The sequence below is a fragment of the Thioclava atlantica genome (assembly GCF_000737065.1).
GTDB classification, from domain to species: Bacteria; Pseudomonadota; Alphaproteobacteria; order Rhodobacterales; family Rhodobacteraceae; genus Thioclava; species Thioclava atlantica.
Genome location: NZ_AQRC01000004.1, coordinates 54935 through 166711, shown reverse-complemented (window position 1 = coordinate 166711; position 111777 = coordinate 54935). Strand labels below are relative to the sequence as shown.

At 65.2% G+C, this 111777-nt stretch carries 108 protein-coding genes (2 of these 108 only partly in view); 66 read left to right on the top strand and 42 right to left on the bottom strand.

Annotation, left to right across the window (positions count from 1 at the left end):
* A protein-coding gene (locus tag DW2_RS06815) for a helix-turn-helix transcriptional regulator (protein WP_051855562.1) crosses the window boundary here: on the bottom strand, nt 1-293 show its start. The gene continues 310 nt to the left of window position 1, outside the view; only the first 293 of its 603 coding nucleotides appear in the window; it begins with the start codon at nt 291-293; its stop codon lies off the left edge, out of view.
* 128 nt (nt 294-421) lie between these two features.
* Between DW2_RS06815 and DW2_RS06810 the strand changes: the two genes are divergently transcribed.
* From DW2_RS06810 to folD, 17 genes are all read left to right on the top strand, one after another.
* Nucleotides 422-904, top strand: coding sequence for an autoinducer binding domain-containing protein (locus DW2_RS06810; protein ID WP_038144838.1), 483 nt, complete (start codon nt 422-424; stop codon nt 902-904).
* A gap of 186 nt (nt 905-1090) precedes the next feature.
* Nucleotides 1091-1807: a hypothetical protein gene (locus DW2_RS06805; protein ID WP_238321277.1), complete on the top strand. Its 717-nt coding sequence runs from the start codon at nt 1091-1093 to the stop codon at nt 1805-1807.
* 133 nt (nt 1808-1940) lie between these two features.
* Complete coding sequence (locus DW2_RS06800) at nt 1941-3002, top strand: glycosyltransferase family 4 protein (protein WP_038144836.1); 1062 nt, start codon at nt 1941-1943, stop codon at nt 3000-3002.
* A 42-nt stretch (nt 3003-3044) separates the two neighbouring features.
* Complete coding sequence (gene ybgC / locus DW2_RS06795; RefSeq protein WP_051855560.1) at nt 3045-3494, top strand: tol-pal system-associated acyl-CoA thioesterase; 450 nt, start codon at nt 3045-3047, stop codon at nt 3492-3494.
* Nucleotides 3495-3611: 117 nt separating this feature from the next.
* Entirely contained in the window at nt 3612-4307 is a 696-nt protein-coding gene (gene tolQ, locus DW2_RS06790) for a protein TolQ (protein ID WP_038144833.1), read from the top strand.
* Between the two features lies 1 nt (nt 4308).
* Nucleotides 4309-4785, top strand: coding sequence for a protein TolR (gene tolR, locus DW2_RS06785; RefSeq protein WP_038144832.1), 477 nt, complete (start codon nt 4309-4311; stop codon nt 4783-4785).
* A 19-nt stretch (nt 4786-4804) separates the two neighbouring features.
* Nucleotides 4805-6073: a hypothetical protein gene (locus DW2_RS06780; RefSeq protein WP_038144830.1), complete on the top strand. Its 1269-nt coding sequence runs from the start codon at nt 4805-4807 to the stop codon at nt 6071-6073.
* A 100-nt stretch (nt 6074-6173) separates the two neighbouring features.
* Nucleotides 6174-7496, top strand: coding sequence for a Tol-Pal system beta propeller repeat protein TolB (tolB, locus tag DW2_RS06775; RefSeq protein WP_038144828.1), 1323 nt, complete (start codon nt 6174-6176; stop codon nt 7494-7496).
* A 72-nt stretch (nt 7497-7568) separates the two neighbouring features.
* Nucleotides 7569-8096, top strand: coding sequence for a peptidoglycan-associated lipoprotein Pal (pal, locus tag DW2_RS06770; protein WP_038144826.1), 528 nt, complete (start codon nt 7569-7571; stop codon nt 8094-8096).
* A 9-nt stretch (nt 8097-8105) separates the two neighbouring features.
* Nucleotides 8106-8939, top strand: coding sequence for a tol-pal system protein YbgF (ybgF, locus tag DW2_RS06765; RefSeq protein ID WP_038145110.1), 834 nt, complete (start codon nt 8106-8108; stop codon nt 8937-8939).
* Nucleotides 8930-10150 (top strand): tRNA lysidine(34) synthetase TilS, encoded by a 1221-nt coding sequence (tilS, locus tag DW2_RS06760; protein WP_051855558.1) that lies wholly within the window; start codon nt 8930-8932, stop codon nt 10148-10150. Before ybgF ends, tilS begins: the two co-directional genes overlap by 10 nt.
* Before the next feature lie 81 nt (nt 10151-10231).
* The gene (ftsH, locus tag DW2_RS06755) at nt 10232-12145 is read left to right on the top strand and encodes an ATP-dependent zinc metalloprotease FtsH (RefSeq protein ID WP_038144824.1); all 1914 of its coding nucleotides are present in this window, start codon (nt 10232-10234) and stop codon (nt 12143-12145) included.
* A 16-nt stretch (nt 12146-12161) separates the two neighbouring features.
* Nucleotides 12162-12971, top strand: coding sequence for a methyltransferase domain-containing protein (locus DW2_RS06750; RefSeq protein ID WP_238321276.1), 810 nt, complete (start codon nt 12162-12164; stop codon nt 12969-12971).
* Nucleotides 12971-13564: an MOSC domain-containing protein gene (locus DW2_RS06745; protein ID WP_038144821.1), complete on the top strand. Its 594-nt coding sequence runs from the start codon at nt 12971-12973 to the stop codon at nt 13562-13564. The genes DW2_RS06750 and DW2_RS06745 overlap by 1 nt, the downstream gene beginning before the upstream one ends.
* Nucleotides 13565-13647: 83 nt before the next feature.
* A complete protein-coding gene (locus tag DW2_RS06740; RefSeq protein ID WP_038144818.1) occupies nt 13648-15315 on the top strand; it encodes a formate--tetrahydrofolate ligase in 1668 nt (555 codons plus the stop codon).
* Nucleotides 15316-15385: 70 nt separating this feature from the next.
* Nucleotides 15386-15691, top strand: coding sequence for a chorismate mutase (locus tag DW2_RS06735; protein ID WP_038144816.1), 306 nt, complete (start codon nt 15386-15388; stop codon nt 15689-15691).
* A complete protein-coding gene (gene folD, locus DW2_RS06730) occupies nt 15688-16590 on the top strand; it encodes a bifunctional methylenetetrahydrofolate dehydrogenase/methenyltetrahydrofolate cyclohydrolase FolD (RefSeq protein ID WP_038144814.1) in 903 nt (300 codons plus the stop codon). Before DW2_RS06735 ends, folD begins: the two co-directional genes overlap by 4 nt.
* A gap of 78 nt (nt 16591-16668) precedes the next feature.
* On the opposite strand, the gene DW2_RS06725 is transcribed toward folD, so the two are convergent.
* Nucleotides 16669-17979: an ATPase gene (locus DW2_RS06725; RefSeq protein ID WP_038144812.1), complete on the bottom strand. Its 1311-nt coding sequence runs from the start codon at nt 17977-17979 to the stop codon at nt 16669-16671.
* Nucleotides 17980-18199: 220 nt separating this feature from the next.
* Here DW2_RS06725 and DW2_RS06720 point away from each other — a divergent pair, with 220 nt between their 5' ends.
* On the top strand, nt 18200-19879 hold the full coding sequence (locus DW2_RS06720) for a hypothetical protein (RefSeq protein WP_038144811.1): 1680 nt from the start codon (nt 18200-18202) through the stop codon (nt 19877-19879).
* Here DW2_RS06720 and DW2_RS06715 read toward each other — a convergent pair.
* From DW2_RS06715 to DW2_RS06660, 12 genes are all read right to left on the bottom strand, one after another.
* Nucleotides 19852-20352 carry a prepilin peptidase gene (locus DW2_RS06715; RefSeq protein WP_038144809.1) on the bottom strand — a complete coding sequence of 167 codons (501 nt, stop codon included), beginning with the start codon at nt 20350-20352 and terminating at the stop codon, nt 19852-19854. The two genes, DW2_RS06720 and DW2_RS06715, sit on opposite strands and share 28 nt — an antisense overlap.
* A gap of 5 nt (nt 20353-20357) precedes the next feature.
* Nucleotides 20358-21230, bottom strand: a complete 873-nt coding sequence (locus tag DW2_RS06710; protein WP_038144807.1) for a tetratricopeptide repeat protein — start codon at nt 21228-21230, stop codon at nt 20358-20360.
* 25 nt (nt 21231-21255) lie between these two features.
* Nucleotides 21256-21825 (bottom strand): tetratricopeptide repeat protein, encoded by a 570-nt coding sequence (locus DW2_RS06705; RefSeq protein WP_038144806.1) that lies wholly within the window; start codon nt 21823-21825, stop codon nt 21256-21258.
* 4 nt (nt 21826-21829) lie between these two features.
* Nucleotides 21830-22837, bottom strand: coding sequence for a type II secretion system F family protein (locus tag DW2_RS06700; RefSeq protein WP_038144804.1), 1008 nt, complete (start codon nt 22835-22837; stop codon nt 21830-21832).
* A gap of 10 nt (nt 22838-22847) precedes the next feature.
* A complete protein-coding gene (locus DW2_RS06695) occupies nt 22848-23807 on the bottom strand; it encodes a type II secretion system F family protein (protein WP_038144803.1) in 960 nt (319 codons plus the stop codon).
* 11 nt (nt 23808-23818) lie between these two features.
* Nucleotides 23819-25273, bottom strand: coding sequence for a TadA family conjugal transfer-associated ATPase (locus DW2_RS06690; protein WP_038144802.1), 1455 nt, complete (start codon nt 25271-25273; stop codon nt 23819-23821).
* 19 nt (nt 25274-25292) lie between these two features.
* Nucleotides 25293-26564, bottom strand: a complete 1272-nt coding sequence (locus DW2_RS06685) for a CpaE/TadZ family protein (RefSeq protein ID WP_038144800.1) — start codon at nt 26562-26564, stop codon at nt 25293-25295.
* Between the two features lie 259 nt (nt 26565-26823).
* Nucleotides 26824-27489: an OmpA family protein gene (locus DW2_RS06680; protein ID WP_156102908.1), complete on the bottom strand. Its 666-nt coding sequence runs from the start codon at nt 27487-27489 to the stop codon at nt 26824-26826.
* Between the two features lie 3 nt (nt 27490-27492).
* Nucleotides 27493-28887 carry a type II and III secretion system protein family protein gene (locus tag DW2_RS06675; RefSeq protein ID WP_038144798.1) on the bottom strand — a complete coding sequence of 465 codons (1395 nt, stop codon included), beginning with the start codon at nt 28885-28887 and terminating at the stop codon, nt 27493-27495.
* Between the two features lie 211 nt (nt 28888-29098).
* Nucleotides 29099-29968 carry a Flp pilus assembly protein CpaB gene (gene cpaB, locus DW2_RS06670; RefSeq protein ID WP_038144795.1) on the bottom strand — a complete coding sequence of 290 codons (870 nt, stop codon included), beginning with the start codon at nt 29966-29968 and terminating at the stop codon, nt 29099-29101.
* A gap of 107 nt (nt 29969-30075) precedes the next feature.
* Complete coding sequence (locus DW2_RS06665; protein ID WP_038144792.1) at nt 30076-30294, bottom strand: hypothetical protein; 219 nt, start codon at nt 30292-30294, stop codon at nt 30076-30078.
* A gap of 212 nt (nt 30295-30506) precedes the next feature.
* Nucleotides 30507-30704, bottom strand: a complete 198-nt coding sequence (locus tag DW2_RS06660) for a hypothetical protein (protein ID WP_038144789.1) — start codon at nt 30702-30704, stop codon at nt 30507-30509.
* Nucleotides 30705-31105: 401 nt separating this feature from the next.
* Here DW2_RS06660 and DW2_RS06655 point away from each other — a divergent pair, with 401 nt between their 5' ends.
* On the top strand, nt 31106-31918 hold the full coding sequence (locus DW2_RS06655; RefSeq protein ID WP_156102912.1) for a lytic transglycosylase domain-containing protein: 813 nt from the start codon (nt 31106-31108) through the stop codon (nt 31916-31918).
* A 48-nt stretch (nt 31919-31966) separates the two neighbouring features.
* Here the strand turns inward: DW2_RS06655 and DW2_RS06650 are convergent, their stop codons facing one another.
* From DW2_RS06650 to tldD, 5 genes are all read right to left on the bottom strand, one after another.
* Nucleotides 31967-32596, bottom strand: coding sequence for a 3-oxoacid CoA-transferase subunit B (locus DW2_RS06650; RefSeq protein ID WP_038144783.1), 630 nt, complete (start codon nt 32594-32596; stop codon nt 31967-31969).
* Nucleotides 32597-32598: 2 nt separating this feature from the next.
* Nucleotides 32599-33300, bottom strand: coding sequence for a CoA transferase subunit A (locus DW2_RS06645; RefSeq protein WP_038144781.1), 702 nt, complete (start codon nt 33298-33300; stop codon nt 32599-32601).
* Nucleotides 33301-33505: 205 nt separating this feature from the next.
* Nucleotides 33506-36073, bottom strand: coding sequence for a type I DNA topoisomerase (topA, locus tag DW2_RS06640; protein WP_038144779.1), 2568 nt, complete (start codon nt 36071-36073; stop codon nt 33506-33508).
* A 101-nt stretch (nt 36074-36174) separates the two neighbouring features.
* Nucleotides 36175-37305 carry a DNA-processing protein DprA gene (dprA, locus tag DW2_RS06635; protein WP_051855554.1) on the bottom strand — a complete coding sequence of 377 codons (1131 nt, stop codon included), beginning with the start codon at nt 37303-37305 and terminating at the stop codon, nt 36175-36177.
* Nucleotides 37306-37502: 197 nt separating this feature from the next.
* On the bottom strand, nt 37503-38930 hold the full coding sequence (gene tldD, locus DW2_RS06630) for a metalloprotease TldD (protein WP_038144777.1): 1428 nt from the start codon (nt 38928-38930) through the stop codon (nt 37503-37505).
* A gap of 167 nt (nt 38931-39097) precedes the next feature.
* Here tldD and coxB point away from each other — a divergent pair, with 167 nt between their 5' ends.
* The 9 genes from coxB to DW2_RS06585 all read left to right on the top strand — a co-directional run bounded on the left by coxB (nt 39098) and on the right by DW2_RS06585 (nt 46555).
* On the top strand, nt 39098-39976 hold the full coding sequence (gene coxB / locus DW2_RS06625) for a cytochrome c oxidase subunit II (RefSeq protein ID WP_038144775.1): 879 nt from the start codon (nt 39098-39100) through the stop codon (nt 39974-39976).
* Nucleotides 39977-40009: 33 nt separating this feature from the next.
* The gene (cyoE, locus tag DW2_RS06620; RefSeq protein ID WP_038144774.1) at nt 40010-40942 is read left to right on the top strand and encodes a heme o synthase; all 933 of its coding nucleotides are present in this window, start codon (nt 40010-40012) and stop codon (nt 40940-40942) included.
* A 3-nt stretch (nt 40943-40945) separates the two neighbouring features.
* Nucleotides 40946-41140 (top strand): hypothetical protein, encoded by a 195-nt coding sequence (locus tag DW2_RS06615; RefSeq protein WP_038144769.1) that lies wholly within the window; start codon nt 40946-40948, stop codon nt 41138-41140.
* Nucleotides 41137-41730 (top strand): cytochrome c oxidase assembly protein, encoded by a 594-nt coding sequence (locus tag DW2_RS06610; protein ID WP_038144766.1) that lies wholly within the window; start codon nt 41137-41139, stop codon nt 41728-41730. The genes DW2_RS06615 and DW2_RS06610 overlap by 4 nt, the downstream gene beginning before the upstream one ends.
* 18 nt (nt 41731-41748) lie before the next feature.
* The gene (locus tag DW2_RS06605) at nt 41749-42552 is read left to right on the top strand and encodes a cytochrome c oxidase subunit 3 (RefSeq protein ID WP_038144763.1); all 804 of its coding nucleotides are present in this window, start codon (nt 41749-41751) and stop codon (nt 42550-42552) included.
* Between the two features lie 78 nt (nt 42553-42630).
* Nucleotides 42631-43308, top strand: coding sequence for an SURF1 family protein (locus tag DW2_RS06600; protein WP_038144761.1), 678 nt, complete (start codon nt 42631-42633; stop codon nt 43306-43308).
* Nucleotides 43309-43317: 9 nt separating this feature from the next.
* Nucleotides 43318-44715, top strand: coding sequence for a threonine synthase (gene thrC / locus DW2_RS06595; protein WP_038144759.1), 1398 nt, complete (start codon nt 43318-43320; stop codon nt 44713-44715).
* Nucleotides 44712-45971 (top strand): M16 family metallopeptidase, encoded by a 1260-nt coding sequence (locus DW2_RS06590; protein ID WP_038144757.1) that lies wholly within the window; start codon nt 44712-44714, stop codon nt 45969-45971. Before thrC ends, DW2_RS06590 begins: the two co-directional genes overlap by 4 nt.
* On the top strand, nt 45971-46555 hold the full coding sequence (locus DW2_RS06585) for a GNAT family N-acetyltransferase (protein WP_038144756.1): 585 nt from the start codon (nt 45971-45973) through the stop codon (nt 46553-46555). Before DW2_RS06590 ends, DW2_RS06585 begins: the two co-directional genes overlap by 1 nt.
* A 119-nt stretch (nt 46556-46674) precedes the next feature.
* On the opposite strand, the gene DW2_RS06580 is transcribed toward DW2_RS06585, so the two are convergent.
* Together DW2_RS06580 and DW2_RS06575 are read right to left on the bottom strand one after the other, a co-directional pair.
* A complete protein-coding gene (locus DW2_RS06580) occupies nt 46675-47427 on the bottom strand; it encodes an EcsC family protein (RefSeq protein WP_038144754.1) in 753 nt (250 codons plus the stop codon).
* Between the two features lie 51 nt (nt 47428-47478).
* Entirely contained in the window at nt 47479-47961 is a 483-nt protein-coding gene (locus DW2_RS06575; protein WP_038144752.1) for a GNAT family N-acetyltransferase, read from the bottom strand.
* A gap of 67 nt (nt 47962-48028) precedes the next feature.
* Here DW2_RS06575 and DW2_RS06570 point away from each other — a divergent pair, with 67 nt between their 5' ends.
* Nucleotides 48029-48625 (top strand): flavin reductase family protein, encoded by a 597-nt coding sequence (locus DW2_RS06570; RefSeq protein ID WP_038144750.1) that lies wholly within the window; start codon nt 48029-48031, stop codon nt 48623-48625.
* Here DW2_RS06570 and DW2_RS06565 read toward each other — a convergent pair.
* Nucleotides 48622-49491: a DMT family transporter gene (locus DW2_RS06565; RefSeq protein ID WP_038144748.1), complete on the bottom strand. Its 870-nt coding sequence runs from the start codon at nt 49489-49491 to the stop codon at nt 48622-48624. The genes DW2_RS06570 and DW2_RS06565 overlap by 4 nt on opposite strands.
* A 137-nt stretch (nt 49492-49628) precedes the next feature.
* Between DW2_RS06565 and DW2_RS06560 the strand changes: the two genes are divergently transcribed.
* The 3 genes from DW2_RS06560 to DW2_RS06550 are packed head-to-tail and all read left to right on the top strand — an operon-like array spanning nt 49629 to nt 51469.
* Nucleotides 49629-50501 (top strand): S-methyl-5'-thioadenosine phosphorylase, encoded by an 873-nt coding sequence (locus DW2_RS06560; protein ID WP_202900098.1) that lies wholly within the window; start codon nt 49629-49631, stop codon nt 50499-50501.
* A gap of 9 nt (nt 50502-50510) precedes the next feature.
* On the top strand, nt 50511-51041 hold the full coding sequence (locus tag DW2_RS06555; RefSeq protein ID WP_038144745.1) for an adenine phosphoribosyltransferase: 531 nt from the start codon (nt 50511-50513) through the stop codon (nt 51039-51041).
* Nucleotides 51038-51469, top strand: coding sequence for an NUDIX hydrolase (locus tag DW2_RS06550; RefSeq protein ID WP_081874886.1), 432 nt, complete (start codon nt 51038-51040; stop codon nt 51467-51469). The genes DW2_RS06555 and DW2_RS06550 overlap by 4 nt, the downstream gene beginning before the upstream one ends.
* Nucleotides 51470-51592: 123 nt before the next feature.
* Here the strand turns inward: DW2_RS06550 and DW2_RS06545 are convergent, their stop codons facing one another.
* The 5 genes from DW2_RS06545 to DW2_RS06525 form a co-directional block, all read right to left on the bottom strand.
* Entirely contained in the window at nt 51593-52996 is a 1404-nt protein-coding gene (locus DW2_RS06545) for an FAD-binding oxidoreductase (protein ID WP_038144743.1), read from the bottom strand.
* A gap of 63 nt (nt 52997-53059) precedes the next feature.
* Nucleotides 53060-55303, bottom strand: a complete 2244-nt coding sequence (gene ptsP, locus DW2_RS06540; RefSeq protein ID WP_038144742.1) for a phosphoenolpyruvate--protein phosphotransferase — start codon at nt 55301-55303, stop codon at nt 53060-53062.
* 40 nt (nt 55304-55343) lie between these two features.
* The gene (locus DW2_RS06535; RefSeq protein ID WP_038144741.1) at nt 55344-56597 is read right to left on the bottom strand and encodes an aspartate kinase; all 1254 of its coding nucleotides are present in this window, start codon (nt 56595-56597) and stop codon (nt 55344-55346) included.
* A 105-nt stretch (nt 56598-56702) separates the two neighbouring features.
* A complete protein-coding gene (locus DW2_RS06530; protein ID WP_038144740.1) occupies nt 56703-57149 on the bottom strand; it encodes a DUF1178 family protein in 447 nt (148 codons plus the stop codon).
* A gap of 60 nt (nt 57150-57209) precedes the next feature.
* A complete protein-coding gene (locus tag DW2_RS06525) occupies nt 57210-58508 on the bottom strand; it encodes a 3-deoxy-D-manno-octulosonic acid transferase (RefSeq protein WP_051855549.1) in 1299 nt (432 codons plus the stop codon).
* An 84-nt stretch (nt 58509-58592) separates the two neighbouring features.
* Between DW2_RS06525 and DW2_RS06520 the strand changes: the two genes are divergently transcribed.
* Complete coding sequence (locus DW2_RS06520; RefSeq protein WP_038144738.1) at nt 58593-60188, top strand: GMC family oxidoreductase; 1596 nt, start codon at nt 58593-58595, stop codon at nt 60186-60188.
* Nucleotides 60189-60336: 148 nt separating this feature from the next.
* On the opposite strand, the gene DW2_RS06515 is transcribed toward DW2_RS06520, so the two are convergent.
* Together DW2_RS06515 and DW2_RS06510 are read right to left on the bottom strand one after the other, a co-directional pair.
* The gene (locus tag DW2_RS06515; RefSeq protein WP_038144736.1) at nt 60337-63405 is read right to left on the bottom strand and encodes an efflux RND transporter permease subunit; all 3069 of its coding nucleotides are present in this window, start codon (nt 63403-63405) and stop codon (nt 60337-60339) included.
* A 9-nt stretch (nt 63406-63414) separates the two neighbouring features.
* Nucleotides 63415-64581: an efflux RND transporter periplasmic adaptor subunit gene (locus tag DW2_RS06510; RefSeq protein ID WP_038144734.1), complete on the bottom strand. Its 1167-nt coding sequence runs from the start codon at nt 64579-64581 to the stop codon at nt 63415-63417.
* Nucleotides 64582-64902: 321 nt separating this feature from the next.
* Here DW2_RS06510 and DW2_RS06505 point away from each other — a divergent pair, with 321 nt between their 5' ends.
* Nucleotides 64903-65205, top strand: a complete 303-nt coding sequence (locus DW2_RS06505; RefSeq protein ID WP_051855546.1) for a hypothetical protein — start codon at nt 64903-64905, stop codon at nt 65203-65205.
* A gap of 81 nt (nt 65206-65286) precedes the next feature.
* On the opposite strand, the gene DW2_RS06500 is transcribed toward DW2_RS06505, so the two are convergent.
* The 3 genes from DW2_RS06500 to DW2_RS06490 form a co-directional block, all read right to left on the bottom strand.
* Nucleotides 65287-66378, bottom strand: coding sequence for a quaternary amine ABC transporter ATP-binding protein (locus DW2_RS06500; protein ID WP_038144732.1), 1092 nt, complete (start codon nt 66376-66378; stop codon nt 65287-65289).
* Nucleotides 66371-67282, bottom strand: a complete 912-nt coding sequence (locus tag DW2_RS06495; protein WP_038144730.1) for an ABC transporter permease — start codon at nt 67280-67282, stop codon at nt 66371-66373. Before DW2_RS06495 ends, DW2_RS06500 begins: the two co-directional genes overlap by 8 nt.
* 92 nt (nt 67283-67374) lie before the next feature.
* On the bottom strand, nt 67375-68382 hold the full coding sequence (locus tag DW2_RS06490; RefSeq protein ID WP_038144727.1) for an ABC transporter substrate-binding protein: 1008 nt from the start codon (nt 68380-68382) through the stop codon (nt 67375-67377).
* 264 nt (nt 68383-68646) lie between these two features.
* Between DW2_RS06490 and DW2_RS06485 the strand changes: the two genes are divergently transcribed.
* Together DW2_RS06485 and DW2_RS06480 are read left to right on the top strand one after the other, a co-directional pair.
* A complete protein-coding gene (locus DW2_RS06485) occupies nt 68647-69600 on the top strand; it encodes a diacylglycerol/lipid kinase family protein (RefSeq protein WP_051855543.1) in 954 nt (317 codons plus the stop codon).
* Entirely contained in the window at nt 69597-70385 is a 789-nt protein-coding gene (locus DW2_RS06480) for a metallophosphoesterase family protein (protein ID WP_038144726.1), read from the top strand. Before DW2_RS06485 ends, DW2_RS06480 begins: the two co-directional genes overlap by 4 nt.
* Here the strand turns inward: DW2_RS06480 and DW2_RS06475 are convergent.
* On the bottom strand, nt 70382-70861 hold the full coding sequence (locus DW2_RS06475; protein WP_038144724.1) for a MarR family winged helix-turn-helix transcriptional regulator: 480 nt from the start codon (nt 70859-70861) through the stop codon (nt 70382-70384). The genes DW2_RS06480 and DW2_RS06475 overlap by 4 nt on opposite strands.
* A gap of 253 nt (nt 70862-71114) precedes the next feature.
* Between DW2_RS06475 and ectA the strand changes: the two genes are divergently transcribed.
* The 7 genes from ectA to DW2_RS06440 all read left to right on the top strand — a co-directional run bounded on the left by ectA (nt 71115) and on the right by DW2_RS06440 (nt 79933).
* Nucleotides 71115-71645, top strand: coding sequence for a diaminobutyrate acetyltransferase (gene ectA, locus DW2_RS06470; protein WP_238321275.1), 531 nt, complete (start codon nt 71115-71117; stop codon nt 71643-71645).
* Between the two features lie 46 nt (nt 71646-71691).
* Nucleotides 71692-72978, top strand: coding sequence for a diaminobutyrate--2-oxoglutarate transaminase (gene ectB / locus DW2_RS06465; RefSeq protein ID WP_038144721.1), 1287 nt, complete (start codon nt 71692-71694; stop codon nt 72976-72978).
* 60 nt (nt 72979-73038) lie between these two features.
* Nucleotides 73039-73440 (top strand): ectoine synthase, encoded by a 402-nt coding sequence (locus tag DW2_RS06460; protein ID WP_038144719.1) that lies wholly within the window; start codon nt 73039-73041, stop codon nt 73438-73440.
* Between the two features lie 10 nt (nt 73441-73450).
* On the top strand, nt 73451-74881 hold the full coding sequence (locus DW2_RS06455) for an aspartate kinase (protein ID WP_038144715.1): 1431 nt from the start codon (nt 73451-73453) through the stop codon (nt 74879-74881).
* A gap of 168 nt (nt 74882-75049) precedes the next feature.
* Complete coding sequence (locus DW2_RS06450; protein ID WP_038144713.1) at nt 75050-76465, top strand: cytochrome ubiquinol oxidase subunit I; 1416 nt, start codon at nt 75050-75052, stop codon at nt 76463-76465.
* The gene (gene cydB / locus DW2_RS06445; RefSeq protein ID WP_038144712.1) at nt 76462-77475 is read left to right on the top strand and encodes a cytochrome d ubiquinol oxidase subunit II; all 1014 of its coding nucleotides are present in this window, start codon (nt 76462-76464) and stop codon (nt 77473-77475) included. Before DW2_RS06450 ends, cydB begins: the two co-directional genes overlap by 4 nt.
* A 175-nt stretch (nt 77476-77650) precedes the next feature.
* Nucleotides 77651-79933: an FdhF/YdeP family oxidoreductase gene (locus DW2_RS06440; protein ID WP_038144711.1), complete on the top strand. Its 2283-nt coding sequence runs from the start codon at nt 77651-77653 to the stop codon at nt 79931-79933.
* On the opposite strand, the gene DW2_RS06435 is transcribed toward DW2_RS06440, so the two are convergent.
* The 3 genes from DW2_RS06435 to DW2_RS06425 form a co-directional block, all read right to left on the bottom strand.
* Nucleotides 79930-81108 carry an MFS transporter gene (locus DW2_RS06435; RefSeq protein WP_038144709.1) on the bottom strand — a complete coding sequence of 393 codons (1179 nt, stop codon included), beginning with the start codon at nt 81106-81108 and terminating at the stop codon, nt 79930-79932. The genes DW2_RS06440 and DW2_RS06435 overlap by 4 nt on opposite strands.
* Nucleotides 81109-81186: 78 nt before the next feature.
* Nucleotides 81187-82200: an SDR family NAD(P)-dependent oxidoreductase gene (locus DW2_RS06430; RefSeq protein WP_038144707.1), complete on the bottom strand. Its 1014-nt coding sequence runs from the start codon at nt 82198-82200 to the stop codon at nt 81187-81189.
* A 65-nt stretch (nt 82201-82265) separates the two neighbouring features.
* The gene (locus DW2_RS06425) at nt 82266-84341 is read right to left on the bottom strand and encodes a GumC family protein (RefSeq protein ID WP_051855539.1); all 2076 of its coding nucleotides are present in this window, start codon (nt 84339-84341) and stop codon (nt 82266-82268) included.
* A 294-nt stretch (nt 84342-84635) separates the two neighbouring features.
* Between DW2_RS06425 and DW2_RS06420 the strand changes: the two genes are divergently transcribed.
* The 5 genes from DW2_RS06420 (at nt 84636) to DW2_RS19345 (ending at nt 89902) form a co-directional block, all read left to right on the top strand.
* Entirely contained in the window at nt 84636-85253 is a 618-nt protein-coding gene (locus DW2_RS06420; RefSeq protein WP_156102906.1) for a sugar transferase, read from the top strand.
* A gap of 82 nt (nt 85254-85335) precedes the next feature.
* Nucleotides 85336-86673 carry a polysaccharide biosynthesis/export family protein gene (locus tag DW2_RS06415; protein WP_238321274.1) on the top strand — a complete coding sequence of 446 codons (1338 nt, stop codon included), beginning with the start codon at nt 85336-85338 and terminating at the stop codon, nt 86671-86673.
* 12 nt (nt 86674-86685) lie between these two features.
* Nucleotides 86686-87585, top strand: coding sequence for a sulfotransferase family protein (locus DW2_RS06410; RefSeq protein WP_038144705.1), 900 nt, complete (start codon nt 86686-86688; stop codon nt 87583-87585).
* Nucleotides 87582-88841 carry a lipopolysaccharide biosynthesis protein gene (locus tag DW2_RS06405; RefSeq protein WP_038144703.1) on the top strand — a complete coding sequence of 420 codons (1260 nt, stop codon included), beginning with the start codon at nt 87582-87584 and terminating at the stop codon, nt 88839-88841. The genes DW2_RS06410 and DW2_RS06405 overlap by 4 nt, the downstream gene beginning before the upstream one ends.
* 2 nt (nt 88842-88843) lie before the next feature.
* Nucleotides 88844-89902, top strand: coding sequence for a polysaccharide pyruvyl transferase family protein (locus tag DW2_RS19345; RefSeq protein WP_081874883.1), 1059 nt, complete (start codon nt 88844-88846; stop codon nt 89900-89902).
* A gap of 1185 nt (nt 89903-91087) precedes the next feature.
* On the opposite strand, the gene DW2_RS06390 is transcribed toward DW2_RS19345, so the two are convergent.
* The 4 genes from DW2_RS06390 to DW2_RS06375 form a co-directional block, all read right to left on the bottom strand.
* On the bottom strand, nt 91088-92356 hold the full coding sequence (locus DW2_RS06390) for a glycosyltransferase family 4 protein (protein ID WP_051855536.1): 1269 nt from the start codon (nt 92354-92356) through the stop codon (nt 91088-91090).
* 152 nt (nt 92357-92508) lie between these two features.
* Nucleotides 92509-93264, bottom strand: a complete 756-nt coding sequence (locus DW2_RS06385) for a hypothetical protein (RefSeq protein WP_038144699.1) — start codon at nt 93262-93264, stop codon at nt 92509-92511.
* Nucleotides 93264-93530 (bottom strand): spike base protein, RCAP_Rcc01079 family, encoded by a 267-nt coding sequence (locus DW2_RS06380; protein WP_038144697.1) that lies wholly within the window; start codon nt 93528-93530, stop codon nt 93264-93266. The genes DW2_RS06385 and DW2_RS06380 overlap by 1 nt, the downstream gene beginning before the upstream one ends.
* A 93-nt stretch (nt 93531-93623) precedes the next feature.
* Entirely contained in the window at nt 93624-94724 is a 1101-nt protein-coding gene (locus DW2_RS06375; protein ID WP_038144695.1) for a glycosyltransferase family 4 protein, read from the bottom strand.
* A gap of 234 nt (nt 94725-94958) precedes the next feature.
* Between DW2_RS06375 and rplO the strand changes: the two genes are divergently transcribed.
* From rplO to DW2_RS06285, 18 genes are all read left to right on the top strand, one after another.
* On the top strand, nt 94959-95426 hold the full coding sequence (gene rplO, locus DW2_RS06370) for a 50S ribosomal protein L15 (RefSeq protein WP_038144693.1): 468 nt from the start codon (nt 94959-94961) through the stop codon (nt 95424-95426).
* A gap of 107 nt (nt 95427-95533) precedes the next feature.
* The gene (gene secY, locus DW2_RS06365) at nt 95534-96898 is read left to right on the top strand and encodes a preprotein translocase subunit SecY (RefSeq protein WP_038144691.1); all 1365 of its coding nucleotides are present in this window, start codon (nt 95534-95536) and stop codon (nt 96896-96898) included.
* 31 nt (nt 96899-96929) lie between these two features.
* Nucleotides 96930-97589, top strand: a complete 660-nt coding sequence (locus DW2_RS06360; RefSeq protein WP_038144689.1) for an adenylate kinase — start codon at nt 96930-96932, stop codon at nt 97587-97589.
* Nucleotides 97590-97768: 179 nt separating this feature from the next.
* A complete protein-coding gene (rpsM, locus tag DW2_RS06355) occupies nt 97769-98137 on the top strand; it encodes a 30S ribosomal protein S13 (RefSeq protein ID WP_038144688.1) in 369 nt (122 codons plus the stop codon).
* Nucleotides 98138-98152: 15 nt separating this feature from the next.
* Nucleotides 98153-98542 carry a 30S ribosomal protein S11 gene (rpsK, locus tag DW2_RS06350; protein ID WP_038144686.1) on the top strand — a complete coding sequence of 130 codons (390 nt, stop codon included), beginning with the start codon at nt 98153-98155 and terminating at the stop codon, nt 98540-98542.
* Between the two features lie 121 nt (nt 98543-98663).
* Nucleotides 98664-99680, top strand: coding sequence for a DNA-directed RNA polymerase subunit alpha (locus tag DW2_RS06345; protein WP_038144684.1), 1017 nt, complete (start codon nt 98664-98666; stop codon nt 99678-99680).
* Nucleotides 99681-99823: 143 nt separating this feature from the next.
* Nucleotides 99824-100243: a 50S ribosomal protein L17 gene (gene rplQ, locus DW2_RS06340; protein WP_038144683.1), complete on the top strand. Its 420-nt coding sequence runs from the start codon at nt 99824-99826 to the stop codon at nt 100241-100243.
* Between the two features lie 284 nt (nt 100244-100527).
* Complete coding sequence (locus tag DW2_RS06335) at nt 100528-101139, top strand: autoinducer binding domain-containing protein (protein WP_038144682.1); 612 nt, start codon at nt 100528-100530, stop codon at nt 101137-101139.
* A 55-nt stretch (nt 101140-101194) separates the two neighbouring features.
* Nucleotides 101195-101785 (top strand): acyl-homoserine-lactone synthase, encoded by a 591-nt coding sequence (locus DW2_RS06330; RefSeq protein ID WP_038144681.1) that lies wholly within the window; start codon nt 101195-101197, stop codon nt 101783-101785.
* Nucleotides 101786-101863: 78 nt separating this feature from the next.
* Nucleotides 101864-103177, top strand: coding sequence for a replication-associated recombination protein A (locus tag DW2_RS06325; RefSeq protein ID WP_038144680.1), 1314 nt, complete (start codon nt 101864-101866; stop codon nt 103175-103177).
* A gap of 44 nt (nt 103178-103221) precedes the next feature.
* The gene (crcB, locus tag DW2_RS06320; protein ID WP_038144678.1) at nt 103222-103599 is read left to right on the top strand and encodes a fluoride efflux transporter CrcB; all 378 of its coding nucleotides are present in this window, start codon (nt 103222-103224) and stop codon (nt 103597-103599) included.
* The gene (locus DW2_RS06315) at nt 103596-104639 is read left to right on the top strand and encodes an RluA family pseudouridine synthase (RefSeq protein WP_038144677.1); all 1044 of its coding nucleotides are present in this window, start codon (nt 103596-103598) and stop codon (nt 104637-104639) included. Before crcB ends, DW2_RS06315 begins: the two co-directional genes overlap by 4 nt.
* The gene (locus tag DW2_RS06310) at nt 104636-105301 is read left to right on the top strand and encodes an HAD-IA family hydrolase (RefSeq protein ID WP_038144675.1); all 666 of its coding nucleotides are present in this window, start codon (nt 104636-104638) and stop codon (nt 105299-105301) included. The genes DW2_RS06315 and DW2_RS06310 overlap by 4 nt, the downstream gene beginning before the upstream one ends.
* Entirely contained in the window at nt 105298-106008 is a 711-nt protein-coding gene (locus DW2_RS06305) for an ATP12 family chaperone protein (RefSeq protein ID WP_038144673.1), read from the top strand. Before DW2_RS06310 ends, DW2_RS06305 begins: the two co-directional genes overlap by 4 nt.
* 220 nt (nt 106009-106228) lie before the next feature.
* Nucleotides 106229-107245: an amino acid ABC transporter substrate-binding protein gene (locus tag DW2_RS06300; RefSeq protein WP_038144672.1), complete on the top strand. Its 1017-nt coding sequence runs from the start codon at nt 106229-106231 to the stop codon at nt 107243-107245.
* A gap of 139 nt (nt 107246-107384) precedes the next feature.
* Complete coding sequence (locus DW2_RS06295) at nt 107385-108650, top strand: amino acid ABC transporter permease (RefSeq protein ID WP_038144671.1); 1266 nt, start codon at nt 107385-107387, stop codon at nt 108648-108650.
* A 1-nt stretch (nt 108651) separates the two neighbouring features.
* Nucleotides 108652-109968, top strand: a complete 1317-nt coding sequence (locus tag DW2_RS06290) for an amino acid ABC transporter permease (protein WP_038144670.1) — start codon at nt 108652-108654, stop codon at nt 109966-109968.
* 11 nt (nt 109969-109979) lie between these two features.
* Nucleotides 109980-110771: an amino acid ABC transporter ATP-binding protein gene (locus DW2_RS06285; protein ID WP_038144667.1), complete on the top strand. Its 792-nt coding sequence runs from the start codon at nt 109980-109982 to the stop codon at nt 110769-110771.
* Between the two features lie 100 nt (nt 110772-110871).
* Here DW2_RS06285 and DW2_RS06280 read toward each other — a convergent pair whose 3' ends face one another.
* Both DW2_RS06280 and DW2_RS06275 read right to left on the bottom strand, forming a co-directional pair.
* Nucleotides 110872-111390, bottom strand: a complete 519-nt coding sequence (locus DW2_RS06280; RefSeq protein ID WP_038144665.1) for a SixA phosphatase family protein — start codon at nt 111388-111390, stop codon at nt 110872-110874.
* A protein-coding gene (locus DW2_RS06275) for a hypothetical protein (protein ID WP_051855534.1) crosses the window boundary here: on the bottom strand, nt 111387-111777 show its 3' portion. The gene runs 260 nt beyond the window's last position; only the last 391 of its 651 coding nucleotides appear in the window; its start codon lies beyond the right edge, outside the window; its stop codon occupies nt 111387-111389. The genes DW2_RS06280 and DW2_RS06275 overlap by 4 nt, the downstream gene beginning before the upstream one ends.

The following is a 111777-nucleotide window of genomic DNA, read 5'->3' as shown; positions in this document are numbered from 1 at the left end:
CCACGGATCGACACGACGCTCCCGAATGTATAGCCAAAAGACTGATAGTCGCGCATGACGCGGGTGGCGGCCAATCCGTCGATGTCCCGCCAGCGTGCGTAGCCCGCATTTTCCTGACACCACCGCAAGAGGGGATCGGCCAGCGCATGTCCGGAAAGAGTATAGTGGTCGATCCACTCGGCCGGGAACAGGTTCAACTCGGCTTCCGGCGCGTAAAAGCCGACCCGCAAGGCGACGTAACAGCCTGCAGGTGCGAGTTCGGCGAAAAGACTTTGAAAATCACTAAGGTTCATACCGTTCGGCGCTTCCATTGTGACCGAGTGGGCCGTAGTCTTTACGGATGAGCGGCTCGACGAGATCAGGTCTTTTTCTACGGGACTTCTTCAAAGAGTCATCTTCAAATGAATTCAAGGGTTTTTGCATGATCAACGTGCACACAATGCGCCAGGGCTTGCAACGTCTGAGTGAGATCTCGGACTGGAAATTCGCTTTGGGACTGCACATACGCTTTGCCAACCCTACACTGCTTTATCAGACCTATCCACAGTCATGGGTCGATTACTATAGCGAAAACGGCCTTGTTTTCGTCGATCCGGCGGTCCAGTGGGCCATCGCGCATACCGGAATTTGCGACTGGTCTGACCTCGCGGATCAAGACGAAAGCAACGTGCTCGGCCAAGCCGCAGAGTTCGGGCTGCGATACGGAAAGGTGATCTCCATCGGCAAGGAATCGCGGTCCTTCGGCTTTTTCGCGCATCCTTCCAAGGAGATCGGACGGGCCGAAACCGAAGAGGCGCGCGCGCTCATCGAAGAGCTGCATGAAATGACGAACGGCGTCGCGCTGATGTCCGAGAAAGAATTGGCCCCGCTGCGGGAGCTGAACCTCTCGCTTCGCGGTGGCTGACTCCTCGGGAGGCAATAACCGAAGTGATCGCAGCCCCGACCTTGGGCTGGGGTGAGGCAGAGGTGCCCGGCTTTTTGCTCGGGGTGAGGCGCTGATGGCACCTCACCCCGTTTCTCTTCGGAGAGGGCCCCTTTCGCCCCTGGCCGCGATCCCCTAGGTTGGAGCCGCGCAAGCGAGGGAGGCTGCATGGTGGAGACGGCGCAGATCACGAATGACATGGTGGAGGCGCTCTTCACCCGGGCCTCGGGCGAGTATCTCTTCGCGCGCTGGGGGCGGCCGATCGTGCCGGTCGTCTTCGGGGTCGAGGCGGCGACGCTCGCGACGGTGAAAGGTGCGGTCGAGGCGGTGGTCGCGCTAGCGGGGCACAAGATGTCCGACACCGATCCCGAACTGGGCGCCAATCTGATGATCTTCTTCTTCCGCGACTGGCAGGAGCTTCTAGAGGTTCCCAATCTCGATCACCTGATCGACGGGCTGCAGGATCTCGTGGCCCGGCTCGACGACCAGGGCGCGAACCAGTACCGGGTGTTCCGTTTCGACGAGGCGGGCGCGATCCGGGCCTGCTTTAGCTTCGTGCGGATGGATGCGGGGCTCGACGAGGTGCCGGCCGAGGTGATCGCGCTCAGCCAGGCGGTGCAGATGATCCTGCTCTGGTCGGATACGGCTTTCGCCAAGCAATCGCCGCTGGCGCTGGCGCGCGGGGTGACGGTCCTGCGTCCCGAGATCGCGGCGGTGATCGCGGCGGGATACGATCCGGTCATGCCCGCGGTCGCGAAGGAGCCGAGCCATGCGTTGCGGCTCGCGGCACGGGCGGGGCTGCGCCAGGAGGAAGCCGCGCAGGCGGTGCGCGATCTGAGCCGGGAGGTCGGGGAAGCCGATCTCGATGAGGGCGAGCAGGCCTGAGACGGGCGGCTCCGCGCCGGGCAAGCGGCCGGGCGATTGCCTGTCGCGGTGAATGATGGCAACAGGAGATGGCGGATTGGCCGGAGGTTCCGGGCAAGCGCCGCGGCTGCACCGGTGCGGATTTGAGGGCCTGATGGTTTCAGTTGAGAAGATCGACGTGCTCGTCCCGAACCTGAAGCGGCGTCTGTCGGGCGTAACCGCGACCGTCGTCCGGCTGGTGCCGATCCAGGCGCAGTCGATCGCGGTCGCGGCGGTCGCGCCGAGCCTGCCCGAGCATATCCCGCAAGTGTCTTTCTGGTCGCTCCTGACCATGCGCCGCAGCGGACCCTCGGGCTGGCGGGTCTGGCATGCGCGGCGCAATGTCGAGATGGTCGTGGGGCTCTTGCTGCGCGACGTGCTGCGCAAGCGGCTCAAGCTCGTCTTCACCTCCGCCTCGCAGCGTCATCATACCGGCTTCACGCGCACGCTCATCGCGAAGATGGATGCGGTGATCTCCACCTCGGAGAAGACCGCGGCCTATCTCGAGCGGCCCTCCGACGTCATCTATCACGGGATCGACAACGAGCAGTTCTCGCCGCCGAGCGATCGTGCGGATATCCGCTCCAGGCTGGGCTTGCCGGTCGAGGGGGCGCTGATCGGCTGTTTCGGGCGGATCCGCGCGCAGAAGGGCACCGATCTCTTCGTCGAGAGCGCGATCGAACTGTGCCGGGCCTTCGAGGGGCTCACCGCGATCGTGATCGGCCGGGCGACCCAGAAGGACGAGGGATTTCTCGAAGGGCTCAAGCGCAAGGTGGCGGCGGAAGGGCTCGAGGGACGGATCCGGTTTCTCGAGGAGGTGCCGGTCTGGGAGATGCCCGACTGGTACCGCGTGCTTGACGTCTATGTCGCACCGCAGCGGTGGGAGGGGTTCGGCCTGACCCCGCTCGAGGCGATGGCCTGCGGCGTGCCCGTCGTCGCCTCCGATGTCGGTGCCTTTCGCGAACTGATCGCGGAAGGGCGGACCGGGTTCGTCGTCGAGCCCGGATCGGCCGAGGCGTTGCGCGCGGCGGTGGCCGGGCTGCTATCGGACCCGGCGCGGCTTTCGGAATTCGGCGCAGCGGCGCGCGGCCATGTCGAGACGCATTTCGACATTCGCGACGAGGCACGCAAACTGATCGAGATCTACCGTGCCCAGATCGGTTCCGGGACGCGTTGAGCCGACGCAGGCGGCGAGCGGTTTTCGAAAGGAGCGAGCAGGATGGCAGTCGAGGACAAGGGGCGCAAAGCGGCATCGCCGGCGCTGCGGGGCCGGCATGAATTCCCGATCCGAGTCTATTACGAGGACACCGATCTCGCGGGGATCGTCTATTATGCCAACTACCTGAAATTCATCGAACGCGGGCGCTCGGAATTCATCCGCGCCCTCGGGGTCGATCAGGTCGCTCTGAAGGCCGATCACGGGATCGTCTTCGCGGTGCGCCGGGTCGAGGCGGATTACCTTCGGCCCGCGAAATTCGACGATGAGCTGACCGTCACCACCGAGCTCGCGGCCGAGACGGGGGCGCGGATCGTGATGGAACAGGCGGTGATGCGCGACGGCGAGACGCTGTTTTCGGCCACGGTGACCATCGTCTGTCTGAACGAGGCGGGTGGGCCTCAGCGGCTTCCCGCCGACATCCGGGCGAAACTCGCACCGAAACTGCATTGAATCGCCGGTTCCACGCTGCCGGGTGACATTGTTGTTATGGTGTTCCTCTTACCGCTCGGTTAGAATCGCGTGTAATCAGAGCCTCGAGAACGTGGCCCCAAACGGCGAGCAGTACCCATGGACCATTCTTCCCTTGCGATGGCGCAGGAGATCGATTTCTCTCTGCTGGCGCTTTTCTTGCGTGCCTCGCTTACCGTCAAACTCGTGATGATCATTCTCGTCCTGGCCAGCTTCTGGTCCTGGGCGATCATCATTCGCAAGTTCATCGCCTATCGCGCCGCCCGCGCCGAGGCCGAACGGTTCGATCGCGCCTTCTGGTCGGGGGAGCCGCTCGACGAGCTCTTCGACCAGATCGGCCCGACGCCCGAGGGGGCCAGCCAGCAGATCTTCGCGGCGGGCATGCTCGAATGGCGGCGTTCGCACCGTCAGGATGGCGAGCTGATCGCAGGTGCGCAGGCCCGGATCGAGCGCTCGATGGATGTTGCGATCCAGAAGGCGACCGAGGGGCTCAATTATGGGCTGACCTTCCTGGCGACCGTGGGCTCGATCTCGCCCTTCGTGGGCCTGTTCGGCACGGTATGGGGGATCAAGGTCGCCTTCGAGGAGATCGCGATCTCGCAGAACACCTCGCTCGCGGTCGTGGCGCCCGGCATCTCGGAGGCGCTCGTCGCCACCGCGCTCGGTCTTCTCGCCGCGATCCCGGCGGTGATCTTCTACAACAAGCTCTCGGCCGATGCCGACCGGATCGCGGCGGGCTACGAAGCCTTCGCCGACGAGTTCTCGACGATCCTGTCGCGGCAGTTGGACGGCTGACATGGGCGCAGGGGTTGTCAAACGCGGATCGGGAGGCTCGCGGCGCCGGCGCGGCGGGTCGCGCCATGCCGCGATGAGCGAGATCAACGTCACGCCGATGGTGGACGTGATGCTCGTGCTGCTGGTGATCTTCATGGTCGCGGCGCCGATGATGACGGTGGGCGTCCCGCTCGAGTTGCCCAAGACCGCGGCCAAGGCGGTGCCGACCGAGCAGGAGACGCCGCTGACGGTCTCGATCCAGGCGGATGGGAAGATTTCGCTGATGAATTCGGAAGTTCCGGAGGGAGAACTGGTCTCGCGCCTTCAGGCGATCTCGAAGGAGCGCAAGAGCGACAAGATCTTCCTGCGCGCGGATGGCAAGATCTCCTATTCGAGCGTGGTGGAGGTGATGGGCGCTCTCAACAGCGCCGGGTTCTCGAACATCACTCTGGTCACCGATACCGGGGGGCCGCAGCTGACGGCTCCGGCAGGGAACTGAGCCCGGAGGGCACGATCCTATGAACCGGGCGGACAAGATTGGGTATGGCCTATCGGCGGCGCTCCATGTGGGGGTGATCCTGTGGGTCGTCACGGGTGGACAATGGTTCCATCCAAAGCCCAACGAGCCTGTCGTCATCAGTCAGGTCGCGGTGATGTCCGAGAAGGATTTCAACGCGCTGATGGCCTCTGCGCCGAAGGATGCGCCGCAGCCGAAACCCGAGCCCACCGCGCCCGTGGCACCGGTCGAGCCGCCCAAGGACGCCGCGCCTCCGCCCAAGCCCGCCCCCGAGCCGAAGGCGAAGCCCGAGCCGAAGCCGCAGGCGCTTCCCGAACCGACGCCGAAACCCGATGCCCAGCCCGATGTGAGCGCGCTCAAGGCACCGCCCGAGCCGCCGGCCGACGTGGCCGAGGCGCCCGCGCAGATCCAGCCGCCGGTCGAGGAACCCTCGCCGACGGTCACGCCCGACATCGCGCCGGCCCCCAAGCCGAAGGCCGCGCCGCGCGTGGCGCCGACGCCCGCCCCCGAGCCGCCGCCGGAGGCGAAAACCTCGCCGACCGCGCAGCCGCAGGAGGCGCCGAAACCCGAAGCCGCGCCCGACAAGGTCGTCGAGAAGCCCAAGGAAGCCACCGCGCCGCCCGAGGCCACGACGGAGATCGTGACCGAGGCGACGAAGACCGTGGACAAGCAGGAAAGCTCCGCACCGCTGAGCTCGCCCCGGCCCGCGAACAAGCCCAAGCCGCCCGCGCCGCCGAAGCCCGAGCTCGCGGCAAAGCCTGACACGCCTGCAAAACCCGAGGCTCCCGCGAAGCCCGAGACCCCTGCGAAACCGGAGACGCCGGACAAGACCGAAACCGCGAAGAGCCAGCCCAAGACGCAGGAGCGTCAGGCGGCGGTGAACGACGCGCTCGCGGCGGCTCTGGGCGGCGAGGGTTCGGGCGGCACGGGCAGCGCCCCGGTCGGCCCGCCCATCACCGCGGGCGAGAAGGATGCGCTGATCGTCGATGTGAAACAGTGCTGGAACGTGGGCGCGCTGAGCTCGGACGCGCTGCGCACCACGGTCACGGTCTCGGTCGATATGCAGCCGGACGGACACCCGATCATCAGCTCGATCAAGCTGGTCGGCTCGTCGGGCGGTTCGGGAGATGCCGTCAAGCAGGCCTTCGAGGCGGGCAAGCGCGCGATCGTGCGCTGCGGCGCTGACGGCTTCCCCCTGCCGGCCGACAAATACGGCCGCTGGAAAACCATCGAGATCGATTTCAATCCCGAAAAAATGAGGATGAAATGAGTCCTCATCGGCAATTATCCGCGCGCTGTCATGGGGTTGTGATGCGCAAACGGGCATTTACGCGTTACAAACCGGGCAAGGCCCGGAAAGGGAGTGTGACATGATGCGTTTCGTTCTGACCATGTTGGCGGCGCTGCTGATCGGGCCGGTCGCGGCCTTCGCACAGGATCAGGAACCGCTGCATATCACGATCACCGATGGTGTGATCGAGCCTCTGCCCTTCGCGATCGCGGGGTTCATCCCCGAGACGCCGGATGCGGCCGATATGGCCTCGCAGCTCACGCAGGTCGTCTCGAACGACCTCACCGGCACGGGGCTGTTCCGCGAGATCCCGAAATCCGCCTATATCCAGAACATCTCAGCCTTCGATACCTCGGTGAAATATTCCGACTGGCAGGCGATCAACGCGCAGGCGCTGATCGTGGGCGCGGTCTCGATGCAGGGCGGCAAGGTCGCGGTGAAGTTCCGCCTCTTCGACGTCTTCTCGGGACAGCAGATGGGCGACGGGCAGCAGCTCGCGGCCTCCCCGGCAAGCTGGCGCCGGCTCGCGCACAAGGTCGCCGATGTCGTCTATTCGCGCATCACCGGCGAGGGGCCCTATTTCGACAGCCGCGTCGTGTTCGTCTCCGAGAGTGGCCCGAAGGGCAACCGTCAGAAGCGGCTCGCCGTGATGGATTACGACGGCGCGAACGTCACCTACCTGACCGATGCCTCGACGATCGTGCTCGCACCGCGTTTCTCGCGCGACGGGACGAAGGTGCTCTACACCACCTTCGAGACCGGCTTCCCGCGCATCAAGATGCTCGACGTGGCGACCGCGAGCGCGCGGCTCCTGCCGGAAGTGCCCGGCACCATGACCTTCGCGCCGCGCTTCTCGCCGGACGGGTCGAAGATCGTCTATTCGATGGAGCAGAACGGCAATACCGACCTGTGGATGATGGATGTGGCCTCGGGGCAGACCCAGCGGCTCACCACCTCGCCCTCGATCGAAACCTCGCCTTCCTTCTCGCCCGACGGCTCGCGGATCGTATTCGAGAGCGACCGCTCGGGGACGCAGCAGCTCTACATCATGCCGGTCGCGGGCGGCGATGCGACGCGGATCAGCTTTGGCGACGGGCGCTATTCGACGCCGGTCTGGTCGCCGCGTGGCGACATGATCGCCTTCACCAAGCAGAACCAGGGGCGCTTCCATATCGGGGTGATGCGCACCGATGGTTCGGAAGAGCGGCTGCTGACCTCGTCCTTCCTCGACGAGGGGCCGACCTGGTCGCCCAACGGGCGCGTCATCATGTTCACCCGCGAGACCCCCGGCGCGCAGGGCGAGGCCGCGCTCTATTCGGTCGACATCTCGGGGCGCAACCTGAAGAAAACTCCCACGCCGGGGCCCGCCTCGGATCCGGCCTGGTCGCCGCTTCTGCCGTGAGGGCGGAATGACAAGTGCCACGGAACCTGTTAAATTCGTCCCATAAACGGGCAGTTCAAAAAGGCGAAACCCATGAAATTTGCAGTTAAGGCCACTCTGGCCCTCTCGATCCTCGGCCTTGCGGCCTGTTCGAACCCCGACAAGTACGGCTCGGGCGCGGTGGGGCCGGGCGGCGCGCTTGGTCCGGGCGGTGCGGGCGGCATCACCCAGGGCAGCATCAGCGATCCGAACTCGCCGGCCTATTTCAAGCAGACCATCGGTGACATGGTGCACTTCACCGTCGACCAGTCGACGCTGACCGATCAGGCGCGCGGGATCCTGACCCAGCAGGCTTCGTGGCTCGTGGGCCACCCGGGCTACACCGCAATCATCGAAGGCCATGCCGACGAACAGGGCACCCGCGAATACAACCTCGCGCTCGGTGCGCGCCGCGCTTCGGCCGTGCAGGAGTTCCTGATCAGCCAGGGCGTCGCGGGCAACCGTCTGCGCACCGTCTCCTATGGCAAGGAGCGTCCGCTCGCGCTGTGCTCGACCGAGGAGTGCTACTCGCAGAACCGTCGCGCGGTCACCGTGATCTCGCAATCGGCGATGGGGAGCTGACCGGACATGTTGCGGGCTCTGTTGCTGAGTGCGGCGGTTCTGGCCGCCGCCCCCGTGCTGGCGCAGGATGCGGACCGCGCCCAGACGTTGGCCGATATCAAGGGTGAGCTCGGCCAGCTTCAGACCAATATCGACGGGCTGCGTCAGCAGCTCAAGGCATCGGGAGCAGCCGGCCTGCAACAGGCGGGCGGGTCTTCGGCGCTGGAGCGGATGGACTCGATGGAGCTGGCGCTCAGCCATCTGACCGACCGCGTCGAGGAGCTGGAAAACCGGATCAACCGGGTCGTCGCCGACGGCACGAACCGGATCGGCGATCTGGAATACCGGGTCTGCGAGATGGAAGATGGCTGCGACATCTCCACGCTCGGCAAGACCAAACCTCTGGGTGGCGGCGATGCGGCGGGCGCGACCCCGTCGGTCACCGCGCCCGCGCCCGATTCCAGCCCCGGCCCGGACCTCGCGGTGAACGAGAAGGCGGATTTCGAAGCCGGCAAGAAAGCGTTCGAGCAAGGCGACTTCGCCTCGGCCGCGGATCTGCTGAAGACCTTCAAGGAAACCTATCCCGGCTCGCCGCTCATGGGTGATGCGATGTTCTATCGCGGGCAGGCCCTGAAGAAGCAGGGGGATACGGCGGGCGCCGCGCGGGCGTGGCTCGACGGGTTCTCCTCCGATCCCAAGGGCAAGCGCGCGGGCGACAATCTGCTCAATCTCGGCAAGGCGCTTGGCGAGCTTGGACAGACCAACGAGGCCTGCACCACGCTGGGGCAGGTGGGCACGCGCTTCCCCGGCTCCTCTGCCGCGATGGAAGCCCAGACGGCGCGTCAGTCGCTGGGATGTCAGTGACGCTCGACGAGATCGCGAGAACTGCATTTGGCCCCGATGCGCCCCGGCGTGTCGGGGTCGCCGTTTCCGGCGGCTCGGATTCGATGGCGACGCTGGTCCTGCTCGCGCGCCATCACGAGGTCGCGGCGGTGACGGTCGATCACGGTCTGCGTCCGGAGGCCGCCGAGGAGGCCGCCTTTGTCGGTCGGTTCTGCGCCGCGCGGGGCATTCCCCATGCGATCCTGAAATGGGAGGGCGGCGAGGCCAAGGGCAATCTGATGGATGCCGCCCGGCGCGCCCGGCTGCGCCTCATCGGGGCCTGGGCGCGCGAACAGGGGATCGAGGATGTCGCGCTCGGTCACACGGGGGACGATCAGGCAGAAACCTTCCTGATGCGGCTCGGGCGCGAGGCGGGGCTCGAGGGGCTTTGCGGCATGCGCCCGCGCTTCGAGGCGGAAGGCATCCGCTGGCATCGTCCCTTCCTGGGTCAGACCCGGCAGGCCTTGCGGGCGCTTCTCGAGACCGAGGGCGTGGCATGGGTCGAGGACCCGACGAACCGCGATCTCCGTTTCGACCGGGTGAAGGCGCGGCAGGCCCTGCAGGCGCTCGCACCGCTGGGCGTGACACCTGACAGCCTCGGCGGGGTGATCGCCAATCTGCGCGCCGCGGATGCAGCGCTTGCCCGGATGCTCGCCAGGCTCGTGGCGGCGCATGTTCGCGAGGTCTCGGGCGATCTCGTGATCGACGCCGCAGGTTTCGCGGAGGCGGATCCGGAACTGCAGCGACGGCTGATCGTGGCGGCGCTGCGGTGGATCTCGGGGGCGGATTACGCGCCACGCGCGGCCAAGGTGGAAGCCTTCCTCGAGGATTGGCGTTCTCGACCCGACCGAACCTTGCACGGTTGCCGGATTACCCTGAAAGGCGACGCGCTGCGCCTGGCGCGCGAGGCAAGCGCGGTCGCCCGCCTGCGAGTGGCCGCGAGCGAGCCCTGGGACCGCTGGCGACTCGAGGGCCCGGATGCGGAGGGGCTCGAGATCGCGGCGCTCGGTGCCGAGGGGTTGCGCCAATGCCCCGCATGGCGCGAGACGGGCCTGCCGCGCGCCTCGCTCCTGGCCTCTCCGGCTCTCTGGCGGGGCGATGCGCTCGTTGCGGCGCCGATCGCGGGGCACGGGGCCGGCTGGAAAGCGCAGATTCGCCACGGCGCTTTCACGGCGTGGCTATTTGGACGTTGAACCCGAGCGCGTAATGCCTATTTTCACAGGAACGAGGCGGCGGACCGAGGTCAGCCGCCCAAGACGATTGGAGGATATCCCTTGGGCAATGCGCGCAATCTGGCCTTCTGGGCGGTGCTGTTCCTGCTGATTCTGGCCCTGTTCAACCTTTTCGGTGACGGGCAGACGGCAATGAACTCCTCCCAGGCGACCTATTCGGAATTCATCGACGCCGTGGACAAGGGTGAGGTGAAATCGGCCCAGCTCGATGGCGAGGAAGTGCGCTATCAGCTCGCCGATGGCACGACCTTCACGACGATCAAGCCGCTCGACGATCCGATCGCCGACAAGCTGGTCGAGAAGGGCGTCGCGGTGCGCGTGATCAAGCAGCAGCAATCGGGCTTCATGTCGCTTCTGGGCGTGTGGCTCCCGTTCCTCGTGCTCATCGGGATCTGGATCTTCTTCATGAACCGGATGCAGGGCGGCGGCAAAGGCGGTGCGATGGGCTTTGGCAAGTCGAAGGCCAAGCTGCTGACCGAGAAGCATGGCCGCGTGACCTTCGACGATGTCGCGGGTATCGACGAGGCCAAGGAAGAGCTCGAAGAGATCGTCGAATTCCTCCGCAATCCGCAGAAATTCTCGCGCCTCGGCGGCAAGATCCCGAAAGGCGCGCTGCTGGTCGGCCCTCCGGGCACCGGTAAGACGCTTCTGGCCCGCGCCATTGCGGGCGAGGCGGGCGTGCCCTTCTTCACCATCTCGGGCTCCGACTTCGTCGAGATGTTCGTGGGTGTGGGCGCAAGCCGCGTGCGCGACATGTTCGAGCAGGCCAAGAAGAACGCGCCCTGCATCGTCTTCATCGACGAGATCGACGCGGTGGGCCGCGCCCGTGGCGTCGGCATCGGCGGGGGCAATGACGAGCGCGAACAGACACTCAACCAGCTGCTGGTCGAGATGGACGGGTTCGAAGCGAACGAAGGCATCATCATCATCGCGGCGACGAACCGTAAGGACGTGCTCGACCCCGCGCTTCTGCGTCCGGGCCGTTTCGACCGCCAGATCCACGTGCCCAACCCCGACATCAAGGGCCGCGAGAAGATCCTCTCGGTGCATGCCCGCAAGGTTCCGGTCGGCCCCGATGTCGATCTGCGCACCATCGCGCGCGGCACGCCGGGCTTCTCGGGTGCGGACCTCATGAACCTCGTCAACGAGGCTGCGCTGATGGCCGCGCGGGTCGGGCGCCGCTTCGTCTCGATGGAGGATTTCGAGAACGCCAAGGACAAGGTGATGCTGGGGGTGGAGCGCCGCTCGATGGTGCTGACGCCCGAGCAGAAGGAAATGACCGCCTATCACGAGGCCGGTCACGCCATCGTCGGGATATCGCTGCCCAAATGCGATCCGGTCTACAAGGCGACGATCATCCCGCGCGGTCAGGCGCTCGGCATGGTCGTGTCGCTGCCCGAGATGGACAAGCTCAACTACCACAAGGACGAGGCCAAGCAGAAGATCGCCATGACCATGGCGGGCAAGGCGGCCGAGATCCTGAAATGGGGCGAGGAGCATGTCTCGAACGGCCCGGCAGGCGATATCCAGCAGGCGTCGGCCATCGCGCGGGCGATGGTGATGCGTTGGGGCATGTCCGAGAAGGTCGGCAATATCGATTATGCCGAGGCCCATGAGGGCTATCAGGGCAACACCGCGGGCTTCTCGGTCTCGACCAAGACCAAGGAACTGATCGAGGACGAGGTGCGCAGCCTGATCGAGGGCGGATACCAGGAAGCCCGCCGCATCCTGACCGAGCGCCGCGAGGACTGGGAGCGGCTCGCGCAGGGGCTTCTCGAATACGAGACGCTCACCGGCGAGGAGATCCGCAAGGTGCTTGCGGGCGAGGTGCTCGGCGGCGGCGACGACGATACCCCGTCGGGGAGCCTGCCCTCGGTGACCGCGCTGCCCAAGACCACCAAGAAGAAGGACAAGGGCGATGGCGGGACCGAAAGCTCGCCCGAGCCCTCGACCTGATCAGGTGGCCGGACAGGTGAGTGAAGCCGGTACAGACACGCCCCTCGGAAGTGACTGGGATCCCGATGCCTATGGGCGCTTCCGCGACCTGAGGCTGCGTCCCGCGCTCGATCTGCTCGCGCGCATCCCGGAACTGCCCGAGCGCGGCAAGATCATCGACCTCGGCTGCGGCAATGGCGCCGTGGCCGAGGCGCTCAATCACCGCTACCCGAAGCGCAAGATCGTGGGCGTCGACAATTCCGAGGCGATGCTCAAGCGCGCCGCGGCGACCGGGGCCTATCACCGCTGCGACCTTGCCGACATCGCCGCATGGGAGCCCAACAAGCCGCCGGCGATGATCTTTTCCAACGCCGCCTTGCACTGGCTTCCCGATCACGCCGCGCTCTTGCCGCGTCTGGGGCGTTCCCTGCGCGAGGGTGGCGTTCTGGCGGTACAGATGCCTGCGCAACATGGCGCGCCGTCGCATCGCATCCTGCGCGAACTGGCGCAGGAGATGTTCCCCGACCGTTTCGATTTCACCGGCTGGGAACCGCCCGTGGCGCCAGCGGTGGATTACGCTCGGATGCTCGCGCCGCTCGGTCGGATCGACATCTGGAGCACGGAATATCTCCAGCAACTCGCGCCCACGCCCGAGGCGCATCCGGTGCGCCGCTTCACGGAATCGACCGCGATGCGGCCGTTCCTGCAGCACTTGGGTGACACCGAGGCGCAAGTCTTCATCGCCCGCTATGAAACCGCGCTCGAAAAGGTCTATCCTGTGCAGGCCGACGGAAGGGTGCTGTTCCCGTTCCGCCGGCTCTTTCTCGTGCTGGCTCTGGGGGGCTGATGGCCGCGCTGAAACCGACGCATTACCAGGGCGAAGTCGTCTGGCTTGGCCATGTCCCGGCTCAAGGCGGGCTGTCCTCGACGCCTGTGGAGGAGCTGGATTTCACCTTTGACGGCCCGGTGGGCGAGCGGCATGCGGGGCGCACGCGCCCCTCCTGCTCGCGCGTCACCGACCAGCATCCCAAGGGGACCGAGATCGCCAATGTCCGGCAGTTGACTATCCTCTCCGCCGAGGAACTCGCCGAGACCGCCTTCGCGATGGGCATCCCCGAGATCGACCCGGCTTGGGTCGGCGCGTCGATCGTGCTGCGCGGGCTGCCCGACCTGACGCATCTGCCGCCCTCGGCGCGGCTGCAGAACGAGACCGGGCTCACGCTCATCGTCGATATGGAGAACCGGCCCTGCGTGCTGCCGGGCAAAGTGATCGAGCAACATCACCCCGAGAAGGGCAAACGCTACAAGCCCGCGGCTCAGGGGCGGCGCGGGGTCAGCGCGTGGGTTGAGCGTCCCGGGCGGCTCGTCATCGGCGACACCTTGCGGCTGCATATTCCCGATCAGCGCCCGTGGGACTTGATCGACGACGTGCGCGGCTGAGACGATTTGGCCCGCCTGTCCGTCGTTTCCCGTCTTTCCCTTCGCTCCCAGATCGTTACCTTCGCATCCCGAGGAGGAGCGAGATGACCACGGATATCGAAATCGCCCGCGCAGCGACGCTGCGGACCATGCCCGAGATCGCCGCGAAGCTGGACCTGCCCGAAGTGGCCCTGATCCCCTACGGCCGGGACAAGGCCAAGATCGACGCGGCGTTCATTTCCGCGCTCGAGGGCCGCGAGAACGGCAAGCTCATCCTCGTCACCGCGATTTCGCCCACGCCGGCGGGCGAAGGCAAGACCACGACCACGGTGGGGCTTGGCGACGGATTGCAGCGGATCGGCAAGCGCGCGGCGATCTGCATCCGCGAGGCCTCGCTCGGGCCGAATTTCGGGATGAAGGGCGGGGCCGCGGGCGGCGGGCGCGCGCAGATCGTTCCGATGGAGTCGATGAACCTGCATTTCACCGGCGATTTCCATGCGATCGGGGCGGCGCATAACCTGCTCGCGGCGATGATCGACAACCACCTCTACTGGGGCAACGACCTCGGGATCGACGAGCGCCGCGTGGTCTGGCGGCGGGTCGTGGACATGAACGACCGGGCGCTGCGCGATATTGTGGTCTCGCTGGGTGGCGTGTCGAACGGTTTCCCGCGCCAGACCGGCTTCGACATCACCGTGGCGTCCGAGGTCATGGCCTGTTTGTGCCTGAGCCGCGATCTCGAGGAGCTGGAGGAGCGTCTGGGCCGGATGGTCGTCGCCTATCGGCGCGACCGCTCGCCGATCACCTGCGCCGATATCGGGGCGCAGGGCGCGATGGTGGTGCTTTTGAAGGATGCGCTGCAGCCTAATCTCGTGCAGAGCCTCGAGGCCACCCCGGCCTTCGTCCATGGCGGTCCTTTCGCCAATATCGCGCATGGCTGCAATTCTGTCATCGCGACGCAGACCGCGCTCAAGCTCGCCGATTACGTGGTGACCGAGGCCGGCTTCGGCGCGGATCTGGGGGCGGAGAAGTTCTTCGACATCAAATGCCGCAAGGCCGGGCTCAAGCCCGATGCGGCGGTGATCGTGGCCACGGTGCGGGCGCTGAAGATGAATGGCGGCGTGGCGAAGGCGGATCTGGCCGAGGAGAATGTGGCGGCCGTTGATGCGGGCTGCGCCAATCTCGCGCGCCACATCGCCAATACCCGGCGCTTCGGCGTGCCGGTGGTCGTCGCGATCAACCATTTCACCACCGATACCGAGGACGAGATCGACGCGATCCGCGCCGCCGCCGAGGCGCAGGGGGTCGAGGCGGTGCTGTGCACCCATTGGGCCGATGGCGGGGCAGGGGCGGAAGCCCTGGCGCGGAAGGTCGCCGAGCTGACCGAGGCGCCCTCCGAGTTCGCTCCGCTTTATCCCGACGAGATGGGCCTTTTCGAGAAGATCGAAACGATCGCGAGGACCATCTATCACGCAGGCGAGGTGATCGCGGATCGCAAGGTGCTCGACCAGCTCCGCGAGTGGGAGACCGCGGGCTATCGCGACCTGCCGGTCTGCATGGCCAAGACGCAGTATTCCTTCAGCTCGGACCCGACACTCATCGGGGCGCCCACGGGGCACGCCCTGCCGATCCGGGAAGTTCGGCTTGCGGCGGGGGCGGGTTTCGTGGTCGCGATCTGCGGCGAGATCATGACGATGCCCGGTCTGCCGCGCCATCCTGCCGCCGAGAAGATCGGCCTCGATAACGAAGGGCGGATCGAGGGGCTGTTCTGACCCGAGCGGGCTTGAGCCTTGCCCGGCGAGGTGCGATAGGGGGCGGGAATCCAGCAGAACGGAGCGAGTGATGGTTGACGCCTCCCGTATCGAGACCCTCGCGCAGGCGCGCGAGATGATCGACGCTCTCGACGCCGAGCTGATCGCGCGCCTCGCGGATCGCGCGAAGATCGTGTCGCGGGTGGCGCAGATCAAGCAACGCGACGGTCTGGCTGCGCGTCTGCCCGACCGGGTCGAGGCGGTTAAGTCGCATGTGAAGCAGATGGCGGTCGAGACGGGGCTCGACCCCGCGCTCGCCGAGCGGCTTTGGCACGAGATGATCGAATATTTCATCGCCGAAGAAGAGAAGGTTCTGGGCAAGGGGGATCAGGCATGAGCGCGAAGATCATCGACGGCAAGGCCTTCGCGGCCGAAGTGCGCGAGAAAGTTGCGGGCCATGTGAGCCGCCTCAAGGAAGTGCACGCGATCACGCCGGGTCTCGCCGTGGTGCTGGTCGGCGATGATCCGGCCTCCGAGGTCTATGTGCGCAACAAGGGCAAGCAGACGCTCGAGACGGGGATGAATTCCTACGAGCACCGCCTGCCCGCCGAGACGAGCGAGGCCGATCTTCTGGCGTTGGTCGAGCGGCTCAATGCCGATCCGGCAGTGCATGGCATTCTCGTGCAATTGCCGCTACCCGGGCATATCGACGACGAGAAGGTGATCAACGCGATCGATCCGGCGAAGGACGTGGACGGGTTCCACATTCTCAATGTCGGGCTTCTGGGGACCGGGCAGAAGGCGATGGTGCCCTGCACGCCGCTGGGTTGCCTGATGATGCTGCGCGATCATCTGGGAAGCCTCTCGGGGCTCAATGCCGTGGTCGTGGGACGCTCGAACATCGTCGGAAAGCCGATGGCCCAGCTCCTTTTGCGCGACAGCTGCACCGTGACCATCGCCCATAGCCGGACGAAGGATCTGGCCGCGGTCTGCCGCACTGCCGATATCCTCGTCGCCGCCGTGGGGCGCCCGGAGATGATTCCGGGCGACTGGGTGAAGCCCGGCGCGACGGTGATCGATGTCGGTATCAACCGGGTTCCTGCTCCCGAGAAGGGGGAGGGCAAGACCCGCCTCGTGGGTGATGTGGAGTTTGCAAGCGCCGCGCAGGTCGCAGGGGCGATCACCCCGGTTCCGGGCGGGGTCGGGCCGATGACCATCGCCTGCCTGCTGGCAAACACCGTCACTGCCTGCTGCCGTGCGAACAACCTGCCGGAGCCGGAAGGGCTGACCGCCTGATCCCAGGCAATTGCCGAAACGGAAAACGCCGTCCTCCGATCCGGGGACGGCGTTTCGCATCGGGGCCGGGGAGCGGGCTCAGTGAACGATGGTTTCCTCGCGCACGAACATGTTGGACCAGGCACGGTCGATCAGCTCGGGCGTCATCTGGTAGGGGATGCCCTCGAACTCGCAGATCGAGATGATCTGGTCGATCAGGAAGATCGGCTGGTAGTTCGCGTAGATATTGTCGATCGTGGGGTACTTGACCTTGAGCAGGTGCAGCAGCGCCTTCTCGTCGAGCGGAATGTTGCGCTTCTTCGCGACCATCTGGAAAATCTTGAGGAAGCCCGCCTGGTCCGGCCCGTCGATCTTGATCTTGAAGAAGATCCGGCGCAGCGCCGCCTTGTCGAAGATCTCGTTGGGGTGGAAGTTGGTCGAGAAGATCACCAGCGTATCGAAGGGAACCTCGAATTTCTCGCCCGATTGCAGCGAGAGGATATCGCGGTTTTCCTCGAGCGGGACGATCCAGCGGTTCACGAGTTTCTGCGGCGGTTCGGCCTGGCGGCCGAGGTCGTCGACGATGAAGACGCCGCCCGATGACTTGAGCTGGAGGGGCGCGGTATAGGTGCGCGCGGTCGCGTTGTATTTCAGATCGAGCATGTCGAGAGAGAGCTCACCACCGGTGATGACGGTGGGGCGCTCGCAATAGACGTAGCGGTTGTCGAACTGGACGCCGCGCTTGCGCAGCGCCATCGGATCTTCTTCGGGCAGCGGGGCGGGCGTGTGCACGATCGGATCGAAGACGGTGATCACCTGGCCCGCATATTCGACCGCGCGCGGGATATAGATATTGTCGCCGATCGCGTCGCGGATGCCGTTCGAGATCGAGGATTTCCCGTTGCCGGGCGGGCCGTACATCAGGATCGAGCGGCCCGAGGAGACCGCCGGTCCGAGCTGGTCGATCAGGGTCGGCGGGAGAACCAGGTGGCCCATCGCACCCAGAAGCTGCTGGCGGGAGAGCTGGATGTTGCGGATCGACTGACGCTTGACCTGCTCGCGATACATCGTCAGGGGAACGGGCATCGCGCCGAAATACTCCGACTGGCCGAGCGCATCGAGCGCACGGGCCTTGCCGGTATCGGAAAGCTGGAAGCCCATCTCGCCGCCCGAATTGGCGTGCAGCGTGCCCATCGCCTCGACGAGCCCCTGCTTGCGGCACATGTCGATCAGATCCTGGGTGAGCGTGATCGGCAGGCAGAGCAGCTTCGACAGGGCCGAGGCCGTATCGGTATTGCTGCGAAACATCGTCTTGAGCAGCAGATCCCGCATCATCACCGGGTTCAGCCCGGTATCCTCCAGCGTGCGCGGCTGGTTCGGTGCGATGACATTCGCGGCCATCATGTTCATCTTCTCGTTCCCCTTTCCCGCCCCTGATCGCAGGTCATGCCGTCGTTCATGGTTTTCCTTCGTGACGCCATCGCATCGTCGCAATTGGTGTCCAAAACCATTTCCAAGCTGCAATTTGCAGGGCTATTGTGGCCAAAAGGTGGAAAAACCGCGAAACGAAGGGGCATTGATGCAGGATTGTCGAGAAACCGGTACAAATCCGGTCCGTCTGGCTGTCGCAATGGCCGTGCTTTCGGTCGTGCTGGGCGTTCTCCCCTTCCTCAAGGGCGCCCTGATCCTCGGCAAGCATGAGGGCGATGCGCTCCAGCTCGCGGATATGGTGTTCCGCATCGCCGAAAAGGGGCTCCTTCCGCATCTGGATTTCATGACCCCGCTCGGGATCCTTTCGGTGCTTCCGATCGCGGTTTTCGTCAAGGCGGGTCTCGGGTTCGGGATGGCCTTCGCCGCGGCACAGGCGACGCTTGCCGTTCTGCTTTTCCTGCCGATCCTGCGGGTCGCGACCTCCCGTTTCGCCGGCTGGACGGCGTGGGCCTATGCGGCGCTGGTGCTGATCGAGATCCTCGCGCTCGTGCATGGCACCTCCAACGCGGCGATTTCGCTGTCGATGTCCTATAACCGTTGGGCCTGGGCGCTGAGTTTCATCGCGCTCCCCCTTGCGATGCTCGAACCGAAGGGCCATGCGCGCCCTTGGCTCGACGGCGCGCTGATCGGGCTGTCCTTCGCGGCGCTCGCACTTCTCAAGGCGACCTATGCGGTGGCGTTCTTTCCCCCGGTCCTGCTCATCCTGATCGCACGCCGCGGAAAGGTGATGATCCTCGCGGCGACGCTCAGCGGTCTGGCGGTTCTGGCCGTGACCACCGCCTTGCTCGGCACGGGCTACTGGGTTGCCTATCTCCGCGACCTGATCGACGTGGCGCAATCCGTCACGCGGGCGGCGCCGGGGCTTCCGCTTGCGGGAATCGTTGGAGCGCCCGCCTACCTGGGCGGGTCGTGGGTGCTGATGGCGACGGTGATCTTCCTGCGCCAGGCCGGCCGGCTGACCGAAGGTCTGGCTCTGTTGCTGCTTGCCCCCTCCTTCTTCTATGTGACCTATCAGAATTACGGCAACGATCCCCAATGGCTGATGCTGCTGGGCCTGTTCGCGTTCCTCCTGCGCCCGGAAGAAGGCCTCGCCAACCGCTTCGGCTGGCCCCTGCGGCAGCTTCTTCTGGTGAACGGCGTTGCCGCTCTGGCCTTTATCCTCCCCTCGGTGCTCAACATGGCGTGGAGCCCGTTGCGGCTCTTTGCCGACCACGCGACGGAGCAGGTGCCGCTGCTTCCCAGAATGGGGCCTCGGGGAAGCGACGTTCTGGTCGCCGCACCGCGTGCCTACAAGGTGGTCGTCACGCAAGGTTGGGACGACCCCGGCGAGCCTTACGAAACCTTCGCCGATCGCTATGAAGACCCGAGCAGGGCGACCGGCAGCGAGGGCGAGCCTCTCGAGAAGCCGATCGAGATCAATGGCGAGAAACTCCCGGGATGCGAAAGCCAGGGTGGTTTCAACGCGTGGTTCGAGAAGGCTGCGGATGATCTGATGCAGGCGGGCTATGCGGGCAAGCGCATCGTGACCGCGGATCTGTATTCAGCGCTCTGGATGTACGGGGATTTCCCGCCGGTCGAGGGGGCCGCGCCGTGGTACTATTCCGGCACCCCGGGAATGGAGAATGCCGATTACCTCCTGGTGCCGCTCTGTCCGAACATCCTTCAGTCACGCAACGTGCTCGTCAACACGGCGCTCGGGCGGGGGTGGAAACTCGATCAGGTGATGCGCAATCAGGCGTTCATTCTCTTCGGTCTGACCGCGCCGCGCGGAGGCTCTGACGCGCCGACGGCTCAGGCGAGCGCGACGATCAGCAGATAACCCCAGAGCGTGCCGACGAGCGCGAGGCCGAACGGGAAATCCTTGCGCTTCCAGCTCACCCAATCGGGCGCCATCGCGACAATGCCGGGCACCGCGCGCAAGATCCGGTGTGCGGTGAAGGCGGCGAGAAGAAGGACGCAGAGAAGAAGGATCGCGAGTTCGATATCGAGCGGCGCATGCGAGAAGAAGGGCGCGGCGGCCGCGGCGAATTTCGCGTCCCCGGCGCCGAAATGGGCGATCTGGTTGAGGACGAACCCGATCGCGAAGACCACCAGAGCATGGCTCCAGCGCCAGGCATAGGTATCGAGCGGCAGCAGAAACGGACCCGCAACTGCGAAGACCCCAAGGAGCGCAAGCACCGCCTTGTTCCGGATCTTCATGAATTTCAGATCGGTGAAGACGACCCAGCCGCAGATCGGCGTGATCAGCACGAGAAAGACGAGGGCAGAGGCTTGAGGCGAAAGGCCGAGCACTGGCCTCAGCCTTTCACCGCCGCCGAAGGCGTCGAGTCGAGCGCCTTGAGAGCCCGGTCGGCCTCGGCGAAATACTGGGGGTTGGTGTCGATCGCGTCCTGAAGCAACGATTTCCCGATCGTCACGTCACCGCGTTTGATCGCCGCGAGCCCCGCAGTGTAGAGCAGTTGCGCACGCTCGGTCTGCGTCATCTGGATCACCGGCAGGTCGTACTTGCCCTGGCTTGCGCGCGCGAGCACGAGATTGTTCTTGAAGGTGAAGCGCGTGGGCGCGTAGGTCAACGCCTCCTTGAACAGCTTCTCGGCCCCGGCGGGATCGCCCCGGGTGAGCTTCGAGAAGCCCCAGTTGTTGTAGATCGCCGCGGGTTTCGTGGTCATGCCGGCCGCGGTCTCGTAGAAGCTGTCGGCTTTCTTCCACTGCTTTTCGCTATCGGCGACCATCGCCTCGAGCCGGTAGCGGTCGAATGTCTCATAGGTGGGCGGGATCGTGGCGAGCGTCTTCTTCGCGCCTGCCCAGTCGTTCGAGCGGAGCTGCGCGTCGGCGAGGCCCAGTTGATCGTCGGGGGTCGCGCCCGGCATCGCGATCACCTCTTGCCAGACCTTCGCGGACTGCGCCGGTTTGTCCGCCCGGATCAGCGATTTCGCGAGGCCGCGGCGGATGTCGATCCGGTCGGGATGTTCCTTCGCGGTACGCTGAAAATAGGTGACGGCCTCATTCGGGTCGGCCACCGTCAGCATGATGTCGGAAAGGTTCGTCGCGTCGATGGCATTGACGCTCTTCATCGCGCGGGCGACTTCGGCGTCGTTGCCGTTGCCCATGCAGCCGGAGAGTGCGACCGCGCAGCCCGCAAGGGCGACAAGGAAGATCGGGTGGCGCATGTTTGTGCGTCCTTTTGCTCGAGCCTCAATGCTTCGTCAGCAAAAGGTAGTCGCCGACCCCTTTCCTGACGAGCTTGAACTGACTGTCCTGGGGGGGAGAGTAGTCGGGTTTCTTGAGTTTTGCGAGCGCCAGGCGCAGGTTTTGCCGGATCGCGTCCGATTGGCCACTGTCGAGGGCGAAGGCGGTCTGGAAGACCCGCGAGGCCTCGGGATACTTGCCCCGTTCCATCAGCACGACGCCCAGATTGTTCCAGGCGGGCACGAAGGTCTCGTCCACTTCGGTGGCCCGCCGCAGGATCATTTCCGCTTGATTGAGGCGTCCGAGCTTGAGATCCGCCGACCCGATCCCGGACAGCACCTCAGCGGTGGCCCCGTGTTCGGCGGCCGCCCGGTAATAGGCCTCGAGCGCTAGCTCGTATTCGCCCGCCGCCATCAGCCGGTGCCCGACGGTCAGGCCGTCGACCGCCGTGGCGTTCGGATCCGTGCCGGGGGGGTAGAGGCCGTCGCGTTCGGCCGAAAGGCCGCCCGGGGAACAGGCGGCCAGCGCGAGGATCAGCAATACGGCCGGGGCGTGGCCGCGATGCGGTCGAAACATCAGCCTACATGCCCATATTCTTGAAGTTCTCGAGCATATCATGGATCGAGGGGCCGACAAGGATGATGAGAAGCGGGGGGACGGTGAACATCATCGTGCCCAGCGTCATTTTCGTCGGGATCTTGTTGGCGGCCTCTTCGGCGCGCATGATCCGCTTGTCGCGCATGTCGGCGGCATAGAGGCGCAGCGCCTCGGCGATCGAGGTGCCGAATTGCTGCGACTGGATCATCACCGTCACGAAGCTCGCCACATCCGCCACGCCGGAGCGTTCGCCGAAGCGGCGCAGCACGTCCGCCTTTTCGAGGCCCGCCTTGATCTCGTGCGAGACCATCGCGAATTCCTCGGAGAGGGCGGGGTAGGAGGAATGCAGCTCGCGAGAGACGCGGATGATCCCCTGATCGAGAGACTGCCCCGCCTCGACACAGACGAGCAACATGTCGAGCGCATCGGGGAAACCGTTCTGGATCTCGTCGACACGCGCCTTCACGCGCTTGTTCACCCAGTATTTCGGCGCGTAATACCCGATGGCGCCGGGGATCAGCGTGGCCATGACGGTGCCGATCGTGTCCAGGTTCTGGGCGCTCGTGGTGTCGATGATGACGACATAGAGAGCCCCGATCGAGAGCAGGCCCAGACCCATCGCGAATTGCACGGCGTGGAAGGTCCGCACCGCATTGGCGCCCCGATAGCCCGCGCTTTGCAGCCATTTGCGGGATTCCGACATCTCCTCGGCGCTTTTCGGTTCGAGGAAGGACGCGTATTTCTCGAGCTTGTCCGATCCCTGATCTCGCAGCTTCTGCCGGTTCTTTTCGGCGGCTCTGCCATCCTTTCCGTCGCGTTCGTTCGCACGCGCGGCGTTCGCCTTGAGCCGGTCGAGCGGATCTTCGCGTTTTTTCAGCAGCGAGGGCAGGGCGGCGAGCACGAGCAGCCCGCCGAGGGCGGCCAGGGCGATGGTCGGACCCATCGGGCCGAGCGCGTCGGTCAGCATCGTGGTGATGGTGGCGAGAGTCATCGATGCCTCCTCAAACCTTGATCGTGGTCATGATCTTCATGAAGATCACGTTCGCGCCGAGAAGGGCGAAGACGACGATCGCCATCGGGATGAAGGAAGAGGTCCCTTTCACGTCGTCATAATAATGCGGCGATACGACCTGGATGATCACCAGGATCGCCACCGGGAATGCGGACAGGAAGACGCCCGACCAGCGCGGTTCCGCGGTGATCGCGCGCACACGGCGGAACAGCCGGAACCGCGAGCGGATCACCTTGGAGAGGCCGTCCAGGACCTCGGCGAGGTTGCCGCCCGAGGTCTGCTGGATCGACACGGCGACCGCGAGGAAGCGCAAGTCCTGCATGTCGAGGCGTTCGGCCATTTCCGAGAGCGCCTCGGCGATGTTGCGCCCGTAGGCTGCCTCATCCGCGATGATGCCGAATTCGGTGCCGAGCGGGTCGGGGATCTCGCGTGCCACCGCCTGGATCGCCGAGGCGAAGGGGTGGCCCACGCGCAGGCTGCGGACCATGAGTTCGACCGCGTCGGGAAGCTGTTCTTCCATCAGCCCCATGCGTTTCTTGGCCTTCGAGTTGACCCAGAAATAGACGCCGCCCACGCCCATGCCGACCGAAAGGATGAGCCGGATATAGATCCCGGCCTCGGAGGTGAGCGAGAGGGCGACGAAGGCGAAGAAGGACCCCATCGCCATGATCCCGATCAGCGCGATCGGCGAGAAGGCGATATTGGCCTTCTGCGCTTTCGAGGCGAAGAGGGAATAGAATGGGATCGTCCGCGCATTGGTATGCTGGCTGGCCTCCTTGCGCAGCCGCTCGAGCACCTCTTCGCGCCGGTCGCCGCGATTGAGCATCTCGAGGCGGCGGTTGACGCGCTTGTTCAGCGAGATCGACTTGCCGAAGACAAGAAGATAGAGCCCCTCGACGAGCAGCAGCACCGCGACGAAGATGAGAAGGTAGATGACGGGGGTCGCCATGGCCGCGCTCCTTAGTCTTGCACGGGTTCGTAGATCGAGGCCGGCAGGTCATAGCCCCATTGCCGGAACCGGTCGGAATAGTGCGAGCGCACGCCTGTGGCGGTGAACCGGCCGATGATCTTGCCATCGGGGGCAAGGCCGAGACGCTCGTAGCGGAACACTTCCTGCATCGAGATCACGTCGCCTTCCATGCCGGTGATCTCGGTGATCGAGACCATGCGGCGCGAGCCGTCCTGCAGACGCGAGGCCTGCACGATCAGGTTGACGGCCGAGGCGATCTGCGAACGCATCGCCTTCATCGGCATTTCGATCCCGGCCATCGAGATCATGTTCTCCAGACGGGCCACGCCATCGCGCGCCGAGTTCGCGTGGATCGTGGTCATCGACCCGTCATGGCCCGTGTTCATGGCCTGCAGCATGTCGATGACTTCCTCGCCGCGCGTCTCGCCGACGATGATGCGGTCGGGGCGCATCCGCAGCGCGTTGCGCAGACAGTCGCGCTGGGTGACCGCGCCCTTGCCCTCCACGTTGGGCGGGCGGCTTTCCATCCGGCCGACATGGGTCTGCTGGAGCTGGAGTTCCGCAGTGTCCTCGATGGTCAGGATGCGCTCGGAATTGTCGATGAAGGAGGACAGGGCATTGAGCGTGGTCGTCTTGCCCGAGCCGGTGCCGCCCGACACGATGATGTTGAGACGGGTGGCGACGGCGGCCTGGAGATAGGCGGCCATTTCCTCGGTGAAGGCACCGAAGCGGACGAGATCGTCGATCGCGAGCTTGTCCTTCTTGAATTTCCGGATCGAGACGAGCGAGCCGTCCACCGCGATCGGCGGGACCATCGCGTTGAAGCGCGACCCGTCGGCGAGGCGCGCATCCACATAGGGCGTCGATTCGTCGACGCGGCGGCCCACGGCGGAGACGATCTTGTCGATGATCCGCAGAAGGTGCTGCTCGTCCTTGAAGGTGATATCGCTCAGTTCGAGCTTGCCGTCGCGTTCGACGAAGATCTGCTGCGGGCCGTTGACGAGGATATCGTTGACCGCCTCGTCCTTCAGGAGAGGCTCGAGCGGGCCCAGCCCCATCACCTCGTCATAAAGCTCCTGGTGAAGCGCCTGACGGTCTTGCGCATTGAGCGCCACCGACATCTCGGTCATGGCTTCGGAGGTGATGTCGGCGATCTCGGACTTGAGATCCTTTTCCGAAGCGTGTTCGAGCGCGGCGAGGTTGAGGTTCTCGAGCAGCCGTTTGTGCAGCTCGACCTTCAACTCCTGCATCCGCTGCTTGCGCTTCTTCTCCTTGTCGGCGGCGACCAGGTCCGGAGCGGCCTTGGAGGGTGCGAGCTTGCGGTGGATCACCGTCTTGGGGGGGGCGTCGGCGACGGGCGCGGGGGCGGCCGCGGCGGGCATCTTGGCATCGCCCACGGCCTCTTTCGCCTTGGTCGGCGTCTGCTTCTTGTAGCGCGAGAACATCGAGGAGGACCCTTTCGCTTCAGCCGGCGGCTTCGGCGGCTTCGCTCAGTTCGACGAGAGAGCCCGCAAGCTTCAGGATTTCCTTGCGCAGCGGCACCTTCGGCGCGGTGAGGGCCAGCGGAAGGCCGTGATCGTTGGCCTGCGTGATCTGCTTGCCGCCATCCGACATCATCAGCTCGATCGAGATGTCGAGGCTTTCAGCGAGGCGTTTCACGCGGGCTTTCCCGTTCAGATCGGTGAATTTCGGCGCGCGATTGAGCACGTAGCGCAGCTTCTCGGTCGGGAGCCCCTCGGTCTTGAGAACGCGGGCCATCCGCAGCACGTTCTGTGCCGAGCGCATGTCCATCTCGATCAGAGCGAAATAGAGATGCGCCTTGCTGAGGACCGTTTCGGTCCAGCTCACGACGGTCGAAGGCATGTCGATCACGACGAAATCGAAATGCGAGCGTGCCATGTCGATCAGCCGCTCGATATCTTCGCCGGTGACCAGATCGAGCGGGAGCATGTCGGCCGGAGCAGTGAGCACGTCGAGCTTGTCGTTGAAGTTCAGCAGCGCCTGGCGGAACGATTCGCTGTCCATGTGCTCGGTGTCGCTGAGAAGCTCATAGATCATTTCACGGCGGGGAAGATCGAGATAGGTCGCCGTCGATCCGAATTGCAGATCGAGATCGAGCAGGCAGACGCGGGGCGATTCCCGGCCGTCTTTCTTCCGTTTCTTCTTGCCGTCATGGATCGTCGCCATCTCCCATGCGAGATTGACCGCGAAGGTGGTCGCGCCCACGCCGCCGGAAAGCCCGTGCACCGGCAGGACAACACCGTCGCGACCGCCCGTGGTCGAGAAGCTCGGGGATTGGACCCGCGGCGGAAGGTTGGGCAGGTCGGCGGCCTGGCCGAGGCGCTCGATCGCGTCATGCAGCGCGCCTTCGGGAAGCGGGTAGGGGACGAAATCGTCCGCGCCCTTGCGCAGAAGCTGGTGCAGAGCGATCGGGCTCACTTCCTCGGCGATCACGATGACGCGGATGCCGCGCTCTTTCGCTTCGGTGATGATGTTCGAGATCTTGTCGAGTTCGCCTTCATCCTCGCCATCGACGGCGAGGGCGATGAATTCGAGGCTTTTCGCATCGGGCTGGTCGAGGAAGATCACCGCCTCGTCGAAAGTCAGGTCACCCCAGCTTTCACCAAGTTCGGCTTCCATGTCCTCGATCAGGAGATCGAAGTTCGAGACGTCGCGCGATACCGTGCACGCTTGGATAGGCGCCGGCTCCGGGTTCATGATCGCTGCTGCACTCATAGACTATGTCCCTTTCTGACGGACCCACGATCGCCGGGAATTGCCACCACCCAGTCTGCGATGCGGGCCGGCACGACTCGGTAGCCGTGCGCTTTCTGCCGAGGATCAATCTGTGAGGGAATCTGGGCGAGATTGCGGCCACACTGTTTCAATTGTGGGGTTTTGGGCAACGATAGCGAAAATAAGGCGGGCTTTGTTGACCAAGCCCGCCTTCCGGAAATCGTCATGTCCGAGTGGGCCGAAACCCGCGTGAAAGGGCTCAGCCGCCCGGTGCCTGAACCTGCTTCGAAGTGGGGGTCGGGACCGCGGAAGCCACGTATTCACGGTAGATTACGGCTGCGTATTTGCCGTCGAGGGGGATCGCGCGACCGCCACGGATCATCCCCGAAACCTCGGTCACGGTGCGGCGGTTCTGCTCGTTCGGGGCTTGTGTGTAGACCAGCGGCTGTGTTTCTCCATAGGAAACAACCGCCTCGAGCCGGGACCGCGAAATACCCTGCGCGACGAGGAAATTCACCACAACTTGTGCCCGGCGCAGGCCAAGCGCCTTGTTATAGGCGTTCGAGCCGACGAGATCGGTGTGACCGTAGACCCGGAACCGCACTTCGGGGAACTGCTTGATCCAGTCGGCCTGACGCAGGAGCCGTTGCTGGGCCTGTGCGTCGAGCACCGACGAGTTGAACGCGAAATGCACCGTGTTGGGAACGTCGGCCGCGAACTTCCGCGTCATGTTGATCACGAAGCTCTGGTCGCCCGTCATCACCGCTTGATTATGCGCAATGGAGGCCCCGAAATTCGCCGTTGCGTCGACATCGGAGCCAGCCTCGGAATTCAGGATGCGTTGGCTCTCCGTACAGCCAGCGACGGCCAGCCCCGCGCTCAGGAGAATCGCAAGGGTCCGCATGTTGATCGCCCGAGTCATCATCGCTCACTCCATCACATAGCCGTAGGAGCCGGAGAAGTCCTGCTTGGCGACCTCCGCGGCGGGGCCCGTTCTGGGCTTGGCGATCGACCCTGCGGTCTTCCCGTAGAGGAAGAGATCCGATTCGGTCGGCAGTTTCATCCGGTCGGTGGGCAGGGTCAGGGCCTCGCCGCGGACCGGGGAAACCAGGTGCGGCGTGACGATGATCACCAGCTCGGATTGCTTGCGCTGATACTCGGTCGAACGGAAGAGCGCGCCGAGCACCGGCACGTCGCCGAGCCACGGGACCTGACTGTTGAGATCGTTGAAGTCGTCCTGCAGCAGCCCCGCGATCGCGAAGCTTTCACCGTCTCGCATCTCGACCGTGGTCGAAGTCGAACGCCGCTTGAAGGCACGCGGCGAGAAGCCGTTCTGGGTCGTGCTCGTATCGACGCTGGTGTCGATCGAGGAGACGGCCGCGGAGAGCTCGAGGTTGATCACGTCCCCGTCGATGACGCGCGGGGTGAACGACATCTCGACGCCGAAGGGCTTGTACTGAACGGCCACGTTGTTGCCGTCATAGACCGGAACCGGGTATTCGCCGCCGGCGAGGAAGTCCGCGGTCTGGCCCGAGAGCGCGGTCAGGTTCGGCTCGGCCAGCGTCCGCACGACACCTTTGGATTCGAGCGCCTGCAGGAGGACATTGAGTTCGAGCGTGCCGCGCACGAGCGACAGGCCGAAGCCCGAATCGCCGGTGGCGTCCGTCACCGGCGTGGAACTGACGCCGCCATTGCCGATACCCATCTGGAAGCCGCCGCGCGGGCCGACCGACGCGCCGATCGCCGCGCTCAGGCTTTTGGAGACCGAGCGCTGCATCTCGGCGAAACGCACCTTCAGCATCACCTGTTGCGTGCCAGCGACGGTCATCAGGTTGGAGACCTTGTCGGGGGCATAGCGTTTCGCCAGATCGAGCGCCCGATCGAGTTTCTGCGCCGAGGACACCGTCCCCGACAGCACGATCCCGTCATTGGCCGTGCGCACGTCGATGTGCTCGCCGGGCAGGATCTGCTGGAGGCGCTCCTTGAATTCGGCGACGTCCGGGGTCACCTGCACGTCGACATTCGAAATGAGCTTTCCGTCGCCTCCGAGGATCGTCAGCGTGGTGCGCCCCGGCAGTTTGCCGAGGACGTAGATCGTCCGGTCCGAGAGCGTCTGGATATCCGCGATTCCGGGATTCGCGATCGAGAGTTCCGTGAAGGGCGTGTCGCTTTCGACCACGACGGCCCGGTTCATCGGTACGCGCAGCGGCTGTTGCGCGCTGCCCGACATGATCCTGAGCGTCTCGGCCTGGGACGGTCCCATCGCCGCAACGCCGAGTGCCATGCCGAGAAGGCAGGCCTTGAATACCGTACTGAATTTCATTGTGACCCTGCCTCTCCGATCACGCCACCTTGCCCGAGCTCGACGGCAGCGCGTGCCGCTTCTTGATTTTCTTGCGTGAAATCATGCAGCAAGTGCGGATTTATTTCAATAATCAATGCATTGGGACGATTTCTTGATGTGGGCAAGGTGCCACAGACGCGAAACGGCCCCTTTCGGGGCCGCGCAAGGTGTTGATAAGTCGCAACTTCCCTCAGTTCGTGCAGGGGATGGGCGTCTCGACGATTTCGGTGCCTTTGCGGGTCTTGATCGTGCAGACCTTCTCTTTCTCGACCTTCTTCACCTCTTCCCGCTTGATGCCCAGGAGCTGATCCCGGTCAATCTCGACCGCGCCCGATTGCGCGGTATCGTGCATCCCCACCAGGGAAAGCGTCAGGCGGCCGGTGTTCTGTGCCAGGGTCAATGCCGCAACCTGTTCGGGGGAGACCTCGGTCGTGACGGTGCGCGCGATCTGCGTCGTCTCGGGGCGATCCGGATCCGTGTTCTGGTCGATCGCAATGAGTTTCAGGTTCGACTGGATCAATTTCGTGACGGGTTCATTGTTGATCGTTCCCGACCAGTAGACATCCACGAGATCACCCGGTCGCAGGAAGCCCGAGACGCCCGAGGTGACATCGACCTGAATCGTGAAGGCGCGCCGGTTGGGCTGAAGGCTCGCAAGGATGCCGGCATCCATGCCGGGGGCAGTGACGCGCGAGGCGAGCAGCATTTCTTTCGGCTCGAGCGAGCGCAACGAGGCGCGCGGGCGATTCGTCCCTTCGAGGAAGACGGCCTCCTTGGCTTCGGGCGTCCCCGCCTTCGCGGTGATGCGGGAGAAGGCGCCGTCCGGGCGCGCATCCGCCTGCATCTTGACGACGGCGAGGTCCTCCGCGGTGAAACGCTCTCCATATTTCAGCGGTTTCTTCACGACCACAACGTCAACGAGGCGCGGCGCGTTCTTCTGCATGGCGATCAGGTGATCGCGTTCAGCCTGGAACTGCGCAATCTGTCCCTGCGCCATCATCACCGCGAGCACCGCCAGACCGATCCCGGCGACGAGAAACAGGGCGAACATCAGGCGCATCGTTCTTTCCTTCCGTTGTCATTTTGGAGACAATAACGGGCTTATGGTCGTTTTATTTCACCAAAAAAGGGCGAATTCATGGCGTGGGTCGGGCCTGGGGGAGAGCCTTAGTCGGACGATCCGCTGCCGAAGCCCGTCGTGACAGTTTGGCTCCCGATGTAGTCCGCCACCTTTTTGGAGACTCCGCCTGTCTGCGTCCAGATCACGCCGCCCACGAGCATGCCGAGGGAGACGATCGCGGCGGTGAGTACGACCCAGTCGACCGTGACCGCGCCGTCTTCTTCTTCGGAAAGACCACGAAGACGATTCAGGATGATGCTTTTCATGACTTCGCCTCTTGAGTGCTGCGTCCGTTGGAGAAAATTCTTACCCTAGGTGAGCCTGAGAGCGATGGCCAAAATAGGGCGGTTCCGAGGAATATTCCGCTGAATTTTCGGGTTGTCTTTCGAAAACGAAGAAGCCGCGCCTTATGCGCGGCTTCCAGATACGATCACGCGACGGTTCGGCTTTCACCTGGCGTCTGCGTGAGATTTTCTGTTTATTTGAAGGTCGACTCGACGCTGGCGCTGCCCAGATAGGTGCCGATCTTGCTCACGAGCGATTGCGTGTTCGTACGGACCAGAGCGAGCGCGGCGGCGCCCAGGCCGACGACGGCCGCGGTCAGCACAACCCAGTCGACGGTCACGGCGCCGTCTTCTTCGTCGTGGAACTTCTTGAGCTTGAAGAATTTCATCATGGTTCTCTCCTAGGGTTCGGTTCTCTGCCCCGCGGGTCCGGTTGGCTTCCCATGCCGTGCTCCGTTTCGCGGTATGGCCTTATGAAGCGGGCGGATCGTGGCGCGATTTAGGCACATGCGCGGCGATTTCGCGAAAATTAGCATTGTGCAAAAAAATCAAATAAGACACTGATAAGTAACAATAATAGCGGTTTATGGCGTGTGATCCATAAGGTGAGCGGCCTGAAATCGTACAACTTTAAGGCGAATCGCGGGAGAGAATCGGCCAGATTTTCTGGAGTTTCGAGCGAGATTCGTGGATAAGTTTCGGAAAGGATAATTCACGCCGAACGGGCGGAATCGGGCAGGATGCGCTAATGGGCGCGATACGAGCGGTGATTTTAACTCTGTTTGCGGTCGCGATGGCCGTGCCCGCTTATGCGGAATCGGCCCTGTCCGCCGAGCCTTCCTACAGCCCCAAGACCGTGAAGCCACCCCCGCCGGGCACCAAACGGTTCATCACCATCCAGATCGATCCCGAAGAACAGAAGCGCGCGCTGGCCGCGATGGCGAAGGATCCGTGGACGCCGGTGACTCGCACCGCGCCGGATACGGATGGTGCGGACGACACCGGGAAAGCCGCTCTCGCCCGCTATGCGTGGTATTGGCAGAAGGTCTCGCCCCGGCTCGAGGATCGCCCGGGCCGGCTCGATCTGGCGCTCTCGGCGCTCAGCAGCGGGCCGTCGGGAAGCCGCGTGAAGGCACCGCGCCTGGCCGATCTTGCGGCGATTGCGCAACAGCATGGGCGCGCGATCCTCAAGGCGACGATCGGGACCGAGGTATCGCCGGCATTGGTGCTGGCGATGATCGCAGTGGAATCGGGCGGTCGCCACGACGCGGTGAGCCATGCCGGCGCGGTGGGGCTGATGCAGCTCATCCCCGCGACGGCGGACCGGTTCGACGTGGAGGACAGCAAGGACCCGGCGCAGAATATCTCCGGGGGCGTGACCTATCTCGACTGGCTCATGAAGGAATTCGACCGCGATCCTCTGATGGTGATCGCCGCCTATAACGCAGGTGAAAACGCGGTGAAGCGCAATGACGGCGTGCCGCCTTTCGCCGAGACGCGCGACTATGTTCCCAAGGTTCTCGCCGCCTGGGCTGTCGCGCGCGGGCTCTGCCTGACGCCGCCGCAGCTGATGACCGATGGCTGTGTCTTCCGGGTGAACGGATGAAAAAGGGCGACCCGAAGGCCGCCCTCTCATCGGGTATCCGTGCACGGGTCAGTTGACGATCGTCGCCTCTGTCGCGGAACGAAGTTCCTCTTCGCTCACCCCGTCCGCCATTTCGACGATCTTCAATCCGCCCTCGACCACGTCGAGCACGCCGAGATTGGTGATGATGCGGTTCACCACGCCGGTCCCGGTCAGCGGCAGCGTGCAGGCTTTGAGCAGCTTGCTCTCGCCATGCTTGTTGGTGTGATCCATCACCACCACCACGCGTTTCACGCCGGCCACGAGGTCCATCGCGCCGCCCATGCCCTTCACGAGCTTGCCCGGGATCATCCAGTTCGCGAGATCGCCGTTCTCCGCCACTTCCATCGCGCCGAGGATCGCCATAGCGATCTTGCCGCCCCGGATCATGCCGAAGCTCATCGAGCTGTCGAAATAGACCGTGTTGGGCAGTTCGGTGATGGTCTGCTTGCCGGCATTGATCAGGTCGGGGTCTTCTTCGCCCTCATAGGGGAAGGGGCCCATGCCGAGCATGCCGTTCTCCGATTGCAGCGTGACATGCACGCCCTCGGGGATGAAGTTCGGCACGAGCGTCGGGATGCCGATCCCGAGGTTCACATAGGTGCCGTCTTCGAGTTCCTGCGCGGCGCGCGCCGCCATCTGGTTGCGGTCCCAAGCCATGATTAACCCTCCCGCTTGCGCACGGTGCGCTGTTCGATGCGTTTCTCGTGCTCGCCCTGGATCAGGCGGTGCACATAGATGCCGGGCAGGTGGATGCCGTCGGGATCGAGCGAGCCGGTCGGCACGATTTCCTCGACTTCCATCACGCAGACCTTGCCGCACATCGCGGCCGGCGGATTGAAGTTGCGCGCGGTCTTGCGGAAAATCGCGTTGCCGGTCTCGTCGGCTTTCCAGGCTTTCACGATCGAGACATCCGCGAAGATCCCCTCTTCGAGGATGTAATGCTCGCCGTTGAACACCTTAACTTCCTTGCCCTCGGCGATCTGCGTGCCGTAGCCGGTCTTGGTGTAGAAGCCAGGGATGCCGTGGCCCGCGGCGCGCATGCGCTCGGCCAGCGTGCCCTGCGGGTTGAATTCGAGTTCCAACTCGCCCGAGAGGTACTGGCGCATGAATTCGGCATTCTCGCCGACATAGGAGCTCATCATCTTCTTGATCTGGCGCGTGTCGAGCAGCTTGCCCAGGCCGAACCCGTCAACACCGGCATTGTTCGACGCCACGGTGAGGTCCTTCGCGCCGCTTTCGACGATCGCATCGATCAGGAGTTCGGGAATGCCGCACAGGCCGAAGCCGCCGGCAGCGATCAGCATTCCGTCGAAGAGCAGCCCGTCGAGGGCCTCCTTCGCAGAGCCGTAGATCTTGTTCATGGATGTCCTCCGCTTGACTGCGCGTGAAAATGACAAGGGGGGAGGGGGGAGTCAATTGCCGCAGTGCGGCGAAAGTCGAATCGGCCCATGGTTTCCTGTGGCGACACGCGCCCTGAAGGCCACGCCGCCGGGTTTCTCCCGGCGGCGTGGCCGTTTTCGAAGGAATGGTTTTGAACCGCAGTGGAGAGGAGGAGAGCCGCGGCCCTCACTCCTCGGTTTTCTTCGCCGTCTTTTTCGCCGCCGGCTTTTTGGCCGTGCTCTTCTTGGCGGCGGGTTTCTTTGCTGCGGCTTTCTTCTTCGTGCCGCCCTTCTTCGAGGCCTTCGCCTCGATCAGCGGCAGCGCGTCCTCGAGCGTCACCGCTTCGGGTTCGAGTTCCTTGGGCAGGGTCGCATTGATCTTGCCCCATTTCACATAGGGTCCGTAACGGCCGGGCATGACCTGGATCGGCCCGCCATCGGGATGCTCGCCAAGCTCCTTGATCGGCTTCGCGGCGGCCCCGCGACCGCCCTTGGCGGCCTTCTGGGCGATCACCTCGACCGCACGGTTCATGCCGATCGTGAAGACCTCGTCGACCTCGGGCAGGTTCGCGTAGATCCGGCCATGTTTCACGTAAGGCCCGTAGCGGCCGATCCCGGCCTCGACCAATTCGCCGTCATCGGGATGCGGGCCGATTTCGCGCGGCAGGCTCAGCAGCATCAGCGCCTTCTCGAGATCGATCTCCTCGGGTTTCCAGCCCTTGGGCAGCGAGGCGCGCGGGGGTTTGGGTTGGTCCTCGGTCGGTTCGCCCTTTTGCACATAGGGCCCGAAGCGGCCCACGCGCAGGGTGATCGCCTGACCTTCGTCATAGCCCAGCACCTTGCCATCGAGCGCCTGCACCTCGTCATCGCCATCGGGCGCCGACAGAGGCCGGGTGAAGCGGCATTCAGGGTAATTGCCGCAGCCGATGAACGCCCCACCCGAGCGCGCCGTTTTCAGATGCAGCTTGCCGTTGCCGCAAAGCGGGCAAATGCGCGGGTCCGAGCCGTCCGGGCGCGGCGGGTAAAGATGCGGCGCCAGCACCTCGTCGATCTTGTCGAGCACTTCGGTGATGCGCAGCTCCGAGGTTTCCTCGAGCGCGGCCGAGAAATCGCGCCAGAAGCGTTTGAGCACTTCCTTATAGTCGCGATCGCCCGCCGAGATGTCATCGAGCTGGTCTTCCAGATCGGCGGTGAAGTCGTATTCGACATAGCGCTTGAAGTAATTGCTCAGGAACGCCGTCACCAGCCGCCCTGTATCCTCGGGGATCAGCCGGTTCTTGTCCTTGCGGACATAGCCGCGGTCCTGGATCGTCGTGACGATCGAGGCATAGGTCGAAGGCCGCCCGATGCCGAGCTCTTCCATCCGCTTGACCAGCGTCGCTTCGGTATAGCGGGGCGGCGGTTGGGTGAAATGCTGCTCGGGGGTGATCTGGCCCTTCTTGGCCTCTTCGCCTTCCATGATCTGGGGCAGGCGGTTGCTGTCCTCGCCCTCGTCGTCGTCCCGGCCCTGGTCATAGACCTTGAGGAAGCCGTCGAAGGTCACGACCGAGCCGGTCGCGCGCAGTTCGACCTGTTCATCGGCCGAGCCCACGAGAACGGTTGTACGCTCGAAGCGCGCCGCTTCCATCTGGCTTGCGATCGTGCGCTTCCAGATCAGGTCGTAGAGTTTCCACTGATCATCGGGCAGTTTCAGCCGGTCCGGCGATTTCGACATATCCGTGGGGCGGATACATTCGTGCGCTTCCTGTGCGTTCTTGGCCTTGTTCTTGTACATGCGCGGGGACTTGGGCAGGTATTGCTCGCCGAACTTGTCCTTGATCGCATCGCGCGCCGACATCACCGCCTCGGGGGCCATGTCGATGCCGTCGGTCCGCATATAGGTGATGTGCCCCGCCTCGTAGAGCCGTTGCGCCGCCGACATCGTGGCCCGCGCGCCGAAGCCGAACTTGCGGCTGGCTTCCTGCTGCAGCGTCGAGGTCATGAAGGGCGGGTAGGGATTGCGCGACGCGGGTTTCGCTTCGACCGAGGAAATCGAGAGATCGCGCGAGGAGATCGCCTGCACCGCCATCTCGGCTGCGGTCTCGTTCGCGAGGTCGTATTTCTCGAGCTTCTTGCCGCCCAGAACCGAGAGGCGCGCCTCGAATTCCTGACCGCGCGGGGTGGTGAGCACCACCTTCACGCTCCAGTATTCGCGCGCGTTGAACGCCTCGATCTCCATCTCGCGCTCGACGATCAGCCGCAGGCAGACCGATTGTACGCGGCCGGCCGATTTCGCCCCGGGGAGCTTGCGCCAGAGCACCGGCGAGAGGTTGAACCCCACGAGGTAGTCCAGCGCACGGCGGGCCAGATAGGCCTCGACCAGCGGCGCATCAACCTCGCGCGGGTGTTTCATCGCCTCGAGGATCGCGGTCTTGGTAATCGCGTTGAAAGTGACGCGGGAGACGTTCTTGCCCTTGAGCTTCTTCTCGAGCGCCTCTTGCAGGTGCCACGAGATCGCCTCCCCCTCGCGATCGGGGTCGGTGGCGAGGATCAGCGTGTCGTCATCCTTGAGCGCGTCGGTGATCGCCTTGATGTGCTTCTTCGAGTCGCTCGCGACTTCCCATTTCATCGAGAAGTCCTGCTCGGGATCGACCGAGCCGTCTTTCGGGGGCAGGTCGCGGACGTGGCCGAAGGAGGCAAGAACCGTATAGTCGGACCCTAGATATTTGTTGATCGTCTTGGCCTTGGCTGGGGATTCGACGACGACAACGGCCATAAGGGTCCTCACAATTCAACTCAGAAGGGTCTGGGCGCGGAACATGTGGGGGTTCGGGGGCGATTGTCAATGGAGCTCGCCCCGGCCCGTCCGGACCGCGATCAGGCGGGCCGGCTGATCAGGCCACCCCGATGCCGCTCGATCCGCCCGTCGATTTCAAGCGTGGTGAGCAGGCGCGAAAACAGCGCCGCGTCGATCCCGAGGTCGCGAATGAGCTGATCCTCGGCGGAGGGCGAGGGGCCGAGCCGGTCGAGGATCCGCGCTGTGATCGCGGCCTCGTCCCGGGGTACTTTCCGGGGCGCAGGGTCGGACGGGCTTGCGGCCTCGGCCCGAACGCGCGTTGCCTGCAGGGCCGACAGGACATCCTCGGCGCCGCGCACCAATATGGCCCCGTCCCGGATCAGCAGGTTGCACCCGCCCGCGCGCCCGTCCATCGGGTGACCGGGGACCGCCATCACCTCGCGCCCCTGATCGAGCGCGTCGCGCGCCGTGATCAGGCTTCCCGATTTCAGCGCGGCCTCCACCACGACCACGCCCGCTGCGAGGCCCGAGATGATCCGGTTGCGTTGCGGGAAGTGGCGCGCCTGCGGCTGGATGCCGGGCGGGGCCTCCGATAGGCGCAGGCCCTCTTCGGCCATCCGGCGCGCCAGCTCGGTGTTTTCCTGCGGGTAGATCACGTCGATCCCGCCCGCCTGGACGCCGATCGTGCCGGTCTCGAGCGCGGCCTGATGGGCGGCGGCGTCGATCCCCCGCGCGAGCCCCGAGACGACGCAGATCCCCGCCTCGCCCAACCCGGTGGCAAGGCGATGGGCCATGCGCAATCCGAGCGAGGAGGCGTTGCGCGCGCCCACGAGCGCAACCATCGGGCGGGTCAGCAATTCGATTCGGCCAAGCGCCCAGAGCACGGGTGGCGCATCCTCGATCTGGGCGAGCGCGGCGGGGTAGTCCGGCGTGCCGAACAGGAGCAGCCGCGCCCCGGCATGTTTTCCCGCCTTCAGCTCCGCCTTGGCCGCGGCTTCGGGGCAGGGGGCGTAATCGCTCACCCCGGCGGCGCGGGCCACTTCGGGAAGTGCCTCCAGCGCGGCCGCAGCCGAGCCATGTTCCCTCATCAATCGGTGAAAGGTGGCCGGACCCACGCGGCGCGAGCGAATGAGACGGAGAACCGACAGTTCATCTTCTTCCGTGGTGGGTGGGGTGAAGGGGGTGGGGTAAGAAAACAAATCTGTTTTCATCCGGCCCTCCGCCTCAGTCGCAGGTCCGTTATGCTCCGATTAGTGTTAATAAACTCTTACCAGAGTCGGGGCTGTGAGGCTTTCGGAGAAGATTTTCGCGTTCCCAGCAGGGGCCACCCCGCAGAAAGCCCCTCGAAAGCGTTTCCGAACCGAACGCGCTCCCTGCATCGGGGATATGACGAATCGATCGCCCCGGTTCAGCGCGAGGCCGAACCGCCCACCGTCAGCCCGCCGATCATCAAGGTCGGCTGGCCCACGCCCACAGGCACCCATTGTCCCGCCTTGCCGCAATTGCCGATGCCCGGATCGAGCGCCATGTCATTGCCGATCGCGCGGATCTGGCGCATCGCCGTCGGGCCGTCGCCGATCAGGGTCGCCCCTCTGACCGGTGCGCCCAAGACGCCGTTCTTCACCCGGTAAGCCTCGGTGCAGTTGAAGACGAATTTGCCGTTGGTGATATCGACCTGGCCGCCGCCGAAGCCCACCGCGTAGATCCCATCCTTGAGATCGGCGAGAATCGCGCCCGGCTCGGCATCGCCGCCCAGCATGTAGGTATTGGTCATCCGCGGCATCGGGGCATGGGCATAGCTCTCGCGCCGGCCGTTTCCGGTGGGTTTGACGCCCATGAGCCGCGCGTTCTGGCGGTCCTGCATGTAGCCCACCAGGACGCCGTCCTCGATCAGGACGTTCTTGCCCGAAGGCGTGCCCTCGTCGTCGATGGAGATCGAGCCGCGCCGGTCGGGGATCGTGCCGTCATCGAGCACGGTCACGCCCCTGGCGGCGACCTGCTGGCCCATGAGCCCCGCGAAGGCCGAGGATTTCTTGCGGTTGAAATCGCCCTCGAGCCCGTGGCCCACCGCCTCGTGCAGCAGGACCCCCGGCCAGCCGGGGCCCAGCACCACATCCATGACGCCTGCGGGTGCGGGTTCGGCACGCAGGTTCACCAGCGCGATGCGCAGCGCCTCGTGCGCGACGGGTTTCCATTGGGCCGGATCGATCAGGCCCGAGAGCCCGAACCGCCCGCCGCCGCCATGCCCGCCCGACTCGCGGCGGCCGTTCTCCTCGACGATGACCGAGATATTGAGACGCGCCATCGGACGGATGTCGCTGACCAGCCCGCCCTCGGGGCGCAGGATGAACACCTCTTGCAGCGAGGCCGCCATCGAGGCGGAGACCTGCACCACCCGCCGGTCGAGTTCGCGGGTGAAGGCGTCGATCTTGCGCAGGATGTCGATCTTGGTGGCGAAGGGCGTGTCCGAGACCGGATCGGCGTCGGTATAAAGGTGCCGGTTCGTGCCCTGGGGCGGGGGCGCCATCACACCGCCACCATCGCCCACTGCGAGTCGGGCCGTGTCGACGGCCCGTTTCAGCGCGGCCTCGGTGATCTCGGTCGAATGGGCATATCCCGCCACGTCGCCCTTCACCGCGCGCAGGCCGAATCCCTCGGACGCGTCATAGGAGGCGGTCTTCACCCGCCCGTCATCGAAGACCAGCGCTTCGGACCGGCGCTGCTCGAGGAAGAGCTCGCCATCCTCCGCGCCTGCGGTCGCATCGCGCAGCAGAGTCAGCGCGCGATCCTGATCGAGCTTGTCCTCGAAGGGCGCGAAACGGTCGGTCTGGGTCATGCTGGCTCCTGGCGCGGTCATCAAATCTCACAATCGGGTGAAGCTTTTGCTTGCGAACCCCTCCTAATATGATTTTAAACTGACGATGCACAACGGGGGGCCGGTATGGGAGTTCCGGAACTTCGTCGGGCGGCAGGGAGAGCCGCCAAAAGGGAGACATGGGAAGAATGCGCTTTGCAAGCACCAGCCGCGGATTCGCGGCCGCTGTCACGTCGGCTGTCACGTCGGCGTTCGTCGCCGGGCAGGCCTCGGCTCAGGACATGATCAAGGGGCTGCCGGTCATCGGCAAGCCGCATCTGGGCGGAACCGGCTTCCAGCCGGCCTCGTCGAGCCTCGCGGAAGACCAGCAATGGCTCGACCACATGCTGCTCATCATCATCGCGGCGATCTGCGTGTTCGTCTTCGCGCTGATCATCTACTCGCTCCTGCGCTTCAACAGCCGCGCGAACCCCGTTCCGCGCCGGTTCACGCATAACACGCCGATCGAGATCACCTGGACCTTCGTGCCGATCGTGATCCTCGTGGCGATCGGGGCGTTCTCGCTGCCCGCCTTGTGGAACCAGCAGGAAATTCCCGAGGGCGACATCACCGTCAAGGTGACGGGCTATCAGTGGTACTGGGGCTATGAATATCCCGATGAGGGCGTCAGCTTCGATTCGATCATGCTGGCGAAGGACGAGCTTGCCGATCACGGCTACGCGCCCGACGAGTATCTTCTCGCCGCGGACAACGCGATGGTGGTGCCGGTGGGCAAGACCATCGTGGTGCAGGTCACCGGCTCGGACGTGATTCACAGCTGGACCGTGCCCGCCTTCGCCGTGAAGCAGGACGCCGTGCCCGGCCGGATCGCGCAATTGTGGTTTAAGGCCGATAAAGAAGGTGTGTATTTCGGCCAGTGTTCGGAGCTGTGCGGCACCAACCACGCCTACATGCCCATCGTGGTCAAAGTTGTCTCACCGGAAGTTTACGCTAACTGGCTCGATCGCGCGAAGAACGACTTCGCCTCGGTCGATGCCGAGCAGCCGGTCAAGGTCGCGCAGAACTGAACGCGTGACACCGGCACCTGAAAGGCAGCTTCCATGAGCGACATCAGCTACATCCAGCAGGATAACGAGGCCCGGTTCAGCGATTACATCGCCCTGCTGAAGCCAAGGGTCATGTCGCTCGTGGTCTTCACGGCCTTTGTCGGGCTCGTCGTGGCGCCGGTTCCGGTCCATCCCTTCGTCGGCTTCGTCGCGATCCTCTTCATTGCCCTTGGGGGTGGCGCCTCGGGTGCCCTCAACATGTGGTATGACGCGGATATCGACCGCGTGATGCGCCGGACCCGCTCGCGCCCGATCCCGGCAGGGCGGGTGACCGAGCGCGAGGCGCTGGGCTTCGGGCTGGCACTGTCGGGGATCTCCTGCCTGATGCTGGCGCTCGCCACGAACATCTTCTCGGGGCTCTTCCTCGCCTTCACCATCTTCTTCTACGTCGTCGTCTACACGATGTGGCTCAAGCGGGCGACGCCGCAGAACATCGTGATCGGCGGGGCGGCGGGCGCCTTCCCTCCGATGATCGGATGGGCGGTCTCCACCGGCGGGATCGCGGTCGAATCGGTGGCGATGTTCCTGCTGATCTTCCTCTGGACCCCGCCGCATTTCTGGGCGCTCGCGCTGTTCATGAAGTCGGACTATCACGAGGCGAAAGTCCCGATGCTGACCGTGACGCATGGTCGCACCAAGACGCGCCGCAACATCCTCGCCTATACGCTGATCCTCGCGCCCGTCGCGGTGGCCACCGGCTTCACCTCGATCGGAGGGCCGCTCTATCTCGCGACGGCCATCGTGATGAACGCGCTCTTCATCAAGGGGGCGATCGAGATCCACGGCCGGTCCGAGGCGCAGGCGGAGGCGGACAAATACGCCACCGAAAAGCGCTTCTTCTATTTCTCGCTCATCTACCTCTTCGCGCATTTCGCGGCCCTGCTGGCCGAAGAGGGCCTGAGCCATATCGGATTGGGAGTGTGGTAATCCATGGCGATCACCCGTGACAGCGATCTCCACATGCGGCGCCTCTCGCGCAATCTCGGGCTCGGCGTGGTGCTCCTGGGCTTCGTCGCCATCGTCTTCGGCCTGACCATCGTGAAGGTCGAGCGCGGCGGCAAGATCGAGGCATATGACCACCAGCCGCGGACCTCGATGCTGCCTCCGCCGGAGGCCGCGAAATGACCCGGACCCCCGACACCGATCGCTCGAACACACGCGTGCTGCGCTGGCTGCTCGTGGTGATCGTCGTGATGGGGGCAGGGGCCTGGGCCGCGGTGCCCTTCTACAACTGGTTCTGCAAGACCACGGGTTACGGCGGCACGACCAATGTCGCCGAGCAGCTTCCCGACAAGATCCTCGACCGCGAGATCACCGTGCGTTTCGACGCCAATGTCGCGCCGGGCATGCCGTGGACGTTCAAACCGGTCCAGACCGAGATGAAACTCAAGATCGGGCAGAACGGTCTGGCCTTCTACGAGGCCTACAACCCGACCGACCATGTCGTCGCGGGCACGGCCAGCTACAATGTCTCGCCCGATGTGGCGGGGTACTATTTCGACAAGATTCAGTGTTTCTGCTTCACCGAGCAGGTTCTGCAGCCGGGGGAGCGGGTGCAGATGCCGGTGAGCTTCTTCGTCGATCCGGGGATCGTCGATGATCCGGATGCGAAGCGGATTCACTCCATTACCCTGAGCTACACCTTCTACGAAACCGACCTGCCCGAGCAGCACGCCTCGGCCACGCCGGACAGTGGGGCAGGAACGGTCAACTAAGCCATCGGAGGGAGACGCATGGCGCACGCGAAGAACCACGACTACCACATTCTACCACCTTCGATCTGGCCGTTCCTCGGGGCGGTCGGCGGCTTCATCATGCTTTTCGGAGCCGTGCTCTGGATGAAGGACATGACGCATTACGTGTTCTTCGCGGGCCTGCTGGTCGTGCTCTACACGATGTACGGCTGGTGGTCCGACGTGATCCGCGAGGGCGAGACGGGCGATCACACGCCGGTCGTCCGGATCGGGCTGCGCTACGGCTTCATCCTTTTCATCATGTCCGAGGTGATGTTCTTCTCGGCCTGGTTCTGGAGCTTCTTCAAGCACGCCCTCTATCCGATGGGGCCGGAAAGCCCCCTCGTAGACGGCGTCTGGCCCCCCGAGGGCATCCAGACCTTCGATCCGTGGCACCTGCCGCTCATCAACACGGTGATCCTGCTGCTGTCGGGCGTCACGCTGACCTGGGCGCACCACGCGCTCGTGCATGACAACGATCGCAAGGCGGTCAAGCAGGGGCTGATCCTGACGGTGATCCTCGGTGCCTCCTTCACCGTGCTGCAGGCCTATGAATACAGCCACGCGGCCTTCGGTCTGGCGGGCAATATCTACGGCGCGAACTTCTTCATGGCGACGGGCTTCCACGGCGTGCATGTGATCATCGGCACGATCTTCCTGCTGGTCTGCCTGCTGCGCATCGTGAAGGGGCAGATGACCCAGAACGAGCATGTCGGCTTCGAGGCCGCGGCCTGGTACTGGCACTTCGTCGATGTGGTCTGGCTCTTCCTCTTCGCGTCGATCTATATCTGGGGCAGCGCGTAAGCGCCCCCGGCCTGGATTCAAGGAAACGCGCAAGACGGCGCGGGGGGCGACTCTCGCGCCGTTCGCTTGGGAGGACCGATGACCCGCTATATCTTTCCGCTCGCCCTCGGCCTCCTGGGCTGCGCGGTCCTGATTTCGCTCGGGCTATGGCAAATGCAGCGGCTGCAATGGAAAGAAGCGATGCTGGCGGAAATCTCCGCGAAGATCGCGGGCGATCCGCAGGCTCTGCCGCCCGAAGGGAGCGACACCCTGCCTCTCAAGTATCAGCCGGTGCAGGTGCGCGGGCGGACGACGGGGCAGGAGATCCTCGTCCTGTCGGGGCAGAAAGGCGTGGGCGCGGGTTATCGGGTGATCGACGCCTTCGAGACCGATGACGGGCGCCGCATCCTGCTCGATCGCGGTTTCCTGCCCGAGGCGGGCAAGAGCGATGTCCGCCCGCCCGTGCCGCTCGCGGTGACCGGCAACCTGCACTGGCCGCAGGAGACCGACAGCTACACGCCCGCACCCGATGCCAAGACCGGGATCTGGTTCGCCCGCGACGTGCCCGCTATGGCCAAAGCGCTCGGGACGGAAGCGGTGCTCGTCGTCGCGGCGCAGGTCTCGGGCGCGGCACAGGGGATCACCCCCGAGCCGATCACCATCACCGGGATCCCGAACGATCACCTGCAATACGCGATCACCTGGTTTTTGCTCGCAATCGTCTGGGCCGGGATGACAATCTTTCTTCTCTGGCGTATCAGGCGGCAACAGGCCTGAGGATTGACGATGCGTTATGTTTCCACGCGGGGCAAAGCCCCGGTTCTGAATTTTGGCGATGCGATGCTGACGGGACTTGCCCGTGACGGCGGCCTCTACGTGCCCGAAACCGTCCCGCAAATGTCGGCCGACGAGATCGCGGCGCTCGCAGGCCTGTCCTACGAAGAGATCGCCTTCCGGGTGATGAAGCCCTTCGTGGCCGAGACCTTTTCGGATGCGGAACTGAAAGGCGCGATCGCGAAGGCCTATGCGGGCTTCGGCCATGTCGCGCGTGCGCCGATGGTGCAGCTCGCGCCCAACCATTTCCTGCTCGAGCTGTTCCACGGACCGACCCTCGCGTTCAAGGATTTCGCGATGCAGGTGATCGGCCAGCTCTTCCAGATCGAGCTGGAGAAGCGCAACCAGAAGATCACCATCGTCGGCGCGACCTCGGGCGATACCGGTTCCGCCGCGATCGAGGCCTTCCGAGGGCTCGACAATGTCGACGTGTTCATCCTGTTCCCGCATGGCCGGGTGTCCGAGGTGCAGCGTCGCCAGATGACGACGCCGATCGAAAGCAATGTCCACGCGCTCGCGCTCGAGGGCGATTTCGACGATTGCCAGGGCAAGCTCAAGGACATGTTCAACGACTTCACCTTCCGCGACGAGGTCGGTCTCGCGGGGGTGAACTCGATCAACTTCGCCCGCGTGCTGGCGCAGATCGTCTATTACTTCTCGGCCGCGGTGGCGCTCGGTGCGCCGCATCGCAAGATCAGCTTCACCGTGCCGACCGGCAATTTCGGTGACATTTTCGCGGGCTTCCTCGCGAAGGAGATGGGCCTGCCGATCGAACGCCTGGTGATCGCGACCAACCAGAACGACATCCTGCATCGCTGTCTCGAGAAAGGCGATTACACCAAGCAGGGCGTGACGCCCTCGATCTCGCCGTCGATGGATATCGAGGTCAGTTCCAATTTCGAGCGCGCGCTGTTCTGGGCCTATGGCAAGGACGGAGTCGCGATCGAGACGCTGATGGAGGAACTCAAGACCGAGGGCTCCTTCACCGTCTCGGAAAATGCCATCGGCGCGCTGCGCGCGATCTATGACAGCGGCGCGGTGGGCGAGGCCCGCACCCTTGAGGAAATCGGCGACACGCTGAAGGAAACGGGCGAGTTGCTGTGCCCCCACTCTGCGGTCGGCGTGAATGTCGCGAAAGCGGCGCTGGCGCGCGATCCGGGCACCCCGATGGTGACGCTGGCCACCGCGCATCCGGCGAAATTCCCCGATGCGGTGGAAGAGGCGACCGGCATCCGCCCGGCCCTGCCGCCGCGCATGGCGGACCTGTTCGACCGCGAGGAACGCGTAACGCGCGTGCCCAACGACCTTGCCGCGCTCGAGGCTCTGATCCGCGAGGGGCGCCGGGCATGATCCAGTTCACCACTTTGAAGAACGGCCTGCGGGTCATCACCGAGTCGATGCCCGGCCTCGCCTCCGCCTCGATCGGGATCTGGGTAACCGCGGGCGGGCGCCACGAGCGTCCCGAACAGAACGGCATAGCGCATTTCCTCGAACATATGGCGTTCAAGGGCACGAAGACGCGCTCGGCCTTGCAGATCGCCGAGGCGATCGAGGATGTGGGCGGCTATATCAACGCCTATACCTCGCGCGAGATGACGGCCTATTACGCGCGGGTTCTGGGGCCGGACGTGCCGCTTGCGCTCGACGTGATCTCGGACATCCTGCTGAACCCGGTCTTCGACCAGCGCGAGATCGAGGTGGAGCGCGGGGTGATCCTGCAGGAGATCGGCCAGTCGCTCGATACGCCCGATGACGTGATCTTCGACTGGCTGCAGGAGGCGGCCTACCCGGATCAGCCGATGGGGCGTACGATCCTCGGCCCGGCCGAGCGGGTGCGTAGCTTCGCGCGCGACGACCTCTCGGGCTTCGTGGCCGAGCATTACGGTCCCGACCAGATGATCCTCTCTGCCGCCGGCGCGGTCGATCACGCCGAGATCGTGAAGCGCGCCGAGGACATCTTCGGCGACCTGCGTCCCTCGCTCAATCCGGCGCCCTATCCCGCGACCTGGGCGGGGCGCGAGCGGCGCGAGGTCAAGCCGCTCGAGCAGGCGCATTTCGCGCTCGGGATCGAGGGTCCGAGCTATCGCGATGCCGATCTCTATACCGCGCAGGTCTATTCGACGGCGATGGGCGGGGGGATGTCCTCGCGCCTGTTCCAGAAGATCCGCGAGGAGCGGGGGCTGTGCTACACGATCTTCTCGCAGGCCGGCGCCTACGAGGATACCGGCATGTTCACGATCTATGCGGGCACCTCGGGCGACGAGATCCGGGCGCTGTCGGACCTCACGATCGACGAGCTCAAGCGCGCGGCGGAAGACATGAGCGAGGTCGAGATCGCCCGGGCCCGCGCCCAGATCAAGGCCGGTCTGCTGATGGGGCTCGAGAGCGCCTCGGCCCGGGCCGAACGGATGGCGCGCAGCCTGCATATCTGGGGACGTGTGCCCGATATCGAAGAGGCCTCGGCCCGCATCGACGGGGTCAGCCGCGAAGCGGTGCGCGATTTCGCCGAACGTCTGGCGATGGGCGGGAAGGCGGCGCTCGCGCTCTACGGGCCGGTCTCCAATGCCCCCGAACTCGGTGAGATCCGCGAAAGGCTCGCCGCCTGATGTTCTCCCGCCGTCGTCAGCTGCGCATCGAGACGGAGCGGATGACGCTGCGCCCGCCGCAGCACAGCGACTACCGCGAATGGTCGAGCCTGCGTGAGCAGAGCCGCCATTTCCTCGTGACCTGGGAGCCGACATGGTCGGCCGACCATCTGAGCCGGAAGGCGTTCTCGAACCGGGTCTACTGGGCGGCGCGCGCGATCGCGAGCGGCACCGCGCTGCCGGTCTTCCTGACCGCGCGCGAGGATCAGCGGCTTCTGGGCGCGATCACGCTCGACAATATCCGCCGCGGGCCCGCGCAATCGGGCACGCTCGGCTACTGGATCGGCGAGCGGTATGCCCGCCGGGGCTACATGCGAGAAGCGATCGAGGCGGTGGTGCATTACGCCTTCACCAAGCTCGACCTCAGCCGCATCGAGGCCGCCTGCCTGCCCGAGAACGCCGCCTCGCGCGGGGTGCTCGAGAAGTCGGGCTTCAAATACGAGGGCGTGGCGCAAAGCTACCTGCAGATCAACGGGCGCTGGCGCAACCACGTGCTCTACGCCAATCTGCGTTCCGACCGGCGCGGCCGGACGGATGTGGGCTGACGGGGGGCGCGGCTCCCGGCCTCCGGCGCTCTCCAGATCGCTCGTGGGAAGGACGCCCGGCTTCCAAATGCCTCAAATATCCCCGCCGGAGGCATTTGACCGATCCGCAGACGGGGCGGTCAGGTCGTGATCCTTGCCACCAGTTCCTCGCGCAGCACCCCCTCGTCGGTACCGCTGTCGCGGGCGAGACGCTTGAGCCCGAAATGGACCCGCGCGATTTCCTGGTAATAGCTCGTGAAGGCGTAGTTCACCGCCGCCCCCGCCACCGCGCCCAGAACCGGCGCGGCCTGGGCTGCGAGCTTCTGGCCGAGCACTGCCGAAAGGCGCGGCGCGACCTTGGCCACGAGCGAGCGCATGCTGGGGCCGGTGATCGTGGCGCGCGCGGCGAGAAAGCTCAGATCCATCCCGTCATCGCCCTCGAGCGGACCGGCGGAGGCGAAGACGCGCAGGCATTCCACGCGGACCTCTTCGGAGGCGGGATCGAACCCGTGCTCGGCCGCGATCCCTTGGATCGCGCGCAGCAGCATCGTCACCGTGAAGGGCAGTTCGGCGAGCGAACTCGCCAACCCTCCCGCGCCGCCCGCCGCGCCCATCGCCGCGGTCAGGGTGCGGTTCATCCAGTCGGGCCGGTCGGCCACGATCCCGCGCGAGCGTCCCGCCGCGACCATCGCCCCTTCGAGCGCGCGCTCGGTCGCGCCTTCGAGGCCCGCACGCACCGGCGCGGGCAATTTCTCGAGCAGGCTTTCGGCGGAGGTGCCGACATAGCCGATCACCTGCATCACGACGCCGCCCGCGGCGCGGTGACGCCGTGCGAGCACGTCGAGTTCGCCCAACAGGGCCGGGTCCGTCACGGGGGGAAGGATTTCGGTCATTTGAGCCTCCATGCTGGAGACAGATATGGGGCGCGCAGGGGCGCTCGGCAATCACCCGGCCTTTTCGACCGGGCCGCGCACGCCTTCCCAGGCGCCGGGCACGAGTTCGAGCCCCAGCACCCGGTCGGGATTGGTGGGCGGCGGCATTTCGACGCCTTCGAGTTTTTCGAACCCGAAGCGCGCGTAATAGGGCGCGTCGCCCACCAGCAGCACCCGCTCCCATCCCAGCCGATACGCCTCTGCGAGGCTTTCATGCATCAACAGGCCGCCCAGTCCCTCGCCCTGCCGGGTCGGGTGCACCGCGATCGGGCCGAGAAGAAGCACGCGCTGGCCCGCGACCTGGACCGGCCAGTAGCGGATCACCGCGGCGAGGATGCCGTCCTGGCGCAAGGTGAGGCAGAGCGGACGGACCGGGTCCACGCCGTCCCGCAGCCGGTAGGAGGAGAGCGCGGTCCGGCCCGGCGCGAAGCAGAGGTCGTAGAGCGCCTCGACCTCCCACCAGTCCTCGTCCGTTTCTTCCTCGAGCTGATACATCGCGCGGCCCTTTTTCCCTGTTCGAGGCGGTAGCATGCGCTAGGTTCAGGATCAAACAGGAGAGAGCATGTTCTATCGACCCGAAGATGGCCACGGCCTGCCGCATAACCCGTTCAACGCCATCGTCGCGCCGCGTCCCATCGCCTGGGTCTCGACGCGGGGGGAGCTGGGCGACAACCTCTCGCCCTATTCCTTCTTCAACGCGGTGGCCTATACGCCGCCGCAGGTGGTCTTCTCCTCGACCGGGACGAAACCCGACCGGGACGGGACCAAGGACAGCGTCGCGCAGATCCGCGAGTCGGGCGTGTTCTGCGTGAACCTCGTGACCTATGCGCTCAAGGATCTGATGAATGCGAGCTGCGCGAATTTTCCCGCAGGGACCGACGAGTTCGTCGAATGCGGGATCGAGAAGGCGCAATGCGAGACCATCGACTGCCCGCGGGTGGTGGGGGCGCCCGCCGCGCTCGAATGCCGGCTGGTGCAGGTGATCGAGCTGATGGGGAAGGGGAATTTCCTCGTCCATGGCGAGGTCACGGGCGTGCATATCGACGATGCCTGCCTCAAGGACGGGCACTACCTGCCGCCGGACCGGCTCGCGCGTCTGGGCTATCGCGACTATGCCGCGGTGAGCGATCTCTTCGAGATGGTGCGGCCGGGCGGTTAAGCCACCCGCACGCGCCGCCGCCGTCCCTCGAGCAGGGTGTAGAGGCCGCTTGCCACGATCAGCATCGCGCCCGCGATCATCGCGGTATCGGGACGCTCGCCGAAGACGGTGGCGCCGATGACCAGCGCAAAGATCAGACGGGTGTAGCGGAACGGCGTGATGACCGAGACCTCGCCCATCCGCATCGCCTTGGTGAGCGACCAATAGGCGAGGCTGCCGAACACGACCGCGCCGGCGACATCGCGCAGCGCCAGCGGGGCGGGCAGGGCGGTGCCGCCTGTGACCGCGAGGATCATCGCGCCGGTCGGCACCAGCATCATGAAACCGTAGAAGCTGAGCTGGAAATTCGACAGGACCGGCGGACAGGCCCGGGTCGCGAGATCGCGCCCTGCAAAGCCCAGCATCCCGAGAACCGTCCAGAGCGCGGCAGGCACGAAGCCCTCGAGCCCCGGCCGCAGCACGATCAGCACCCCCAGAAAGCCGATGCCCACGGCGATCCAGCGGCGCATGCCGACCCGTTCGGCGAAGAAGACCGCCGCGCCCGCGACGACGACGAGCGGGGTGGCCTGCAAGATCGCGGAGGCGTTGGAGAGCGGGGTGAGCGCGATGCCGAGCGTGTAGCCCAGCCGGCCGACCACCTCGAGGACGAGCTTGATCAGCATCGGTTTCGAGGCGAGCGCCGGGTGCAGGAGCCGTTGGCCGCGCGAGCTGATGAGGGCGCCGAAGACCAGCATGCCGCCGAGGCCGAAGATCATCAGTACCTCTCCCACCGGGATCAGTCGGGAGGCGGATTTGACGAACATGTCCTCCAGGGAGAACGCTGCCATCGCCAGAACCATCAATGCCGAGCCACGCAGATTTTCCATATCCCCTCCCTCGCGCCGGAAATGCGCCCCGTCTGGCGATAGACTGCAGCCGTGCTTGCCGCAATCCCTCTTTTCTCTCGCGGTCCGCCCGCTTAGGGTCACCGCGATAAAGTTACGCGAAGCGAGGGAATTGGATCATGGAGAGGGTGATCGGCGTGATCGGCGGCTCGGGCGTCTATCAGATCGACGGGCTGGAAGGCGCGGAATGGGTCACGGTCGACACGCCGTTCGGGGCGCCGTCGGATGCGGTGCTGACCGGCACGCTGGACGGGGTGAGAATGGCCTTTCTGCCGCGCCACGGCCGCGGCCATGTCCACACGCCGACGACGGTGCCTTACCGCGCCAATATCGCCGCGATGAAGCAGCTCGGCGTGACCGACCTCGTGGCCGTCTCGGCGGTGGGATCGCTCAAGGAGGCCTATGCGCCCGGCGATTTCCTGATCGTCGACCAGTATATCGACCGCACCTTCGCGCGCGAGAAGACCTTCTTCGGCCCCGGGCTCGTCGGCCATGTCTCGGTCGCGCATCCGGTCTGCTCGCGGCTCTCGGCGGCTTGCACGCAGGCGGCGCGCGGCACCGGCGTGACGGTCCATGAGGGCGGCACCTATGTCGCGATGGAGGGGCCGCAATTCTCGACCAAGGCGGAAAGCGAGCTCTACCGCCACTGGGGCGCGGATGTGATCGGCATGACCGGGATGCCCGAAGCCAAGCTCGCCCGCGAGGCCGAGCTTTGCTATGCCTGCGTCGCGATGATCACCGATTACGATTGCTGGCATCCCGAGCATGACGCGGTCGATGTCGCGCAGGTCGTGGCGGTGGCGCAGAAGAACGCCTCGAAGGCCCGCGATCTGGTGACGGCGCTGCCCGCCCTTCTCAAGGGCGAGGCGGAGGCCTGTGCGTCGGGCTGCACCCATGCCCTCGACAGCGCGATCATGACCGCGCCCGACGGGCGCGACGCGCAGATGAAAGAGAAGCTCAAGACCATCGCGGGCCGCGTGCTCGACCTCTGAGGACCCACTATGAAAACCGTCAAGGACTACATCCGCACGATCGCCGATTTTCCGCATGAGGGGATCCTCTTTCGCGACGTGACGACGCTCTTCGCCGATGCGCGCGGCTTTCGCATGGCGGTCGACCAGATGCTCCATCCCTGGGCGGGCGAACGGATCGACAAGATCGTCGGGCTCGAGGCGCGTGGCTTCATCCTCGGCGGCGCGATCGCGCATCAGCTTTCGAAAGGGTTCGTGCCGATCCGCAAGAAGGGCAAGCTGCCGGGGCAGACGATCAGCCAGGCCTACAAGCTCGAATATGGCGAGGCGGTGATGGAGATGCACGAGGATGCGATCCAGCCCGGGGAGAAGGTGCTCATCGTCGATGACCTTCTGGCCACGGGGGGCACCTCGCAGGCGGGCGTGCAGCTGATCGAACGGGCAGGGGGCGAGATCGTGGGCTGCTCCTTCATCGTCGATCTGCCCGAGCTGGGCGGGCGCAAGCTGCTGGAAAGCCTCGGCATGCAGGTCAGCGTGCTGTGTGAATTCGAGGGGCTGTGAGCCCGCGCCCGATCGTCGCCGTCCTCGCCGTGGTGATCCGCGACGGACAGGCCCTTCTGGTGCGGCGCGCGAACCCGCCCGATGCCGGGCTCTGGGGGTTTCCCGGCGGCAAGATCGAGTTCGGCGAGACGTTCCTCTCGGCGGCCGAGCGCGAACTGCGCGAAGAGACGGGTGTGCGGGCAGAGGCCACGCATGTCTTCAACGCGGTCGATGTCCTCGCTCATGACGCCGATGGAAAGCTGGAGCATCACTTCGTTCTGATCGCGGTCGAATGCCGTTGGTTGGCGGGAGAGCCGAGTGCCGCCGACGATGCGCTGGATGCCCGTTGGGTCGATCTCGACCGTATGGAGGCGGACCTCAGCCTGAGCCGCGACGTGGCGCGGGTCGCGCGGCAGGCGGCCGAGCTTCGTCATTTCCATCTGCGTTAACCCATTGCTAACGCGAATCTCGCTACCCTGATCGGGCCTGATGGTTCCGCTGCTTGCATATTCACGTGAACCGGAATGCCGCGCCCCGCCTTCTCTCCTGGTGGGGCGCGTCCCGCTTCCTCCTCAGCGTTCGGCCAGAACCGCGCCGGGATTGAGGATACCTTTCGGGTCGAGCGCCGATTTGATCGCCCGCATCGCCGCCAGCTTGCCCGGATCGCCGTAGCGTTCGAGATCCTCGACCTTGAGCCGTCCGATCCCATGCTCGGCCGAGATCGAGCCGCCGAAGCGATCCACCAGGTCATAGACCGTCTCGGGGATCGCGCGGCGCAGGCTTTCATATTCCTTGCGATCGCGGCCCTCGGCAGGGAAGGCGTTGAAATGCAGGTTGCCGTCGCCGACATGGCCGAAACAGTTGATCCGGAGATCGCCCAGTTCCGCCAGCGCCGCCTGCGCCTCCTCGATGAACTGCGCCAGCTTCGGCAGCGGTAGCGAAATATCATGGCTGGAAATCGAGCCGATCCGCTTGTTCGCCTCGGGCAGGCTTTCGCGCAGGGTCCACATCTGCGCGCGCTGGCTCTCGGAGCTTGCGATCACACCGTCGCTCACCAGATCCCCCGCTGCCTCGAAAAGCCCTGTCAGGGCGTCTTCAGGCCCCAGCCCCTCGGGCAGGCCGATCTCGATCAGAACCGACCAGTCGGGCCGCGCGGCGAAAGGCTGATGCACCTCCGGCCCGGCCGCGTCGAGAAAACGCAGCCCCTGGCCTGAGATCAGTTCGAAGGCGGAGACGCAGCCCGGCATCCGCGCCTCGGCCAGTTCCAGCAATTCGAGCGCCGCGGCCGGGCTTTCCACCACCATCATCGCCGTGCCCACCGCCGCCGGGCGCGGGAAGAGCCTCAGCGTCGCCGCGGTGATGATCCCGAGCGTTCCTTCGGACCCGATCAGCAGGTCCTTGAGATCGTAACCCGTGTTGTCCTTGCGCAGATGCCGCAGCCCCGAGATCACCGTGCCATCCGCCAGCACCGCTTCGATCCCGAGGCAAAGCTCGCGCGCATTGCCGTAGCGGAGCACGTTCACCCCGCCCGCATTGGTTGCCAGCACCCCGCCGATCCGCGCCGAGCCCTGGCTCGCGATCGAGAGCGGGAAAAGCCGCCCGGCGCTTTCGGCGGCTTCCTGCGCCGCCTGCAAGGTCGCGCCCGCCTCGATCTCGAGCACATGGCCCGTCACCGCGCGCAGCGCCGTCATCTTCTCGAGGCTCACGATCACCGCGGCGGGCCCATCCTCGATGATCTGCCCGCCGACGAGGCCGGTGCCGCCGCCATAGGGCAGCACGCCGACCCCCGCCGCATTGCACAGGCGCAGGATCGTGGCGACCTCCGACGTGGATGTGGGTTTCACGAGAACGCCGCCCGCCCCCTTGTAGCGCCCGCGGGGCTCCTCGAGATAGGCGGCGCCGGGCGTGCCGATGCTCAAGCCGGGCAGCTCCGTGCGCAGCGTCTCGACAAGGCGGTCATCGACCGGTTTCAGCATGGTCGTTCTCCGGTTTTCTCCGCGTGAGCCGCAGGGGCCGAGCGCCGCCGCCCGAGCGCGGTGTCACAGATGGGCGAGGTAGTTGGTCACCGCGCCGCGCACCGAAGCCGCGCCCTCGTTGCGTGCGCGCTGGATGATCTGGCGCAGCTCGGTCAGGTCGGCGCGACGGATCAGATGCTTGACCGGGCCGATCGAGGCGGGCCGCATCGAGAGCGTGCGAATGCCGAGCGCGGCGAAGGTCAGCGCCTCGATCGGACGGCCCGCATCCTCGCCGCAGAAGCTCAGCGGCGTGTCCGAGACAGAGCAGCGCGCGATGATGCGCTCGAGGAAGTTGAGGAAGGCGCCGTCGAGCGTGTCGTAACGCCGCCGCACGCGTTCGTTCTCGCGGTCGGCGGCGAAGAAGAACTGCTTGAGGTCATTGCCGCCGATCGAGATGAAATCGCACTTGCGGTAGAAGGCGTCGGGGGCGAAGCCGAGGCTCGGAGTTTCGAGCATCGCGCCGATCTTCAAATCCTCCGGGACCGGGCGGCCGAGCTGCGCCTCGCGGTCGCGCACCCGCAACAGCGTGTCGCGGGCCGAGTAGAATTCCTCGGGCAGGGCGATGAAGGGGAACATGATCGACATCGGCCGGCCGTTCCCGGCGCGCAACAGCGCCTGTAGCTGCATCCGCAGGATCCCGGGCTTGTCGAGACCCACGCGCAGCGCGCGCCAGCCCATCGCGGGGTTCGGCTCGTCTTGCGGTTTCATGTAGGGCACGACCTTGTCGGAGCCGATATCGAGCGTGCGGAAATACACGCGTTTCCCATCGGCCGCGTCGATCACGCGCTTGTAGATCTGCGCGAGTTCGTCGCGGCGCGGGACCTTGGTGCGGGTGAGGAATTGCAGCTCGGTTCGGAACAGGCCGACCCCGTCCGCGCCCGAGCCCTTCAGCGACGGCAGATCCGCCATCAGCCCCGCATTCATCATCAGAGAGATCGTGATCCCCGACTTGTCCGTGGCGGGCAGGTCGCGCAGCGAGGCATAGCGTTTCTGTGCCTCGGCCTGCATCGCGATCTTGTCACGGAAGGCATGGGCGACGCTTTCCTCGGGGCGCAGGTGGACGACGCCCTGATCGCCGTCGACAAGGACCGGATCGCCGTTGAGCGCCTCGGCGGTGATCCGGCTGGCATGGATCACCAGCGGGATCGAGAGCGCCCGCGCCACGATCGCGGCATGGCTGCCCACCGAGCCCTCCTCGAGCACGACGCCCTTGAGCTTGCGGTCATAGTCCAGAAGTTCCGCCGGGCCGATATTGCGGGCGACCAGAACCGGATTGTCGGGCATCTCCGCGCCGGTATCCGAGCCCTGGCCGGTGAGCTGGCGCAGCAGCCGGTTCGACAGGTCGTCGAGATCGTTGAGCCGTTCGCGCAGATAGGGATCGGGGGCCTTCGACATGCGCGCGCGCGCGGCGTTCTGCTCTTTCTCGACGGCGGCCTCGGCCGAGAGGCCCGCCGCGATATCCTCAAGCATCCGCCGCTTCCAGCCCTTCGAGGCCGCGAGCATCTTGAACGTCTCGAGTACCTGCCGCTGATCCTTGTCGATCAGGGTCGGGCTCGCGAGCATCTCGTCGATCTTGCCGCGCAACTCCGTGATCGCCGCCTCGAGGCGCTCGACCTCGGCGTCGGGGTCCTCTCCGACCGGGTTGGTGACAACCACCCGCGGCTCGTGCAGCCAGACGCGGCCCTCGGCCGCCCCTTCCTGCCCCGTGGTGCCGCGGAACATCACCGGGAAACGATGGGTCGCGCCGATCTCGGAATTGTCGCCATCGACGAAGGCGCCCAGCTCGGTCATCTCGGCCAGCACCATCGCGACGATCTCGAGCGCATAGAGCTCGTCATCAGTGAAGGACCGCTGGTCCTTCGACTGCACGACGAGCACGCCGAGCTTCTCGCCCACGCGCTGGATCGGAACCCCGACAAAGCTCGAATAGATCTCTTCCCCGGTCTCGGGCATGTAACGGAAGCCGGGTTCGGAGGGCGCGTCGGCGGAGTTGATCGGGCGCCCGGAACGCGCGACCCGGCCCACGAGACCCTCGCCCAGCCGCATCCGCGTGTGGTGCACGGCCTCGGGATTCAGGCCCTCGGTGGCGCAAAGCTCGAGCGTTTCGGGATCGCGGAACAGGTAGATCGAGCACACCTGCGTGCCCATCGAATCGGCGATCAGCCGCGTGATGTGGTTCAACCGGTCCTGGCCGTCGCCCTCGGTGGCCAGCGTGTCGCGGAGCCGCCGAAGAAGCGTGCGACTGTCACTTTCGCTGTATTCCACCATCGGTGCTGCTCGCCCCCGTTGCTGAAGGCCGCCGGGTCAGTCAGGCCTTGTCGAGTTCGAAGGCATCATGCAGGGCCTGAACCGCCAGTTCCAGATATTTGCGGTCGATCAGGACCGAAATCTTGATTTCTGACGTGGCGATAACCTTTATATTGATGTTTTCCGCGGCAAGTGCCTTGAACATCTGCGCGGCAACGCCGGCATGGCTGCGCATTCCGATGCCCACGACCGAGATCTTCGCCACGTCCTCGTCGGCCACCAGCTCGTCGAACTGGATCAGACCGGCATCGCGCGCGTCTTCCATCGCCTTGCGGGCGCGGGCGACCTGATTGATCGGGCAGGAGAAGGTCATGTCGGTGACCTTGACCGAGTGCTCGGCCTGACGTTCGGAGATGTTCTGGACGATCATGTCCACGTTGACGCCCGCATCGGCGAGCGGGCCGAAGATCGCGCTGGCGATACCGGGACGGTCCTCGACCGTCACGAGGGTCATTTTCGCTTCGTCGCGGGAATAGGCGACGCCGGAGACTACTTTCGATTCCATGATTTGATCCTCGTCGCAGACCAGAGTGCCCGAATTTTCGTTGGTTTCCTCGAAGGAGCTTAGCACGCGCAGCGGCACCTTGTAGCGCATCGCCAGCTCGACCGAGCGCGTCTGCAGCACCTTCGCGCCCAGCGAGGCCAGTTCCAGCATCTCCTCGAAGGCGATCCGGTCGAGCTTGCGCGCCTTCGACGAGATCCGCGGGTCGGTCGTGTAGATGCCGTCCACGTCGGTATAGATGTCGCAACGCTCCGCTTTGAAGGCGGCGGCGAAAGCGACTGCGGTCGTGTCCGAACCGCCGCGGCCGAGCGTGGTGATCCGGCCTTCGTGGCTGAGCCCCTGGAAGCCCGCGATGACCGCGACCTTGAACCCTTCGGCGAATTTGGCGTCGAGATTCTCGCGCGGGATCGACATGAAGCGCGCCGCGCCATGCGCCGAGGTGGTGTTGATCGGCACCTGCCAGCCCTGCCAGCTGCGCGCCGAGATCCCCATTTCCTGAAGCCGCAGCGACATCAGCCCGGCGGTCACGTTCTCGCCCGAGGAAACGACGGCATCATATTCGCGCGCGTCGTAGAACGGGGAGGTCTTCTCGACCCAGTTCACCAGCTCGTTGGTGCGCCCTGCCATGGCCGAAACGATAACGATGACGTCGTAGCCGCGCTCGACTTCACGCTTCACCTTCTCGGCGGCATTGGCGATCCGGTCGAGATCGGCGACCGAGGTGCCGCCGAATTTCATCACCAGAATTGGCATGGAACCCCCCTTGGGCAAGATCGCGCCCCTGCTAGCCCAAGGCATGGGGCTGCGCAAGGGATTTAGCGTTTGAGACGCGGCGCTTGGCGGGATCGCGCGCCGGGTTCAGTTGGTCTTGCGCTTGGGCAGGAAGGGCAGGGGAGTGACGGCGATGCCGTCCTCGATCATCGCGCGCGCCTCGTCGAGCTTCGCTTCGCCATGGATTGCCCGGGCAGGCTTCTCGCCTTCGTGGATCGCACGGGCTTCGGTGGCGAAATTCATGCCGACGTAATCCGAGTTCTCCTCGATATGGCGGCGCATCGCGGCAAGGGCGGCTTCCGCCTCGTTTCGCGGCGCGGCGAGCGGGCGCTCGGGTTCGCTTGCGGCAGGGGCATCGGCCTTCTTGCGGCCGGGTGCGACCGAGGGCGCCATCAGCGTTTTCTCGACCTTGCGCGAGCCGCAGGTGGCGCAGTCGAGCTGGCCGGCAGAACGCAGCGCCTCGAACCCGTCGGCCGAGGAAAACCAGCTTTCGAAACTATGGCCCTGATCGCATTTCAGCGTGTAGCGGATCATGATCGCGAACTCTCCCGAATACCCTTGCAAATAGGGGTTTTCGGGCGTGATGCAAGTGCTTTAACGGGCCCGGAGCCTGTCCAGAACGGCCGTGGCCAGCCCCTCGATATCGGCCGGCGGGCCGAGTGCCACCCGCGCGGCTTCGGCCATCGCGGCCTGCTCCCGGGCGCCCAGCGTGGCGAAAGTCCCGGCCAAGTCGGCGCTGTCGCGGCAGAGCTTTGCGCCGTGCTGCGCGTCGAGTGCCGCATAGGCGTCGCGGAAATTCGCGACATGGGGGCCGTGCAGGATGGCGCAGTCGAAATGCGCGGGTTCGAACGGGGTGTGGCCGCCTTTCTCCACCAGAGAGCCGCCCACGAAACAGATCCCCGCGCTCGCATACCAGCGGCCCATCTCGCCCATCGTGTCGGCGAGATAGACTTCCGCATCCGCCGCCTCCTCCGCCGAGCGGGAGGTGTGGCGCAGCCCGGCCTTGCCGATCCGGGCGACGATCTCGGGGGCGCGGCGCGGATGGCGCGGCGCAAGGATCAGACGCAGGCCGGGGCGATGCGCGCGGGCCGTCGCGAAGGCGTCGAGGATCGGCCCTTCCTCGCCCTCATGGGTGGAGGCTGCGAGGATCGTGTCGCTGCGCGGCCAGTCGAGCGGCGCGCCCGTCGGCGGCACGATGGCGGTCTTGAGATTGGTGAGCGGCAGAAGCCTCTCGTGCGGCAGGCCGAGCCCGAGAAATCGCGCCTGCGATCCCGCATCCTGCGCGCCGAGCGCGGTGATCTGCCCGATCATCTTGCGTCCGAGCCCGGTTCGCCCCCACCTTGCCGCCGAGCGCTCCGAGATCCGGGCGCCAAGGACGAGGATCGGGCGCCCGGCGCGTGTCATCAATTCCATACGGTTCGGCCAGAGCTCGTTCTCGATCACGACCAGCGCACGAGGATCGTGACGCGCCAGGAACCGCCGCAACACGAGGCGATGATCGAGCGGGGCCATCCGCACCGCGATCCGCGCATCGCCCCAGCTCCGGGCCAGCGCGCGTGCGGTCTGCGTGTTCACCGTCGCCAGCAGCCGCAGCTCCGGATCGCGCGCAAGCAATGCGTCGATGAGGGGCTTGGCCGAGGTCACCTCGCCGTTCGACGCGGCGTGCAGCCAGAGCGCACCGGGAACCGCGTCGCCACCCCCCAGCCGTTCCGTCACGGCCCGCGCGCTTTCGCGGCCGCGCAGCACATGCCAGCCAAGCCGGATCAGAACGGGCAGGCTGGCGAGGCTGACAAGAAGACGATAGGCGAACACGGGGCGGCTCCGGGGTTTTGCGCCATAGAACGGATCGGGCCGGGGGCAGGCAAGGCTTTCCTCGCGTTTGCGCACAGCCATTTTGCAGCTACGCCCCGCCCCAGCCCTTGTTCCGCGTCCCCGCGCTTGCGAAACTCCTGCCCGGAGGCGGTTGCGGGAGGAGTCATGGATCAATTCGATTATGTCGTCGTGGGTGCGGGCAGCGCGGGCTGTGTGCTGGCCAACCGGCTCTCGGCGGACCCGAGAAACCGGGTGCTGCTGCTCGAGGCGGGCGGGCGCGACAATTACCACTGGGTGCATATCCCGGTGGGCTATCTCTATTGCATCGGCAATCCCCGCACCGACTGGGGCTACAAGACCGCCGCCGATGCGGGGCTCAACGGGCGCTCGCTGCTCTATCCGCGCGGGCGGATCCTCGGCGGCTGTTCCTCGATCAACGGCATGATCTACATGCGCGGCCAGGCGCGCGACTATGACATGTGGGCGCAGTCGGGCTGCACGGGCTGGGGCTGGGACGACGTGCTCCCGCTGTTCAGGCGCCAGGAGGATTTCTATCGCGGCGAGAGCGACCTGCACGGCGGGGGGGGCGAGTTGCGGGTGGAACAGGCCCGGGTGCGGTGGGACGTGCTCGACGCCTTTCTCGATGCCGCCGAACAGGCGGGCTTCCCGCGCACCGACGATTTCAACAAAGGCACCAACGAGGGTGGCGGCTATTTCCACGTCACGCAGAAGGCGGGTTGGCGCTGGAACGCGGTGAAGGCCTTCCTCAAGCCGGTGATGAACCGGCCCAACCTGAAGGTCGAGACCGGGGCGCAGGTCGAGCGCCTGGTGATCGAGGAGGGGCGCGTCACCGGCATCCGCTTCAACCAGAACGGCGAGAGCCGCGAGGTGCGGGCGGGGGAAGTCGTGCTCTCGGCGGGCTCGATCGGCTCGGTCCAGATCCTCGAGCTGTCGGGCATCGGGCGCGGCGACGTGCTCTCGCGCCACGGGATCACGCCACTGGCCGAGGTCGATGGCGTGGGCGAGAACCTGCAGGACCATCTTCAGTTGCGCCTCGTCTACAAGGTGCAGGGCGTCAAAAGCCTCAACACGATGGCCTCGACGCTCTGGGGCAAGGCGATGATCGGGATGGAATACGCGCTTTTCCGGTCCGGGCCGATGTCGATGGCGCCAAGCCAGGTCGGGCTCTTCACGCGCTCCTTCCCCGAGCGCGAGACCCCGGATCTGGAATACCATGTCCAGCCGGTGAGCCTCGACAAGTTCGGCGACCCGGTCCACCCTTTCCCGGGCATGACGGCGAGCGTGTGCAACCTGCGCCCCGAGAGCCGCGGCCATGTCCATATCACTGCACCCGACTGGCGCGCCCATCCCGAGATCGCGCCGAATTACCTCTCGACCGAAGGCGACAGGCGCGTCGCGGCCGAGGCGATCCGGCAGGTCCGGCGCGTCGCCTCTCAGCCCGCCTTCGCGAAATTCCGCCCCGAGGAATACAAACCCGGCCCGGACTATCAGAGCGAAGACGATCTGGTGAAGGCGGCCGGCGATATCGGCACCACGATCTTCCATCCCGTCGGCACCTGCCGGATGGGGGCGGATGACGGCGCGGTGGTCGATCCGCGGCTGCGTCTCAAGGCGCTGAAAGGGCTGCGCATCGCGGATGCTTCGGTGATGCCGACGATCACCTCGGGCAATACCAATGCGCCGACGATGATGATCGCGGAGAAGGCGGCGCAGATGATCCTCGAGGACGCGAAGGGCTGAGCGCGGGGAAGGGGGCGCTGCCCCCTCTGGCTTCGCCATTCACCCCCGGGATATTTGGGTCAAGAGGAAGCGAATTCGGACTTCCTCTTGATGAAAATATCCCGCGGGGGTCTGGGGGCGCGAAGCCCCCAGCCTTGCCGCAAGAGCCTCAGCCGGCCTCGGCGCGCCGCTTCATCGCGGCCCTGTAGGCGTCATCGGAGGGTGCGATGAAGCTGTAGAACATCGGCACCACGAAGAGCGTGAACATCGTCCCGATCAGGAGCCCCGAGAAGATCACGAGCCCCATCGCCTGACGCGCCGCAGCACCCGCGCCTTGCGCGAGGATCAGCGGCACCACGGCCAGCACCATCGCGGCGGTGGTCATCAGGATCGGGCGCAGACGGATCCGCGCGGCTTTCACGATCGCCTGCCGCCGGGTGAGGCCCGATCTCTCGCGCTGCTGATTGGCGAATTCCACCATCAGGATGCCGTGCTTGGTGATCAGGCCCACAAGGGTGATCAGCCCGACCTCCGAATAGATATTGAGCGTCCCGAGCCCGAGATTGAGCGGCACCACCGCACCGAAGATCGTCAGCGGCACTGTCATCATGATGATGAAGGGGTCGCGGAAGCTCTCGAACTGGGCCGCGAGCACGAGGTAGATCACCAGCACGGCCGCCGCGAAGGCGATAGCGATCGTGTTGCCCTGGCTCTGTTCGATCCGCGACTGGCCGGAATAGTTCACGTAGAAGCCCTCGGGCATCACCTGCTGCGCGATGTCGACAATCGTCTTGAGGCCCGCGCCGCTCGACTGGCCGGGCAGCGGCAGCGCGGTGATCGTGGCCGCGTTGAGCTGGTCGAACTGTTCGATCGCGGCGGCGTTCACGCCGGTCTCGATCTTCACCAGCGCGGAGAGCGGGACCATCGCCCCCGAGGCGGATCGAACATAGTATCGGCCGAGCTCTTCGGGGTTGGCGCGGAATTTCTGCGGCACCTGCGGGATGATGTCATAGCTGTTGGAATCGCGGTCGAACTGCGCGACCGAGGCTTCGCCCACCAGCAGCCCGAGCGTCGCGCCGATATCGGAGACCGGCACGTTGAGCGCGGCGGCGCGGTCGCGGTCGATGGTCACGTCGATCTGCGGGCTGTCGAAGCTGAGCGAGTTCTGAACGATGATGAACTTGCCCGAGGCCTGGGCCTTCTTCCGGATCTCCTCGGCGACCTCGGCCACACGCTTGGACGAGTGGATCGACTGGATCACCACCGAGATCGGCAGCCCGCCGCCGGTACCAGGCAGCGAGGGCGGCGCGAAGGCGAACCCCTTGAGGCCCGTCGATTTGCCGAGATCGCCCTGGACCTCCTGCTGGATCTGCTTCTGGCTGCGGCTGCGTTCCGACCAATCCTTGAGCGCCCAGATATAGATGCCTTGCGAGCTGTCCCCGCCGAAGCCCGCGATCGAGAAATCGGTCCGCACCTCGGGGATTCCGGCGGTGTCCTTGCCGATCTGGTCGATATATTTCTGCGTGTAGTCGCTGGTGGCGTAGCGCGGCCCGTTGAGGATCGCGAAGAGTGCGCCGTTATCCTCTTCGGGAGCGAGCTCGCTGGTGGTGTTCATCAGCATGAAACCGGTCACGCCCGCAAGCGCGGCGACGATCAGGAGCGTCACCGGGCGATAGTCGAGCGATCCGTCCACGCGGCGTCCGTACCAGCCCGAGAGCCGGTCGAAATTGCGGTCGACGAAGGCCTGGAAGCCCTTGGTCTCGCCATGCTTGAGCAGCCGCCCCGCCATCATCGGCGTGATGGTGAGCGCGATGATGCCCGACAGCATCACCGAACCGGCGAGCGCGAAGGCGAATTCGCGGAAGAGCTGGCCCGTCAGCCCGCCGATGAAGCCGAGCGGCGCCAGCACGGCGGCAAGGGTGATCGTCATCGCGATGACCGGGCCGGTGATCTCCTTCATCCCCTGCACCGCGGCGGGGAGCGGCCTCATGCCCTCCTCGATATGGCGGTGGATATTCTCCACCACGACGATCGCGTCATCGACGACGAGGCCGATCGCGAGCACCATCGCCAGCAGCGTGAGCAGGTTGATCGAGTAGCCGAGCGCGAGCAGCACCGCGAGCACCCCGATCAGCGAGAGCGGGATCGTCACGATCGGCATCGCGACCGAGCGGAGCGAGCCGAGGAACAGAAGGATCACGACGGTCACGATCGCCACAGCCTCGCCGATCGTCTTGAACACCTCGTGGATCGAGGCCGAGATCGTCTCGGTCGAGTCGTAGACGAGCTTGATCGACATGCCCTCGGGCAGGCTCGCATTGATCTTTGGCAGTTCCTTGCGCACCGCGGCGGCGGTGTCGAGCGGGTTGGCCGCGGGGGTCGGGAAGACGCCGAGGAAGGTGCCCTGCTTGCCGTCGAAGGTGACGATCTCGTTGTCGGCGGCCTTCGAGAGTTCGATCCTGGCGACGTCGCGCAGCCGCACGACCTCGTCACCCTTCGAGCGGATCGGCAGCTTGCCGAAGGCTTCGGGCGTCTGCAGCGTCGATTGCAGCGTGATCGACTGCGCCACATATTCGTTCTTGGTCTTGCCCGGCGCGGAGAGGAAGTTCGAGGCGCGGATCGCGTTGAGAACCTCGGAGGCCGTGACCTGACGCGCCGCGAGTTTGTCCGGGTCGAGCCAGATCCGCATCGCGTAATCCGAGGCGCCGATGATCTGGGTCTGCGCGACGCCGGGGATCGTCGACATGCGCGGCCGGATCACCCGGCGCAGATATTCGGTGAGCTGCTCGGGCGTCATGTTGGGGTTGAGGGCCGCAAGATACATCAGCGCGAACTGCCGCCCCGTGCCCTTCACGATCACCGGGTCCTTCGCGGCGGAGGGCAATTGCCCCTTCACCTGCTGCACCTTCGAGAGAACCTCGGTCATCGCAGCGTCGGAATTCGAGCCGAGCTTCATATGGACCGAGATCATCGAGGCCGAGGGGCGCGACTGCGTGGTGACGTAATCGACATTCTCGGTGGTCGCGACGGCGGCCGCGACCGGAGAGGTGATGAAGCCCTGGATCAGCTCGGGCGAGGCGCCGGGATAGGCGGTGGTGATGGTGATCACCGTTTCCTCGACCTTCGGGTATTCCCGAACGGGCAGGTTGAAATAGGCCTGTGCCCCCAGCAGAAGCATGAAGGCGCCCAGCACCATCGACAGGACGGGGCGGCGGATGAAGATCTCTGAGATGTTCATGGTCCGGCCTTACTGCGATTTCTTGGCGGTCTCGGGCATCCCGAGGGCCTTGAGCGCGGCCTCGGTGCTCGGTGCGTTCGGATCGGGCGAGATCGTGTTGTCGATGGTGACCGCCGCGCCGGAATTGAGCTTGTTCTGGCCCGCGTTCACGACCATGTCGCCCGCCTTGAGGCCCTTGGTGATCTCGACGAGCGGTCCCGAGCGCCGGCCGAGCGTGACGAAGACCTGCTTGGCGATCAGTTTCGGCGTGTCGCTGCCTTCGGGCTGTTCCTTGCGCACGACGAAGACCGAGTCCCCATAGAGGTTCGAGCTGACGACGGTCTGGGGCAAGGCGATGACGCCATCTTCCGCGGGCAGGATCACGCGGACATGGACGAACTGGCCGGGGGTGAGCTGCCCCTGGTCGTTGCCGACCTCGGCGCGCAGTGTGACGAGGCGCGAATTCGGGTCGATCTTGGGCTCGATCCCGGTCACTTCGCCCGTCAGGTCGAGCGTGCCGTCTTCGGTGGTCACCTCGACCTTCTGGCCCGCCTTGGCCTGCCGCGCCTGCTGCTCGGAAAGCGTGAAATCCACGCGCATGTTGTCGCGGTCCTGAAGCGTGGCGAAGGGGGTGCCGGTGGCCGCGAACTGGCCGAGCTCGACCTGCGGGATGCCGATCACGCCGGAGAAGGGCGCGGTGAGCCGCTTCTTCTCGAGCACCGCCTGAAGCTTGGCCACGGAAGCGCGGGCTTCCTGTGCGGAGGCCTCGGCCTGATCGAGATTGGAGGTCGCCGAAACGCCGCGTTGCGCCAGCTGGCGCGCGCGCTTGAGGTTGGTTTCCGCCAGATCGAGCGCCGCCTTGGCCGAGGCCAGGTCCGCCCGCTCGGACCGGTCGTCGATCTGGAGCAGCAGCTGTCCTTTCTCGACCCGGTCATTGGCCTTGAAATGGATCTCCTGAACGGTGCCGCCCATCTCCACCGCGAGATCCGTCCCGCGCGCGGCTGATGCGGTGCCGATCGCCTCGAGGCCGGGTGTCCATGTGATGGGTTTCACCTCGCTCACCGAAACCGCGACGGCGGGCTGTTTCATGTTCGCGAAGAACTGCGCGATCATCTTCGAGCGGAACAGGTTGTAGCCGACGATCCCGCCCACGACGAGGACGAGCGCGACGATGGCGATGAGGAGGCGTTTTATCATTGGAGATCCCGTCTTGTCCCTCAGGGCTCGCGGATCGGTGTCGCGAACCGGTCGAGCAGGCTTTTCCTGAACCAGATGGTTCAAAATATATGTCGATGTCAATGTTCACCGGGTTTCGGCAGAAGGTGGCTCACGCAAGCGTCACTTCAAGCGTATTGCCCCTTTGCTGCGGAACAAAGCGCAGGGGTTGTGCGCTCAGTGCCGGAGATATGTGCGCGCTCTGCTCGACCGCCGGGCACCTCGCTACATATTCCGACACACAGACGCCAGCCGAGCCGGGGCGATCCCGCCGTGCTTCGTCGCTTCAGGAAAGGGCAGATCATGGATCCCCTCGCTTTCGTGCGTATCGGAATGGAGGCGGCGCGGATCGGCGTCGAGGCGCAGACGGTCATCGCGATCCGCCTTGCTGGTCTGGCCGGGTTCTGGGACCTGCCGCCCCTCGAGCCGTTTCAGATGCTGAGCGAAAAACCCGTGGCCGCCTTCGAGGCGACGGAGGCTGCAACGCGGGCATTGATCAACGGCAAGGGCGCGCATGGCGCGCTGTCGGCCTCGATGGCGAAGATCGGCCGCCACACGAACGCGAACCTCAAGCGCCTGTCGGCGCGCGGATCATCCTGGGGGTAAGGGGCTTGCCCTTCGCGCCGTGGCGCGGGCAGGAGGAGGGGCCCGCGCCGGTTGAGCGCACGGGCCCCGCGATGTCGCGGCTCAGGCCGCGTTCTCTTCCTCGTCGGCATCCTCGGCCGTGGCGGGCGTGACCATCGCGGTGAGGATGGTGGGCATATCGACAATGCCGATCGGCTGGCCCTTGGCGTCGAGCACGGTGGCCCGGCGCTCGTCGCGTTCCGACATCCGCCGCGCGACTTTCTCGAGCACGGTATGCCCCTTCACGGTCATCGCCGGGCGCTCGCTCTCGGGGGGGAGCGGCAGGGCGACCGTGTCGGCGCGGATCACCCGGCCGCGGTTCACCTCGCGCACGAACTCGGCGATGTAGTCATTGGCCGGGCGCAGCACGATTTCCTGGCCCGTGCCGACCTGTTCGAGCTTGCCGTCGCGCAGGATCGCGATCTTGTCGCCAAGACGCAGCGCCTCGTCGAGATCGTGGGTGATGAAGACGATGGTCTTCTTCAGTTCCGCCTGCAGATCGAGCAGGACCTTCTGCATGTCCATCCGGATCAGCGGGTCGAGAGCCGAGAAGGCTTCGTCCATCAGCAGGATGTCCGCATCATTGGCGAGCGCGCGGGCAAGGCCGACCCGCTGCTGCATCCCGCCCGAAAGCTGGTTGGGATAGTTGTCCTCGTAGCCCGCGAGACCGACCCGGTCGATCCACTTGCGCGCCACCTTTTCGGATTCGCTGCGCGCAATGCCCTGGATGTCGAGCCCGTAACAGGTGTTCTCGAGCACCGTCCGGTGTGGCAGAAGCGCGAATTTCTGAAACACCATCGCGGTTTCGTGGCGGCGGAATTCGCGCAGCTCGTCCTCGTTCATCTTCACGACGTCGCGGCCGTTGTAGAGGATCTCTCCCGCGGTCGGCATGATCAGACCGTTGATATGGCGGATCAGGGTCGATTTGCCCGAGCCCGAGAGACCCATGATGACCGAGATCTTGCCCGGCGGCAGCTCGAGGTTGATGTCCTGGAGGCCCAGCACGTGATTGTGCCTGTCGTTGAGCTCTTCCTTGGTCATGCCTTTGCGGACGGCCTCGACATAGCGTTCGGGACGGGCGCCGAAGATCTTGTAGAGATTGCGGATCTCGATGCCCGAGCGCGTTTCGGGGGTGTTGGTGGACAAATCAGTCATGGCCTGCCTCCGAATGTTTCTGCAGCCGCTTGCCGAAGGCCTGGCTCGTGCGGTCGAAGATGATGGCGATCGCCACGAGGGCGAAGCCGTTCAGGAAGCCGATCGTGAAGAACTGGTTGTTGATGGCCTGCAGCACGTTCTTGCCGAGGCCGCCCACGCCCACCATCGAGGCCACGACGACCATCGCCAGCGCCATCATGATCGTCTGGTTCACCCCTGCCATGATCGTCGGCAGCGAGAGCGGGAGTTGCACCCCCCAGAGCTTCTGCCGGCTGCTGGCGCCGAAGGCGTCGGCGGCTTCGATCACTTCCTTGTCCACGAGCCGGATGCCGAGATTGGTCAGGCGGATCATCGGGGGAATCGCGTAGATGACCACGGCGATGACGCCGGGCACCTTGCCGATCCCGAAGATCACGACGACCGGGATCAGATAGACGAAGGAGGGCATCGTCTGCATCACGTCGAGCGTCGGTGTCAGGAACGACTGGAACCTGTCGGAGCGTGCCATGAGGATGCCGATCGGAAGCCCGAGCACGATCGCGATCATCGTCGCCACCGTTACCATCGCGAGCGTCGTCATGGTGTCTTCCCAAAGGCCGAAGACGCCGATCAGGAACAATCCGATGAGCGAACCGAACACGATCTTGATGTTGCGCGAGCCGAGCCACACGACCACGAGGATCAGCGCGAGAACGATGAACCACGGCGTGTTGGTGAAGGCGTTCTCGAGCGTGTTGAGAAACCATTGCAGCGGCCGGGTGGCCGCGTCGATCTGGTCGGAATATGCGCGCACGAGGCCGCGGAAACCGTCGTCGATCCCCATGCGCATGTGGCGCAGGGTCGTGTTGGACAGGGACGGGAACTCGCACATGAATTCCGGCAATCCCCAGCATGATGAAGCCATCTGTTCTTTCCTCCGGTCTGTTCTAGGCGCCGGTTAACGAGAAACGCGCGCAAGGAGGGCCCTGCGCGCGTCATATCATTGGTCACACGGGCTCAGAGCGCGTCCTCGACCTTCTTCGCCACTTCCGGAGAGACCCATTTCTTCCAGACATCCGGATAATGCTCGAGGAAGTAATAGGCGGTGTCCTCGTTGGTGCCCTGATTGTCGGACTGCCAGGCGAGGAACTCGCCAACGACCTTGTTCGACCAGTTGCGGGTCTTGAGGTAGTCCATCGCCACGGCGTTCTTCTCGGAGAACTCCTTGGTCACGATCGTGTAGACATCCGAAATCGGATAGGCGTTCGGCTTGGGATCGGCGCAGTCGGGCTGCGAGTTGCACTTGTCCCAGGCTTCCTTGTCGTTGGGCACGCCGGCTTCCAGCTTGACCATCGGATACTTGCCGAGGATCGCGGTCGGGGCCCAATAGTAGCCCAGCCAGCCCTCCTTGCGCTCATAGGCGTTCGCGATCGAGCCGTCGAGACCCGCGGCCGAACCGGTATCGACCAGATTGAAGCCCTTCTCGGCGGCCTTGTGCGCCTTGAAGCGGTTCGCGGTCGAGATCTGGCAGTTCCATCCCGACGGGCAGTTGTAGACGCCGCCCATCGACGGATCTTCGGGATCGGGGAACAGTTCGGGGTGCTTGAGCGCGTCGTCGACCGTCTTGATCTCGGGATGCGCCTTGGCGACATATTCGGGGATCCACCAGCCTTCGACGCCGCCATCCTTGAGAAGATCCGCCGCGATGACCATCCGGTCCTCTTCCACGGCCTTGTCGAGCGCGATCTTGACCGCGTTCACCCAGAGTTCGGGGGCGATGTCGGGTTCGCCCTTCTCGTTCATCGAGGTGAAGGTCGGCATCGTGTCGCCCGTGACCAGCGTCACGTCGCAGCCGTAGCCGTTCTCGAGGATGATCTTGTCGACCCAGGCGGCGACGCCGGCCGAGGCCCAGTTCATCTCGGCTTCGGTCACCGAGCCGCATTCGCCGTCCGCCGCAAAGGCGGGGGCCGCCAATACGGTGAGCGGGAGCGCCAGAGCCAGGCTGGCAAGCTTGAGTTTGTTCATTCAGTCCTCCTGTCGTGGCAACATTTACGTGCCGAACCAAGCGGGCTGCCTCCGCATGTGTGGTCGGCGACTTCCCCGGCTTCGGCCCGGGCGGGAGTCAGCGAATTTTCGCCAATGATGGCGCATCGCTGGGAATTGTCAAAATCCGACATGCGCATGTCGTAAATTGATAAGTGCTTAGGCGCAACCTTTTCGCCGGACCTTTCGCCGAGCTGTTGCGTTGAAGGGGCGACGAGAACGCAACCCCTCAAACTCCGGTGCATCATGACATCGCCAGAACCCGTGAACCCTCCCAAGACGGCGCTGCGCCATCATGCCGTCGCGATCATCGCCAATCCCTCCTCCGGCACCAACGCCAATGACGAGGAGGCGATCTCTCGCGCGCTCGACGGGCTGGGCGAGGGGGCGCGTCTCTATCGCTGGTCGCCGGGCGCTGACATCACCGACACGGTGAAGCAGGCGCTGGACGACGGCGCCGAGCTCGTCGTGGCCGCAGGCGGGGACGGTACCGCGATGGCCGTGGCCGGCGCGCTGGTCGGGCAGGAAGTGCCGATGGCGGTGCTGCCGCTCGGCACGTTCAACTTCTTTGCGCGCGGGCTTCAGCTCTCCGAAGACCCGAAACAGGCGGCGATCGAGATCCGCGAGGGCGAGGCCCATGCGATCCGCGTCGGCATGGTCAACGGGCAGGTGTTTCTCAACAATGCCTCGCTCGGGATCTACCCGGCGATCCTCAAGGCGCGCGAGGATATCTACGCGCGCTGGGGGCGGCGGCGCATCGTGGCGCATTGGTCGGTGGTGCGCACCTTCTTCCGGTTCCAGCGGCCGATGCATCTGCGCTTGCGCACCGATGGCCTCGACATGGCCCGCCGGACGCCGCTCGTCTTCGTCGCGCGCTCTGCCTATCAGCTCGACACGTTTGGGCTCGACGGGACGGAGGTGATCAGCGAGGACGGGTTCGCGGTGCTGATCGCGAAGGGCGAAAGCCGCCGCGACCTGTTCCGCCTCGCCTGGCGGTTGGTGCGCAAGCAGGCGCAGCGGGGCCGCGACTACGATCTCCTGGCGGCGCGGGAGGTCGAGATCTCGACCGCGCAACGGCGCACGCTGCTTGCCTTCGATGGCGAGAAACGGCGCCTGGAGGGCCCGTTCACCTTCTCGATGACTTCCGAGCCGCTCTGGATTGTCGCGCCCCCCGCCGCGGGAAAGGAGGAGGCCGCATGATCCGGATCGCGCATCTTTCGGACCTCCATTTCGGTCGCAGCCTGCCCGAACTCGAAGAGCCGCTCCTGCGCATGGTCAACTCGCTTTCGCCCGATCTCGTGGTGATCTCCGGGGATTTCACCCAGCGGGCGCGGCGCGGGCAATTCGCGCGCGCGCGCGAATTCGTGGCCCGCATCAACCGGCCGGTGCTCGCCATTCCCGGCAATCACGATACGCCACTCGACAATCTCGCCTTGCGGATGCTCCGGCCATTCGGACGCTACCGCGAGGCGATCAATGACGATCTGGAGCCGGTATTCGAGGATGACCGGCTAAAGGCTGTCGGGGTCAACACGGTCAACCGCTTCGCCTGGCAGCGCGGCCGGATACCCGGGCGCACCATCGCGCGTCTTTGCGAGGAATTCGGCGAGGCGGGCGAGAGGCTCCGGGTCGCGGTGATGCACCATCCGCTCGAACACGGGCCGGATGTGGGGAAAAGCCTGATGGACGGTGCGGGGGATGCGCTCGAGGGGCTGCGCGCCTGCGGAGCCGATCTGGTTCTCTCGGGGCATCTGCATCTGGGTTCGGCGGCGCCTTTCTCGGCGGTGCCGGGGGTGCTCTTCGTTCAGGCGGGCACGGGGCTGTCGTCACGGCTGCGGGGCGAGCGCAACATGTTCAACCTGATCGAGGGGGAGCGGGGGTGGCTCAGCATTGCCCGCTACGAGGCGCATCCGGCGGGCCGGTTCGACGAAACCGAGCGCAAACGCTTCGTGCGCATGCGCGGCGACTGGTCGGAGACCACCTAGTTCGGTTTGCGCGAGATGTCGCCCCAGTCGAGCACCGGGGCCGCGTCGATCTCATGGGCGTCGAGCATCGCCGCCACCCGTTCGAGCGAAGCGATCAGCTGGGCCTGTTCCCAATCCTCGAGAGCCTCGAAGCGGCGCACGAAGATCTGCTGCAAGGCATCGGGGGCCTGTTCGATCGCGGCGGCGCCCTTCTCGGAAATCACGATATCGGTCTGACGGCGGTCGCGCTCGGAGCGCTGACGCGACACCATGCCCTTCTGTTCGAGCTTGTCGATCAGGGCGGTCATCGTCGCCTGGCTCACGCCCATGCGGGTCGCGATGGTCTTCGGCGTGGACCAGCCCTTTTCGGAAATCACCTGAAGCACGCGGAACTGCGCCGGCGTCAGGCCGGCAGCCTTGGCGAGGTCGCGTCCGAACATCTCTGTCGCGCGCAGAATGCGGCGCAGCGCGATCAGGCTGGTATCGACACGCTCCATCAGTCGCAAGGCTCCCCGTTTGTCAAGACGGCCCAGTATCGCAGAGACCGCAGCCCCCTGCAATTCCTTGGTCTTTCTAAGTTTGTGGGTTTCTTCTATGCCATTACGCTTCGTCATGCTAATGTTATATAGGGCGTAGTAACCTTATTTTAAGAGCTTTTCGGAACAAACTCGCCCATTGGTAGTTAGGTTATTGAAATTTTGCCTTCGATAAACTACTTAGGTTGCCGAAGCAAACGAAAGGACAGGAATCGTGTCGAAAATCGAGTCGATCAAGAAAGGGTCCGATCTGGTGTTCCGCAAGCCGGAGTCCGAAGACGGGAGCGAGATCTGGAAGCTGATCCGCCGCTGCAAGCCGCTTGATGAGAATTCGATGTATTGCAACCTCCTGCAATGCGATCACTTCGCGGATACCTGCGTGCTCGTTGAGCGTGACGGTCAGGTCCTCGGCTGGATCTCGGGTTACATCGCCCCTTCCGAGCCCGAAACCTTCTTCATCTGGCAGGTCGCGGTCGCGCCCGAGGCGCGCGGCCTCGGTCTCGGCAAGCGCATGCTGCGCCATCTCATCGACCGCGAGGAGGCGGTGGAGTGCACGCGCCTCAAGACCACGATCACCAAGAGCAACGAGGCCAGCTGGGCGCTCTTCCGGTCCTTCGCCCGCTCGCTCGGCGGCGAGCTGTCCGACGAACCCCACTTCCACGAGGAAGACCATTTCGACGGTCACGCCGCGACCGAGCACATGGTCACCATCACCTTTCCCGAAGAGGCACGCGCGGCGGCCTGATCCGGCCCGCGCCGCCCTTCCTTTCCCCAATCCCACGGAGTTTCACATGACCGCTCAAACCGCGGACAAGACCATCTTCACCCAACGCGAATCCGAAGCGCGCTCCTATTGCCGCGGGTTCGATACCGTGTTCACCACCGCCCAGGGCTCGGAACTGACCGATGCCGAGGGCCGCACCTATATCGACTTTCTCGCCGGCTGCTCGTCGCTCAACTACGGGCATAACGATCCGGACATGAAAGAGGCGCTGATCAACCATCTGCTCGAAAACAAGATGGGGCACGCGCTCGATCTGCATACCGACAGCAAGGCCGAGTTCCTGCGCGCCTTCGAGGAGCATATCCTCGCCCCGCGCGGCATGGATCACAAGCTGATGTTCGTGGGCCCGACCGGTGCGAATGCCGTCGAGGCGGCGATGAAGATCGCGCGCAAGGCCACCGGGCGCACCAACATCATCGCCTTCACCAACGGTTTCCACGGCGTCACGATGGGCGCGCTCTCGGCGACCGGCAACGGCTATCACCGGGGCGGCGCGGGCATGGACACGCAAGGCGTGACCCGCATGCCCTATGACGCCTATGCCGATGGCGTGGACTCGGTCGCGCTGCTCGACCAGATGCTGTCCGACGCCTCGGGCGGGATCGACGCGCCGGCGGCGATCATGCTCGAAACCGTTCAGGGCGAAGGCGGTCTGAATGCCGCCAGCCCCGAGTTCATCCAAGGTGTCGAGAAGATTGCCCGCAAGCATGGCGCGCTCTTCATCATCGACGATATCCAGGCCGGCTGCGGCCGCACCGGCACCTTCTTCTCCTTCGAGGAGATGGACGTGATGCCGGATGTCGTGACCCAGGCGAAGTCGATCTCGGGCTTCGGTCTGCCGATGGCGCTGGTGCTCGTGCGTCCTGATTACGACGTGTTCGGCCCGGCCGAGCATAACGGCACCTTCCGCGGCAACACCCATGCCTTCGTGACCGCGAAAGTGGCGATCGAGAAATTCTGGGCCGACGATCAGTTCCAGCGTGAACTGGCGGTGAAATCCGACGTTCTGCGCGAAGGTCTGGCCGCCGTTGCCGATCTGGTTCCGGGCGCGTTCCTGAAAGGCCGCGGCCTGATGCAGGGTGTCGATGTCGGCACCGGCGAGCTTGCCTCGAAAATCTGCGGCCTGTGCTTCGAGAAAGGGCTCGTGATCGAGACCTCGGGCAACGAGGACCAGGTCGTGAAGGTGCTCGCGCCGCTCACCACCCCGATGGAGACGTTCCGCAAGGGTCTCGAGATCCTGCGCGAGGCCACCTCGGAAGTGCTGGCGGACGGGACCCGGATCGCGGCGGAGTAATCCGCCGCTCACGGCCCCCCGAGCGACTGACAGACACATAGACAGATACGGAGGACGACAATGATCGTTCGCGACTTCAACGAGCTGAAAAACACGAACCGCGCCGTTTCCAACGAGCAATGGACCAGCGTGCGGATGCTGCTGGCCGATGACAACATGGGCTTCAGCTTCCACATCACCACGCTGAAGGCCGGCTCGGATCACACCTTCCACTACAAGCACCATTTCGAGAGCGTCTACTGCATCTCGGGCAATGGCCAGATCACCGAGCTCGACAACGGCACCACGCACGAGATCAAGCCCGGCGTGATGTATGCGCTCAACGAGCACGACCATCACCGTCTTGTCGCGGGCGACGAGGATCTCGTCATGGCCTGCTGCTTCAACCCGCCGGTGACGGGCAAGGAAGTCCATCGCGAGGATGGATCCTACGCGCCCGCCGACGAACTGGAGCAAGCCTGAGGGGGCCGACATGACCCACCAGAACCATACCGTCGAGAAGATCGGCGGCACCTCGATGAGCCGCGTCGATGAGTTGCTCGATACGCTCTTCATCGGCGACCGCAAGGACGGCGATCTCTACAACCGGATCTTCGTCGTCTCCGCCTTCGGCGGCATCACCAACCTCCTGCTCGAGCACAAGAAGTCGGGCGATGCCGGGGTCTACGCGCAATTCGCCAAGGCCGACAGCGATCACGGCTGGCATGACTCGCTCACCCGGGTGTCGAACGCGATGATCGAGGCCCATGAGAAGGTCCTCACCCATCCCGGCGACATCGCGCAGGCGACCGAATTCGTGCGCGAACGCATCGAGGGCGCGCGCAATTGCCTGATCGACCTGCAGCGCCTCTGCTCCTACGGGCATTTCCGCCTTTCCGAGCACATGCTGCAGATCCGCGAACTGCTCTCGGGGCTGGGCGAGGCGCATTCCGCCTTCGTCACCACGCTCCTGCTGCAGCGCTCCGGCGTCAATGCGCGGCTCGTCGATCTGTCGGGCTGGCGCGACGAGACCGTCCACGATCTGGACTCGCGCATCCGGACCGCGATGAAGGATGTCGATCCGGCGAGCGAGATGCCGATCGTGACCGGCTATGCGCAATGCGCCGAAGGTCTGATGCGTGAATTCGACCGCGGCTATTCCGAGGTGACCTTCTCGCGCATGGCGGCGCTGACCGGCGCGCGCGAGGCGATCATCCACAAGGAGTTCCACCTCTCCTCGGCCGATCCGAAGCTGGTGGGCGAGGGCAAGGTGCGCAAGCTCGGTCACACGAATTACGACGTCGCCGACCAGCTCTCGAATATGGGGATGGAGGCGATCCACCCGAAAGCCGCCAAGACCCTGCGTCAGGCCGATGTGCCGCTGCGCGTGACGAACGCCTTCGACCCGGGCGATCCGGGGACGCTGATCGACGACAAGCCGGCCGAGAAGGCCGCGGTCGAGATCGTGACCGGCCTCGACATCATCGCGCTCGAAGTGTTCGAACAGGACATGGTCGGCGTGAAGGGCTACGACGCCGCGATCCTCGAGGTGCTCACGCGCCACAAGGTGCGCATCATCTCGAAGGCCTCGAACGCGAACACGATCACGCATTATGTCGATGCACCGATCAACGTGCTCGAACGGGTCGAGCGCGACCTGAACAAGCTCTACCCCTCGGCGCAGATCTCGGCGCGGATGCTCGCGATGGCGTCGGTCATCGGGCGCGATCTCAAGGGGCTGTCGGTGCTCACCCGCGGTCTTCAGGCGATCGCCGCCGCGGGGATGGAGAGCCTCGGCGCGACCCAGGGCCCGCGCAATGTCGATGTCCAGTTCGTCCTCGAACGCGACGATCTCGCGCCCGTCATCAAGGCGCTGCATGACGAGTTCATGTCCGACGAGGTGGGCCTCAAGCAGGCCGCGTGAAACGTCAGACAACACCGATGAAAAGCCCGTGCGGAACCCCGTGCGGGCTTTTCTCATTGGGTCTGCGACAAGCCGCCACAGTGTGACAACATGACCATGGCGCCGCGCTTGCCGTAATCCGGGAGAGATCTAGCTCGCCCCTCAGGAAACGCAGACAGGCGGATCGCGATGAGTATCTTCGACATTCCCACCCTCGATCTGGCGCGGGCGCAATTCGCCTTCGTCGTCTCGGCGCATATCGTCTTCCCGGCCTTCTCGATCGGCACCGCGAGCTATCTCGCCGTGCTCGAGGGGATGCGGATGCTCACCGGGCGCGATGTCTATCTCCGGCTCTTCGAATTCTGGAAGCACATCTTCGCTGTCGTCTTCGGCATGGGCGTCGTGTCGGGTGTCGTGATGTCCTACGAGTTCGGGCTGAACTGGGCGGCGTTTTCCGACAAGGCGGGCCCGGTGATCGGGCCGCTGATGGGATACGAGGTGATGACCGCCTTCTTCCTCGAGGCGGGTTTCCTCGGGATCATGCTGTTCGGCCGGGGCCGGGTGAAACCCTCGATCTACTTCTTCTCGGTCCTGATGGTCGCGATCGGGACGCTGATCTCGGCCTTCTGGATCCTGTCGGTGAACAGCTGGATGCAGACGCCCACGGGGTTCGCGATGAACGATGTCGGGCAGTTCATCCCGAAGGACTGGCTGCAGATCATCTTCAACCCGTCTCTGCCCTACCGCTTCGTGCATATGGTTCTCGCGGCCTACCTGACGACGGCGCTTGTCGTTGCGGGCGTGGCAGCCTGGCACCATCTGCGCGGCACCAAGGACGAGGCGGTGCGGGTGATGCTGCGCATGGCGGTGGGGATGATCCTCGTGACCGCGCCGATCCAGATCCTCGCGGGCGATCAGCACGGGCTCAACACGCTCGAACACCAGCCCGCGAAGATCGCCGCGATCGAAGGACACTGGAAGACCGAGAAGGGCGCGGGGCTGATCCTGTTCGGCCTGCCGAACGATGCCAAGGAGCAAACGAATTACAAGGTCGAGATCCCCTACGCGTCCTCGCTCATCCTGACCCATTCGCTTGACGGCGAGGTTCCGGGGCTGGGCGATTTCCCGAAAAGCGAGCGGCCGACGATGGGGATCGTGTTCTGGACCTTCCGGGTCATGGTCGGGCTCGGTTTCGCCTTTGCCGCGATCGGCCTCTGGGGGGGCTGGCTGATGTGGCGAAAACGCCTGCACGAGGCGCGGCTGTTCCATACGGTGGCGCTGGTCTTCGCGCCGGGCGGTTTCCTCGCGATCATCATGGGGTGGTTCACGACCGAATTCGGCCGCCAGCCCTTCACGATCTACGGACATTTCACCACCGCGCAGTCGGTGTCCAATCTCAGCCAGGGCGCGGCCTGGGCGGCGCTGATCGGTTTCGTGCTGGTCTATGCCTTCCTGTTCGGCTCGGGGATCTTCTATCTCGGTCGCCTGATGAGGCGCGGGCCCGAGGCGGCGGAACCGGTCGAGAATACACCGCAGCGCGCCGCGGGGCTGGCCTCGCCCGTGCTTGACGAGGTCACGACGGAGAAAGAGGAGGCCCACCCATGAACGCGCTCGCCCCGTACCTGCCCGATATCTGGGCCGCGATCCTCGCCTTTGCCGTTCTCACCTATGTCGTGCTCGACGGGTTCGACCTCGGGGTCGGCATCCTCTTTCCGTTCCTCGGCTCGGATGACGAACGAACGCGCGCGATGAATTCGGTCGCGCCGGTCTGGGACGGCAACGAGACCTGGCTCGTGATGGGCGGCGGCGGGTTGCTTGCGGTCTTCCCGCTGGCCTATGGGGTCATTCTCAACGCGCTCTACGTGCCGATCATCGTCATGCTTCTGGCGCTCGCCTTCCGCGGGGTGGCGTTCGAGTTCCGCGGCAAGACACAGCGCTGGAGACCTCTCTGGGACAAGGCCTTCTTCGGCGGTTCGCTGGTCGCGACGCTGGCGCAGGGCGCGGTTCTCGGCGGGTTGCTGCGCGGGCCGGAAGTGACGGGGCGCGCCTTCACCGGCGGGCCACTGGACTGGGTGGGGCCCTTCAGCCTCGGCACGGCGCTGGCGCTGGTGGCGGGCTATGTGATGCTGGGCGCGGCCTGGCTGGTGCTCAAGACGAGCGGCGAACTCTATGATCGGGCGCGCCGCATCGGTCAGGTGGCGCTTCTCGCGACGCTCGGGTTCATCGGTCTCGCCTCGATCGCGACGCCCTTCCTGCATCCGGAATATTTCCGCCGCTGGTTCGTCTGGCCCGGGATCACGCTGAGCGCCGTGGTGCCGCTGCTGCTGCTCGCCGCCGGCATCGGCTACTGGCGCGGTATCCGGTCGGATCGGGGGCTGCTCGCCTATCTCTCGGGCATCGCCATCTTCGTGCTGTGCTTCGCGGGGCTCGGGATCTCGATCTTCCCCTATATCGTCCCGATGTCGATCACGATCCGCGAGGCTGCGACCTCGGCGTCCTCGCAGGGCTTCATCCTCGTGGGTGCGGTGATCTTCCTGCCGATCATCCTCGGCTATACCGCCTATGCCTATTACGTCTTCCGCGGCAAGGTGACCGAGCACGGAGATCACTACTAAGCGAGGTCCCGGAACCTGCGCGGGTCAGAGCCGGTTGCCCTGATGTGACCCAGTACCCGCGTCGGTTCCTGCAGGGCCTCTCTCCGGAAATTTCTTGCCGGACAGACAGGCCAGCGCGCGTCTGCGATATGTGCGCCAAACCCGGTGCGGGTCAGACCCGAAGGAGACCTGCACCATGACCAAGATCGACGACCTTCCCAAGGAGAGCGGACCCTCGGGCGGCTGGGGTTCGCTGAAGGGCATCACCCGGATTTACGGCGAGAGCTGGCCTTCGCTCGACGTGATCCGCACCCTCGAGCGCCAGAACAAGCCGGGCGGCTACATGTGCGCCTCCTGCGCTTTCCCGAAGCCTGCCAATTACCATCCTTTCGAATTCTGCGAGAACGGCGCCAAGGCGACCTTGTGGGAGATGACCAAGGCGCGCTGCACGCCGGCCTTCTGGGATGACCACACGGTCAGCGAATTGCGCGACTGGACCGACCACGATCTGGAAAAGACCGGGCGCCTGACCGCGCCGCTGCGCTACGACGCCGATGCGGATCGTTATGTCGAGGTCGGTTGGGACGAGGCCTTCGCCGAGATCGGCTCGATCCTGAAGACGCTGCCGCGCAAGGACGTCGTGTTCTACTCCTCCGGCCATGCCGGGCTCGAGGCCTCCTATCTCTGGGCGCTGCTGGCGCGGGCCTATGGCAACAACAACCTCCCGCAAAGCTCGAACATGTGCCACGAGACCACCTCGGTGGGTCTCAAGAAGGTCATCGGCTCGCCGGTCGGCACGATCATCTGGGAAGACCTTCAGGAAACCGATTGCTACTTCTTCTTCGGTCAGAACCCGGGCACGAATTCGCCCCGTTTCCTGCATCCGCTGCAGGAGGCCAAGGAGCGTGGCGCTAAGATCGTCACCTTCAATCCGGTGAAGGAGCAGGGGCTGGTGAGCTTCGTGAACCCGCAGAACCTGCAAGACATGCTCACCGGGAACGAGACCAAGATCTCGGACCAGTATCACCAGCTTCGCGCCGGGTCGGACATCGCCGCGCTCACCGGGCTTTGCAAGGCGGTCATCGAGGCCGACGACAAGGCGCAGGCGCAAGGGCGCGCGCCGGTGATCGACTGGGACTTCCTGCGCGAGCATTCGGCCAATTACGAGGAGTTTCTCGCCTTCTGTCGCGGCACTTCCTGGGAGGCCATCTGCGAGGAATGCGGCCTGTCCGAAGCCGATCTGCGCGACGCGGCCGACGTCTACATGAAGGCCGAGCGCGTGATCGGTGTCTATGGCATGGGGCTCACCCAGCATGTGCATGGCGCGACGAATATCGGGATGCTGGTGAATTTCCTGGCGCTGCGCGGCAATATCGGGCGCAAGGGCGCGGGCTGCTGCCCGGTGCGCGGTCACTCGAACGTGCAGGGCCAGCGCACGGTGGGCATCGCCGAGAAGACCAAGCTGATCCCGATGGACAAGCTGCGGGAGCTCTTCGGCTTCGAGCCGCCGCAAGAGGATGGCTATCACATCGTCGAGGCGACCCAGGCGATGATGCAGGGCCGGATCGCCGCGACCTTCTCGCTCGGGGGCAATCTCGTGCGCGCGCTGCCCGACACCGCGCGGGTCGAGGAAAGCTGGCCCAACCAGAAGCTCACGGTGATGATCTCGACCAAGCTCAACCGCTCGCATCTCTATCCCGGCGAGACGGCCTTCATCCTGCCCTGCCTGAGCCGCTCCGAGATCGACGAGCAGGAGACCGGCAACCAGTATGTGTCGATCGAGGACAGTTTCTCGATGATCCACGGGTCGCTGGGCAAGCATCCGGCGGTCTCGGATCAGGTGAAATCGGAACTCGAGATCACCTGCCGTATCGCCGAGGCGGCGTGCGAGCCGAACCCCAGATTGCAGTGGAGGGCGTGGGTGAAGGATTACTCGAAGGTCCGCGACCTCATCGAGGCGACCTATCCCGACGATTTCCGCGACTACAACGAACGGATGAACCAGCCCGGCGGGTTCTGGCGCGGCAACCCCGCCCATCACCGCGTCTGGAAGACCGAGAGCGGCAAGCTCGAATTCACCACGCCCGATCGGCTCAATGCTCTGGGCTTCGAGGACAAGCCGGGGCGCTTCCGGATGATCACGATGCGCTCGAACGATCAGTTCAACACCACCATCTACGGCTATTCGGACCGCTTCCGCGGGATCGAGGGAACGCGCGATGTTCTTCTGATGAACAAGATGGACATGGCCGAACTCGGGCTCGAGCACGGTGATCCGATCGTGGTCCATGGCGACATGGATGACGGGGTGGCGCGCCGGCGCGACGGCCTCACCGTCGTCACCTTCGAGCTGCCGCGCGGCACGGTCGGGGGGTATTATCCCGAATGCAACGTGCTCATCCCGGTCGAGCTGCACGACGAGTTGTCGAAGACGCCCGGCTCCAAGGGGGTGCCGGTGCGGATCGAGAAGGCGAGCTAGGCCGGCAGCGGCTCGGCGCGGCGCGCATCGAGGACGGCGAGGGCGAGGGCCACCATCCCCGCCACCGCCAGCCCCGCGCCGACATAGCCGGTCGCCTCCCACCCATAGCCCGCCGCAAGGGCGAGCCCCGCGAGGTAGGGGCCGATCGCATTGGCGAGGTTGAACGCGGCGTGGTTGAGGGCGGCCGCCAGCGTCTGCGCCTCGCCTGCGACCTCCATCAGCCGCATCTGCATCGGGATCACCATCCCCGCGGTGGAGCCGAGCGCGACCATCGCGACCGCCATCGCCCGCCAGTCACCGATGGTCAGCGTGTAGGCCAGCGCCATCACGCCCATGCCGATGAGCAGGATCGCAGCGGCCCCGAAGCGCGACCATTCCGAGAGCTTGCCCGAGATCGCATTGCCCAGCGTCCCGCCCACCCCGAAGGCCGAGAGGGCGACGGGGATGGTCCAGTCCGGGCCGGCATGGGTGTCGATCATCGCCGCGGACAGGTAGGAATAGACCGCGAAGATCCCCCCGAAACCGATCGCGCCCACCCCGAGCGTGAGCCAGACCGAGCGGTTCGCAAGTGCGCCCAGTTCGCGCAGCGGGCTCGCATCGGGATCGCGCGGGGTGGCGGGGGCGGTGCGCCAGATCATCAGCGCGGAGAGCCCGCAGAGCACCGCGACGATCGCGAAGCCCCATCTCCAGCCGAAATTCTGGCCCAGCGATCCGGCCAGCGGCACGCCCACGATATTGGCAACGGTGAGCCCGGTGATCACCCAGGCGATCCCCTGAGCGCGTTTGCCCGCGGGCATCAGGTCGGCGGCGAACAGCATCGCCATGCCGAAATAGGCGCCGTGGGGAAGGCCCGAGGCGAAGCGTGCGAGCGTGAAACTCGTCATGTCGGGGGCGAAACCGGCGAGGAGATTGGCTGCCGCGTAAAAGGCCATCAGCCCGATCAGGAATTGCTTGCGCGGGATCTTCGCTCCGATCACCGCGAGAAGAGGCGCGCCCACCACGACCCCGATCGCATAGGCGGAGATCGCGTGGCCCGCGCGCACTTCGCTCACGCCCAGATCGCGCGCGTAATAGGGCAGGAGCCCCATCGAGGCGAATTCGATCACGCCGATGCCGAACGTGCCGAGGGCGAGCGAAAGGATCACGGCCCGTGCGTCGCGGGGGCTGAGCGTCATGGGAGGTCTCCGAAGCATCGGGGTGAGCGTCAGAGGCCCGATCTAGGCTCATGCTGCGTCGCGGCAAGGGGGGTGGCTCTATTTCCGGTAATAGTCCCGGAACCAGGCCACGAATTTCATGATACCGTCACGAATGTCGGTCTGCGGCCGGTAACCGGTGAGCCGGTGGAGCAGCGACGCGTCGGCCCAGGTCGCCGGCACGTCGCCCTTTTGCATCTCCATGTAATTGCGGATCGCGGGGCGGCCGATCTCGGCCTCGAGCGCCTCGACGAAATCGAGGAGCTTCACCTTGTCGGAATTGCCGATATTGACGATCCGGTAGGGCGCGACCGGCGAGAGGCTGTCGCCTTCCTCGATCTCGTCGCGCGAGGCGGGCCGCTCGGGCACGGCGTCGATCAGCAGGCGGATACCGCGCACGAGATCGTCGACATAGGTGAAGTCGCGATACATCTCGCCGTGATTGTAGATGTCGATCGGGCGGCCATCGAGGATCGCGTCGGTGAACTTGAAAAGCGCCATGTCCGGCCGACCCCAGGGACCGTAGACCGTGAAGAAGCGGAACATGGTGGTGGGGAGGTTCCACAGATGGGCATAGGAATGGCCCATCGACTCGGTGGCCTTCTTCGTCGCGGCATAGATCGTCAGCTGCGTGTCGGCCTTGTCGGTCTCGGCGTAAGGCATGTCCTCGTTCGCGCCATAGACCGAAGAGGTCGAGGCCATCAGCAGGTGCTTGACCTCGTGGCGGCGCGCGGCCTCCATCACGTTGAAGGTGCCGACCACGTTGGCGTCGATATAGGCGCGGGGCTGTTCGAGGCTGTAGCGCACCCCTGCCTGCGCCGCGAGATGGACGATGATCTCCGGCTGGAACTCGTCGGCCATCGCATCGAAAGCCTCCTGATCCTCGAGCATCGCCTCGGTCGCGGAGAAGTTCGGGTCCTGGAGCAGCATCGCGTGTCGGCGCTGCTTGAGCGCGACATCGTAGTAATCGGTCATCCCGTCGAAGCCGTGGACGCGAAAGCCCTCGGCCAGCAGAAGCTTCGCGAGGTGATAGCCGATGAAGCCCGCGGTGCCGGTGATCAGGATGCGCGTCATGATATGCCCTCTGCTTGCCCGTCGCCCCCGCAGTAGCGAGCGCGGCGGCGCGAGGTCAAGCCATCTTACCCATAGGCGGCATAGCTGCCATAGGGCGCCTCGGGGCCTTCGGACGCGTAGCGGCGCATCTTCGCGCGATCGATCTGGGTCAGCACGAGGCCGGTGACCGGGCGGTTGACCGAGGTGAACATGTGCAGCGCATCTTCGAGCTGGCTTTGCGTCGTGACGTTCCAGCGTACCGCAAACAGCACCGCATCGGCGGCCTGCGCCTGAATCCGGGCATCGGGGACGACCAGAACCGGCGGCGTGTCGATGATCACATGGTCGTAATGGGCCCGCGCGGCTTCGAGGAAATGCCGATAGGCGGCGGAGGCGAAGAGATCGGCCGCATTGGCCGCAGCCTCGTCCCCCATCAGAAGCGAAAGGCCGCTCGCCTCGTCCCGGCGCACCGCCTCTTCGAGCGGGATCTGTCCGGAAAGCACCGAGGAAAGCCCCGCCGCGCCCGCGTCCTGAGGGAAGTATTCGCTCAGCGTCCTGCGGCGGATATCGCCTTCGACGAGCAGCACCGCCTTGCCCGAGAGCGCGAGATTGACGGCAAGGGCGATCGCGGTCGTCGTCTTGCCCTCGCCGGGCAGCGCCGACGTGGTCACGATCACCTGCGGCGGCGCATCGACATTCGACAGCATCAGCGAGGTGCGCAGGTTGCGCACCGCCTCCATCGCGGGGCTCGCGGGTCGGGCGGTGAGGCGCTCCTTCATCTCCGATTTCGCGTGCGCCTTGATCAACGGGATCTGCCCCATCACGAGCGTGCCGCTTGCCGCCTCGAGTTCGCGCGCGGTGCGGAAGGCCGAGTTGCGCAGCTCGCGCCAGGCGCTCAGCGCCGCTCCCGTGATCAGGCCGAGCGCGAGGCACAGGCCCAATACCAGGCCCGCGCGCGGGCTCGCGGGGGTTTCGGGAATCACCGCCTGGGACAGCACGCGGCTGTCGGCCTGCTGGATGCCTTGCTGGGCCGAGGTCTCCTTCAGGCGGTTGAGGAAATATTCGTAGAGCATCCGGCTTGCCTCGGCCTCGCGGGTGAGCTGCTGGATCTCGATCATGTCCTCGCTCTGCCGCGCAATCTGCTCGCGCAGCGTGAGTTCCGAGGTCTCGAGCGCAGCGATCTGGTCCTCGGTGCGCGTCACTTCCTGTTCCGCCTGCGCGACGATTTCGGCGAAGCGCGCGTCGAACGCCGTGGAGGCTGCGGGAGCGATCCGGTCGAGCACGGGATCGGCCGCCGCGGCGCGCCTGTCCACGGGCGTCCGCGCCGCGGCGAGCGCCTCGAGATAGGTCACACCGGCATCGCGCTGATGGCGGATGCGCCCGAGGCGATCGCGGATGTCTTTCAGCTGCATTTCCAGCGCACCGAGGGTCACGGGCGAGATGAGCGCGCTTTCGGCATCGAAGGCCTTGAGGCGCGCCTCGGCGGCCTCGAGATCTTGCTTGAGCGTGCCGACCCGCTCGGTGAGCCATTCGGTGGCGGCTTCGGTGGCCTGGAACTTCACCTCGATCTGGTCGCGGATATAGAGTTGCGCGATCGTGTCCGAGATCCGCGCCGCTTTCTCCGGATCCTCCGATCGCACCGCGATTTCAAAGACATAGCTCGACGGCAGGATGCGTACCCGAAGATGCGAGATGAGCGTGGTCACGGTGCTGTCGCGCAGCTGCTGCGCGCTCGGCGTCTCGGAGGCGGGAAGGATCGCTCCCACCAGGCGCGCCACGGGCGAGGGTGCGGAGAGGCGCGGGTTGAATTCGGGATCGCTCGCGAGGTCGAGTGTGTCCACGACCTTGTTGAGCAAGCCGCGCGATCGCAGCACCTCGACCTCGCTGTTGAGCTCGTCCGCTTCGCCGCTCATCCCGCCGATCACCGAGGCGAGGTCGATCAGTTGCGGCTTGCGCGGGTCGAGGATCACCGTCGAGCGCGCCACATATTGCGGGGTGGCGAGAACGAAGAGATAGAGCAGCCCTCCCGCGAGGCAGACGGCGAGCGCCGTGAGGATTTGCGGCCAGCCGCGCAGGAGGAGCCGCAGCATTGCGAGCGTGTCCACGGTGTCGTCTTTCTGCGGCGTGCGGAAGCGGGGGGACTCGATCGGCTCATTGCGCATGGGCGATTATCCAATGGGTCTGTGGCGGGGTGGATTGCCGCGCCGAGTGCAACAATTCAGGGCGGAAATCCTTACCCTCGAACAACTTATAGTTGACGAACTCACGGAATTTCGCAATGGGTAACGAAACCGTGAGCATTGCCGAAGCTATTTTGCGAGGTGTGCTGGCGGGGCTCGCTACCGTGGGGCAGGGGTGTTCTGAGCGAGGTCTGGCTCATGAGCATGTCCGATATGCGGGGCTTCCGCATTCAGGCCGTTCCCCCTGTTCCCGACGGTGCGTCAAGGCCGCACCCGATGCGGTACCCTTACCGCGACGGGGGCAAACGCGTGTTCGATCTTCTGCTTCTGCCGTTTCTGATGCCGCCGCTGGCGCTGCTCGTCCTCGGGCTCTGGCTCCTCGTGCGTGCCGATGGCGGGGCCGGCTTTTTCGGGCATCGGCGGGTCGGGCGCGACGGGCGGCCCTTCACCTGCTGGAAGCTGCGAACGATGGTGCCCGATGCCGAGGCGCGACTTGCCGATCATCTGCGGGCCGATCCGCGTGCCGCCGCCGACTGGGCCTGCGGGCGCAAGCTCGATCGCGATCCGCGGATCACCCGCTTGGGGCGTTTCCTGCGACGCACGAGCCTCGATGAACTGCCCCAGCTGTGGAACGTGCTGCGCGGCGAGATGAGCCTCGTCGGGCCACGCCCGGTGATGGACGAGGAACTGGCCCTCTACGGGCGCCATCGCCCGATCTATGAGGCGCAGACGCCCGGTATCACCGGACTTTGGCAGGTCTCGGGGCGCAACGGGGTCTCCTACGAGACGCGCGTCGCGCTCGACGTTTCCTATTTCGAACGCTGCTCGCTCCGGCTCGATTGCGCGATCCTCTGGCGCACGCTGGGCGAGGTCGCGGCCCGGTCGGGGCGATGAGCGGTCGCGCGATGATTGGGGACGGAGAGGCCGGGGAGGGCCGCCGGTGAGCCGAGCGGAAACAGGGGGGAGAAAGATGCGGATGGCACCGATCCTGATCGCGGCAATGGCGGTCGCCTTGTCTGCTTGCGGCGTGATCTACAACAAGAGCGCGGTGGTGGCGGGCAAGACCCCTCAGGGTGAGGTCGAGCTGCGCGAGATCACCCCGCAAAGCCTGCGCGCGGCCAATGCCGAGCCCTACACGCCGCGCCCCTTGCCGGCCTATTTTTCGCAGACCGCTCAGGCGCGCCAGGACCTGCGCGCCGCGGCGCCTGCGCCGATCGTCGATCGCCCGGCACGGCCCGCCCGGCTCGCGACGATCCTGCCGCCGCCCGTGCCCGCGCAAAGCTACCGGATCGGGGTCGGGGATGTGGTGATGCTCGCCACGCCGAAGAGCGGCGGAACGGTCGAGCAGCTCGCGGGGCTACTCGCCGCGCAAAGCACGCGGCAGGGTTACACGGTGCAGGATGACGGGACGATCTCGGTGCCGGGGATCGGCCGGGCGCGGATCGCTGGCCAGACCGTGGAGGAGGCCGAGGCCACCTTGTTCCGGCATTTCCTCGACAAGAATATCGACCCGAATTTCTCGCTCGAACTGTCGGAGTTCCGCTCGCGCAAGGTCACGGTGGGCGGTGCGGTCGGGGCGCCCGGCGTCATCACGATCGGGCTCTCGCCGCTCTATCTCGACGAGGCACTGGCGGAGGCGGGCGGCGTGCGCGATGTCGATCCGGCCTACGCGCTGGTGCGGCTTCATCGCGAGGGCACGCTCTATCAGGTGCCGCTCGAGCAGATCCAGTCGCGTGCCGGTGCGGAGCGCGTCCAGCTTGCGCCGGGCGACAGCGTCTTCGTGGGGTCGGGCTACGATCTCGACAAGGCGGCGGCCTATTTCGAGCAGCAGCTCAAGCTCGGGACCTATCGCGAAGGCCAGGCGCGGATGCTGGCCGCGCAGGTCGAGATGCGCCGCGCGGAGCTGAGCGACCAGCGCGAGAGTTTCGCGGCGCGGCTCGACCTGGGCGCGGAGCGGCGCGATCACGTCTACCTGGCCGGGGAGTTGCCGAAGCAGAGCCGTTACGCGTTGCCCTTCGGCCAGAGGGCCATGCTGGCCGATGCGCTCTTCGACGAGGCGGGCGGGGTCTTCACCCAACTCGCCGATCCACGCCAGATCTATGTGCTTCGCGCTGCGCGCACGGCTCCGGACCGGGTCACCGCCTGGCATCTGGATACGGGCAATGCCGCAGGGCTTCTGCTCGCGACGCGGTTCGAGCTGCGTCCCGACGACGTGGTCTTCGTGGCCGCCCAGCCGGTGACCCATTGGAGCAATGTGGTCAATGCGCTGGTGCCGCGCGCGCTCTCGGGGTCGATCAGCAAGAGCGCGGATTGAGGAGGGATGCGGATGGAGTGGTTGCCGAATTTCTTCATCGCGGGGGCGCCCAAATGCGGCACCTCCACGTTGCATCGCTGGCTCGCCGCGCATCCTCAGGCGCTTGGCGCGCGCGAGAAGGAAACCTGTTTCCTCGCCGATCCCGGCACCCACACCTATCGCCGCGATTTTCACGTCTCGAACGGGATGGCAAGCTGGAGCACCGCGTTCGATCCCCCCCGCCCCGAGACCCGCGTCATCTTCGATGCGACGCCGGACTATCTCTATTCGAAGACCGCGCTGCGGGTGATCCCGGACATGCCCGGAGCGCCGAAATGCCTGTTCGTCCTGCGCGAGCCCGCCGCGCAGATCTTTTCTATTTTCCGGTATTTTCAGAATAATTGGAATTGGATTGCTCCCCACATGAGTTTTTCAGATTACATCGACGCCCTGCGGGGCGGAGGGGCGCGGTTCGGCGGCAATGAACTCGCCGAACGGGCGCTCGGAAACGCCCAGTATCTCGATCACCTCGCCCCCTGGCGGGCGCGGTTGGGGGAGGAGCGGTTGAAGGTCATGACCTTCGAGCGGCTGACCCGACAGAGCCGCGAGGCGATGGAAGAGATCGCGCAGTGGCTCGGACTCGATCCGGGCTTCTACGACGGGTTCGATTTCGCCCCCGAGAACCAGAGCTATGTTCCGCGCAGCCGCGCCCTCCAGCGCATCAACGTCGCGCTTCGCGGGACACTGCCGCGCGGTGCGGCTTACCGGCATTTGCGCGCCCTCTACCGAAGGGTGAACACCCGCGCGCCCGCGGCGCCATCGGCGCAGGAGCGCAGGGTCCTGACCGAATTGCGTCGTGACTTCCGCCCCGCCAACCGGGCGCTGGCCGATGCCTTCGGCCTCGACCTGAGCGCATGGGAGGCGGTCGCATGACCGGGAGCGTCGGCAGATGGCCGCAATGGGCGATGAATTCGTTGCGCGCGGATCTGCGCTGGTCGGTCATCGGGCAGGCGGGATTTCTGTGCGCGCAAGCGGGTGTGATCGTCGCGCTCGCGCATCTGGCGCCGCTTTCCGACGTGGGCCGCTACGGGATCGCGGTTTCGAGCAGCGCGATCGTCTATCTCGCGGCCAGCTTCGGTCTGCGCCTCGGGCTCGCGACGGATCCCGCCGGGCTGAGACGGACCGGCATCTACCTCGCCCTTCGCGGCGTGACGACCCTCACGGCACTCACTCTTCTTCTCACAGCGGCGGCCGTGACCGCGGTATACGACACGCGGCTCGGTCTTATGCTCGCAATGGTGGCGCTCGTGCGCGGCGGCGAGTCGGTGAGCGATCTCTTCTACGGCGTGTTTCAGAAAGCGGGACGGGTTGACTGTCTCGCCTGGTCATTGCTGTTGCGCGGCGCCGGCGGGCTTGCGGGCTTCGGCGTAACCCTCGTCTTGAGCGGATCGGTGCCGCTCGCCCTCGCTGCACAAGGCATGGTCTGGTGGGCCGTCGCGCTGGGCCATGATGCGCGGCGCGCCGCACAGTTCGTCTCGCTCCGCCCTGAGTTCGGGCCCGGATATCTGCGAGGACTGGCGCGCGAGAACGTCACTCTGGGGCTTGCGAACCTGCTCTCGGAGGTCGGCACCAGCGCGCCGCGTCTGATCGTGGGGGCGCTCCTGTCTCTGCCGCTGGCGGGGATCTATACGGCCGTGGGCTATGTCCTGGTGCTGGGCACGGCCTTCGCGGCGGCGCTCGGGCACGCGATGACGATGCGTCTCGCCTGGGCCTGGCAGATGGGGCGCGCCTCCTGCTTCGTCCAGCTCACCACGCGCTTCGTCGGTGTTCTGGCCCTGCTCGGGCTGGTCGGGGTTTCGCTCGCGGTGCTGCTTGGAGGTCCCCTCTTGAGGCTCGTGCTCGGGCAGGGCTATGCGGGGCACGAGCTCCTCCTCGTGCTGATGTGTGTCGTGCTTGCGCTCCGCCTGCCCGTCGCGGGGCTGCAGACCGCGCTCATCGCGCAGCGCCGGTTCGCGGTGCATGCCTGGCTGAGATTCTGGGTGGCGATCGGGGTGATCGCAGGCTGTGCTCTCGGGGCGCTGACCGGCGGCCTCGAAGGTGTGGCGCTGGCTCTCATCGTCGTCTCGCTGATCCAGTTGCCGGTGCTCTCCCATATCGTTCTGGGAAGCCGTCCCGACGCGAGGACCTGAGCATGCCGGAGGGAATTTTCGCCCCGCGCCGTGCCGTCGCGCTCCTCGATCCGGCGATCGCGACGCGCAATGCCGGGGACGAGATCATTTCCCAAGCCGCACGGCGCTGGATCCAGCACGCGTTGCCCGATCATTTCCTCGCCACGGTTCCGACCCATGAGCGGATGGGCATCCGCTCGCATCGCCTGATCCGGCAGGCCGAGCATGCGATCGTGGGGGGCAGCAACCTGCTGACCTCGCATCTGCTCTTCGATCGGGGCTGGCGCGTCGGCTTTCGCGACATGGCATTGGTGAACAAGCTCGTCCTGCTCGGCGCGGGCTGGCGCGGTTATGAAAGCGATCCGAGCCCGATGACGAAGCTGATGTTGCGCCGGCTCCTGTCGCGCGACGCGCTGCATTCGGTGCGCGACACCCATACCGGCGAGATGCTGGCCAAGGCCGGGATCGAGAATGTCGTGGTGACCTCCTGCATGACGATGTGGCAGCTCACGCCGGCGCATTTAGCGGCGATCCCGCGCGAGAAGGCCCGCGCGGTCGTCACCACCTTCACGATGCGCCAGCCCTCGCCCGACGACCTGCGCATCCTCGATCTGCTCACGGGGCTTTACGAGACGGTCTATCTCTGGCCGCAGGGGATCGACGATGCGGGATACGTGCGCGGTTTCGCGCAAGGGCGCGCCGAGATCCTCGGGCCCACGCTGGCCGCCTATGACGCCCTTCTCGCGCGCGATCAGCCGATCGATTATGTCGGCAACCGGCTCCATGGCGGGATCCGGGCCCTGCAGAAGGGCCAGCGCGCCTTCATCCTCGCGATCGACAACCGCGCCACCGAGATCGCCCGCGACACCGGGTTGCCGGTCATCCCCCGCAGTGCCCCCAATGCCGAGATCGCGGCGCGCATTTCGGGGATTTGGGATCCAGGGATCAGGCTTCCTCAGGCGCAGATCGACGCGTGGCTCGCCCAGTTCGCCCCCGCAGCCGCAGCGCCAGCGAGATCAGCGCCAGCGGGATCAGGGTCAGCACGATCTGCTGCGGGAAACCCGTTCCGATCCCGCCCTTGAACATCAAGAGCCCGAGCGCGGGGGTGAAGGCCGCATCCCAGGCGCGGTGCCGGATCTGCGCATAGGCGGCGTCGAACAGCGCCGCGACCAGTCCCGAAAGCGCCGCGCCGAAGAGGACGCCCATCCAGGCGAAATTCACGAACCAGTCGCCGATCACGGTCACCGGCCAGCCGTTCACCTTGCCGGGCTGATAGATTTGGCGGAACCAGCTCCCGACATTGAAGATCTCGCGCTCGGGCAGGATCTGGCGCGGCACCATCGCGAGAAGGCCGTTCTTGAAGTCTTCGCCCCCGCGCAGTTCGAACCGCGTACCCGCATCCTTGATCGCGAGACTGAGCGCGTCGAATTCCGCCAGATGCAGCGAGTTCGACAGGCTGCGCGCGGCGCTGCGTTCGGAATAGGGAGTGCCCGTGAGCGCGGTGAGCCGTGCTTCGCGCAGGCTCCCCAATGCCGAAAGCGCAACGAAGAGGATCATCGCCCCGGCCAGCACCCGGCCGGGCTTGAGCGGAGCGATGAACAGGTGCCACGACAGCGCCCCGGCGATCAGGATATAGGCGGTATTGCCCCGGTTGCCCCAGGCGAAGCTCACCGCCATCGCGAGCAGCAGCAGGGGGATATAGAAAACGAGTGCCGCGCGGCGTTCGGCAGCGGTGGTTGCGCGACGCGTCTCATGCAGCACTCCGTAGAGGCCCAGCATCATCGCAAGCACGGCGAGGTGCAGGAAGAGGAACATGCCCGACATCTCGCGCGCGACCTTCACCTTGAAGATGAAGGCGCCCAGCGAGCCGGTCTGCACCACCAGCCCCCCGGTGATCGCGGCGGCGAGGATCGTGACGCCCGCCGCGATGAGGCGGAGCCGGCCTGTCGGCGGGTCATTCACCGGGCGCGGCAGCAAGGCGGGGCCGAGATTGGGCACGAGCCCACGGAAAAGAAGCGCCGCGAAAAGGAACACCCCGATCCAGAGCGCCCCGGCGAGAAGTGCGGTCGCGGCGTCGAGAGGAAAGGCTTCGAAGGCGCTGGCGGGTTGCGGCTGGTCGAGCCCGGCGAAGATCACAAGCGGTCGCAGCAGGAGCAGCGCGCAGAGATAGAGAAGCATGGTGAAAGCGGTGACCATCCCCGCCCGATAGAGAAGCGCGAGGCTTGTGACGCCCGCGATGAGGCAGAGCGCATAGGCGATGAGCGCGATCAGCATGAGGCTGCCTCCGGCATGGCCTCACCGCTCTCCGAAGACCTGCCCTCGGCTTCACACCGCAAAGCGAAGCCCATCTCGCGATAGACCCCGAGCAGCCGTGCGAGATGCCGCGCCGGCGAGAGTTCCTCCTGCAGCGGAGCGGGATCGAAATCAGGAAGGCCGCGGGCCGCGACGAGGCTCCGCGCCAAGGTCTCGGCATCGGGCCGGTCGTAGAGAAGCCCGGTCTCCCCGGGGCGGACCGCTTCGGCAGCGGCGCTCCAGTTCCCGGCGATCACCGGAACGCCGCGCGCCATCGCCTCGAGCGGCACAAGGGGTTGCCCTTCATACCAGAGGCTCGGGAAGACCAGAGCCCTTGCGCGGGACAACTCGTCCTGCACGGTCTGCGGGGATACCCAGCCGACAAGTTCGGCATCGGGGTTCTGCGCTCGGATCTTTGCGGCTTCGGGACCGTCGCCGACGAAGCGCGCCCGCACCCCCCCGATCCGCGCGGCCTTGGCGAATTGCACCGCACCTTTTTCCGGCGAGAGCCGGCCGACGAAGAGAAAGATGTCGTTCGCACTGGCGCGCACCGGTTCAAGATCGGGCAGGGTGATCGGGTTGGGCACATGGTGCAGCCGGGCACCCGGGGGAAGGTAGGGCGCCATCACCCGACGCTGCGTCTGCGAGATGAAGATCACGTCGCGCAGCCCGCCCGGCAATCGCCCCGGGCCGCGCGCCACGATCTGGCGCAGGACGCGCCACGCCTTGTGGCTGGCCCGGCGCATGTCGCAATTGCTCGCAAGACAGGCGGGGCCGAGCGGGTGCCGGTGGCAGATCTCGCCGCGTCGGTAGTCGTAGAAGCCGCCATTGGGGCAGGCGAGGAAATATTCGTGCATCGTGAAGACGACCCGCCAGTCCGGGCGGGTGAGCACGGGGCCGATCGCGGGCGAGAGCGCCTTGGCGAAACCGTGGCAGTGCATGAGGGTTTGTGCCGGATCGCAGCGGCCGAGCACCGCTTCGAGCCGGGCCCGCGCCTTGCGGTTCCACAGCCCCCGGATCATCGCGCGCAGCCGGTTCGGATCGGAGAGCATATCGGGCTGGTCCAGCAGTTCGACCCGGATCCGGGGGTGGATCAGCGCGGGATCGGCGGGGCCGAGGGCCGCGAAGAAGATCACCTCGTATCCGGCTTCGGCCAGCAGCCGCGCGCTGTCGATCGCCACCTTCGCCTGTCCACCGTTCATCACGGCAAAATCCGAGATCACGAGGATCGTTCGCAGCTCCATGCGTCGCCTTTGTCTACCCCCCCCCGAAAAAGCGTGGGGCGGCGCGCGGCCAAAAGCAACCTAAACGTGTGATCCGGGCGGGATATGTTCGTATTTGGATGGAAAAAGGCCCCGAGGGCGCTGGTGCCGGGGCCTTTCATGCTCGCTCCGGCTCAGATCCCTGCGGCCGTCGCCAGATAGGCGGCAAGCGCGGCGTTCGCCTCCGGTGTCTGCGACCTGTCACAGATCACCGCGCCGTAGAGCCGTCCCTGAAATCCCGCGAGGCCGAGGGCGAAGTTTCCGGCCGGGTCGTGGGTCATCGAAACGCCCGTGGTACTCGCCCCGACCCCGTTGACCTCGAGCGTCGCCACGCCGCCCGAGATCGCGCTGATCAGCGCCAGCGGTCCCATGGCGACGATCTCGGAAGGCATGGTCACGGCGAGGCCGCGATTGCCCCACCATGTCTTGATCACATCGGGTGCACTGGCGTCGAGATAGATCATCGGCTGCCGGCCGGAGCCGTCGGTCGCGGCGGTCCCGTTGCGCAGGATCGGCGGATAGCCGGAGGCATTGCTCGCGGCCGAGAAGGCAAGGCCGACCGTCGCCTCGGTGGTAAAGGGCAGCTGCGCCACGCTGAGCGCGTCGTCGACCCCGTCATAGTCCAGCCAGTGCAGCGTCCCGTCGGTGCGATAGAGGGGGCGACGGGTGGCGATGCTCTGGACAAGGTCGCGCCCGTGCCCCGACTTGTCGCGCATCGCGGCGACCGGGTCCCCATCCGCGCTGACCGGCTGTGTCATCTCCGCGTCCTGAAAGAGGGTGGTTCGGTCCGAAGGGTCGTACCAGGCGATCGGCGCGAGCGCTTCGGGCGACCAGTGCGTGACGTGCGGGCGCTGCGCGAGCGTGACCGTCGAGAAACCGAGCCCGAACATCAGACCACCGTCAGGGCATGGATGCCGGTCGCGGTGGTTCCGGTCGCGTGCACGCGCTGCGCGCCCACCGGCAGGATCGCGAAATCGCTGACCGAAATCGTTCGGGCATTGCCCTGCGCCGTGGTGAAGCTGAGCGTGCCGGCGGTCTCGATGTAGAGCGCGACCGCGACGGTCGCGAGATCGGTCGCGTCGTCGGGGGTCACGGGCACGATGTCGAGGGCCGGGCCGGAGAGGGAAGGGGTGCGATTGTGGAACGGGTTCGTCATCGGTGTCTCCGCGTCGTGATTGGGGTAAGGCGTCGCGGGCAATCGTGCGGAGGGCGGATTAGGAAAGGGTTCGCGGAGCGCGCGCTGCCTGCCTCAGACCAGTTGCCGGTAAAGCGCACCCATTTCTTCGTGCAGCCGTTCGATCGCGAAGCGGGACCGATAGAGCGCCGCGCAGGCCGGGCGCATCGCGTTGAGCTGCGTCTTTTCGAGCCGCGAGAGCAGTCGCGCAAGATTCTCTGCCCTGAGATCGAAGCTGAACCCGCTGCGACCCTCGGAGATCAACCTCTCCATGCCACTGCGCCGCGCGGCAAGGACCGGTGTGCCGTTGCGCAGGGCCTCCGGGATCACGAGCGGCAGCCCCTCCCAGCGAGACGGCACGACGAGCGCGTCGGCCGAGCGATACCAGCTGTCGATCTCGTCCGGCCGCACCCATCCGATGCGGGTCACCCCCGGAGCAAGGTTCGGCGCGCTGCCGCCGCGCACGGGTGCGCCGATCAGGTGAAGGTGCAGGTCGGGTCGGCTTTCGCGCGCCATCGCGAAGGCCTCGAGGAGAATGTCGAGGCCTTTCTGCCGGTCGAACCGCCCGACGAAGAGCAGGTGAAGCGCCTCCCGCGCCTCTACAAACCGGGCAGCGCTCGCATCGGGTACGGGCGGCGGCACCGCGTTCTCGATCACGATATGGGTGCCGCGATAGCCGAGGCTGCGCGCGAGTTGCAGGTCGTGCTCCGAGACATTCACGACCCGATCGGCCACGCCACTCAGGCGGCCCTCGAGACGCCTGATGGTCAGCGCCCCGAGACTGCCGGGGGCATAGGATGCGGCCGCCCACCCATGGGGGCAGTAGATCGAGGGCAGCGCGGGGTGGCGCAACCGGAGCGCGGCCAGGGCGAGCAGGGCGAGCGTGCTATGCGCCATGACGATGTCGGGCCGGTCCTCCGCGACCGTCTTGAGCAGATGGCGGATCATCGCGAGGCTTCCGGGGGCGCCGCGCCGCGTCATGAGGTAGGACAGCACCCCGCCAATGCCGTCGAACATCTCCCGGTGGCAGGAGGGCACCAGAAAGCGTTGCTCGACCCCTTCCATCCCGACGAGGTTGCGTTGATAGGTTCCCACGCCGCCCATCGCCGTCTCGCAGACATGCAGCACCTTGATCGGACGCGCGCTTGCCGCGGTGCTGGGGCTGTGGTTCGGCATCTGCACCTTTCGCGGCATCTGTCGCAAATCGAGTATTCACGAGAAAATACGCACGTCTAGGTGGAAATCGGCCACGGCAGAGCGGCGCAACGCCCCCTGATCGCGGGAGTTGCATGACAAGGGCAAACCCACTATACGCCCCCGGTGGCCGCTGAGGCCGCATCAGAATCAACCAGAAACGCCGTGTCCCTTCCGTCATCGCTTCGGGAAGGTGTTCCGGCAAGGAGAAGCGACATGAAACTCAATGAACTGCGCGACAACGAAGGCGCGGCCCGCAAGAAGAAGCGCGTGGCCCGTGGTCCGGGCTCGGGCAAGGGCAAGATGGCTGGCCGTGGTATCAAGGGTCAGAAATCGCGTTCGGGCGTGGCCCTGAACGGTTACGAAGGCGGCCAGATGCCGCTCTATCGCCGCCTGCCGAAGCGCGGCTTCACCGCGCCGAACGCGAAGAAGTTCAACGTGGTGAACCTCGGCCAGATCGAGAAATTCATCGAGGCCGGCAAGCTCGACGCGAAGGCGGAAATCACCGAAGACGTGCTCGTCGCGGCCGGTGTCGTGCGCCGCAAGCTCGACGGCGTGCGCGTTCTCGCCAAGGGCGAGATCACCTCGAAGGTGAACCTCAACGTGACCGGCGCTTCGAAATCGGCCATCGCGGCCGTCGAGAAGGCAGGCGGCTCGATCACGGTGGCGCAGGCCGCTGAATAAGCTGTTGTGAGCGGGCGCTCGCCCGATTACATAGGCGAAGGTTTTCCAAGAAGGCGCCGCCGACCGGGAACCGGTTGGGCGGCGCTTTACATGAAAGAGACAGGCATATGGCATCTGCTGCAGAGCAAATGGCGGCGAACCTGAGCTGGGACGCCTTGGGCAAGGCGACCGAGCTGCGCCAGCGCATCTTCTTCACGATCGGTTTGCTGATCATCTACCGCCTCGGCACCTATATCCCGGTTCCGGGCATCGACGCGCAGGCATTGCGCGACTTCATGCAGAGCGCAGGTTCGGGCCTGGGCGGCGTGCTCTCGATGTTCACCGGCGGCGCGCTCGGGCGGATGGGTGTCTTCGCGCTCGGCATCATGCCCTATATCTCGGCCTCGATCATCATCCAGCTCCTGACCGCCCTCGTTCCGGCGCTCGAGCAGATGAAGAAGGAAGGCGAGCAGGGCCGCAAGAAGATCAACCAGATCACCCGCTATGCCACCGTTGCTCTCGCGACCTTCCAGGCCTGGGGACTCGCGGTCAGCCTCGAAAAGGGCGACCTCGCCCATGATCCGGGCATGTTCTTCCTCGCCTCCGTGGTGATCACGCTGGTGGGCGGCACGATGTTCCTGATGTGGCTGGGTGAGCAGATCACCTCGCGCGGCATCGGCAACGGCATCTCTCTGATCATCTTCGTCGGCATCGTCGCCGAGATCCCCGCCGCGCTTGCGCGTTTCCTCGAGCAGGGCCGTGCCGGCGCCATCTCGACCCCGGTGATCCTCGGAGTGATCCTCATGATCGCGGTGGTGATCACCTTCGTGGTGTTCATGGAGCGCGCGCTGCGCAAGATCCATATCCAGTATCCGCGCCGTCAGGTCGGCATGAAGATCTATGATGGCGGCTCGTCGCATCTGCCGATCAAGGTGAACCCGGCGGGCGTGATCCCGGCGATCTTCGCCTCGTCCCTGCTGCTGCTGCCGACGACGATCGCGACCTTCTCGGGCCAGAATACCGGCCCCGTGATGTCCACGATCCTCGCCTATTTCGGGCCCGGTCAACCGCTCTACCTGCTGTTCTACGTCGCGATGATCGTCTTCTTCGCCTATTTCTACACCGCGAACGTGGCGTTCAAATCGGACGAGGTGGCGGACAACCTGAAGAACCAGGGCGGCTTCGTGCCCGGTATCCGTCCCGGCAAGAAGACCGAGGATTACCTCGACTACGTCGTCAGCCGCGTGCTGGTGATCGGCTCGGCCTATCTCGCGGCCGTCTGCCTCCTGCCCGAGATCCTGCGGTCGCAACTCTCGATCCCGTTCTACTTCGGCGGCACCTCGGTGCTGATCGTCGTGACCGTGTCGATGGATACGATCAACCAGATCCAGTCGCATCTTCTCGCCCATCAGTATGAAGGGCTGATCGAGCGTTCGCAGCTGCGTGGCCGCTCGAAGAAGAAGGGGCCGCGCAAGCCGCCCGCGCGCCGCTAAAGCCGCAACGACGATCGAGGAAGGAGCCGTCATGGCGAATATCATTCTTCTCGGCCCGCCGGGCGCCGGCAAGGGCACGCAGGCCCGCCGTCTCGTGGAAGAGCGCGGCATGGTCCAGCTCTCCACCGGGGACATGCTCCGCGAAGCCAAGGACTCGGGCACCGAAATGGGCAATCGCGTCGCGGAAGTGATGGCGAAGGGCCAGCTCGTGACCGACGAGATCGTGATCGGGCTGATCGAGGAAAAGCTGTCGCACAGCGCGGGCGGCGGATTCATCTTCGACGGCTTCCCGCGCACCCTCGGGCAGGCGGACGCGCTCGGGGCGCTTCTGGGCAAGCTCGGCCAGAAGCTCGACGCGGTGATCGAGATGAAGGTCGATGACGAGGCGCTCGTGAAGCGCATCACCGGCCGGTTCACCTGCGGCGATTGCGGAGAGGTCTATCACGACGAGACCAAGCCGACGAAGGTCTCGGGCACCTGCGACGAATGCGGTTCGACCAACCTGAAGCGCCGCGCCGACGACAACGAGGAGAGCCTCCGCACCCGGCTGATGGAGTACTACAAGAAGACCTCGCCGCTGATCGGATATTACTATCACGCGGGGGATCTTCATTCGATCGACGGCCTGGCCGAGATCGAGGAAGTCGCCGGGTCGATCGCGCGAATTCTCGACGGTTCCGGGAAATCGTGAATCAAAGCTTGACCCTGAGGGCGTTTCCCTCTAGGTCACGGCGTCTCTTCTGAGAATCGTTTCCGCGAGGGGAAGATTCCCTGACGGGAAACAATCGTGGGCCCGAAGCGCCAGTTTCGGGCCTAGTGTTGTGAAAAAAGGGCCTGGGGCTACGGGCTCGCAACGAAAGGATTTACGCTTTGGCACGTATTGCTGGCGTCAACATTCCGACCGGGAAACGCGTCCCGATCGCACTCACCTACATCACCGGGATCGGTCCCCACTCGGCCAAGCAGATCTGCGACGCCGTCGGCATCGACCAGACCCGCCGCGTGAACGAGCTCTCGGATTCCGAAGTGCTCGCGATCCGCGAACATATCGACGCCAACTTCACCGTCGAAGGCGATCTGCGCCGTGAAGTGCAGATGAACATCAAGCGTCTGATGGATCTGGGCTGCTACCGCGGTCTGCGTCATCGCCGCAACCTGCCCGTGCGCGGTCAGCGCACCCATACCAACGCCCGGACTCGCAAGGGCCCGGCCAAGCCGATCGCCGGCAAGAAGAAGTAAGGGGAGGCAGGACAAATGGCTCGTGATAAGGTTCGCACCAAGCGCAAGGAACGCAAGAACATCGCCACCGGCGTGGTTCATGTGAACTCCTCGTTCAACAACACCAAAATCCTGATCTCGGACGTGCAGGGCAACGCCATTTCGTGGTCGTCGGCCGGCACCATGGGCTTCAAGGGCTCGCGCAAGTCGACCCCCTACGCCGCGCAGATGGCCGCTGAAGACGCGGCTCGCAAGGCTCAGGAACACGGTCTGCGCACCGTGGACGTCGAAGTGCAGGGGCCCGGCTCCGGCCGGGAATCGGCGCTGCGCGCTCTCGCCGCGGTTGGCCTGACGGTCACCTCGATCCGGGACGTGACGCCGATCGCTCACAACGGCTGCCGCCCGCCGAAGCGTCGCCGCGTCTGATCAAGTTTTCGACGGTTGGGCCGCACGGGATACCCGCGCGGCCCTGCCGCATTTTTCGGTTTTTATCCTCGGGCGTCCCCGACTGTGGACATGGGTCTGGGACAGGTATGGAGGCAAACGCATGATCCATAAGAATTGGGCCGAGCTGATCAAGCCAACGCAGCTTGAAATTAAGCCCGGAAACGACCCTTTGCGCCAAGCCACGATCGTCGCGGAGCCGCTCGAGCGCGGTTTCGGTCTGACGCTGGGCAATGCGCTGCGCCGCGTGCTCCTGAGCTCGCTTCAGGGTGCCGCGATCACCAGCGTGCAGATCGACAACGTCCTGCACGAGTTCTCGTCGGTCGCGGGTGTGCGTGAAGACGTCACCGACATCGTTCTGAACCTCAAGGGCGTGGCCCTGCGCATGGATGTCGAGGGCCCGAAGCGTCTCTCGGTCACGGCCAAGGGCCCGGGCGTCGTCACTGCCGGCGACATCACCGAGACCGCGGGCATCGAAGTGCTCAACAAGGATCACGTGATCTGCCACCTCGACGAGGGCGCCGACCTGTTCATGGAACTCACCGTGAATACCGGCAAGGGCTATGTCGCTGCCGACAAGAACCGTCCCGAGGATGCGCCGATCGGTCTGATCCCGGTCGACGCGATCTACTCGCCGGTCAAGAAAGTCGCCTATGAAGTGCAGCCGACCCGCGAGGGGCAGGTGCTCGACTACGACAAGCTGACCATGAAAGTCGAAACCGACGGTTCGATTTCGGCCGAGGACGCCGTGGCCTTCGCTGCGCGCATCCTGCAGGACCAGCTGTCGATCTTCGTGAACTTCGAAGAGCCGGAAGCGGCGGGCAAGCAGGACCAGGAAGACGGTCTCGAATTCAACCCGCTCCTGTTGAAGAAGGTCGACGAGCTCGAGCTTTCGGTGCGTTCGGCGAACTGCCTGAAGAACGACAACATCGTCTATATCGGCGACCTGATCCAGAAGACAGAAGCGGAGATGCTGCGCACCCCGAACTTCGGCCGCAAGTCGCTCAACGAGATCAAGGAAGTGCTCTCGGGCATGGGCCTGCATCTCGGCATGGAAGTCGAAGACTGGCCGCCGGAGAACATCGAAGACCTGGCCAAGCGTTTCGAAGACCAGTTCTGATTGACGAATTGAGGGGCGTTGGATAGACGCCCCTCGCAAATGCCCGGTCAAGCCGGGGACGATCTGGGCCAGCGCGCCCCAAGGAGAGCCGGTGACACGCATCGCCGGCCTGACAAAGCAAAACGCAAGAACGGAGAAATACCATGCGTCACGCCCGTGGCTATCGCCGCCTCAACCGTACCCATGAGCACCGCAAGGCGCTCTTCGCCAACATGGCCGGCTCGCTGATCGAGCACGAGCAGATCAAGACGACCCTGCCGAAGGCGAAAGAACTGCGTCCCGTCATCGAGAAGCTGATCACGCTCGCCAAGCGCGGCGATCTGCACGCGCGCCGTCAGGCCGCCTCGCAGCTCAAGCAGGACCAGTATGTCGCGAAACTCTTCGACATTCTCGGCCCGCGCTACGCCGAGCGTCAGGGTGGCTATGTCCGCATCCTGAAAGCCGGCTTCCGCTATGGCGACATGGCGCCGATGGCGATCATCGAATTCGTCGATCGCGACCCGGCCGCCAAGGGCGCTGCCGACAAGGCGCGCGTCGAGGCCGAAGAGGCCGCCGAGGATTGATCCTCCGGATTTCGGCAAGCCGAAAATAATGACCTTACGGAAATCCCGCCCATTCGGCGGGATTTTCTTTTTGCGAAACAATCCTTCGCTGGGTTTCATTTTGCAATTTTCCGGTGGCGAGTTTCCCCGTTTTTCCGAAATATTTATTTGCTTTTTTATATGGACCGCGATGACACTCGCGCCGCGCCTCACGGCGCCGTAAGTGGTGGGGGAATAACTTGAATTTCGAGTGCCCTTAACACTTTTAAGTTGACCGGTTTCGCATCAGATTGTCTAAAAAAGATATGTCGATACAGAGCAGAATCGATCTGAAACTTCGTGAATTGGGCCGCAGGGCACCACGCGGATTTTTCGTTGGATTGCATATCCGTTTCACGGCTCCGATGATGACGTTCCAGACCTATGACAAGGCCTGGCTCGATCATTACACCACGAACGGATATGTGCTGCGCGATCCAATGACCGCATGGGGGTTTAGCGAAACCGGAGCGATCCGGTGGAGCGATCCGCGCCTTCCCGACCCGTTCCGCCTCTTCGACGAAGCCCGGAAATTCGGTCTCGTTTACGGGATCACGATTTCCTGCGGCCCGATCCGGTCCCGTACCATCGCGAGCTTCGCCCGCGATGATCGGGAATTTGCCGACGAAGAGATCGAGGTGTGCGAGACCATCGTGCGAGAATTGCACGATATGACCGAACCCCCCGAGGAACTCACGATGGCTCAGGTTGACGCCTTGCGCTGTGTTGCTGGGGGCGACCGACATGCGGCGGCAGCCGCGAAACTTGGAATTTCTGAAAGCGCCCTCAAGGCGCGGCTGAATTCAGCGCGGACACGGCTGATGGCCAGAACAACGGCCGAAGCCATCCAGCGCGCAAAGGATTTTCGACTGCTCTAGTGGCTGTCGCCCTCCGCACGGCTGATTTGACCGACCAACCCTGCAGGAGGAAGACATGCAGACCACGACTCTTTCTTTCGATAACTTTCACAACCATGGCGAGCTTTTCGCAAATATGCTTCGTGCTCGCCGCGAGCTTTTCATCGTCCATAACAAGTGGGATCTTCCCGAAGCGATGGGCATGGAATACGACCAGTACGACACCCCGGCGAGCCGCTGGGTCGTCGTTCATGACGAGCTTGGCAAGGTGCTCGCGGGGAACCGCCTGACCCCCACCACGACGAAATGCGGGATCTACAGCTACATGATCCGCGACGCGCAGCGCGGGTTGCTCGCGACCATTCCTTCGCATCTTCTCTATGATGAGGCCCCCGTTTCCGAGACGGTCTGGGAAAGCTCGCGCCTCTTCGTCGCCCATGATGTGCCCGCCTCGATGCGCCGCAAGGTTCATGCGCGGCTGGTGCAGGAAATCGGCAATGCCGCCCGCCGCCTCGGCGCGCGTTCGGCACTGACGCTCCTGAACGCGAACTGGCCGCGTTGGGCGGGGCGGGTTGGCGTCGACATGACCGCGATGGGGCCGGTGATGGAGATCGACGGCATCAACAACCAGGTCGTCTCCATGGACTTCTCGCAGAACATGCACTGATCACGATGGCCCCCGCGCAAACTCCCCTTGCGCGGGGGCTTTTCGAGGCCGGGTCGAGAGACTACCTTCTCGCCCATCATGGCCGACCTTTTCGACACCGCATCTCCGAAATCCCCCGCCGCCGAGGCTCCGCGCCCGCTGGCGGACCGGATTCGACCGAAATCCCTTTCCGAGGTGATCGGGCAGGAGCAGATCCTCGGCCCCGATGCCCCGCTCGGGACGATGCTCGCGGCCGGCAGCCTGGGCTCGCTGATCCTCTGGGGGCCGCCCGGGGTCGGCAAGACCACGATCGCACGCCTGCTGGCCGACGCCTCCGACCGGGCGTTCGTGCAGATCTCCGCGATCTTCACCGGGGTCGCCGATCTCAAGAAGGTGTTCGAGGCGGCCAAGCTGCGCCATGCGCAAGGGCGGGGCACGCTCCTCTTCGTCGACGAGATCCACCGCTTCAACAAGGCGCAACAGGATAGCTTCCTGCCGCATATGGAGGACGGGACGATCCTTCTCGTGGGCGCGACCACGGAAAACCCGAGCTTCGAGCTGAACGCCGCCGTGCTGAGCCGGGCGCAGGTTCTGGTGCTCGAACGTCTCGATCTCGCCGATCTCGAGCGTCTCGCGCAGCGCGCCGAGAAGGTCCTGGGCAAGGCGCTGCCGCTGACCGGTCAGGCGCGCGAGGCGCTGCTTGAGATGGCCGACGGGGACGGGCGGGCACTCCTGAACCTGATCGAACAGGTCGCGGCGTGGAAGGCTGACAAGCCGCTCGATACGAACGCGCTCTCGACCCGGCTGATGAAGCGGGCCGCGAAATACGACAAGTCGGGCGACGAGCATTACAACCTGATCTCGGCGCTGCACAAATCGGTGCGCGGCTCAGATCCCGATGCCGCGCTCTACTGGTTCGCTCGCATGCTGGAAGGGGGCGAAGACCCGCGCTTTCTCGCGCGCCGCATCACCCGCATGGCGGTCGAGGATATCGGGCTGGCCGATCCGCAGGCGCAGGTGCTCTGCATCGACGCCTGGAATACCTATGAGCGGCTCGGATCGCCCGAGGGCGAGTTGGCGCTCGCGCAGGCGGTGCTCTATCTCGCGCTCGCGCCGAAATCGAATGCAGGCTACGTCGCCTACAAGGCGGCCCGCGCCGCGGCGAAGAAGACCGGCTCGGAGCCTCCGCCCAAGCATATCCTCAACGCACCCACGAAACTGATGGAAGAGCAGGGATACGGTTCAGGCTACCAGTACGACCACGATGCCGAGGACGCCTTCTCGGGGCAGAACTATTTCCCCGACACGATGAAGCGCCCCGTCCTCTACCAGCCCGTCGAACGCGGCTTCGAGCGCGAGCTGAAAAAGCGTCTCGACTGGTTCACCAAGCAGCGCACCCGCCGCCAAACTTGACATTTCGTGCGCCCGCAGGTCCAAGGGCGCCAAAGGAGACAGCGATGCTTTCAACGGTCTTGCAGGTCGCGCTTGGCGGTGCGATCGGCGCTTCGGGACGCTATCTGGTCGGCGTGGGCCTGATGCGGAGCTTCGGCCCGCAGCCGATGCCGCTTGGCGTGATCACCGTGAACATCCTCGGATCCTTCCTGATGGGGATGCTGGTCACATTTCTCGGTGACAAGCAGCTCACCCACTGGAACGCCTTCCTGGCGACCGGCGTTCTGGGCGGCTTCACCACCTATTCCTCTTTCTCGCTGGAGACCTGGACCCTGATCGAGCGCGGGCAGACGTCGCTTGCGGCATTCTATGTCGCGCTGACGCTGGTCGCGGCGTTCCTCGGTCTCATCGCCGGCGTGCACCTGATGCGGACACTTCTATGAGCAAGGTACAGCATATCACCGTCACCGAGGACGATGGCGAGCAGCGTCTCGACCGGTTCCTCAAGAAGCGGTTCCCGCAACTCGCTCAGGGCATGATCGAGAAGATGTGCCGCAAGGGCGAATTGCGCGTCGAGGGCGGCCGCGTGAAGGCCAATACGCGCGTCGAGCCGGGCCAGGAGATCCGTGTCCCTCCGCTTCCCGACGCGACGCCGAAGCCGAAAGCCGAGGATGGCATCTCCGAGGCCGATGCGAAATTCATCCAGAGCTGCGTGATCTGGAAGGACGAGCATATCATTGCGCTCAACAAGCCGCCCGGGCTGCCCTCGCAAGGGGGATCCGGGCAGGGCAATCGTCATGTGGACGGGCTCTCCGAGGCGCTGAAATTCGGCTACAAGGACAAGCCGAAGCTTGTCCACCGTCTCGACAAGGACACGTCGGGAGTGCTGCTGCTCGCGCGCACCGACCGTGTTGCGCGGCGCCTGTCGGAGGCCTTCCGCGCCAAGACCACCCGCAAGATCTACTGGGCCGCGGTCGCCGGCGCGCCTGAGCCGAAGACCGGGACCATCCGCTTCGGCCTGGTGAAGGCGCCCGGGCACGGCCGGGGCGGCGAAGGCGAGAAGATGCATTGCGTCCACCCGTCGAAGATCGACCAGACCGAAGGCGCGAAGCGCGCGACGACCGACTATTTCACCCTGCATATCCTGGGCCAGCGGGTCAGCTGGGTCGCGCTCGTGCCGATCACCGGCCGCACGCACCAGCTGCGCGCGCATATCGCCGAGATCGGCAACCCGATCATCGGCGACGGAAAATACGGCGGAAGCAGCCAGGAGAATCTCGGTGATGGTTGGGGCGCGCAGCTGGGCGGCGAGATCTCCCGCAAGCTGCACCTCCATGCCCGCCAGATCAGCTTCGATCACCCGATCACCGGCAAGCGCATCACGCTCACAGCCCCGCTGCCCGAACATATGAAGCGGACCTGGGAGCTGCTGGACTGGCATGAGAACGATGTGCCTGCGGACCCGTTCGAGGATCTGAAATGAAGCTCGCGATCTTCGACGTCGATGGCACGATCTCGGACAGCCAGAACCACATCACGCACGCGATGACGCTCGGCTTCGAGGCGGCGGGTCAGCCCGCCCCGGCCGCGGCCGACGTGCTGCAGATCGTCGGTCTGTCGCTGCCGATCGCGGTGGCGCGGCTTGCGCCCGATCTCGACGCGCAGACCCAGTCGCAGATCGTGGAGGGCTACAAGCAAAGCTATATGAGCTCGCGCGCGGCCTCGCCGGCGCCGCTCTATCCCGGCGCCGAGGCGCTGCTGCGCAAGCTGGCGGCCCGCGATGACATGCTTTTGGCTGTGGCGACCGGAAAATCTCGCCGCGGCCTGAACGCCCTGATCGCCCATCACGGGCTCGAGGGGATCTTCGTCAGCCAGCAGGTGGCCGACGACCACCCCTCCAAGCCGCACCCCTCGATGATCGGGGCGGCGCTCAGCGAGGCGGGCGTCCCTGCGACGGAGGCGGTGATGATCGGCGATACAAGCTTCGACATCGAGATGGGGCGCAGCGCGGGGATCGCGACGATCGGTGTGCGATGGGGCTATCACGCTCCCGACGTGCTGGAAGCCGCCGGGGCGCATCGCATGGTGGACGATTTCGAAGCGCTGGAGGCGGCGCTGTTCGACCTGTGGGAGATGAGCGCATGAGTGAATGGGCCGCGAAACGCTTCTGGAAAGAGGCTTCCGTGACCGAGCTTCCCGAGGGTTTCGGCGTGGCGTTGGACGGGCGTCCGGTAAAGACCCCCGCGAAGGCGCCCCTCGTCGTGCCGACGCGCGCGCTGGCCGAGGCCATCGCCGCCGAATGGGATGCTCAGGAGGGCAGCATCAAGCCCCAGACGATGCCCACGACCCGCTCGGCCAATGCCGCGATCGACAAGGTCGCCGTGCAGAAGGACGAGGTGGTCACGATGATCGCCGAATTCGGCGGAACCGATCTTCTGTGCTACCGCGCGGAGGGCCCGGAGGAGCTGGTCGAACGGCAGGCCGCGCTCTGGGATCCGCTTCTCGAATGGGCGGCCCAGGAACTCGAGGCCCCGCTCGAAGTCACCGTGGGCGTGCTGCCCGTGGCGCAACCCGAAGCGAGCCTGTCGCGGCTCCACGCCCATGTGGCGGCCCTCGATCCCTTCGCGCTCGCCGCGCTTCACGACCTTGTCAGCATCAGCGGATCGCTCGTCCTGGGGCTCGCCGTCGCGCGCGGGAAAGTCCCGGTCGAGGATGCGTGGGTGATCTCGCGGCTCGACGAGGACTGGCAGATCGCGCAGTGGGGCGAAGACGAAGAGGCCGCGGAAATCGCTTCTCTCAAACGAGAGGCCCTGTGTGACGCGGCGCGAATCTGGGCGCTTGCCCGGAGGTGAGCCCGCGGGATTTCGAACTCTGCTCAAGTGGATGACGAGAGCGGTTGCACGTGATGAATAAATGTGCAGATGCTCTTGTCGCAGCTGGAAAGTGGCCTTGACCTTCTTTGATCAATTGGACCACACTTTCGTTACTCTGTGTCATGGGACACGATCGACCGGGTCCGCTTCGGACCGCAAGAACCACCCCCCGAGGGTGGCGAAACAGGAAGAGGTAAAAATGAAGAAATCCGTCTTTTTCGGCGCGCTGACCGCGGCGGCGCTGGCTGCCGGAGTGGCAGGCGCTGCGACGCTTGACGACGTCAAGTCGCGCGGGGAACTGATCTGCGGCGTCAACACCGGTCTTGTCGGCTTCGCGGCACCGGATGCGAACGGCAACTGGTCCGGCTTCGACGTCGCTGTCTGCCAAGCGGTCGCAGCTGCGGTTCTGGGCGATCCGTCCAAGGTCAAATACGTGCCGACCACCGGCCAGACGCGCTTCACCGCGCTCGGCTCGGGCGAGGTCGATCTGCTGGCGCGCAACACCACCTGGACCTATTCGCGCGACACCGACCTGAAGCTCCAGTTCACCGCGACCAACTACTATGACGGTCAGGGCTTCATGGTCCGCAAGGATTCGGGCGTGACCTCCGCGAAAGAACTCGACGGCGCCTCGATCTGCATCCAGACCGGCACCACGACCGAGCTCAACCTGGCCGACTACTTCAAGGCCAACAACATGAGCTACCAGCCGATCACGGTGGACTCGAACGCCGAAGGCGAACAGCAGTTCCTGGCCGGTGCCTGCGACGCCTACACCACCGACGCGTCGGGCCTCGCCGCGACCCGTGCGGCTTTCGCGAACCCGCAGGATTACGTGATCCTGCCGGAAATCATCTCGAAAGAGCCGCTGGCTCCGGCCGTGCGTCAGGGTGACGACCAGTGGACCGACATCGTGCGCTGGACCATCTTCGGTCTGATCGCCGCTGAAGAATACGGCGTGACCTCGGCCAATATCGATGAACTCGCCAAGGGCACCGAGAATCCGGAAGTGAACCGCATGCTCGGCACCGAAGGCGATCTCGGCGCGATGCTGGGTCTCGACAAGCAGTGGCTGGTGCGCGCCATCAAGGCGAACGGCAACTACGGCGAGATCTTCGCGGCGACCATCGGCGAGCAGACCCCGATCGGTCTGGCCCGCGGTCTCAACGCGCAGTGGACCCAGGGCGGCCTGCTCTACGCTCCTCCCTTCCGCTAAGAAACACATGTCAGGGGCGCGGCTCGATCCGCGCCCCTGACATTTTTTCAGAAGACCGTGGGCAGGGGCGGAAAGCTCCGGCAGGCCGACCTAAAATGGCCAGATAATGATAAGCACACGGCGACAGGGGAAATAAGAAATGACTACTGCGCATGACGCGCCGGAGCACTCGGGGTTCCGGCTCAGCCAGCTCATCTACGACACGCGATACAGGTCACTGACCATCCAGGTGGTCGTGTTCTTCCTCGTGATGGCGTTCGTCGGCTGGCTGGTGGACAACACGATCCAAAACCTCAACGCGCTCGGCAAGGATTTCAACTTCGGCTTCCTGTGGCAGCGCGCCGGCTATGACATCGGCAATGCGCTGATACCCTACAACAATGACATGACCCATGGCCGTGCCATGCTGGTCGGTCTGGTGAACACGCTCTGGATCTCGTTCCTCGGCTGTGTGGCTGCGACGATCCTCGGGGTCGTCGTGGGCGTGCTGCGCCTGTCGAAGAACTGGCTCGTGGCGCGCATGATGACGATCTATGTCGAGGTGTTCCGCAACATCCCGCTCCTGCTGTGGATCCTCGTGGCGATCGCGCTCCTTACCGAAGTCGCGCCCTCGCCGAACGCCTACAAGATCAACCCGGAGACCGGCGAGGCGAAACTCTCGATGGTGTTCGAATCGATCGCCTTCACCAACCGCTACACCGCGATTCCCTCGATCCATTTCGACCGCAGCCTCGGGGTGATCGACACCGCCTTCATGCCGATCTCGCTGAACGTCCTCGCGATCGCCGTGGTCCTGGGTCTTTGTTTCTGGATCAACAAGCGCCTGCTCGCTCATGCGGGGCGGGTGCAGGAAGCGACCGGCAAGCGCCCCACGACATGGTGGAAGAGCGCGCTGATCCTCGTGGTGCCGACCCTGGCGCTGCTCATCGCCCTGGGCTTCAATCCGGACGAGCCGGTCCTCAAGGGCTTCAACTTCACCGGCGGCACGAACGTGTCGAATTCCTTCGTGGCGCTCTGGGCGGGGCTCAGCCTCTATACGGCGGCCTTCATCGCCGAGATCGTGCGTGCGGGCATCCTCGCCATCTCCAAGGGCCAGACCGAGGCGGCCTATGCGCTCGGCCTGCGTCCGAACCGCACGATGAACCTCGTCATCCTGCCGCAGGCGCTGCGGGTCATCATCCCGCCGCTGATCTCGCAATATCTGAACCTGACGAAGAACTCCTCGCTCGCCATCGCGGTCGGCTATCTCGAACTGCGCGGGACGTTGGGGGGCATCACGCTGAACCAGACGGGGCGCGAACTCGAGGCGATCACGCTGATGATGCTGCTCTACCTCGCGATCTCGCTGACGATCTCGGGCGTGATGAACGTCTACAACAATCGCGTGAAGCTGAAGGAGCGGTGAGATGAGCGATACACACGCCGAATCCGTCGCCTATGTGCGCGACACGATGCTCAAACCGCAGCCGGCTCCGGCCGGCGAGAGCGGTGCGATCCGCTGGCTGCGCGAGAACCTGTTCTCGGGCTGGCTCAACACGCTGCTGACCGTGCTCGGAGTGCTCACGATCTATTTCTTCGTGTCGCATTTCGCCAGCTGGTTCCTGCATGGGGTCTGGAAGGCGGATTCGCTCGCCGAATGCCGCAAGATCATCACCGCGGAATACGGCCAGGGCGCGACCGGCGCATGCTGGGCCGTGATCCGTGACCGCTGGCACCAGTTCATCTTCGGCTTCTACCAGCGCGAGCTCTACTGGCGGCCGGTCCTGACCTTCCTGCTGCTCTTCGTGGCGGTGGGGCCCGTCCTGTTCCAATGGGTGCCGAAGAAGCTGATCTGGTTCACCCCGATCTACCCCTTCCTCGCGGTCTGGCTGCTCTGGGGCGGCTCGGTCTGGGGGCCGATCCTCGTGGCGGTCGGTTTCGTTCTGGCCTGGATCGTGTTCAGCCTGGTCGGGCGCTATGGCTCCATCGCGGGTTTTTCGGCGGGGGCCATTGTCGCCATCCTCTTCTGGATGTTCGGCGTTTCCCCCTTGGCCGGGATACTGCACGCCGCGATCCCGCTCGGGATCGAGCCTGTCGAATCCGCCAAGTTCGGGGGGTTCCTGCTGGCGATCACCCTGGGGGCGGGCGGCATCGTGATGTCGCTTCCGCTGGGGGTGGTCCTCGCGCTCGGGCGGCAGTCGGACATGTTCCTGATCAAGACCTTCTCGGTGGTGTTCATCGAGTTCATCCGGGGCGTTCCGCTGATCACTCTGCTGTTCGTGGCCTCGCTCCTGCTGAACTACTTCCTGCCGCCGGGTACGAATTTCGACATCATCCTGCGGGTGATGATCCTCGTGACCATGTTCTCCGCGGCCTATATCGCCGAGGTGGTCCGGGGTGGTCTCGCGGCGCTTCCGCGCGGCCAGTACGAGGCAGCTGACGCGCTCGGGCTCGATTACTGGAAGGCACAGCGGCTGATCATCCTGCCGCAGGCGCTCAAGATCTCGATCCCGGGGATCGTGTCGACCTTCATCGGCATGTTCAAGGACACGACCCTCGTGGCGTTCGTGGGGCTCTTCGATCCGCTCAAGGGCATTCCGGACTTCATCCGCGCCGATTTCGCGTGGAAGGGCATCTACTGGGAGCCCTTCGTCTTCGTCGGCGCCATCTTCTTCATCCTGAACTTCGCGATGTCGCGTTACTCGATGCATCTCGAGAACCGGCTTCAGCGCGACCATCGCTAAGGGAGAACACCATGACTGAACCGCATTTCGAGCGCGAGATCGACCGCAGCCACATGGCCGTCAGCGACGAGGTGGCGATCCAGATCGAGAACATGAACAAGTGGTACGGCCAGTTCCACGTGCTGCGTGACATCGACCTGACCGTGCAACGCGGCGAGCGCATCGTCATCGCCGGCCCCTCGGGGTCGGGCAAGTCGACCCTGATCCGCTGCATCAACCGTCTGGAAGAACATCAGGCGGGCAAGATCGTGGTGGACGGGATCGAGTTGACCAACGATCTGAAGAACATCGACAAGGTCCGCCGCGAGGTCGGGATGGTGTTCCAGCACTTCAACCTGTTCCCGCATCTGACCATTCTCGAGAACCTGACACTGGCCCCGATCTGGGTGCGCAAGACGCCGAAGAAGGAAGCCATCGAGACGGCGATGCATTTCCTCGAGAAGGTGAAGATCCCGGAACAGGCGGACAAGTATCCCGGCCAGCTCTCGGGCGGTCAGCAGCAGCGTGTGGCGATCGCGCGCTCGCTGTGCATGAAGCCGCGGATCATGCTCTTCGACGAACCGACCTCGGCGCTCGACCCGGAGATGATCAAGGAGGTGCTCGACACGATGATCGAGCTCGCCGAAGAGGGCATGACCATGCTTTGCGTGACCCACGAGATGGGCTTCGCGCAGGCGGTGGCGAACCGGGTGATCTTCATGGCCGACGGTCAGATCGTCGAGCAGAACAACCCGCATGACTTCTTCAACAACCCGCAATCGGAGCGCACCAAGCAGTTCCTGAGCCAGATCCTCGGGCATTGAGGGCAGACCGGCGAGGGGCTTTCCCGCCGAGGGAAGCCGCATCTCCCGCCGGCTTCGGACGATAGGAAGGCGAGGGCCGGTCTCAGGACCGGCCCTTCTGCTATCCGCGCCGCGTGGGCGTGAAGAAATCGAGGGTCGATCCCTGTCCCGGCTCCACCTCGGTCCAGTCTTCGGTCTGGAAATCGACGATCAGGGTGGCGCAGGTCGGAAAGCGGCGGAAATCCGGGTCGTGGATGGTGCGGGCGGGCAGCATCCGGGCGAATTCGGAGATGCCGGGATTGTGGCCGAGCATCATCACCGTGGGCGCCGTCGCGGATCTGAGCACGTCGAGCATCACGTCGGGGCTCGCATGGTAGAGCCGGTCGACAAAGCGAATCTCGGGACGGGTCTCGATGACCGCACCCTCGATGCGTTCCCAGGTCTCGCGCGTGCGCCGCGCGCTCGAGCAGAGCACCTCCTCGGGTTCGAGCCCGCGCGAGGCGAGGAAATCCCCCAATTCGGTTGCGGCGAGACGCCCGCGCGTGTTGAGCGGGCGGTCGCGGTCTTCCATGGCCGGGTCTTCCCAGCTCGATTTCGCATGGCGGGTCAGGATCAGGCGTCGATGTCCGAGCGGGGTCATGGGTGAAACTGCCTCATATGCCATGCTGATTGTTGAGGCAGCCTGCCATAGCTCTTGCCGACCGGGCAAGCGCGGCGTGCACGACACCCGTTTTCGCGGCAGTCCCGCCCCTCGGCGCGATCGAGATGGGCATGGCAGGCCGGCACGTCGTAGCCCTCGGGACCGAGCGCAGCGACCGGGCAGGCATCGGCGCAGGGAGCGTCGCAGCCCAGGCAGGGGGATTGCAGGGCTTCGGGCAGCGGCAGGCGGCCGGGCAGGGCGAGCGCGCCGCGCAGCGACGCCCAGAGCCCCATCCGGGCATGGACGAGCATGTGGACCGGCGACGCGAAGCTCTGGCCCGAGCTCAGCGCCCAGCGAATGAAGGGCGGCCAGGGCGGGCCGTCGAAG

What these genes read in the sequence shown, in the direction of transcription:
- DW2_RS06810 (WP_038144838.1), top strand. Translation starts at nt 422, where the DNA reads ATGATCAACGTGCACACAATGCGCCAGGGCTTGCAACGTCTGAGTGAG.
- DW2_RS06805 (WP_238321277.1), top strand. Translation starts at nt 1,091, where the DNA reads ATGGTGGAGACGGCGCAGATCACGAATGACATGGTGGAGGCGCTCTTC.
- DW2_RS06800 (WP_038144836.1), top strand. Translation starts at nt 1,941, where the DNA reads ATGGTTTCAGTTGAGAAGATCGACGTGCTCGTCCCGAACCTGAAGCGG.
- ybgC (WP_051855560.1), top strand. Translation starts at nt 3,045, where the DNA reads ATGGCAGTCGAGGACAAGGGGCGCAAAGCGGCATCGCCGGCGCTGCGG.
- tolQ (WP_038144833.1), top strand. Translation starts at nt 3,612, where the DNA reads ATGGACCATTCTTCCCTTGCGATGGCGCAGGAGATCGATTTCTCTCTG.
- tolR (WP_038144832.1), top strand. Translation starts at nt 4,309, where the DNA reads ATGGGCGCAGGGGTTGTCAAACGCGGATCGGGAGGCTCGCGGCGCCGG.
- DW2_RS06780 (WP_038144830.1), top strand. Translation starts at nt 4,805, where the DNA reads ATGAACCGGGCGGACAAGATTGGGTATGGCCTATCGGCGGCGCTCCAT.
- tolB (WP_038144828.1), top strand. Translation starts at nt 6,174, where the DNA reads ATGATGCGTTTCGTTCTGACCATGTTGGCGGCGCTGCTGATCGGGCCG.
- pal (WP_038144826.1), top strand. Translation starts at nt 7,569, where the DNA reads ATGAAATTTGCAGTTAAGGCCACTCTGGCCCTCTCGATCCTCGGCCTT.
- tilS (WP_051855558.1), top strand. Translation starts at nt 8,930, where the DNA reads ATGTCAGTGACGCTCGACGAGATCGCGAGAACTGCATTTGGCCCCGAT.
- DW2_RS06745 (WP_038144821.1), top strand. Translation starts at nt 12,971, where the DNA reads ATGGCCGCGCTGAAACCGACGCATTACCAGGGCGAAGTCGTCTGGCTT.
- DW2_RS06740 (WP_038144818.1), top strand. Translation starts at nt 13,648, where the DNA reads ATGACCACGGATATCGAAATCGCCCGCGCAGCGACGCTGCGGACCATG.
- DW2_RS06735 (WP_038144816.1), top strand. Translation starts at nt 15,386, where the DNA reads ATGGTTGACGCCTCCCGTATCGAGACCCTCGCGCAGGCGCGCGAGATG.
- folD (WP_038144814.1), top strand. Translation starts at nt 15,688, where the DNA reads ATGAGCGCGAAGATCATCGACGGCAAGGCCTTCGCGGCCGAAGTGCGC.
- DW2_RS06725 (WP_038144812.1), bottom strand. Translation starts at nt 17,979, where the DNA reads ATGAACATGATGGCCGCGAATGTCATCGCACCGAACCAGCCGCGCACG.
- DW2_RS06720 (WP_038144811.1), top strand. Translation starts at nt 18,200, where the DNA reads ATGGCCGTGCTTTCGGTCGTGCTGGGCGTTCTCCCCTTCCTCAAGGGC.
- DW2_RS06710 (WP_038144807.1), bottom strand. Translation starts at nt 21,230, where the DNA reads ATGCGCCACCCGATCTTCCTTGTCGCCCTTGCGGGCTGCGCGGTCGCA.
- DW2_RS06705 (WP_038144806.1), bottom strand. Translation starts at nt 21,825, where the DNA reads ATGTTTCGACCGCATCGCGGCCACGCCCCGGCCGTATTGCTGATCCTC.
- DW2_RS06700 (WP_038144804.1), bottom strand. Translation starts at nt 22,837, where the DNA reads ATGACTCTCGCCACCATCACCACGATGCTGACCGACGCGCTCGGCCCG.
- DW2_RS06695 (WP_038144803.1), bottom strand. Translation starts at nt 23,807, where the DNA reads ATGGCGACCCCCGTCATCTACCTTCTCATCTTCGTCGCGGTGCTGCTG.
- DW2_RS06690 (WP_038144802.1), bottom strand. Translation starts at nt 25,273, where the DNA reads ATGTTCTCGCGCTACAAGAAGCAGACGCCGACCAAGGCGAAAGAGGCC.
- DW2_RS06685 (WP_038144800.1), bottom strand. Translation starts at nt 26,564, where the DNA reads ATGAGTGCAGCAGCGATCATGAACCCGGAGCCGGCGCCTATCCAAGCG.
- DW2_RS06680 (WP_156102908.1), bottom strand. Translation starts at nt 27,489, where the DNA reads ATGATGACTCGGGCGATCAACATGCGGACCCTTGCGATTCTCCTGAGC.
- DW2_RS06675 (WP_038144798.1), bottom strand. Translation starts at nt 28,887, where the DNA reads ATGAAATTCAGTACGGTATTCAAGGCCTGCCTTCTCGGCATGGCACTC.
- cpaB (WP_038144795.1), bottom strand. Translation starts at nt 29,968, where the DNA reads ATGCGCCTGATGTTCGCCCTGTTTCTCGTCGCCGGGATCGGTCTGGCG.
- DW2_RS06665 (WP_038144792.1), bottom strand. Translation starts at nt 30,294, where the DNA reads ATGAAAAGCATCATCCTGAATCGTCTTCGTGGTCTTTCCGAAGAAGAA.
- DW2_RS06660 (WP_038144789.1), bottom strand. Translation starts at nt 30,704, where the DNA reads ATGATGAAATTCTTCAAGCTCAAGAAGTTCCACGACGAAGAAGACGGC.
- DW2_RS06655 (WP_156102912.1), top strand. Translation starts at nt 31,106, where the DNA reads ATGGCCGTGCCCGCTTATGCGGAATCGGCCCTGTCCGCCGAGCCTTCC.
- DW2_RS06650 (WP_038144783.1), bottom strand. Translation starts at nt 32,596, where the DNA reads ATGGCTTGGGACCGCAACCAGATGGCGGCGCGCGCCGCGCAGGAACTC.
- DW2_RS06645 (WP_038144781.1), bottom strand. Translation starts at nt 33,300, where the DNA reads ATGAACAAGATCTACGGCTCTGCGAAGGAGGCCCTCGACGGGCTGCTC.
- topA (WP_038144779.1), bottom strand. Translation starts at nt 36,073, where the DNA reads ATGGCCGTTGTCGTCGTCGAATCCCCAGCCAAGGCCAAGACGATCAAC.
- dprA (WP_051855554.1), bottom strand. Translation starts at nt 37,305, where the DNA reads ATGAAAACAGATTTGTTTTCTTACCCCACCCCCTTCACCCCACCCACC.
- tldD (WP_038144777.1), bottom strand. Translation starts at nt 38,930, where the DNA reads ATGACCCAGACCGACCGTTTCGCGCCCTTCGAGGACAAGCTCGATCAG.
- coxB (WP_038144775.1), top strand. Translation starts at nt 39,098, where the DNA reads ATGCGCTTTGCAAGCACCAGCCGCGGATTCGCGGCCGCTGTCACGTCG.
- cyoE (WP_038144774.1), top strand. Translation starts at nt 40,010, where the DNA reads ATGAGCGACATCAGCTACATCCAGCAGGATAACGAGGCCCGGTTCAGC.
- DW2_RS06615 (WP_038144769.1), top strand. Translation starts at nt 40,946, where the DNA reads ATGGCGATCACCCGTGACAGCGATCTCCACATGCGGCGCCTCTCGCGC.
- DW2_RS06610 (WP_038144766.1), top strand. Translation starts at nt 41,137, where the DNA reads ATGACCCGGACCCCCGACACCGATCGCTCGAACACACGCGTGCTGCGC.
- DW2_RS06605 (WP_038144763.1), top strand. Translation starts at nt 41,749, where the DNA reads ATGGCGCACGCGAAGAACCACGACTACCACATTCTACCACCTTCGATC.
- DW2_RS06600 (WP_038144761.1), top strand. Translation starts at nt 42,631, where the DNA reads ATGACCCGCTATATCTTTCCGCTCGCCCTCGGCCTCCTGGGCTGCGCG.
- thrC (WP_038144759.1), top strand. Translation starts at nt 43,318, where the DNA reads ATGCGTTATGTTTCCACGCGGGGCAAAGCCCCGGTTCTGAATTTTGGC.
- DW2_RS06590 (WP_038144757.1), top strand. Translation starts at nt 44,712, where the DNA reads ATGATCCAGTTCACCACTTTGAAGAACGGCCTGCGGGTCATCACCGAG.
- DW2_RS06585 (WP_038144756.1), top strand. Translation starts at nt 45,971, where the DNA reads ATGTTCTCCCGCCGTCGTCAGCTGCGCATCGAGACGGAGCGGATGACG.
- DW2_RS06580 (WP_038144754.1), bottom strand. Translation starts at nt 47,427, where the DNA reads ATGACCGAAATCCTTCCCCCCGTGACGGACCCGGCCCTGTTGGGCGAA.
- DW2_RS06575 (WP_038144752.1), bottom strand. Translation starts at nt 47,961, where the DNA reads ATGTATCAGCTCGAGGAAGAAACGGACGAGGACTGGTGGGAGGTCGAG.
- DW2_RS06570 (WP_038144750.1), top strand. Translation starts at nt 48,029, where the DNA reads ATGTTCTATCGACCCGAAGATGGCCACGGCCTGCCGCATAACCCGTTC.
- DW2_RS06565 (WP_038144748.1), bottom strand. Translation starts at nt 49,491, where the DNA reads ATGGAAAATCTGCGTGGCTCGGCATTGATGGTTCTGGCGATGGCAGCG.
- DW2_RS06560 (WP_202900098.1), top strand. Translation starts at nt 49,629, where the DNA reads ATGGAGAGGGTGATCGGCGTGATCGGCGGCTCGGGCGTCTATCAGATC.
- DW2_RS06555 (WP_038144745.1), top strand. Translation starts at nt 50,511, where the DNA reads ATGAAAACCGTCAAGGACTACATCCGCACGATCGCCGATTTTCCGCAT.
- DW2_RS06545 (WP_038144743.1), bottom strand. Translation starts at nt 52,996, where the DNA reads ATGCTGAAACCGGTCGATGACCGCCTTGTCGAGACGCTGCGCACGGAG.
- ptsP (WP_038144742.1), bottom strand. Translation starts at nt 55,303, where the DNA reads ATGGTGGAATACAGCGAAAGTGACAGTCGCACGCTTCTTCGGCGGCTC.
- DW2_RS06535 (WP_038144741.1), bottom strand. Translation starts at nt 56,597, where the DNA reads ATGCCAATTCTGGTGATGAAATTCGGCGGCACCTCGGTCGCCGATCTC.
- DW2_RS06530 (WP_038144740.1), bottom strand. Translation starts at nt 57,149, where the DNA reads ATGATCCGCTACACGCTGAAATGCGATCAGGGCCATAGTTTCGAAAGC.
- DW2_RS06525 (WP_051855549.1), bottom strand. Translation starts at nt 58,508, where the DNA reads ATGGCTGTGCGCAAACGCGAGGAAAGCCTTGCCTGCCCCCGGCCCGAT.
- DW2_RS06520 (WP_038144738.1), top strand. Translation starts at nt 58,593, where the DNA reads ATGGATCAATTCGATTATGTCGTCGTGGGTGCGGGCAGCGCGGGCTGT.
- DW2_RS06515 (WP_038144736.1), bottom strand. Translation starts at nt 63,405, where the DNA reads ATGAACATCTCAGAGATCTTCATCCGCCGCCCCGTCCTGTCGATGGTG.
- DW2_RS06510 (WP_038144734.1), bottom strand. Translation starts at nt 64,581, where the DNA reads ATGATAAAACGCCTCCTCATCGCCATCGTCGCGCTCGTCCTCGTCGTG.
- DW2_RS06505 (WP_051855546.1), top strand. Translation starts at nt 64,903, where the DNA reads ATGGATCCCCTCGCTTTCGTGCGTATCGGAATGGAGGCGGCGCGGATC.
- DW2_RS06500 (WP_038144732.1), bottom strand. Translation starts at nt 66,378, where the DNA reads ATGACTGATTTGTCCACCAACACCCCCGAAACGCGCTCGGGCATCGAG.
- DW2_RS06495 (WP_038144730.1), bottom strand. Translation starts at nt 67,282, where the DNA reads ATGGCTTCATCATGCTGGGGATTGCCGGAATTCATGTGCGAGTTCCCG.
- DW2_RS06490 (WP_038144727.1), bottom strand. Translation starts at nt 68,382, where the DNA reads ATGAACAAACTCAAGCTTGCCAGCCTGGCTCTGGCGCTCCCGCTCACC.
- DW2_RS06485 (WP_051855543.1), top strand. Translation starts at nt 68,647, where the DNA reads ATGACATCGCCAGAACCCGTGAACCCTCCCAAGACGGCGCTGCGCCAT.
- DW2_RS06480 (WP_038144726.1), top strand. Translation starts at nt 69,597, where the DNA reads ATGATCCGGATCGCGCATCTTTCGGACCTCCATTTCGGTCGCAGCCTG.
- DW2_RS06475 (WP_038144724.1), bottom strand. Translation starts at nt 70,861, where the DNA reads ATGGAGCGTGTCGATACCAGCCTGATCGCGCTGCGCCGCATTCTGCGC.
- ectB (WP_038144721.1), top strand. Translation starts at nt 71,692, where the DNA reads ATGACCGCTCAAACCGCGGACAAGACCATCTTCACCCAACGCGAATCC.
- DW2_RS06460 (WP_038144719.1), top strand. Translation starts at nt 73,039, where the DNA reads ATGATCGTTCGCGACTTCAACGAGCTGAAAAACACGAACCGCGCCGTT.
- DW2_RS06455 (WP_038144715.1), top strand. Translation starts at nt 73,451, where the DNA reads ATGACCCACCAGAACCATACCGTCGAGAAGATCGGCGGCACCTCGATG.
- DW2_RS06450 (WP_038144713.1), top strand. Translation starts at nt 75,050, where the DNA reads ATGAGTATCTTCGACATTCCCACCCTCGATCTGGCGCGGGCGCAATTC.
- cydB (WP_038144712.1), top strand. Translation starts at nt 76,462, where the DNA reads ATGAACGCGCTCGCCCCGTACCTGCCCGATATCTGGGCCGCGATCCTC.
- DW2_RS06440 (WP_038144711.1), top strand. Translation starts at nt 77,651, where the DNA reads ATGACCAAGATCGACGACCTTCCCAAGGAGAGCGGACCCTCGGGCGGC.
- DW2_RS06435 (WP_038144709.1), bottom strand. Translation starts at nt 81,108, where the DNA reads ATGACGCTCAGCCCCCGCGACGCACGGGCCGTGATCCTTTCGCTCGCC.
- DW2_RS06430 (WP_038144707.1), bottom strand. Translation starts at nt 82,200, where the DNA reads ATGACGCGCATCCTGATCACCGGCACCGCGGGCTTCATCGGCTATCAC.
- DW2_RS06425 (WP_051855539.1), bottom strand. Translation starts at nt 84,341, where the DNA reads ATGCGCAATGAGCCGATCGAGTCCCCCCGCTTCCGCACGCCGCAGAAA.
- DW2_RS06420 (WP_156102906.1), top strand. Translation starts at nt 84,636, where the DNA reads ATGCGGTACCCTTACCGCGACGGGGGCAAACGCGTGTTCGATCTTCTG.
- DW2_RS06415 (WP_238321274.1), top strand. Translation starts at nt 85,336, where the DNA reads ATGGCACCGATCCTGATCGCGGCAATGGCGGTCGCCTTGTCTGCTTGC.
- DW2_RS06410 (WP_038144705.1), top strand. Translation starts at nt 86,686, where the DNA reads ATGGAGTGGTTGCCGAATTTCTTCATCGCGGGGGCGCCCAAATGCGGC.
- DW2_RS06405 (WP_038144703.1), top strand. Translation starts at nt 87,582, where the DNA reads ATGACCGGGAGCGTCGGCAGATGGCCGCAATGGGCGATGAATTCGTTG.
- DW2_RS19345 (WP_081874883.1), top strand. Translation starts at nt 88,844, where the DNA reads ATGCCGGAGGGAATTTTCGCCCCGCGCCGTGCCGTCGCGCTCCTCGAT.
- DW2_RS06390 (WP_051855536.1), bottom strand. Translation starts at nt 92,356, where the DNA reads ATGGAGCTGCGAACGATCCTCGTGATCTCGGATTTTGCCGTGATGAAC.
- DW2_RS06385 (WP_038144699.1), bottom strand. Translation starts at nt 93,264, where the DNA reads ATGTTCGGGCTCGGTTTCTCGACGGTCACGCTCGCGCAGCGCCCGCAC.
- DW2_RS06380 (WP_038144697.1), bottom strand. Translation starts at nt 93,530, where the DNA reads ATGACGAACCCGTTCCACAATCGCACCCCTTCCCTCTCCGGCCCGGCC.
- DW2_RS06375 (WP_038144695.1), bottom strand. Translation starts at nt 94,724, where the DNA reads ATGCCGAACCACAGCCCCAGCACCGCGGCAAGCGCGCGTCCGATCAAG.
- rplO (WP_038144693.1), top strand. Translation starts at nt 94,959, where the DNA reads ATGAAACTCAATGAACTGCGCGACAACGAAGGCGCGGCCCGCAAGAAG.
- secY (WP_038144691.1), top strand. Translation starts at nt 95,534, where the DNA reads ATGGCATCTGCTGCAGAGCAAATGGCGGCGAACCTGAGCTGGGACGCC.
- DW2_RS06360 (WP_038144689.1), top strand. Translation starts at nt 96,930, where the DNA reads ATGGCGAATATCATTCTTCTCGGCCCGCCGGGCGCCGGCAAGGGCACG.
- rpsK (WP_038144686.1), top strand. Translation starts at nt 98,153, where the DNA reads ATGGCTCGTGATAAGGTTCGCACCAAGCGCAAGGAACGCAAGAACATC.
- DW2_RS06345 (WP_038144684.1), top strand. Translation starts at nt 98,664, where the DNA reads ATGATCCATAAGAATTGGGCCGAGCTGATCAAGCCAACGCAGCTTGAA.
- rplQ (WP_038144683.1), top strand. Translation starts at nt 99,824, where the DNA reads ATGCGTCACGCCCGTGGCTATCGCCGCCTCAACCGTACCCATGAGCAC.
- DW2_RS06335 (WP_038144682.1), top strand. Translation starts at nt 100,528, where the DNA reads ATGTCGATACAGAGCAGAATCGATCTGAAACTTCGTGAATTGGGCCGC.
- DW2_RS06330 (WP_038144681.1), top strand. Translation starts at nt 101,195, where the DNA reads ATGCAGACCACGACTCTTTCTTTCGATAACTTTCACAACCATGGCGAG.
- DW2_RS06325 (WP_038144680.1), top strand. Translation starts at nt 101,864, where the DNA reads ATGGCCGACCTTTTCGACACCGCATCTCCGAAATCCCCCGCCGCCGAG.
- crcB (WP_038144678.1), top strand. Translation starts at nt 103,222, where the DNA reads ATGCTTTCAACGGTCTTGCAGGTCGCGCTTGGCGGTGCGATCGGCGCT.
- DW2_RS06315 (WP_038144677.1), top strand. Translation starts at nt 103,596, where the DNA reads ATGAGCAAGGTACAGCATATCACCGTCACCGAGGACGATGGCGAGCAG.
- DW2_RS06310 (WP_038144675.1), top strand. Translation starts at nt 104,636, where the DNA reads ATGAAGCTCGCGATCTTCGACGTCGATGGCACGATCTCGGACAGCCAG.
- DW2_RS06305 (WP_038144673.1), top strand. Translation starts at nt 105,298, where the DNA reads ATGAGTGAATGGGCCGCGAAACGCTTCTGGAAAGAGGCTTCCGTGACC.
- DW2_RS06300 (WP_038144672.1), top strand. Translation starts at nt 106,229, where the DNA reads ATGAAGAAATCCGTCTTTTTCGGCGCGCTGACCGCGGCGGCGCTGGCT.
- DW2_RS06295 (WP_038144671.1), top strand. Translation starts at nt 107,385, where the DNA reads ATGACTACTGCGCATGACGCGCCGGAGCACTCGGGGTTCCGGCTCAGC.
- DW2_RS06290 (WP_038144670.1), top strand. Translation starts at nt 108,652, where the DNA reads ATGAGCGATACACACGCCGAATCCGTCGCCTATGTGCGCGACACGATG.
- DW2_RS06285 (WP_038144667.1), top strand. Translation starts at nt 109,980, where the DNA reads ATGACTGAACCGCATTTCGAGCGCGAGATCGACCGCAGCCACATGGCC.
- DW2_RS06280 (WP_038144665.1), bottom strand. Translation starts at nt 111,390, where the DNA reads ATGACCCCGCTCGGACATCGACGCCTGATCCTGACCCGCCATGCGAAA.